Consider the following 115343-nt stretch of genomic DNA (forward strand, 5'->3'; position numbering starts at 1 on the left):
CTGGATCTGCTAGTGTAGCCGTTTCAGGAGGAACTAGTGCTTATACTTATTCTTGGTCACCTTCTGGAGGAACTGCTGCAACTGCAACTGGACTAACAGCTGGTACATATACGGTTACAGTTACTGATAGTAACTTATGTCAGAAAACTCAAAGTTTTACACTTACTGAACCTGTAGCTGCACTTACAGCTACTGCTGTTGGACAAACAGATGTTTCATGTAATGGAGGTGCAAATGGAACTGCTACAGTTTCTGTAAGCGGAGGAACTCCTGGTTATACATATTCTTGGGCTCCATACGGAGGAAATACTGCTAGTGCAAATGGACTATCAGCAGGAACATTTACTGTTACAGTTACTGATGCAAATGGATGTCAAACTACTCAAAGCTTTACGATTACTGAACCTGCTGCTCTTGTAGCAAGTTTTGGTTCTCAAACTAATGTTTCTTGTAACGGTGGTACAAATGGTACTGCAACTGTAAATGTAACTGGTGGAACCGGAGCTTACACTTACTCATGGTCACCAACCGGAGGAAATGCTGCTACTGCGTCTGGTTTAACACAAGGAACTTATACAGTAACTGTTACAGATGCTAATGTATGTCAAAGTACACAAAGTTTTACTATTACTGAACCTGCAATTTTATCGTTAACATCATCACAAACCGATGTTCTTTGCAATGGCGGTGCAACGGGAACGGCTTCAGTAGTTGTATCTGGAGGTACATCTCCATATACTTATTTATGGTCACCTTCTGGAGGAACTGCTGCAACTGCTACAGGATTAGCAATAGGGAACTATAGTGTTTTAGTAACAGACTCTAATGGCTGTTCAATAACACAAAGTTTTACAATCACGCAGCCAAGCGCCTTATTTGCTACACAAAGTCAAATAAATGCAACTTGTTCAACTGGTGGTCAGGCAGCCGTAAGTGTTAGCGGTGGTACAACTCCATATTCTTATTTATGGTCACCATCTGGTGATACAACTGCAATAGCAACCGGATTAACTGCCGGAGCTAATAGTGTTCTAATTACTGATGCTAATGGTTGTACAATAACAAAAAACTTTACAATTACTACAACAAATACTTTAGTTGCAACTACTTCACAAACTGATGTATTATGTTTTGGGACAAATACAGGATCTGCTGCTGTAGTTCCAAGCGGAGCACCTGGGCCTTTTACTTACGTATGGTCACCTTCTGGCGGCAATGCTGATACAGCAACTAATCTTACAGCGGGTAATTATTCTGTAACAATTACATCTGCTAACGGATGTTCTATTGTAAAAAACTTTACTATTACAGAACCAACTGAACTTATAGTAACACCAAATCCGCAAATAAATACTTCTTGTAATGGAGGAGCAAACGGATCTGCAAGTGTTACTGTTACAGGAGGAACTGGAGGTTATACCTATTCTTGGGCACCATCTGGAGGAACAGCTGCAACAGCAAATGGTCTTTCTGCAGGAACTTATACTGTAACTGTTACAGACGCTAACTTATGTAACAAAACACAAAGTTTTACTATTACAGAACCAACAATCCTTGCTGCTACTACATCACAAACAGATGTTTCCTGCAACGGAGGAACTAATGGAACTGCTACAGTAAATGTAACTGGAGGAACTGGTGCTTACACATACTCTTGGGCTCCAACTGGAGGAAATGCAGCTACTGCTTCTGGCCTTGCTGCAGGAACCTATACAGTAACTGTACAAGATGCAAACTTCTGTCAGATATCTGCATCTGTTACTATTACAGAACCAGCTAGTCTTGCTGCAACAGCATCTCAAACTGATGTTACTTGTAATGGATTAAACAACGGAAATGCCACAGTAATTCCAACTGGAGGTACTTTACCATATACTTATTCTTGGTCTCCTTCTGGAGGAACAGCAGCTACTGCTTCTGGATTAAGTCCTGGAACTTATACTGCAACAATTACAGATGCTAATGGTTGTTTTACAACTCAATCTGTTACAATTACAGAACCTACTCTACTTACTTTAACTCCATCTCATACAGATGTTTCTTGTAATGGAGGGGCAAACGGAACTGCAACTATAACTCCTGTTGGAGGAACCGCTCCTTACACTTATTCTTGGAGTCCTTCTGGAGAAACTACTGCATTGATAAACAATCTTATTCCAGGAACTTACACTGTAACCGTTACAGACGCTAATGGTTGCACCGCAACTGAATCTATTGTTATAACAGAACCAACTGCTATGACAACATCTGCATCACAAACAGATATTTCTTGTAATGGTGCAGCAAACGGAACTGCAACTGTAACTGTGTCTGGAGGAACTGGAGCATATACTTACTCTTGGTCTCCTTATGGAGGAACTGCTGCGACTGCAACAGGTCTTGCCGCTGGACTTTTTACAGCAACCATTACTGATGCTAATGGATGTCAAACAATACAAACAGTAACAATCATTGAACCAGCTGTTCTTTCTGCAACAATATCTCAAACAGATGTTTCTTGCAACGGAGGGACTAACGGAACTGCAACTGTAACTGCAACTGGAGGAACTGCACCATATACTTATTCTTGGTCTCCTTCTGGAGGAACTGCTCCAACTGCAACAGGTCTTGCTGCTGGAACTTATACAGTAACTGTAACTGATGCCAACGGATGTACTACAACACAATCTGTTACAATTACTGAACCTACAATCCTTAATGCAAGTACATCTCAAACAGATGTTTCTTGTAATACAGGAACTAACGGAACTGCCACTGTAACTGCAGCCGGAGGAACAGCACCATATACTTATTCTTGGTCACCATCAGGTGGAACAGCTGCAACAGCTTCTGGATTAAGTGCTGGAACTTATACTGCTACAATTACAGATGCTAACGGATGTTTTACAACACAAACAGTAACAATCACTGAACCTTCTGCCCTTTCTGTAACATCATCTAAAACAGATGTTTCTTGTAACGGAGGAGCTAACGGATCTGCAACTGTAAATGTAACCGGAGGAACTCCTGGTTATACATACTCTTGGGCTCCATCTGGAGGAACAAATGCAACAGCAAATGGATTAAGCGCAGGAACATATACTGCAACAATTACAGATGCTAACGGATGTACTACAACTCAATCTGTTACTATTGCTGAACCAACAATCCTTGCTGCAACAATATCTAAAACAGATGTTTCTTGCAACGCAGGAACTAACGGAACTGCGACTGTAACTGTAACTGGAGGAACTGGAGCTTATACTTATTCTTGGGCACCTTTTGGAGGAACAGCTGCAACAGCAACTGGATTAAACGCAGGAACTTATACAGTAACTGTAACAGATGCAAACGCGTGTCAAACAACACAAAGTATTACTATTACTGAACCAGCAATTCTTTCTGCAACAGCATCACAAACAGATGTTTCTTGTAATGCAGGAACTAACGGAACTGCAACAGTAACTGCAACTGGAGGAACAGCACCGTATGCTTATTCTTGGTCACCAGCTGGTGGAACAGCTGCAACAGCTTCTGGTCTTGCTGCGGGAACTTATACTGCAACAATTACAGATGCTAATGGTTGTACTACAACTCAATCTGTTACAATTACTGAACCAACGATTCTTGCTGCAACATCATCTAAAACAGATGTTTCTTGTAACGCAGGAACTAACGGAACTGCAACGGTAACAGCAACTGGAGGTACAGCACCATATACTTATTCTTGGTCACCATTAGGTGGAACAGCTGAAACAGCTTCTGGATTAAGCGCAGGTACTTATACAGCAACTATTACAGATGCAAACGGATGTTTTACAACACAAACAATAACAATTACTGAACCTTCTGCCCTTTCTGTAACATCATCTAAAACAGATGTTTCTTGTAACGGAGGATCTAACGGATCTGCAACTGTAAATGTAACCGGAGGAACTGGTGCTTATACTTATTCTTGGGCACCATCAGGTGGAACAGCTGCAACAGCAACTGGATTAAGCGCAGGAACTTATACTGCAACTATTACAGATGCTAACGGTTGTACAACAACACAATCTATTATTATTGCTCAACCAACAATTCTTGCTGCAACAACATCTAAAACAGATATTTCTTGCAACGGAGGAAATAATGGATCTGCAACGGTAACTGCAACTGGAGGAACTGGAGCTTATACTTATTCTTGGTCACCATCAGGTGGAACAGCTGCAACAGCAACTGGATTAAGTGCAGGAACTTACACTGCAACTATTACAGACGCTAACGGTTGTACTACAACACAATCTGTTACTATTGCTCAACCAACAATTCTTGCTGCAACAATATCTAAAACTGATGTTTCTTGCAACGGAGGAACTAACGGAACTGCAACAGTAACTGCAACTGGAGGAACAGCACCATATACTTATGCTTGGTCACCAGTCGGTGGAACATCTGCAACAGCAACTGGATTAAGCGCAGGAACTTATTCTGTAACAATTACAGATGCTAATGGATGTTTATTAACTCAAACAATAACTATTATTACAACTCCAGATGTAACAGCGCCAGTACCAACTGTAGCTAATCTTCCGGAAATAAGTAACTATTGTTCAGTTTCAGCATCAGATATTGCTATTCCAACTGCTACAGATAATTGTGCAGGAATTTTAAATGGAACAACAACAGATCCTTTAAGCTACAATGCAGTAGGAACTTATGTAATTACATGGAAATATGATGACGGAAATGGAAACATTACAACACAACCGCAAACAGTAAAAGTACTTGCTTCTCCATTGAATGCTGTAACTTTTACCGGCGCTCAGTTTACATACGATGGAAATGCTCATGCATTGCAAGTTGCAAATCTGCCAACTGGAGCAACTGTTACCTATTCTGCAAACAATACGTCAACAAATGCTGGTACTTATGTAGTTACTGCGACAGTAACACCATCAGCCAGCGCGTCAAATTGTGCAGTAGTAACCCTAACAGCTAATCTTGTTATTAATAAAGCAGCACAGCAAATTACATTTAATGCAATTCCGGTTAAAACACTTGGAGCAAATAATACCTTTAATTTAACAGCGACTTCAAATTCAAATTTAGCTGTTACTTACACATCAACATATACTGCACCATTAGCTCCTGCAACAGTTTCTGCTACAGGCGTGGTAAATATGTTAAGATCTGGTGATGTATTAATTACGGCTCATCAGCCTGGAGATAATAATTATCTTCCTGCTGCCGATGTTTCACAGTTGTTAGTGATCTTAAACAACAATATCGATGTTAAGAAAATCACTATTGGAACGAAAGTTTTTGATAACCCTGGAAAAACAATTTTTTATGTACTTCCATGTGGGGAAACAAATCCAAATGTATCTATCTTAAATGAATCAGGTGCAATAATAACTCCTTCTTCTAATTTTACAATTCAAACTCCTAAACCAGGAATTTACAGTCAGAATGTAACAATTACATCACAAGATGGAAGTTTATCTGCAACTTACTCTTTAGTAGTTGTGAAACCATTTAATTTCTTTGACATTGTTAAACAGAAATTTAATAACGTACTTCTTGTAAATAACAATCCACAGACAAATGGCGGTTATGAGTTTGCTTCTTACGAATGGTTCAAAAACGATGAGCCAATAGGAACTGGTCAGTATTATTCTGCAGGAAACAGCATTACTTCATTATTAGATCCAACGGCAGATTATAGTGTAAAAATGACAACTAAAGATGGAAAAGTACTATATGTATGTGCTTCTAAAGTTACGTTGACAAATACGCTGCTGGCTAAAGTTTATCCTAACCCAATTGAAATTGGAAAAGTAGTTACTGTTGAAGCAGATTTCCCTGAAGAAGAATTAGCGAAAATGCAAATTAGCCTTTACACTGTTACAGGTCAATTGGTAAAAACTGTACAATCATCTACAGCTAAAACTGAAATACAATTACCTCAAACAACTGAGAGCAATATGTACATGGTAGTTCTTGAAACGCCTAACATCAAAAAAACTTTCAAAGTAATTGTAAAATAAATAAACCCTGCCAGTACTAGATAAAAATAGTACTGGCATAATATAACTTAAGATGAAAAAAAATATTTACAGCTATATCACATCCATTGCCATTTTCACGGCATTTTTAGCAGCGTCTTTAAATAGTTATGGCCAGGATAAAAAACAAGAATTTTCGATTTCTTTGGGAGGGCCATTTTCTTATATCGATGCTAATTCTTCCGGAAAAACAGTACCGGGAATTGGCGTTAATGCAGGTCTTCGTTATTCTTATTATTTAAGCGAAAGTTTAAGCTTAGGAATTGGAGTTGAATATCAAACCTACAATTCAGATTTAAAATATAATTTCTTTGCAGGAGCATACGCTGCTACTGACGCTGAAAATGAGAATTTTCAATTTAGATACAAAGGTACGAATGTGAGAGAAGAACAAAAACTGGCTTATATCAATGTGCCAATTAATGTTCAATTTGAAACTCCGGGAACATCTAAATTATATGTCGCTGCGGGGGCTAAAATTGGTTTCGCGTCAAGCGGAAGTTACCAAACAACTTTTCAAAATCTAACTACAAGCGGTTACTATCCACAATACAATGTAGAATTGTTTAGTCCGGCTTTTGCAGGTTTTGCAAGTACAAATGATTTAGTAACCGATAAACAAGATCTTAATACAGAAGTTTCTTATTCAGCCACTTTTGAAACTGGTTTAAAACAAGAATTAGGAACTAGAAATTCTTTTTATATTGGTGCCTATTTTGAGTATGGTCTAAATAATATCTATGAGAAAACCGGAAACGGGCAAATTGTTATATACAATGCTCAACAACCCGTACAATTAGGATATGATACCTTACTTAATTCTCCTTTAAGCAGCAGTGCCAGACTTGTTTCATACGGTCTTAAATTAAGATTTGCATTGCGATAATAATTTTTGACCAATTAAAAAAAGCTATTCAGTATTGAATAGCTTTTTTGTTTTATAAATAAATCCAGAGCAATTATCTTCTCTTCTTTTGCTGACCCGGAGCATAAGCTTTTGCACTTTTACTTCCAGACGCTTTTTTAGCCTGTCCAGGAGGAATTTTTCCTGATGATGAAGAAGAGTTATGAACACTGCAGCTCACAATACTTACTATCAATAAAGTAAAAGATAAAATTTTAATAAAGTTTGTCATTTTCATAAATTTGTTTTTTATAACCAAAAATACTGTTTTGACTATTAAAAAAACTTATAATCATTATAAATAACAAAAACCTGTAACGGACTAATCCATTACAGGTTTTTCTAATTTCGATTGCTATTTATATTCTATTTCTTAACAGAATCTGTAGTAATAGTTCTAACCGTATCATTTGTAACTGTATCAACATCTGGTCCTACAGTATCAATAATAGCTTCAGTCGAATCTATACTGTTTTGAGACTCTATTGTTGGTTCATTCTTTTTACAAGAAAATGCTAATCCCGTTAACAGAACCAACATTGCAATTTTAATTTTTAATATCGTTTTCATAATTATATTTTTTTCTGTTTGCATTCATTTTAATATTTCAAATTTAACTTTCTGAATATCAAAACTATTACATAATTTCTGCAATCCTTTATATGAATCAAAGAAATGTGTTAAACTATTGTTATACAATGCAAAATGTATAAATTGAAAATTTAATTATATAACTGCATAAACGGTGATTTTGTGAAATTTGTAGAAACAATATTAAAATGAAAACTTATTTTCGCAATAATGGTTTAAGTATCTGCTTTTTGATACTATTTGGAGGAACTTTAATTGGTCAGATTTTATTTGGTTTTGAAGAACACAATAAAGAACTTATTAGCGAAGGAGGAAAAATAATAAGTCTGGGCTCGTATCTTTTATCAGGACATTTCATTGAATCTACTTTTGAAAACTGGGAAAGTGAATTTCTTCAAATGGGCCTTTTTGTTGTATTTACTATTTTCTTAAAACAAAAAGGGTCATCAGAATCAAAAAAAATTAATCAAAAAGAAGAAGTAGACCGGGAACCAGATCCTAACCGAAAAAATGCTCCGTGGCCCGTTAAAAAAGGAGGCTTTATTTTGACACTATACAAACATTCCCTATCAGCTTCACTATTGTTACTATTTCTTATTTCATTAATACTTCATTTTTATGGAAGTCTTAAAGACGAAAATGAAAAATTACTTTTGGAAGGAAAACAATTAGAAACGATTTCCTCCTTTATAAAAAATTCAAGATTTTGGTTTGAATCTTTTCAAAATTGGCAGAGCGAATTTCTATCAGTATTTGCTATCGTAATATTATCTATATACCTACGCCAAATTGGCTCTTCTCAATCAAAACCCGTAGATGCTCCCAACATGGAAACCGGAGTTTAATTTAAAAATATAAATTTTTTAATACTGAATTTTGACTTATTCCTATTCTGACTGGAAATACTATAAAATATTGACAATAAAAATGTAAGCCTCTTTTTTATTCTAGGTTGTAGCTTTGAGTGCACTTATATGATTTTCATTTATTTAAAACTACAATATGAATAATTCAGATAACTTAAATGAAGGAAGTATAACTTCTGGCGATAATGTTTCCTTTTGGATTGATACAACTCCAATTTTGTCTTTTGATAAACCAAGTCAGGATATTTCAACTGAAGTACTTATCATTGGCGGCGGAATTGCCGGCTTAACAACTGCATATAAACTTTTAAAAGCAGGAAAAAAAGTAGTTTTAGTCGAAGATGGATTTATAGGAAGCGGCGAAACCGGAAGAACTACAGCACATTTAACCTGTGCACTTGATGACAGATATTACTATCTTGAAAATACATTTGGCAAAGAAAGTGCTCACCTTGCAGCTGAAAGCCATACCGCAGCAATTGATGAAATTGAAAAAATAGTTACTAGATTAAATATAGACTGTGATTTTAAAAGAGTAAAGGGTTATTTATTTCTTCATCCAAGCGATAAAGAAGAAAATCTCGACAAAGAATTTCAGGCATCAAAGGATGCCGGACTCCAAACCTCACTATTAAACAATACACCATATTTAGACGGAACTCAAAACCAAAGATCTATTGAATTTAGAAATCAGGGACAGTTTCATGTTTTACATTATTTAAAAGGACTTGCCGAGGCTGTTACAGCTCTCGGTGGAACCATTTTCACTGAAGCACATGCAGACAGTATTACCAAAGAAGGAGCTTCAGTAAATGGTTTCAATTTTATTGCAAAACACATAGTTGTGGCAACTAACACGCCAGTAAATGATGTTTTAACCATGCATACCAAACAGCACGCTTACAGAACTTATGTTATTGCCGGAAAAATTCCAAAAGGAGTCATTCCCTATTCCTTATGGTGGGACACGGGCGATATGGAATCAAAATGGGTTTCGCAGCCCTATCATTATGTTCGTTTAGAAAAATTTGATGACAAATACGACTTGTTGATTTCAGGCGGAGAAGATCATAAAACCGGGCAAGAAGATGAAGAAGGAATATCTGCATTATCAAGATATGAAAAGCTGGAAATCTGGACCAGAAAATATTTTCCAATGCTGGACGAAATTAACTATAAATGGTCTGGGCAGGTTATGGAACCTTTCGATTCTTTAGGGTTTATGGGTAAAAATCCCGGCGATGAAAACATCTATATTATCACTGGGGATTCTGGAAATGGTATGACACACGCCACAATTGGCGCCATGATTATTACAGATCAAATTTTGGGAATTAAAAACAAATGGGAAGATTTATATAATCCATCACGAATCACTTTTAAAGCCTTAGGAGATTTTATGAAAGAAGCCGGAAATATGGCAGCACAATATCTGGATTGGATTACCGCATCTGATATAAATAATCCGGCAGACTTAAAAGCCGGCGAAGGCGGGATTCTCTCTCTTGGATTAAAAAAAATTGCCGCCTATCGGGATTATGATAATATGCTCCAAGCTTTTTCTGCAGTCTGCCCACATTTAGGCTGTATTGTGCAGTGGAATCCCGATGAAAAATCATTTGACTGTCCTTGCCACGGTTCAAGATTTGCCGCCGACGGTACAGTTATAAATGGCCCTGCAAAAAACGATCTGAACAAAATTCAAGTCAAATAAAGATTTATAGCTTATTTAAAATCTATTCCTCATACATTTCCATCCAAAGACGCGTTTCTTCAAGATCAAGTTCTTTTTCTATTTTTCGAAAAATCTCTTCGTTTACAGAACCCGCTTTATGCATAACTTCGAGTTTACCGCGCTCTACATTCAAAAGATCAATTTGAATTTTGGTAAAATCATTAAAAATTTCGTTTCCAAATACTTTTCCGTTTCCAAAAAAGTTTGCAGGAAGTTCCGTTTTCTGCAAACGATTAAATTTTACTTCGTATTTACTTTTAATATTATGCAACAATTCATCATCTAACAATGAAAGATTATCTTCGATATGTGCAATAGTTTCAGAAACAATAATATTTCGAACATCATATTCTTCGGCTAAAATAGAATAACGTTCAATTTTAAGCTTTTTAATTAACCACGGAAGCGTAAGTCCCTGAATTACCAAAGTGGAAAGAATCACACAAAAAACCAAATAAATAATTAGGTTTCTAAGCGGAAACTCTTCGGTTTTATTCAGCATCAATGGCAGTGCCAAAGCCGCAGCCATCGAAACCACGCCGCGCATTCCCGACCATCCAAAGACAATCATATTGCGATAATCAAATTCTTCCTTCATTCGGATTTTTTTACTGAGCATCCTTGGAATTATCGTTGCCGGAACTACCCATAAAAAGCGAACAACAATTACAACAATACTAATTACAGCTCCCCAAATAAATAACGAATCTCCAGAATAATTACTTATTCCTTCAATAATCTGCCGTAGCTGCAATCCAATTAAAATGAAGATTAAACCGTTTAGAATATTACTTAAAACATCCCATATCGTATTGGTCATGATTCGGCTTTCATGCGAAAAAATAGCTCCGGATCTTGCAGCCAAAAAAAGTCCGGTTGATACTACTGCCAAAACTCCGGAACCATGAAAATGCTCTGCAATCAAATAAGATGAAAATGGTGTCAATAACGTAAGTGTTACCTCAATAATATCATCACAAACGAACCTTTTATGGATATAATACATTATAAAACCAACAGCCACTCCTATTGCAATTCCTAAAACCGACATCAAAACAAAGTTTAATCCTGCCTGCCACAAAACAAAATTTCCTGCTGTAATGGCTGTTAAAGCATATTTATAAGCCACAAGACCGCTGGCATCATTCACTAAACTCTCTCCTTCAAGAATGGCGATTAATCTTGGGTGCAGACCCAAACCTTTAGTAATAGACGTTGCAGAAACTGCATCTGGAGGCGAAACAATCGCTCCAAGTAAAAAAGCTAACGGCCAGGAAATATCATCTATAAGCCAGTGTGCAACAACAGCAACCAATCCTGTAGTAAAAAAAACCAAACCAACAGCCGCCAAAGTTATCGGGCGGATTGTTTGTTTAAAATCAGACCAGCTTGTATGCCATGCCGCATGATACAAAAGCGGGGGAAGGAAGATAATAAAAACAACCTCAGGACTCAGCGCAATAACCGGCAATCCCGGCACAACACTAATAATTACACCACAGAGTACAAGTACAATAGGAATTGGAAAATTATACCTTTTACTTACTAAACTAAGAAAAGCTACGCCAAAAAGTAACATTATAATTACTGTGATATTTTCCATTTACTGCGGGTATTTATTTGTTTTGGATGATAATTTCTAGTTGCTAAATTAATATTTTATGATAATTAAATTAGAATATCATTCAAAATTAAAACTGGGAACGTATATGCCACAAATTTCTCTTACCGGTTATGAAACCCCTCGTAGAACAAGTTACCGTTACACAAAGCACTACTACTCCACTCAACTTACAAATAAAAAAACAAAACAGAATGCAAACAAAACCTGCGATAAATCCTAGTAATAATTCTGTTCGAAAATCTACACCATAGAATTTATATATTTTACTCTTTTTCTTTATTTGTAATTTTTAAGACTTATTTTTATCAAACCTTTCCTTAAACATTTTTGCTGTCATTACATAAGTTAAATATTGAGTTACATTGTATTCGTATTCTTTTTGTGTAGGTTCGATACTTTCATAAACAATTTTGTTTTCTTCTCTTGAAAACCAATATTTTTGAATTGGCTTTTCGACTCCTTTATAATAAAAAACATGTATTGGGTTGGAAAATGTACCGTAAGACTTATCATTTATTTCTTCATTATTTACCATTATATATAATTCTTTGCCATCAATTTGTGAAATTTGACCAGATGTAATAGACAAATCATGTATATCAAAACGCATGATTTTAAAATATTTATGGGTGTAATTGTCTAAAAACATATAATCTTTGCTTCCCCCTGTTATTCCTTTATAAAAAATGGTGTATTTAAGATAATTAGTATAACCAAACTTTTCATCGAAATTCTTTTCATCAACTCTAACCTTAATTTTTTTTGAATTCTCAATATATTGTTTACAATATTTTTTCCCATTATTTTCCCATAGGAAAAAATAATTAATGATGCCATTCAAACATCCTATAATGGATAGCATTGCTAATGCACTTATAAAAAAGTTCTTCATTTTTACCATTCTTATTTTGTTAAAGCAATTACACTTATTCCATTTGATTTATCATCTGTATTGAATTTATCACTTGCTTTCTCTGTAGCATCCTTTAACCCATTCTCATAGTTATCAGATGCAGTTCCAATAATAATATTGCATAACATACCGCCTAAACTTGGCGTATCTATAGAAAAGTTAAATTTAGTTTTCCCAACAGCATAGCGTATAGCACCTTCAAGGCTTTTTCCTATATCATCCATTACAGATCCAGCCCCATATTGAGCTAAACCTCTTACCATACTTGGTAAACTTTTGTTAGCTGTATTTTCGGCAACGCCTATTGCTACTTCTTTTAACACTCCAGATTCACCTGCAGTTACGGCTGTACCAACAAGATCACCAGTCACATTTGATGCAACATTTGCACCTGCTTCATTCGAAATATTATCTCCCATCCATTCACCGGGAGCATACATCGCTAGAGAAACGACAGCAGAAACAGATACTGCTGATAATGCTAGTGCGGCTGTTGGTGCCAACACTGCTGCTGAGTAAACACCAATAAATCCCATAGCGAGCATAGATCCCTCTTGAGCTAAAATTTCTTTGTTATTATTATTACTTATATATTCTGCCGCATCTCGAGCTATAACAGGATCCATAATAATATTTATTAAGCCTTTTCCTTCTATGCAGGTCATTTGAGAACTGTTTAATAAAGCACTAGCTCCTTCTATATAAACTGTTTGATGAAAAAATACCCATTCATAAGAAGAAATTACATCGCAGGCATGTGCTGTTTTGTATATAGATGTTACACCAGCAGCCACTGCTACTGTTAAAGCCACTGCTACTATAGCTATTGCAGCTCCACCAGTTAAAACGACTGCAGCGGCAATGGCAATCCCAATACATAATGCTTTTAGTCCTCCCCAAAATTTTGCAGGTTTTTTACATCCAAATTCTGCAGATAACTTTTTGTCATTAATATTAAGAAGTGGCTGTCCTTTTTCAGTATGAATATTATATGCCGTTCTTGTAATTCCTATTTCTTGTGGAGAGCCACAAGTCATCATAGTGCAAATTACTGATGTCCCTTGAGGTACAAATGATTGTGACATTATAGTTCTATTTTTTTAAGTTTATAATCTATCAAGATCTGTATGTTGTTTTTTACTTGTTCAATCATAGTTACATCTGAACTTTCAATCCATTTTTCCGTGGTATTAATAGCATCCCGCTGTCTGTAACTAAAATTAAATTCTGAGAATTTGTATTTAATCAAAGGCAGAAACTTGTCATTATACATTTGCTCTAGCTTACTATGATCGTAAGTTTTGGGCATATCGCCTACTTTTCGTACCCCAATGGTGTGTTCTGTTTCTGAAAGCATATCTTGTCTAAACTCGAGATCTACAGAAAGTCCGGTAAATAATTGTGAGTAAAAAGTCTTTTTATAAGGCTCAAGCAAATCTTTATTTGTTACGAGATACTTATCAAAAAAAAGCTGGTGAAAGAGTTTACTCTCATAATCTATAATCAAATTAGCTTCAGATAAAATCTGATTTCCTGCCATTTCTATAAATTTTTCCAGATTCTCTTTGTTTTCTTTAGATCGTATAAAAGCATATTTGCTCTGGAGATGTTCACGGTGTTGTTTCCATTTAAAAACTATTTCATGATGGTTAATTACCTTCCTTATTTTTCCTGTATTTGGGTTTACAAGAAAAATGGCATCACTTTTTACATTTTCTATGTCATTAACAAGCGTAATAGTCTCTTCCATTTCGTCTGGATACATTTGCAGAATATTATCTGTCATTTGTACCTTTATAAAAAGACCGTCTTTTGTTTCTTGTTTTCCTACTATAAACTCCGTTTTAGTATCAGCATGATTTTGAACGACACCATTAATTTTAGTTACAACACTTTGCTCGCATCTGTATCTGGCTTGATTGGTAAACGATAAATTACCTACTCCCAGTTTTGCATCTTCTGTTAATTGTTTAAGAGGAATGTCTCTTGCAGGAACTTTTATATTCTGCAAGGCGCTAATATATTCAGGACCAAAAAATGCCGTAAAATACCTTACATCAGGATTCAACCTTTTTATTTCTGCAACTGTAGTTTTAAATTTAGCAGCTACTTCAGCTATTTTTTCCTCTGCAACTATTTTATAAATTTCGTATGCCATTCTTTTTATTTTTTTTATGATATATAACTAATCTTTATACATTTAAATAAAATTTTATTTTATAAACACTTGTGAACCATCAATTTGAGTGGTATCATTAAAAATAGCTCTCGCTGATCCTTTACCATAGATCGCAGTTTGTATACTTCTTAAAGCAATACTGTCACTTTTTAATTCTATTCCCCCCTTTGTAATAGTGATACTACTTTTACCTACTTGAAACGTTATATTTTCTTTAGCATAAATGGCAACATTCTTTTCAGTTGTCATAAGAAATCGCCCTTCATTATCCATTTCAACTATACATTGAGTTGGAGATTGTTCATTTCCTCCTACATTAATACTCATTTTTTCTCCAACATTATTGGTCATATTTACAACTGCATTATTTGTAATATTCCTACTTCCATCCAGTTCTATATAATTACCATCTGGTGTACTTTGTTTCCAGCTTCCTTTTGCATCATTACTTAAGGTTTCAATACCGCTTCGGGTTCTGATACCTTTAATGTCATTATTTGGTGAATGGTAAGTAGTTTTGGAATTTTTACTGGACAAGGTTCCTACTACAACGGGCATTTCGGCATTACCTGACTGAAAATCCAGGAAAACTCTTTCCCCTACTTCCGGAATAAAGTAAAATCCTTTACCTCCGCCTCCGTGGGGTTGTACCATTGGTATAAATGGTGTTGTTTCTCCTTTGGCTTCCTGCCACAGCATTTGTACTTTTAAACCACCTAGACCATCAGGATCATTATTGGAAATAATTACAGCCGACTGACTCTCACAACGCGGAATCAAATCTGGATTTGTTCTTGGTGAGAAAACCGCACCGCTAAAGTTTACTGCTGTAAAATAGTTTTCGTAACTGCCGCCATCATCGCAGGTATGTGTAATTTGGATTACTCTGTATGTACTCTCTAATTGTATGTCTACACCACTTATACGCACATTACTTCCTACGGTTATTCCGGGAACTTCACTCGAGGCTTCAACCTGCATCATGCTGCTCATTGCCGAACGCATTTTGTTTTTGGCATATTCTTTAGAAGCACTATCTCCATAACCGCCAACAGCATTCTGATTTAACTGTACAACCGTTTCTTTGCTAAAAACCAGATTAGATTTATTAATGAAATTTTGATGAAATCCATCGACTTCATTTCTATATTGCAAGGTTTGATCTACAGAATGCTGCCCTTTTCTGTTGTCATCTTCTATAACTTTAAATAAAGCAGGTGCCAACTTGATATCATAACTAAAATCATGCATATTGACTCCGTACATTAGTTTTGGAGGTATCCCACCTCTTGGACCTCCAAAAACCATCATACGACCGTTATAAAAAAACCATTGTCCATAGCGCATTGCTAAACGGTTTAAGAAATCAAAATCACTTTCGTTATACTGTACCGTGTAAGGAAGATTGTCACTGTGAAAAGGATTGACTTCCTTAGCAATATCATATTCTGCCATAACTTTATTGACAATTGCTTCCATCGACATACTCGTAAAGGAATGTGATTCTGGACCACTGTCTAAAATAATAGATTCACTATATCCTTCAATCAAAATTGTCTCTTCCATGCTCATCATACGTGATTTTCTCATGGTTACTTTTGTAACAATTCCATAAAACTGCATGATATAATCCTGCGGATTTGTAACTACCATAAGATCATCAAGATCTGGTACCGCTTTTATTTCTATGCTTATTTTTTCGCCGCTAAGCCGTTGCGAAACCGGCATAACGCTTTCAAATTCGCTTACCAATAAATCATGTCGCACTTCTATAGAAAAAGCATGATGATCGTGTATTTCCTGATTAATTTTTAAGTGGCTGAAATTTTTAATTATTGTTTCACCAATTTTTATTGTTGTGTTTGTTTGTAATGCCATTTTGTATTTTGTTTTAGTAAATCTTTATTGTCAACTTTTGTTTGGAATTGTACTCTAAATTTGTATTATGAATAAGTTGATCATTAAAAAAATCTAATTGTAATGAATGCTGTAAAAATTCCAATAACAATTAGAAAAAAAATATTCCTGCTCCACTTATCATCAGATTGTTCATTTTCAAGTTTTGTATTCCAAAACCTAATTAATATCCACCAAAGAAAACCTCCTAAATAATGAAATAATGGGTATCTCATATCATCTAAGAGTTAAAAACCGAATCTCTTCATTATCAATTTCCCTTTTATTCCCAAATATCCCTTCACATTTTTCTGTACCAAAATCAAATGGACCTCGACCGGCGCCTCTTGAACAAAAATCATCATCAAAGAGTTTTTGACCTCTATTAACTTTTGTAACTATCTCGACATGGCTGCCATTAAATGCTGCAATATGTCCTCTCTTAACATTTTTTTTATCGACGATTTTAAAAGGACCTTCAGCATTCCAGATTTGCTTTGCCGAGTAATATTTCTTATCTGCATTCAAAAATTTATATCCTGCATTAAATAAAGCCTCCCCAACAAATATGTTACAAGCCCATATTGCGTTTGTACCATAATTAACTACAAAGTATTTATTTGACCACTTCATATCGCTTGCATACTTTATTTTGTCATACGTTTTAAGATTTACATCTTTCTCATTTACACCTGATAAATCCAATAAATATACTCTCTGGGCATTTGTAAATAAATGTTTCCAATCATAGAGAAATTGTGCTTGATTTGGAAATTTTGATATTTTGGGGCTTGCATCTTTCAAGAATGAATTTTTCGTTAAAACATAACCCTTATTGTTATAGAAATCTCTATAACTATTCATCATAATAGGATCGTTGCCTAAGTTCTCCGCTTCTATTGCTATTTTTTCTATTCTCATTATTTATAATTTTCTTTGATTCACAGAAACTTTACCTGCCAATAATAAGTTATGGCCATATCGTATCTTTATATTGTTCCTTTTTAATTATTTTTCCTTTTAAAAAAGTTACCCTTTTAGTTTTATTCTTTGAATAATAGTAAACCATAGAGTCCCCTTTTGTCTTATAGATATATAGATTGCCAAATTTTTTAACCATATATAAATCCCCCTTTTGATTATTAAACGTCTGGATCGTCAACGGTAATCCTTCATAAAAACGAACATGCTCAGTATGCATACCCACATACCTGTCTTTAAGAATCGCACCTTCTCGATATAAAGAATCATTGCTAAACTCTTTATAATAACCAGTTCCGTCTTTACCAAAATTCTCCTGATAAATAATTTTTCCATTTAGATTATAGCAGATATATTCACCTCTGTAATAAGAACTTTTATATAAAGTATATACTCTGGCTAACGTGTTATTTTCGGGATGATATTCTTTCTGAATTCCTTCCTGTTCTCCATTTACAAAATGGTAGACCGAAATGAATTTACCTGTAATATGATCGTATACCATCTGGAATCCGTCTAATTCTCCCTTATCGTTATAGTTATCTTCACCTTCCAAAGCGTTACTATGATAATATTTCCATAAACCTACTTTTTTATGATATTTAATTCTACCTATAAAATAATCACTTGTATGGTATACATAAAAGATCTTGTAGTAACCATCCTTTTTTATGAAGTTGCTATCTTTTTCAAACACTAAAATGGTGTCTAAAGGAATTTTATATAAACTATCTTTATATATAATGTGTTTTTCTTTCCATCGCTCCGGCTCTTTTTTACAGCTTACTGACAATAGCAAAAACAATAAGGAAGCTTTTATAATATGAAACTGGTTATTTTTTATCATGGTTTAGTTATTGGTATTGAGTTTCGTTTTCTTTAAGAATTCTTCCAATTATTCTCAAATAAAGTATTCCCAATTTTTATTTCATTAGAGGTAATTGTTATCTCTGTTCTCATAGGAACTGTTCCTTCACTGCGAAAGCTTTTATGAAACGAAATACAATAGGCTTTTTTAAAAGTTATATTTTTCATTGTACTCATGGCATCTCTGCGATAAAAAATAACTTTTCCGTCTTTAGTGCTGGTATGTGAAACCATCCAGTCCGAAAATAAATCTGTACTTGTACTCTCTACAACTAGCCTAACCTGACCTCCTTTTGCTTTATTAGCAGGTTTTCCATTATTATCAATACTTTGATTAAAGCTGACGTCAAATTCTAAAACATTGAAAATTTCATTATCTAATTCTAATTTTGCTAAAAAACTCATTTTGTTTATTTATTTAATGGTTACTAAATTGATTTTGATCGGATGTTATAAGTATTTTACCGTTTATATATAGTAAATAAAATACTACATTTAAAATGTGAATATAACACTTTTTTCTAAATAATGTAAGAAAAAGAAAACAAAATAAACAATATACATAAAAAAATGCCTCAAGAGTTAATAAGCTCTTGAGGCATTTGCATCAATTTTTTGAAAAATTAGAAATTAAATTTCCACTATTTTATAAGTAAATTTATTTTTTACGATTCACAACTACTACAAGTGACCAAACTTGTTACCAATTCTTTAGAAACACTTTGGCTTCTTTGGTAATACAAACTTTTTACACCCAATTGCCATGCTTCGATCATTAAACGGTTTACTTCCTTAATTGGCAATTCTGCCGGAATATTAAGATTTAAACTCTGTCCCTGATCTACAAACTTCTGGCGAATTCCTGCCTGCTGTACAATTTCCAGCTGACTGATTTCTTTAAACGTTTTAAAAACATCTTTCTCTGTTTGAGAAAGCTGCGACATGTGCTGAACACTTCCGCCATTTAGCATAATTTCTCTCCAAACTTCTTCATTATCCAGACCTTTTTCTTCAAGCAGTTTTTTTAGGTATTTATTTTTACGCATAAAATTACCTTTACTCAAACCAGCTTTATAATAGTTACTGCTAAAAGGTTCAATTCCCGGAGAAGTCTGCCCTAAAATTGCCGAAGATGAAGTTGTTGGCGCAATTGCCATTGTTGTCGTATTACGTCTTCCGTAACCTTTCAACAATTCTGGTTCACCATAAATTCTCGCTAATTCCTGCGTTGCTTTATCAGCCTTATCGCTTATATGTTTAAAAATTTCTGTCGTTTTCAATTTAGCTTCCATTCCTTCAAACGGAATCATATTTTTCTGTAAATAAGAATGCCAGCCTAAAACACCTAAACCTAATGCACGGTGTCTTTTAGCAAATTTATTCGCTGCCGAAAGATAATAGTTACCTTCCGTTTTTTCGATGAATTCCTGCAATACCGCATCAAGGAAAAAGATAGCCAGTTTTACCGCTTCAGTATCTTTCCATTCTTCGTAAAGCTCCAAATTCATAGATGATAAACAGCAGATAAACGATTCGTCCTGAGTTGACGGCAGCATAATCTCACTGCATAAATTACTCGCGTTGATTCTCAGGTTTTGATCTTTATAAACCTGCGGTTTGCTTTTATTTACGTTATCACTGAAAAAGATATAAGGCAGTCCTTTTTGCTGACGGCTTTCTAAAACCTTTGCCCAAATTTGCCTTTTATCATTATCACCATCAATCATTTCCTGCATCCAGTAATCAGGAACACAAATTCCCGTAAACAAATTCTGGATTGGATTTCCAATACTTTTAATTTTCAAAAATTCTTCAATATCCGGATGATCAATATCTAAATACGCTGCAAAAGCTCCGCGACGTACTCCGCCTTGAGAAATCGTGTCCATAGCCGTATCAAAAAGTTTCATAAAACTTACCGCTCCACTACTCTTTCCGTTATCCGTTACCGCACTTCCGCGTTCACGCAATTCTCCAAAATAACCCGATGTTCCACCGCCTATTTTAGTCTGCATGATCACTTCGCCCAGTTTATGTGTAATTCCTTCGATTTTATCCGGAACGTGTACGTTAAAACAAGAAATAGGCAAACCTCTTTCGGTTCCCATATTCGCCCAAACCGGCGAGCTGATACTCATCCAGCCGCGTTCAATCATTTCTACAAAAGACTCTTTTAATTCCGGTTTATACAATCTTCTTGCGGCAGCGGTACAAATTCTGTCAATTGCACCTTCTACCGTTTCACCTTTTAAAAGATAACCACGATTTAAAATTTGTTCACTCTCAGAGTTCTTCCACCACATTTTGGTTCCTGCTTCATTTTGCGGAAGACTATTTACTTCATTTATATCTATTGTACTCATACTGTTTTGCTATTAGAAAAGATCGTTTGCCGTAATACTTTTATCGTGTTTGGTATATTCTACAGGACGTTTTGCAAAAAAATCATCCAGACTGTTTGCAAAAACTTCTTCTTCAAACCAGGCCAAAGCTTTGTAATCTTCCATATTAACATTGAATATGGTTGGGATTCCAATTTGTTTTAAACTTTCGTCAAGTCTAAATTTCATAAAATTCACTAAATCACCTTTTTTAATACTTTCAATTTCACCTTCTTCAAATATCCAGTCTAATATGTCTGATTCGACTGCAATAGAATCCTTAACCGTTTCTCTAATTAATTCTAAAGTATCAGCATCAAAATAATCCGGAAATTCTTCTCTGATTTTATTGATAATGAAAATTCCGCCATTAGCATGAATCTGTTCATCGATAGAAGTCCAAGCAATAATATTGCTTACATTTTTCATGTAACCTTTAAATCTTGTAAAAGAAAGCAGAATAGCAAACTGGCTGAAAAGCGAAACGTTTTCAATTAAAATACTGAATAAAATCAGCGAAACCATATATTTACGGTTGTCCTGAGAACGTGTATCTTTTAAAACATTCGAAAGATAATCGACACGTCTGCGGATAACCGGAACGTCCAAAAGTTTTTCAAATTCATCGTTATAACCTAATACTTCAAGAAGGCGGGAATAGGATTCAGAATGTCTGAATTCACACTCTGCAAAAGTGGTTCCTAAACCATTAAATTCAGGTTTTGGAAAGTGCTCGTAAATGTTTCCCCAAAAACTTTTTACAGCTACCTCAATCTGTGCAATTGCCAGTAAACTATTCTTCACAGCCGTTTTTTCTGCTGTTGTTAAATGAGCATGAAAATCCTGAGTATCAGCAGTAAAATCAACTTCTGTGTGAACCCAATACGCTTTATTTATCGCTTCTGTAAATTGCAAAACCTCCGGGTATTCAAAAGGTTTATAATTGACTCTTTTATCAAATATAGACATATATATAGTATTTAACGGTGACTAAGTAAGAATAGAAAATTACAGGATTTGAGGTAGGGAACTGCGTTTTCTATACCTACAAAATTAACCCACGATTCTCCTTTAGACTAGGTTTTGATGTTAAAAATCCGAACAATTATCAACAGGAAAAAATGAGATGGAAAACCATTAAAAAAACAATTTATTAACAAGCACATAATTTTTCGTAGTTGCCCAAATACCAGTTATTTATACTAAATCTAAATAGAGTTGTCAACATAAAAATTGAAAAAAAACCGTAGAATGGAAAAACACTTATTAACATCCAAAATTCAAATTTGGACTTTTTTGATCTAATTTTGAGTAAAAGTAAACGTCAAATTTCCTCTTAAAAGAGTTTCATCTAATAGAAAATAAAATCTGAAATTTAGAAAATGTTCTACTTTTAAAAATATTAATAAACTAATATTCAACTATTTAAAATTTAAAATAATAAAAAACATTAAACACTTATTAAACCAAAATATAAAACCGTTGTCATAAAATTTTAAAAAATAGTTGTTGCAGAGAAAAGACAATCGAAAACTTAGGATTAGATTAAAATTCATTAGAATTAAACTTTTAAAAGCAATAAAACTTGCTATAAAAATATTAATCTTTACATTTGTCATTATTTTGATTTATTCTAAATAGACTTTAATCTCATCTATAATTTTTGGAACAAGAACTCCAATAAACAACATAACAAAATATGAAAAAGAATCTTTTTATTTCTTTAGCATTTGCAGCTGTTTCATTAGTTAATGCACAGCAAAAAAATACGCTTTTAGAAGCATCATTCTGGAAAACATCTCCAAATGTTGAAACAGTAAAAGCAGAAATAGCAAAAGGGAACAATCCGGCAGAAGCTAACATTAATGCTTTTGACGTTACGACACTGGCAATCAACAATGATGCTCCAAATGAAACGATCAAATTCTTAATCGATCAGCCTGGAAACTCTATAACAAAATTAACGCATGATAATCGTATATATTTACACTGGGCAGCTTACAGAGGAAATACAGAATTAGTTGAATATTTAATTAAAAAAGGTTCTGACGTTAATTTTGAGGACAGCCACGGAACTGCTCCGGCAGATTTTGCAGCTTCAAACGGGCAGGCAAATCCTGCTTTATATGAAGCTTTCTTCAAAGCCGGAATCGATCCGAAGAAAAAATATGCAAACGGAGCTAACTTATTGCTTTTGGCCATTTCTTCTGATAAAGACTTAAAAGCGGCTGAATATTTTTCTACAAAAGGATTATCGCTTAAAGATGTAGATGATGAAGGAAATACTGCTTTTACTTATGCTGCAAGATCTGGAAACATTCCTTTCCTGAAAAAACTTATTGAAAAGGGAATAAAACCAAATGATAATGCACTTTTTACTGCAGCACAAGGAAGCCGTAGAGAAACGAATACAATTGAAACCTATAAATATTTAGTTGAAGAAGTAAAACTAAAAGCAAATGCACAAAATAAAGCAGGACAAAATGTATTGCACATTTTAGCAGGAAAACCAAATCAGACTGAAATTGTTAAATACTTTTTAAGCAAAGGTGCTGATGCCAATAAAGCTGATAAAGAAGGAAATACACCTTTAATGGCTGCGGCTTCGGCTAAAGAAACTGCGGTTTTAGAAATTTTACTTCCAACAACAAAAAATATTAATGTACAAAACTTAAAGGGAGAATCGGCTTTAACAAACGCAGTACGAACTGGAACGCCAGAAGCTGTAGCTTTACTTTTAAACAAAGGTGCCGATGTAAATGTAAAAGACAAAGACGGAAACAATTTAGGTGTTTATTTGGTTCAATCATACAAACCTGCCGGAAAAGAAACGACTGCTGATCCTTTTGATGCAAAAGCTAAATTACTTCAGGACAAAGGATTAAACTTAGCAGCTACTCAAAAAGACGGAAATACTTTATACCATTTCGCAATTACAAAAAATAACATTACACTTCTTAAAAAAATAACAGATTTAAAAGTAGACATTAATGCTAAAAACAAAGATGGTTTAACCGCTTTGCACAGAGCGGCAATGACATCTAAAGATGATGCAGTTTTAAAATATCTTATTTCTGCCGGAGCAAAGAAAGACATTAATACAGAATTTGATGAAACGGCTTATGCTTTGGCAAAAGAAAATGAACTACTTACAAAAAACAACGTATCAATTGACTTTTTAAAATAAGTCTTAAAATTCAAAAAATAAAATTCAAAATTCCAATTAAAAAATGAAATCAATATTCAAAATTGTACTTACAAGCGCTCTTATCTTTCTTGTTGCTTTACAAGCAAATGCACAATCAAGTAAATACAAATGCATGCTTCAAATGACAAATTATATGGGAGAAGGTGCCTATATCGTAGTTTCGCTTATTAACCCAACAGGCGGATATGAAAAAACGCTTTATGTAATGGGCGACGATAAAAAATGGTACAAATCTTTAAAAGAATGGAATAAATTTCACGCTCAAAAAGGAGAAGATATCAGTGCAAAAACAGGCGCATCTGTAACTGGCGGTGATCGCAGCGTGACAACAATAGAAATTGAAGATTCAAAAATCAATAAAGGTTACAAATTACGTTTTGAAACTGCCGTTGAAGACCAGAAATATTACGTAAGTGATCTTGAAATTCCGCTTTCAACAGAAGGTTTAGCTGATAAAACAGACGGAAAAGGTTACATCAAATATGTACTACTAAACAAAATATAATTTTTAGTAATTATTTCTTAACCTCATAATAAGCATGAATTTTATTTTTTCTGCTTAAACTTGAATTCAGGCTTTGTCAAAGTTTTTAATTTTGGCAAAGCTTTAAATATTTTATTACATATCTAGAATACACTAAATGACTCTTTCTTTCTGGCGTTACGCACATTTGGCTTTAGCCTTATTTTCTTCGATATTTCTGCTTTTAGCATCTGTTACCGGAATTATTCTGGCTGTCGATGCCGTACAGGAAAAAACACTTCCGTATAAAGCTGCCAATTTTGATAAAATAACGTTGGGAGAAACATTGCCAATATTGAAAAAAGAGTATTCAGAAATTACAGAATTGAGTGTCGATCATAATCAGTTTGTAACGCTGCACGCAATTGATGCAGACGGAAATGACATTAATGCTTACATCGATCCCAAAACTGGAAAAACATTAGGAAAGCCTGAAAAAAAGAGCGAATTTATTCAATGGGTTACCGGTTTTCACCGTTCGCTGTTTCTTCATGAAACCGGACGTTTTTTTGTGGGCGTAATCTCTTTTTGTTTGTTATTGATTTCGATTTCAGGTTTTGTATTGGTTTTAAAAAGACAAAGAGGAATCCGCAATTTCTTTTCGAAAATCATAAAAGAATATTTTGCGCAATATTATCACGTTCTTTTTGGACGTCTGGCTTTAATTCCGATTTTTATTATTGCACTTACCGGAACGTATTTATCGCTCGAAAGATTCAACTTTTTTATGGGCGAAGAAAAACCGAAACCAGTAAAAACAGAGCTTTCGGCGGAAGCCAAAAAAACTTCAGTATTTAAAACTATATTGCTGTCTGACGTAAAAAAAATCGAATTTCCTTTTACCGATGATCCTGAAGAATATTATATTATTGAACTTAAACATCGTGAAATTGAAGTCAATCAGGTTGATGGAACTTTGATTTCTGAAAAGCTTTCACCAAAGACAATTCAGTTTGCCGCTTTAAGCCTTGACCTTCATACGGGAAGAATTAACGGAATCTGGGCGGTTATTTTAGCAATTGCCTGTATTAATATCCTTTTCTTTATTTATTCTGGTTTTGCCATTACTTTAAAAAGAAGATCAAGCCGAATTAAAAATAAATTCAAGGCCAATGAAAGTAAATACATTCTTTTGGTTGGTTCTGAAAACGGAAGTTCTTTTCGATTTGCCAATGCCATTTTGAAACAATTAATCGGGCACGGAAAAAAAGCTTTTATTGCGGAATTAAATAGTTTTTCGGTTTACCCGAAAGCAGAACATATTATTGTTTTTTCATCAACACACGGTTTGGGAGATGCGCCTTCGAACGGAACAAAATTTAAAGCGCTTTTACAGAAACAAAATCAGGAACAGAAAATTAAATTCTCTGTCGTTGGTTTCGGTTCCAAATCATATCCGGATTTCTGCCAATTTGCAATTGAAATTGATCAGTTTTTGGAAACTCAAAGCTGGGCAGAACGCTTATTAGATTTACAGACTGTTAACGATAAATCGGCAATAGAATTTGTAGAATGGATAAAATTATGGAGTTCCAAAGCCGAAATTCCGCTTGCCACTACTCCATCTTTATACAATCATGTTCCTAAAGGTTTGCAGAAATTAATGGTTTTAGATAAAACACCAATTTCTGATACCGAACATACTTTTATATTGACTTTACGCGCCAATAGCCGAACTAAATTTACTTCGGGTGATTTACTGGCTATTTACCCTGCAAATGATTCAAGAGAACGTCTTTATTCTATCGGAAATCATTCCGGAAACGTACAATTGGTCGTAAAACTGCATCCAAACGGATTAGGTTCTGGATTTTTAAATAATTTAGAAATTGGAGATACAATCAAAGCCCGAATTATCAATAATAAAGCTTTTCATTTTCCTAATAAAGCTCCAAAAGTGGCTTTTATTTCTAACGGAACCGGCATCGCTCCTTTCTTAGGAATGATCGAACAAAATAGTGCTAAGAAAGAAATACACTTGTACAGCGGATTTAGAATGGAAACGCCAACGCTTCAGGCTTATAAAAAGTTTGCCGGAATAATGATTCAAAAAGAGCATTTGGAAAATTTCCACGTTGCTTTATCACGCGAAGCAGAACATATTTATGTAATGGATTTGATAAAAAGAGATACTGCTTTTTTTATTGATTTATTGAAACAAGGCGGCGTTATTATGATTTGCGGATCTCTTGCGATGCAAAAAGATGTTGAAACAATTCTGGATGAATTGTGCCTTGCAAACGGAACTAAAAGTCTAATAGAATATAAAGAAAATGGGCAATTATTAACCGATTGCTATTAATAAAATGATGACAAAGATATCTTTCCTAAATAAAGTTTTATGTGTTTTTGCAATTAGCTGTTGTTTATCAGCGCATTCGCAAATATTACAAAAAAGAACGCCTTTACTTATGGGTGGACGTTTTGATATTAGTATTGTTGCCAAAGATTCTTTAACTGCCGAACAAAACATCAACGAAGTAATTGCCGAAATTACCCGAATTGAAAATTTAATCTCCGATTGGAAACCAGATTCACAAGTTTCTCAAGTCAATCAAAATGCCGGAATAAAACCCATAAAAGTAGATCGTGAAGTTTTTGAACTCACACAAAGAGCCATAAAATTATCTCAAATAACAAATGGCGGTTTCGACGTTAGTTTTGCCGCCATGGACAGAATCTGGAAATTTGACGGATCAATGACCGAAATGCCTTCGGCGGAAGCCATAAAAAAGTCGGTGGAAAAAGTGGGCTATAAAAATATTATTCTCGACAGCGTTGAATCGACAATATTCTTAAAGTTAAAAGGAATGAAAATTGGTTTTGGCGCTCTTGGCGAAGGCTACGCAACTGATAAATGCCGCGCCATGATGATTGCAAAAGGTATTCAAGCCGGAATCATAAACGGTTCTGGAGATATGAGTACTTGGGGAAAACAACCTAACGGACAGCCTTGGAAAATAGGAATTACAAATCCGTTTAAACCTGAAAAAGTTTTGGCCGTTGTTCCACTAAATCAAGGTGCTGTAACAACATCCGGCAGTTATGAAAAATTCGTTGTTTTTAACGGAAAACGATATTCACATATTATAAATCCCGCAACAGGATATCCTGCAACTGGTTTATGCAGTGTGACAGTCTTTGGTCCCAATGCCGAAACCGCAAACGGATTAAGCACTTCTTTAATGGTTTTAGGCCAAAAGGAAGGTTTGCTCCTACTTCAAAAATTCCCTGAATACAGCTGCGTGATGATTGCTGATAATGGGAAAGTGATCAAGTCAAAGAATTTTGTGTATAAGCTGTAAATGTTTTAATCTCGCAAAGACGCGAAGCCGCAAAGTTTTAATCTAAAAAAATAAGCCATATAGTTATATAAATCCAATTAAGAAAAAACTTAAATTAACTTATGTAACTTATATGGTTCAAAAAAACTTTGCGGCTCTGCTACTTTGCGAGAGATGAATTTACTTTACTTTAACTTCAATTATTGTTGCTTGTAAATTTCCTGTTGAAGCCTTCAACTGAATATTTTCTTTCTTTCCATTCGACTGAATAATCGCAATACATTTTCCACTGAATAACTTACAAGAATTCGCTTTAAAAGAATCCAAATTAGCCTGATAACCATTATCAACTCCAACTAATTTTCCTCCGCCGGTAACTTCAAAATTAATTAAATCTGTTGCATTTGGTAATAAGTTTCCATCTATATCAACTGTAGAAACGGTTACATAAACCAAATCATAAGTGTCATTTTTGATAATAGTTTTATCTGCTTTTAAATCTATTTTTGAAGCTTCTCCGGCTGTGTGGATTTCCTTTTCTAAAACAACTTTTCCGTTCTTTCTTGAAATTGCTTTTAACATTCCCGGTTCAAATTTTACTTTCCAAGAAATATGGAGATCATCATTTTGTTTTGATTTTATGCCGAGAGATTTTCCGTTTAAGAATAATTCCACTTCATCTGCATTATTGTAATACGCCCAAACGTCCACTTCCTGATCTTTTTTCCAGTTCCAATGCGGGAAAATATGCAGGACAGTTTTGTTAGACCATTCACTTTGGTACATATAATACACATCTTTAGGAAGTCCGGCTAAATCAACAATTCCGAAATAAGAACTTCTAGCCGGATACGGATATGGATCAGGTTCTCCGATATAATCAAATCCCGTCCAGATAAAAGTTCCCGCCATGAAATCCTGTTTTTTAATCGTTTTCCAGTTTTCTTCATGCGTTGCTCCCCAATACGATTTCACCTGATCGTAAGCCGAAACCGTCCAGTCTGCATTTCCGTCAAACGCAGCACCGTGTTTTGTTGGCCAGGCTTTAATTCCGTCTGGGAAATCATAATGTCCACGGGTTTCTAAAGCCGAAACACTTTCAGAAGCTAATATTTTCTGTCCTTTAAAACGTTCCGGAAAATCTTTATAATCTTCGTGTTTGTAATTAAATCCTAAAAGATCTAAAGCTCCGGATTGATAAATAAAATTCTTCTCAATTATATTTTCGGTCAAAGCCGAAGTTACAGGACGTGTTGCATCTAAAGATTTCACGATTTTCGCTAATTCTCTGGTAATTGCAATTCCTGTTGAGTCAAACTGCTCTCTAATTTCATTACCAATACTCCACATCATAACCGATGGATGATTGCGGTCTCTTTTAATAAAATCTACTAAATCTTGTTTGTGCCAGGCATCCCAATCTTTATGATAATCGTTAGTCACTTTTTTCTTTTTCCAAACATCAAAAGCTTCGTCCTGAACAATAAAACCCATTTCATCGCACAATTGCATCATTTCCAACGAATGCGGATTATGTGACATTCTGATTGCGTTTGCTCCCATTTCTTTCATCAAAGTCAGTTTTCTTCTAACCGCATGAATATTTTCTACCGAACCCAAAGCACCATTATCATGATGCAGGCAAACTCCCAATATTTTTGTTGGTTTTCCATTTAAAGAAAATCCTTTCTCTGAATCGAAATTAAAAAATCTAAATCCGAGCGCCGTTTCATAATTATCGACTAGTACAGATTTCTCGTAGATTTTTGTAATTACTTTATACAAATATGGATTTTCAGTATTCCATAATTGTGTCTCTAGAACATCTAGATTATGTACCTTCGTTTCAAATGTTTTAGCTTCAATTTTCTCTGTAGAAATCTTATTAGCTACTTCTTTATTCTTTGCATCTAAAATAGAAGTGACCAATGTAAATTCTCTGGCAGTATCATTATCATTATCAATTGTAACTTCTAAATGCACTTTTGATTGCTTTGTTGAAACTTCAGGCGTAGTCACAAAAGTCCCCCACTTTCCGACATGCAATTTTTCACTTGTCACCAATCTCACATTTCTGTAAATTCCAGAACCTGTATACCATCTTGAGTTTGGCTGAGCATCGTTATCAACTTTGACAGCAATAGTATTGGCTTGTCCATAATTTAAATACGGAGACAAATCATAACTAAAAGAGATATAACCATTCGGACGAATTCCTAATGATTTTCCATTAATGAAAACTTCGCTATTCTTAAAAACACCGTCAAATTCAATCGAAATCGTTTTGCTTTTCCAACTCGCTGGAATAGTAAAAACTTTACGATACCATCCTTTTCCCGCAGGTAAAAAGCCTTGCGCTTGTTTGGTTTTGCTGTCTTTGTCAAAAGTACCTTCAATGCTCCAATCGTGCGGCAGTTGAAGTATTCTCCAATCTGACACATTATAATTAGCATTGACTGCTTCAGGATAATCTCCTAATTTGAAGTTCCAGTTTTTATTGAAGTCTTCTACAATTCTTGCTTGTTTTTGTGCAAAAATTGATATTGAAAACAACAACGCAATTGTAACTTTTTGAAATATGTTTTTATGTTTAATCATAAATATGTTTTTTATTCTAATCTTATTTTTGATACCGTTTTGTCAGGCTGAGCGAAGTCGAAGCCCACGCTCGAAACTCCGCAACGTTTATCTGTAGAGACGCACAGCAGTGCGTCTAACACACAGTAGGACAATTGGAGCGTAGACGCACATTATGGACATTTGGAACGTAGACGCACTGCTGTGCGTCTCTACAATCAAAATTCGTTAAAAAAACCTTTGCGCCTTTGTGCCTTTGTGGCAAACCGCCATTTATTGAAACTCAAAATTATCCAACATTAATCCCTTCAAATCATCACCTTCCAAGGTTATTTTATACCTACCGGCATTAATATAACCACCAGAAGTCGTATTTAAAACCTTCCATTTTTCAGACGAAGGAAAGAACTCAATTGTATCATTTCGCATTAAAATCCCGTACGCATCTTCCATTTTGAATTTGACTTTTAACGGTGCTTCATTTCTGTTCATAAAACGGAAACGCATTAAATAAATTCCAGCAACTCCAGGTTTCACTTCAAACTCGATGCTGTTGCTTGTCTTTTTTGTAAACTCAATATAATCAGCTTTTTTGAAATTTGCTTTTTCGATTCCCGTTCCTGTTGTTTTTGTCTTTTCTGCTTCGATAATTACAACTGGTCTTGAATCGTCTTTTTCGCCCATATCATACGTTGGAACAATGGCAATCGAAGATATTATTTCAGAATTATCAAAAAGAACTTTCTCGCCTTTCTTTACTTTTTTAGTAAAAACTACAAATTCATTTTGACTACTATTTCTAGCTTTTTCTTCTAATTTTTTATAATCTGAAAATCGCTCTAAATTCAATTTTTTATTATCTATAAAAAGATATAATTCTGAATCTTCTTTAGCAGTAAACGAACCTTTATTTTTAGAATGTGATGAAAACTGCAAATAATCTGCTCCAAAAACTTCCGAAGGCAATTCAGTAAAAACAACATCAGAATCTGAGTATTGTTTTGAATTAATATCCAGCCATGAAGCTACTCTGTTCGTTTTATCATAAGAATCTAAAACCAGATTCTGAATGTTTTTTGAAGATTCCTCACTTGGCCGTGCATGAATATCTTTTGTCGCAATGGCGATTGCCGAAATAATCGCCTGCGAGGCTTTTACATTTGGAAACGAAATCACAATTTTTCCGTTTGTACTTTTTACTTTGAATGTTTTCTTCAAAGCATTATCATGTCCGGCTTCTGCCCAAATATCAAAATCCTTTAAAACAACATTTTCGTTAATGGCAACATCAAACAAACGCCAGCCTTTGCAGTCTAAACCTCCGCCAGTTCCGTACCACGGTTCTGTGAAATATAATTCGATTAAATATTCTCCATCTGATGCAGGAAATTCATAACGCAATTTATCAACACCGTATCTAAAACTTTGAAATAATTCCGAATCTTTTGTTCCGTTTATTGGATCGAAAGTTTTTCTTTGACTGGCAAAAAAGTCTGGAAGTTTTCCAAAACTATCGGTCCATGATAAAGAACCCCAAGTATTTTGACCGTTTTTATGTGTATCGGTAAACCATGTATTTCCAGCAGAATCCGTTAATTCTGAACCTCCGCAATTTACTCTGTAAATATAATTGTAACCGCTTTTTGCTTTTGTAATATCTGATTTATCCGTTGTTAAAGCATCAAAATTTGGTGCTTTTGATAGATTATTTAAAACAATATAATCTTTTGAAACTGCTTTTCCGTTTACATATCCAACGGCATACAAAACATTGTATTGAATATTGACATTATTGAATTGAAAATGTTGTCCGATTCCTGGATTTTTTAGTTTTCCTAAAGAAGATTTATTGACATCATTGAACAATTCTACTTCGTCGCAATTGGAATAAATATCGATTCCGTTTTTGATTCCCGCTGTTTCCCAACGGCTTGGCCAAGTGTGCGAAACGATATAAACCATCGGATTGGTTTTGTTCGAAACATAATTCGCACGGTACATATAAAACGCATCCAAAGGTTCTCCCCAGATCGTAAAAAGTCCTTTGTAATTTACTGGACCGACTTTATCGATATCTCTAAATCCCTCTCCATTCTGCACTCTTCCCGGATTTTCATGTGAAGCAAAAAGCCAGTTGAATTGTCCCGCAATTTTATCTTTTACTGATTCTGCTTCACGGACTTTAATTTCCATTAATTGAGAAAAACGGTTTTCGCTTAAAGTTCCTTTTTGGTCAAACTCACCTTCGGTATGTAAATCGGCTGAACGCCATGCGCCGTATTCTCCGTTTAAAAGCTGAGTGGTCATTTCCAAATGGTATTTTAACGGATCTCCGCCATATGTTCCAGACCAGTTTTGAACAACATTCCAATCTGTTCCTTCTCCTCCATTACAAGTCGTTACAATACGTTGTGAAGCTGATAACGGATCCATTTCGCGGATAATCTTCGTGCATTCTTCTGCAAATTCTTTTGGAATTGTACTTTCATTCTGCAATCCCCACATGACAACTGATGGGCTGTTTCTGCGTTCTTTAATCCATTCGCGTAAAAGGGTTTTAAAGTTTTCTTTAAACTCAGGCGTATCGTACCAAATATGTGCCGAAAACTGACTCCAAAACAAGATTCCGTTTTCGTCTAATTCTTTTTGGTACAATAAATTATGAGGTTGATGTGCTTCTCTAAAAGCATTGAATCCGCCTGCTTTGATCTGCTCAATTCTGGAATGAATCATTTCGTCTGAAAACGAATGACTTTTTCCAATTAAATGTTCGTACTCGCAGACGCCATTTATAAAAACAGGTTCGTCATTAATAAAAAAACGATTGTCTTTTCCATCACGACTAACAGGCCAGCTCACCCAGCGAATTCCGTAAGGAGTTGTTAACTGATCGATTATTTTTCCGTTTTCATAAACAGAAGTCACCAGTTTATACAAATACGGATTTGACGGCGACCATAATTTTGGATTTTGAATCTCAGGAAGTGTCTGTGCTATTTCTTTGGTTTCTCCCGAATTGATTTTGTTGTCGATTTTTGTAATAGCAACTTTCTTTCCTGATGCATCAAAAAGAATATTTTCAATCGTTACATTTCTGTTTGAAGTACCGTAATTCTTGATTTCTGTTGTTGCATGAAGAATGGCTTTTTGTTTTGAAACTGATTTATCGTTCCAAATATGAACACCAAAAGGTTCAATTCGAATATCATTTGTGATAACCAAAGATACTGGTCTGAAAATCCCCATTGGCTGAGAACCTTCTGAAAATCCCCATTCTCCGGAACAGCCACCGCAAACCCAAGGCAAATCTGCAATAAAAGAGGGATGCGCTGCTTTTACTAAAATGATATTTTCTTTATTGAAAGAAACAGATTTTGTAATGTTTAATGTAAAAGTCGTTCGTCCGCCTTTGTGTTCGCCTGCTTTTTTGCCATTTACCCAAACAGTTGCATACGAACTTACACCTTCGAAATAGAGAAAAAGTTGTTTTGAAACGTCTTTTTTATCAAGTATTAAAGTCTTTTTATACCAGGCTGTTCCGTGTAAATTTCCGTGTTTTGTTCTCCTGTAACCATAATACTGATCCCAGTTGTGAGGAACGTTTACATTTAACCATTTATCTGACTTTGGATTCTCCACAAAAGATTTCTCGTCTTGCGGATTATCCAAAAGAATGGTTTCCCAAGAGGAGTTCAGCGAAACTTCCTTTCGGACTTTCGCTGAACTTTTTGTGCTTTGACTCCAAACAAAGCATGTACTTGAAAAAAAACAAAAAAATAAAAAAACTATTCTGTTCATATATTTTTATTAAACCATATAAGTGATATAAGGTAATTTAAGTTTTAATCGTTTGTATCCTGCAAGGTTTTAAAAACCTTGTAGGTTTAACTTTTATATTTAATTCACAAAGTTTGTCATTTCGACGGAGGAGAAATCTTCGCAAGTAGCTCCGCATAGAAATGTCGCCAATCTTTGTAGAGTTTCTTGTGGAGATCCCTCGTCCCTCGGGATGACAAGATTGTGTTTATACTTTGAGCAAACCTGACGGGTTTTAAAAACTCGTCAGGTTTAACTTTACGTTTAGTCGCGTGAGGGATTGAGGCGATATCTCCCGATTTAGAAAAACAAGGCTTTTTAGCCGTAGTTTTTGTTAATCGGGAATATAGCCGAAAGCCCGACCCGGAGGGGCACGCCCACACGAGCGATAGCAAACTGACGCAGTAAATTATTTTAATAAAACAACCAGTCAATCGCTGCTTTTTCTCCTGCATCGATATATCCAACATCGCGTGGCGTTATGGTTTGATCTGCGTCGATAAAACCTAAAATCAATACTTTTCCTTTTCCTAAATCTAATTTATTCTCGCCCGGCTGGAAAGTGTATGTATGAATGTTTACACGTGGTAAATCTTTCAAATTCATCGCACTTGCCAGAATCACTTCGGCCTGACCGTGCGCATTTCCTGCTGCATCGGTTTCTAAACTTGGCGGTAATAAAAATCTCTTTTGATCTGAATTGAAATAACCAACCACTAATTTAACCGCTTTTGTGTTTCTAAACTTCAAATGTGTTCCTTTTTCGTTTTGATCGTTTTCTACGAAAGTAAAACCTTTTAAATTTTGAAGCTCAGGAGCAATTTTAGTTAACTCAGAAATATCAGTTCCGTAAACCTTTGTTCCTTTTTTAACTAAGTAAGTTCCCAGTTTTTCGTCGATGAAAGTTACTTCGGCTGGTTTCCAAGGTTTTCCTTCTTTGGTTTCAATTTTACCGTCTTTTGAGGCTTTTAACTTCTCTAGATTTCTTTTGAAATTAGCCAACTCGCGCTCATAATGTGGCAATAATTCAGCCCAAGTTTTGTTGTTTCCGTCGTCTCCTCCAATTGGAATTCGGCGTTGAGCGGTCTGCATGCTGTTGGCATAATAGTATGTATCTTTTGTCAAGTTTACCAATAATTCGTAATGCTCGATGCTTTTCTCTAAATGAGGCATCGCTTTGTCTAAATCGGTAATATCGTTGGAATAACTGTATCTTAAAACCAATAAAGCTGCTTTTACTTTTTCTGAGAAGAAATCGGCGAAAGCCTTATACGCATGCATATCATTTTTAAGACGTGCAAATTCTTCTTTGTCTTTGGTTACGCTGGCTTCGGCTTTATCAATGGCTTCAACAGCCAATCTTCCGTGTTCTGTTATTTCAGCAATTATCTGTGTTGGAAGTTCGCCAGAATGCGGTTCTTTGTTCCATTCTTTTTTAGCATATTCTAAAAGCAATTCGCCCGCTGGCCCACAAGATTCGTGGAATCCTGGATACACTCTCCACTTTGACGGATTTACCAACTGACTTTCAAACATTCCCAACAATAAAGTCTGACGGTTTCCTTCCGTAATTCCGAAACGTCTTAATGTTTTTGGAGCAATTTCTCCTGTTTCTTCGTAAGCTTTTAAAATATTATTTGCTGCTTCTTGAGAAGTTCCAAATTTCGCTGCTAAATCTTTATCCCAATATTTAACCTCCTCATTACGATCTCTTTTACTGTCCCAAGCATATCTTGCCCAAGCTTTGTACCAAATCCAATCACGATCCATTTCTAATAAACGTTCTCCTGTTTTGGTTTTATCTGCCGAATACGGCCAATCCCAATACGATGCCTGCGGATATAAATGCAGTGCATTTGCTCCGTGAACGCTGTGCATCGCTTTTACAGTTTTCTGAATAAAATCTGGTGAACCGTATCTAAAAGGTTCTAAGTTTGCTAGAATATGTACGTTTTCAATATGAATTGATTTTAAAGCACTTAACTGCTTATGTGTTTCTCCCCAAGGTCCGCCCGGTGTATAAGTCGTTAAAGATTCTCCTGTGTATTTACTTTCTGTATAAAGGTTTTTATATAACGGAAGTGATTTTTCCATTACCAAAGGTCCGTCTGTATCGTGAGAACGCAAAATAATTGGTGGTTCTTCTGTTTTTCCTAATGCTTGTAAACCATCACGCACACCAGGAATAATAGTTTTGGTAAACCATTCTACGTCATCATCAACGGTATTGATGGCTTCTCCCAAGCACACCATTAAACCAACATTTGGATATTTTTCGATAAAAGCAGCAATTGATTTTCTTGTATAATCAGACAATAATGGTGTAATTGGACGAGAACGATCTTGTGTTTTAATGTTGTAATGCTCTGCAAAAGGCTTAGAAACAATAATATTATAAAACATCTGAATTACCCAGATTCCTCTTTTGTTGGCTTCAACGGTTAAGAATTTATAGATTTCTTCGTTCTTTTTGAAATCTTCGTCACTTACTTCAACCGCAAATGGATATTCTTTTAATTTCACTAAAGAAGCAAAAGGGTGTCCGTTCCATAAATACAGCGAGTTCATGCGGTTTTCTACCAGCATATCCAAATACTTAATCCATAAAGCTTTATCGTAAAACCACGGAAAAGTTTCTGGTGTATATGGATATTCGTAAACATCACGACCCGGAAGATAAACTGGTTTCTGCATTCCGATACAAGCGCCTCTTAAAACCATTTCCGGACTGTCTTCAACATTAATTTCTGAAGGAAGCTGACCTGAAGCTTTAATTTTATCTGCTAATTCTAATGCACCGTATAATGTTCCACTTGCGTCTGCTCCTTCAATGTAAATGATATTTTTTTGAGTGCGAATTTGAAAGCCTTCTTTTTTACCTAATTTACTGTCGTCAATTTTAGCGCTTTTAGCATTTTGTTTCCAGAAATCAGTTCCTTTTTCTCCAATTACAATTATTTTATCTTTTGATTTTTTGAATTTATCAGAAGAAGTTACACTGAATCCTTTTGCTGAAAGGGTTTCTGATAATTTGGCTGCTCCGAATTTTGCTCTCGGCGAAGTTGCATCACTAACAATAGTGACATTTTGTGCTGTCGCAAAAGAGACGCAAAAACATAAAAAAAGTAATTGTAAATATTTCATGGTAATATGATTTATTCTGCAAAATGAATTAATCTGCTTGATCTGCTAAATCTGCAAGAGTATTTTTTTCCCGCAGATTTAGCAGATATTTTTTGATTTTAGTTTTGGAAAATCTTCTTTAAATAGGCCACATTTGCACCGTAATTCGCTTTTACATTATTCACTTGTGTTACGTCTCGAGAACGCTCTACAATCAACCATCCACTCCATTTCATTTCGTCCAAAGTTTGTTTGATTTTTGGCATATCGATTGCTTTGTCATTTTCTAACCAAAATTGATCCGTATTTGAAGCGTGAATCTGCGCCAAATGTTTCTTTCCTAAGATTTTCAATTCTGATGAAATATCTCTTTTATTATCTAAAGCATTCGCAAAATTGAAAGAGCTTTTAATGTATTTTGAACCCACTTCGTCTAAAAGTTTTTTCTCTTCTGTAGCACTCAAAGAAGTTTCAATTGCGATAACGCCGCCAATTTTACCTACTTCTTTTCCTGCCCATTGCAGTCTTTTAATTACTTCTGGACGTAATTCTGGATTTTTAACCAAATCGGTTTGTGTTCCTAATGGAAGATAGGCAACTTTTACATTCATATCTTTCATGGCTTTGATACAATCAGCGATCATAGGTGTGATTTCTCTTGTGGCAAAAGACTGCGCGTAAAAACCCGACATCGCAATAGAACTGATTCCAACTCCAGTTTCTTTTGATTTATCTAAAAACTTTTGTCTTTCAATTGGATCGCCTAATTTACTGTCAAAAGTTGGTCGGTTTCCTAAACCTCCCATATCCAGTTCGATTCCGTCCGCTTTTATTTCTGCAGCCAAACCAAAAGCACCTAATTTTTGTCTTTTTAAGATCATCCAGTCGCAAACTGCAACTTTGTATTTTTGCTTTTTGTTCGAAGACTGAGCCGTTGCACAACTGTTGAATGTTGTCGACATAACAACAAGCATTGCAATAAATAAATGTTTTTTAGATTTCATGCTTTATATTTTTTTGCCACAGATTATAAAGATTAAATGGATTAAAAAAAATCTGCTCGATCTGCTATCCCGATAGCTATCGGGAGCGTGAAAAAAATTTAACTCTCGCAGATTGAGCAGATTTTGGAGATTAAATTGAAAAAATCATTTTTAATCCTTTTAATCTGTGGCTTTATATCTTTTGCCACGAATTGCACGAATTTTCACGAATTAGTATTTAAAAAAAATTGTGGAAATTAGTGAAATTCGTGGCGAACTTTTCTTTATTCTTCTTCAGCTTTTACTGCTGTTACCACTTTTCCTTCATCGCCCGGCCAGATTCCGTTTTTGATTGGAAGTGCAACCAGTTTACTTGGATCCACTTTTACGTATTTCAGTTTTTCTCTTCTCCAAGTGTACACGATATGCACCATTCCATCTGAACTTTGAATCATTGAAGGATAAGAATATTGGCTGATTTTTGAATCTTCTAAAACCAAAGCCGCATTCCAGTGAATTCCGTCTTTAGAAACCGAAACATTCAAAGGTGTTCTTGGTCCTTTTGCTTCTTTTCCTGGAGGAAGAACGTGATTGTAAACTAACAAATGTCTTCCATCTTTTAAAGTTACAGCATCGGTTCCTGAGTTGTTATTCGGAAGTCCGATTAACTCTACATCTGACCAAGTTTTTCCGTTGTCTTTCGAAAATGTGCTGAAAATAGCTCTATTTCTAGTTCTTCCAATGGCTTGAATACTTCCATCTTTATGAAATAAAATACTTGGCTGAATCGCATTGATTTTTTGTTTTCCTCTAGCAAGTGTATCACCCATGATCCAGGTTTTTCCGAAATCCGGAGTAGATTCCATACGAAGTCTCCATCCGTCGCCTTCGATACTTGACGGACATAATAAAGTTCCGTTGCTTAATAAAACCGGTTTATTTTTGATTGGCCCTAAGAAACCGTCTGGCATTTTTTGCGCCTCTGACCAAGTTTTTCCGCCATCAGATGAAGTTCTGATTACGCCCCACCATTCAGATGGTTTTGGCCCTATTTTGTAGAATAATATTAAATCACCACCCGGAATTTGATATAAAACCGGATTCCATGTTGGTAATCTCGGTCCTTCTTTCATCACGCCATCGGCTACTTTTACGCCTTCGCCCCATTTATCGCTTCCTTTAGGTTTGATTGCTACATAAATGCAGACATCAGGATTTCTTTCTGCAGTTCCTCCAAACCAGGATGAAACTAAATCGCCATTTGTTGCTTCGACAATTGTAACGGCGTGGCAAGACGGATAAGGCGCTTTATCGTAAACAAATTGATCTACTAAAATTCCTTCTTTCCAAGTCTTTTTCTCTAAAGCCGATTTACAACTTCCTAAAAGGAAAAGTCCAAACAATACAAATGCTAATTTTGTTATCTTCATTCTTAATTAAATTATGAATTATTTTTTCTGACTATAAATACATACCTAACATTTTTTTAGGTAAAAATATTTAATAAGTGTAAAAATAACACGAAAAAATTAACAATGTATCCTGTACTGTCCCGAATTAGCAAAAATGCAGATTATTTAACGTTTATCGCAAAATTTCCTGACGAAAGTGTCACAACTATTTGATTTTTCTCTATTGAATGAGCATAGAGGTCTTATCCAGCTTTTGTTGTTGATTGAATAACCAAAATACATAATCAAGGTAATTTCTTACAATAAGTTATAGGTTTTGAATAGATTATTTTAAATTTGCATTAAAAACGAACATTATACATTTTATAATTAGCCAAATAATAAATGGAAAAATTTGAGTTAGAAAAAAATATCTGGACAGAGAGTGATTTTGAGCAAATGGGATGGCATGATTGCTACATACATGCATTTGCCATTGATTCTGATGCTTATGATGACTTCATAAAAAGCGATTTACTATTAGATATAGACTATATTTTTAAATGGGTTCTAACGGAAGACAAGTCTCATTATTGCTTTTGGGTCGCACCATGCACCCTGATTTTTACAGAGGTCACCGATTTAAAAATTCAGTATGCCTCTGGAACTAGCTTTTTACCCGAACTTGAAATAAGTCATATCTCGCGCGAAGAAAAAATCTATGAAAATGGGTATAAAAGCTGGCACTGGCAAATAGAACTTGTTGGAGATAATTTTATAAGCTTTGACAGCACTGGATATAAACAAATTATAAAACGTACACCTTCTTATATGAATAGACAAGTATTAACCCGAACAGAAAGAGGAGGAATAAATTTTGACTGTACACCTGTAACGAATTGATTTTAACATCAATTCGTTACATTATCTTCATTTCATATTCAAAACGTAAGTACCAGAAGGTAAAGTTAGAACTGTACTATTATCTTCTATTTTATAAGTTCCTGAAAATTGAGCTAACTTTTGTTTGTTTACAGTAACTGATGAAGCATTATGAGTTGGTAAATAAACAACCGCAGAAGTATTTGCAGGAATAGTAATATTCCAAACCAAAGCCTTTTTATCTTTTTTCCAATCGCTTTTAATTGTTCCGTAAATCGATTCGTATGATGCATTTACATAAGTCAATCCGGCATTAAAATCTGGTTTCATGATAATTTGTTTGAAACCTGGAGTTTCAGGATTGCTTTTGATTCCTGCCATATTTTCGTAATACCAAATCAGTAAATCGCCTAAAAGCATGACATGGTTTTGCGAATTCATTGCAGGATCAGCAGTATTTCCGTTCCAAAGTTCCCAAATGGTTGTGGCACCGTTTTCAACCATATAACCCCAACTTGGGTATGTTTTATTCGATGCTAATTTGAAAGCCAAATCGCCACGACCAAAATTGGTTAATGTTCTCATCAAAAACTGAGTTCCAATAACTCCTGTGCTGACATGACCGTTTTTAGTCACTTCAACTTCATGAACTAAATTCTCAAAAACTTTTTGCTGTAATTCTTCTGGAACCATTCCGAATGTCAAAGGCAGTAAATTAGCTGTTACGGTATTATTGGCGTAATTGTTTTTTGCTGTATTAAAATATTTGGCATTGAATGCTTTTTTGATTCGCAAAGCCAATTCATCATAATGTTTAATATCATTTTGAGCATTGGCGATTACAGCAAACTTTTTCATAATATTTAGAAGCTGATAATAAAAAGCACTCGAAATCAATTCGCCGTATGTTAAACGAGAAGGATCTTTTGAACGAATTAATTCCAACGATTCTGGCGGAACGCACCAATCGCCATATTTATCTTTGGTCATGATATCATCAACCAGATAGTTTTCTTCCATATAATCCATCCATTTTTTCATAGACGGATATTGTTTTTCTACCACTTTTTTGTCTCCAAATTGCTGATACAGCATATCTGCAACTGTAATATACGTTCCCGGCCAAGTTACATTGTCACCGTAATAACGCCAGAATGCAGGCGCAACATCCGGAAGTCCGCCGTCAATCGTTTGTGAATTTTTAATATCATCTAACCATTTTGCATACAAAGTCTGATTATCAAATAAAAAACTTTCTCCGTAAGCTCCCGTAGTTCTGTCTCCCAGCCACGGCTGACGTTCGTTTCGCTGCGGACAATCGATTGGCATTCCTTTATAATTCCCGCTGATTCCCCACCAGGCATTCTTAAAAATCTGATTCATTATTGGATTAGAAGAATCGAAAGTTCCTGTTGTCGCAATGTCATCGTAAATGACTTTTCCAACGAAATTTTCTAAAGTCGGTTTGGTTTTGAAACCCGAAATTTCAACAAATCGGAATCCATGAAAAATAAAACGTGGTTCCCAAATTTCTTCGCCTTCGCCTTTTAAAGTATAAATATCAGTTGTTTTTGCATCACGCAAATTGGCAATATACAACGAACCATCTGGTTGCAAAGATTCGGCAAATTTCATGGTGATTTTGTCGCCCGCATTTCCTTTCACTTTCAATTGCAGCCAGCCCACCATATTTTGTCCCATATCTAAGATATAAGTTCCTTTTGGTATCTGTTTGATCGAAATAGGTTTTACTTCGCGTTTAATTTTCATATTCGCCGACATCTGTCCTTCGTAGAACCCGCCCGGTTCCTGAACATATTCTGCCGAAAGCCATTTTTTATCATCAAAATTAATGGCGTTCCAGCCTTTCATTTCTTTACGGGCATCGTACTCTTCTCCATCATATTCATTGTTTGATAAAATTGGTCCGTCGGTCGTGATTTTCCAAGTATCATCGGTTCTAATCACATCTTTGCTTCCATCAGTATATTCTACAAACAACTGTAAAGCCATTTTCGGATACCCAAAAGTTTTGATTTTATAGGGTTTATAATCCTGACGCATCGTAAAAAAACGTCCGTTTCCTAAAATCGTTCCTAATGCATTTTTTCCTTCTTGCAACTGCGAAGTCACATCAAAAACATTGTATTTTACATTCTTCGTATAATCCGTAGGAACGGGAGCTAAAACCTGATCTCCAATTTTATTTCCGTTGATATATAACTCATATAAGCCCATTCCCATGATATAGACTTTGGCGCTTTTTACTTTCTTTTTTAAGTCAATTTCTTTTCTTAAATATCTGGCAGACAATCTTGAATACTGCGAAATACTATCTCCAGGAGAAGCTTTTTCATATCCAATCCAGCGTGTTGATTTCCATTCAGAATAAGTTAAAATTCCAATGCTAAAATGCGACAATTCTGTTGATTTTACTTCACCTTTATTCGTAAAAACATTTACTTTCCAATAAACGTCTTGTCTATCATTTAGCTTTTTTCCGTTATAAATCACATTTATAGATGCATCGTTTTGCACTTTCCCGCTGTCCCATAAATCTGCATTTCCAGCATTTAGTTTTTCTAAAGAGGAAGATGCTAAAATTTGATAATGAGTTTGTTTTACATCATTTACGTTCGCTTTTATTTTCCAGCTCAATCTTGGCTGTAAAATATCAATTCCTTCTGGATTTGCCAGCATTTCGCATTTTAAATCACTCACAATGATTTTGTTTTGGGCTTTCGCCGAAAATGTGCAAAGTGAAATGATTAAGGTAAGATGTAAAAAAAACTTTTTCATGATATTATTTTAAGCGTAATGTAATATGCTGGTGATTTTTGGCCACTGATTTTACTGATTTAAACTAGTGCACATAGATTTTTTTTGTCTCAACTAGATTAAAACATTAGCGCAAACCTGTTTAATCCGTCAAACCCGTGGGCTAAAAATTTTACTCAGAAATCACACGCTCCAATTTCTCAGAAGTCGCAATTTCCTTCCCGTTTTTAAAGATCCTGAAACCTTTTCCTTTTTTATATTTTTCTCCTGTTTTATCCCAAAGAATCGTGATAATATTGCCATGATACAAAACATTATCCAAACAAAACCAATCCCATTTTTCTTGAGGAATCAACGGATTTACTTCTATTTTTTCATCAACTCTCGGACGTAAACCAACCAAACCGGTAATTACCAAATCGTTGAAAGTCGAATGATTATAATAACGGCTGCGTTCTCTGTCGCCCATTAACCAATAACCCGTTGTTTCGTCTAAATATTCTCCTAAATAGGGTTTTCCGCGGTAATATTGCGATTGCACATACAAATCCATTTGCTTGAAATAATCTGTTTTCGCAACAAAATTCTGGTTGTAATTATTTAAAACATTGGCTAAAGCTGTTAACGTCTGCGAACTTGCAAATGGCCAAATCGCACCGTCCCACTCGCAGGTTCCGGTTCCGTGTGTTCTAAAACGCGGACTTCTTCTTTCTGCCGTTGTTAAACCAAACGGAGCCGAAAATCCTTTTTCGTCCTTAATTTGCTCCCAGGCTTTCTCAAAACCTTTTCCCTTTTCAGGAAGATTAAAATACCACGGAATAAATCCGATGGCTTCTCGAACCTGAGCCAATGTATCTTTTTCCGTTAGAGTTTCAAAAAACTCGCTTTTCTGATTCCATAATTTGGTTTCCACTAATTGCTGTAAAACAGCAGCTCTAGCTTTGAACACTATTTCTCCTGCTTTATCGCCTTTCATAGCCGCTATTTTAGACAACGCTACTGCATTTCCAAACATATAACTGTTAATTGTTGGGCGGGCATTTCTAAGTTTTCTAGCTCCGCTAAGCGATTCTTCCATTCCGTCTTTTACATCAAATTGCCAAAACAAACCATCTTTTCGTTGTCTGTCTTCTTCCCAAGCTATATATTCTGCAAATAAATCAGGATACATATCCAATAAAAACTTTTCGTCTTTATTTACTAAATATCTATTATACAAAGCATCTGCAGTCCAACTGCTAAAAGTTCGCAATTTTTTCATTGGTTTACCATCATTCCCTCTATACCACAAATGAACGTCCTGCTCAATATATTTAGGATCATGAACCCATCTAAATTCGTTAATATGATGTCCCAAAGCACAACTGATCATATTGTATTTATCGGCATACGAACGATCAACCAAAAACTCTGTAATTGCAAATCCCTGTGGTGTTTTTTTAATGTGTTTTCTCGCACTCCACCAGCGGAAATAATAGATTTCCTCAAAATTCTGCTGCGGACATTCAAACAACGGAATATTCTTTTCCATCCAAGCCCAAGCACTATCATTCGGAATCGCAAACTTCAAGTTTTCATCTTCCATCGTGTTGAAATAATCCACATAATGTTTGAAGTTTTTTTCTTTTAAAATAACCGACTTTCCTTTTTGAGAATGTTCCGCAGTCGATTTGCAACTGCTGTTTATACAAGCGATTACTATTGAAAGTGCTATTATTTTATGTTTGAAATTTGTCAACATTAGTTTTGTTTTTTATTCAATCTTGTCATTTCGACGAAGGAGAAATCTTCGTTAGAAATTCGACAAAGATTGGCAACTCACTTTGCGGAGTTACTTGCGGAGATTTCTCCTTCGTCGAAATGACAAATATTGCGTAGTATTATATTTTCTTATATTACTTATATGGTTTTAAATTATTTATTGCTTCCAGTAAAAGTATACATCTGCCCTGCTTTCATATTCACATCGTAAATATTGTACGTTGGCAATTGTACTTTAGGCAATTTTGCTTCATTAGAAATAATCGGTTTCTTCACTTCCACATCATAAAACAGCGGATTTGAATTTTTCCCTTTTGCTTTTTTGATTGAAGAACCTTTTAAAGTATTCTCTACTTTCAATCGGCAGTTTCCTCCTATTTTCGAATAGATTTTCAACTCCAAAATTTTATTGTTTTTCCAGGTCATATCAATTACAAATCCACCTCTTGCAACCAATCCTTTAATGCTTCCATCTTTCCAAACGGTTGGCAAAGCAGGCAATAAATGAATGGCATCTTCCTGACTCTGCATTAACATTTCGGCAAAACCGGCTGTGCATCCAAAATTTCCATCAATTTGAAATGGCTGATGCGCATCTAACATATTCGGATACGTTCCGCCACCTTTTCTTTGGTCTGCTGTTACCAAATGCAATTGATCCTGAATCAATTTATAAGCGTGATTTCCGTCTAATAATCTCGCCCACAAATTCACTTTCCACCCCATTGACCAGCCTGTAGATTCATCTGTTCTGTAAATCAAAGATTGTTTGGCGGCTTCAAACAATTCGGGCGTTTTAATTGCCGAAATTTGATTACTCGGATACAATCCATACAAATGCGAAACGTGTCTGTGATTGTCTTTCGGGTTATCCCAATCGTCTTGCCATTCCTGCAACTGATTGTATTTACCCACTTTCATCGGAGGCATTTTTGCCAAAGCATCACTCACTTTTTTCTCATATGCAGCATCTGGAGCAGCCAAAGCTGAAGCTTCCATAACATGCGTAAACAAATCAAAAACCAGCTGATTGTCCATTGTTGTTCCTGATGCAATTGTTGCTTTTCCAGTTCCGCCTGCGTGTGTATTTTCAGGTGAACTTGAAGGAACAACGACTAAATATTTTGTGTTGGGGTCAATAACCATGAAATCCAAAAAGAAATCGGCCGCACCTTTCATAATGGGATAAATTTCTGCTAGGTATTTTTTATCTCCCGTGTATAAATATCTTTCCCATAAATCCTGACAAACCCAGGCACCACCCGTCGGCCACATTCCTGAAGCAGCAGCATCTACCGGAGCAGTTACACGCCAGATATCCGTATTATGATGTAAAACCCAGCCATTTGCATTGTACATTGTTTTTGCCGTTTCTGCGCCTGTTACTGCTAACTCTTTTGCCATTTGTACAAAAGGTTCGTGCATTTCCTGCAGATTGGTTACTTGTGCAGGCCAATAATTCATTTCGGCATTGATGTTTGTGGTGTATTTACTGTCCCAAGGCGGAGTCACCATATCATTCCAGATTCCCTGTAAATTGGCTGGTTGTCCGCCTGGCTGTGAACTTGAAATTAAAAGATAACGTCCAAACTGGAAATACAAACTCGCCAATTGAGGGTCAAACTGTTTAGAGAAATCTCGGATTCTTTCGTTTGTTGGCTTCTTCACCAAATCATTTGAACCTAAATTTAAAGAAACTCTGTTGAAGAATTTTTGGTAATAATCAACATGTGCTTTTTTTATTGTTTCAAAATCTTTTGTTTCCGCTTTCGCTAGATAGTCTTTGCTTTTCGCAATTTCATCTCCCGAAATATCCTTATAATCTTTAAAATTGGTTGCAATCGAAATATACAAAGTCACTTCATCAGCTTTGTTAATGCTTAAAACTCCGTTGCTGGCATCAATTTCTCCGCCTTTATTTTTAGCCGATAATCTTCCCTGAAACTTTACTTTTCCTTTTACACCTTCAAAATTACTTCCTAAACCCGAAAGTATAATTTGGTTACCTTCTGTGGAAGCGATTGTTTTATCAATCGGACTGTTCATGAAAACGTTACACGTAATCTGTCCGGGCTGACTTGCAGAAAGTTTCACCACAATAACCTGATCTGAAAATGCGGTTAGAATTTCTCTCGTAAATTCAACACCATTTACTTTGTATTTTACTTTCGCCGTCGCATTGCTGATATCTAAATCACGGTAATAATCGGTATATTTTTGATGTCCTACGAATGAAATATAAACGCTTCCGAAAGTCTGATACGGCATTCCGTCATTCGTTTGCGACATGATATCTTGTGTCGCTAAATCCTGCGCTTCATCAAATTTTCCATCAAAAATCAACTGCCGAACAATCGGAAGTGCTTTTATCGATTTGGAATGTGAATTGCTGTTTGGAGAACCCGCCCAAATCGTTTCTTCATTCAACTGTAAACGTTCTACTGCCGGATCGCCAAAAACCATTGCGCCCAAACGTCCGTTACCTAAAGGCAGAGCTTCGTTCCAGATTGCAGCTGGTTTATCGTACCAAAGTTTTAGGTCATTTTGAGCTGTTGCTGTAAAGGAAAAAATCCCAAAACAGATTGCCGTTATTTTAATTTTTAACTTCATAGTATATTTTTTTCTTGCAACGAATTACACTAATTTGCACTAATTTCTTTTTAATTTTTATTCAATTTCTCTAATTTATTTTGCCACAGATTACACAGATTGAAAGGATTTTTTATCTCCTTAATCTGCAAAATCTGCGAGAGTAAATTTTTTCCCGCAGATTTTGCAGATCTAACAGATTTTGAATCAGTGAAAATCCTTTTAATCTGTGGCAAAAAATAATTCGTGCAAATTCGTGTAATTAATGGCAACCTCTATTACTTCTTAACCTCGTAAACTTTCAGATTTTTTTCTCCGAACATTTCATATAATTTGTTGATATCTTTTAGAGCATTGGCAGGCAATTTTTCTCCTTTATCTCCAAAGACAAGTAATTTTTCTTTTGGTTCAATTACACAAGTCGATTCGTCGATTTCTCCTTTATCGTTCTTCACTTTATTCAAATCTAAACCTAAATATTTCGCCATAAACGGATATAAAGCCATACGTTTCGAGATTCCGAAATCATGACCTTCTTTTGCAAAATGCGCATTTTCGACTAAATCTTTCTTCCCGTACAATTCATAAGTTCTCTGAATAAAAGGAAATTCCAATTCCGGAACTGCTAAAGTCCAGTCTTTTCCATCTGAAACAATCAATTGTGGTTTTGGCGCCATCATTGCTGAAATTTCCGCGTTGTTTGTTCCGTTTCCGCAAAGGTGAATGCCGCGTCCGCTTTCACATGGACAACCTCCTGAAAAATGAGAAGAAACCATTACAACTGGAGCTGAAACTTTTACACGATCATCAATCGCTGCTAAAAACATCGTATGCGAACCTCCGCCAGAACCTCCAGTAACACCCACTCTCGACATATCAGCATTTTTTACGGTTGCTAAATAATCCAATAAACGAATTCCCGTTAAAACCTGAACTGTCGATGCAATGCTGTTTCTATGCGTTTCTTCCGGAAATTGCAATAACGATTCTCCCCAGGCAAATAGATCATAAGATACAACAATTGCGCCCATTTTAGCCATGATTGCACATCTGTACTGTTCGTCTTTTCTGTATCTTCCATCCCCAAAATGTCCGTCAGGAGTTAAAATAACCGCTGCTTTTTTGTTTAACGGATACGGTTTGTAAATCGAGCCTGTTGCATAAACGCCCGGCAGTATTTCCAAAGCGATATTTTCAACACTGTAATCTTTATAAATTCTCTTTGGAGTTAAAAGTGGTTTAGACTTTGGTGTTGGGGGCGCCTTATCTAAACCAAATGAGGTTATCATACAAGCTTTTAACTCCGTTTTACGTTTTTCCCATTCTTCTTTAGTCGAATAAAGGCTTTCTAAATAAAACAAACGTTCTTTTCCTTTATCTACTGAAACTTTATGGTTTTCATATTTACGAATAATGTAGGTTCCATCCGGCTGTTTGAAATACATCAATTCAAACGGAGCCAAAATATTGGTCAGCGAAATTGCCAGATTTCCGGGTTCAATTCTCCAATCGGCATAATCGAGTTCTTTTCCTTTTAGCAAACCTCTGTCGTCGTTGATCGTTACGTTAAAAACAGTTTCTATTTTTTTCAGAGTTTCTGATACTGGTTTTCTAAAATTAGTATCAGAAGTACTTTGCGCATTGGCAAATGTCAAAGCAAAAAATAAAATTGTTATATATATGTTTTTAATTTTCATTGTTTCGTTGTGTTAAACTAACTTAAAATTGAACGCTGATGACACGGATTTACTTGGTAAAGACGCGGATTAAAGCGGATTTTTTTATTTCTTCTTGAATTGCCTCCTGCTTTAGCTGGAGGAAAATATTTTTGATTTCTACATTGGCTTTAGCCTAACTTATTCATTTGGCTAAAGCCCTATGGCTTGACTTCTTTTATACCTCCAGTTAAAACTGGAGGCAATTCATTTTTTTCTTTTTAAAATAGAACAAAAAAATCCGTATAAATCCGCGTCTTTACCAAGTAAATCCGCATTATCCGCGTTCTATAATTTGCATTCTATTGTATAAATACCAGATCCAAATTCCAAAACTGGCTTTTGAGCTTTTTCATCAAAACCCGTTCTTACTTTTTTATTATCAATTTTTATTTCTGAATTTTTAGCAACAGGCAGTTTTATTGTCGCTGTTGTATTCACTGGAATCTGAACTGTCAGAATAAATTTGCCTTCTTTTTTCTCCCAAAAAGAAGCGATTTTTCCATAAACCGATTGATAATCCGCTTTCGCGAAAGTCATATCTCCTACTACTTCTGGCTGAATGAAAAAATGTTTAAATCCAGGTTTTTCAGGATCGGACATAATTCCGGCTAAACTTTGGTAAAACCATTCTTCAATTTGCCCTAACATAAAGTGATTCCATGAATTTCCTTTTCTCGGATCCCATTGTTCGGTTAAAGTCGTTAAGCCAAATTTAATCTGAAAACCATAACCCGGCGCATCGTAATGATTGTGCATTTTATACATCGTTTCGTTTTCGCCATTTCTTGCCAAAGCCTGAAATAAATATCGATTTCCAACATCACCCGTTGTCAAACGATCTCCTTTTTCTTTAATATCGGCTAGTAAATTCTGCATTACAGCATCTTTATATTGCGGTTCAACAATATTCATAAAAATCGGAACGGCATTACTAAACTGACTGTTTGTTCCGTATTGTTTGGTTTCAGCATTAAAAAACTTCGCATTAAAAGCTATTTTAATATCAGAAGCCAATGTTTCATACTTTTCAATATCTTCAGTTTTACCTAATAATTTAGCTGCTTTTGCTACTAAATAAGCTCCGTAATAATAATGTGAAGTCGCAGAAAGCGCAATTGGACTGTTTTTAGAATATCCTGCGGCATGTGTTCCGTAATCGTACCAATCGCCTAATCCGTGCGACACAATATGATCGGTTGCTTTTGTTCCTAAATAATCCACGTAATTTTTCATTACAGGAAAATATTTTTCTAATAAAGAAGCGTCTCCGTAATATTCATAATACATCCAAGGCAGAATTACGCCTGTTACGCCCCATTCTGGAGAATCGGTAAAGTCACCTCCAAAAATTACATATTCAGGAACTATTGTTGGAATCAAACCGTTATCACGCTGTGAATCAGAAATATTCTGCATTGTTGCCGGAAGGAAAGTCTGCAAGTTATAATTGAACATTAAACCTGGACCATTCAACTGAATCTCTTCCAGCCAACCTAATTTTTCACGTTGCGGACAATCGGTAAAAACACTTTGGAAATTGCTTTTTATGGAGTTGTTTATCAGCTCGTGTGTTTTATTGAAAATTTCATTAGAACATGCAAAACTTCCTGCTTCTCCAGCCGAATTATAAATAAAATTCGATTTCAACTCTACCAAAGTTGGAAGCGCTGCATTTTTATCTTCTTTATAATTAATGTTTTCTATCTGAACATATTGATAACCATAGAAACTGAATTTTGGTGTCCATTCTTCTACATCTTTTCCCTTTAATGTATAATCGTAATAGTATGGTTTTCCAGATCTTCCCTGAGCAATTGTGCCTTCTTCATTTAATCCTTCAGCAACCCAAACACGAATGGTTTGCCCTTTTTTGCCTTTTACTTTGATCGTTGGAAATCCCGAAAGATTCTGCGCCATATCAAAAACATAGAAATTTGGTTTCAGCTCTTTTACGATTTTAACTTCATATTGTTTCTGAATCGTAACCGGCGGTGCAATTTGCGGTCTTAAAATTCCTTTTGGCGCTTCCTGAACGACAACTTTTTTCCAATTCGAATCTTTAAAACCTTTACTGTTCCATCCTTTTTGTTCTAAATTAGCATTGTAATCTTCTCCTCCAAAAATACTGTTGTAGGTAATCGGACTTTTGCTGTATTTCCAAGTTTCATCTGACTTTATAATTTCTTCTGAACCATCTTTGTACTTAATTTTCATTTTGAAGAATAAAGTCGGCGGACCAAAACTCACGAAGAATTTGGTATATCTTTCGGCAAGTGTATTGTACATTCCGTTTCCTAATAGAACACCAATTACGTTATCGCCTTTTTGAAATTCTTTGGCGCTTAATTCGTAAACATTATAATTAACTGTTTTATCGTAATCCGTCCATAAAGGTGCAAATTGGCTGTTTCCAACTTTTTTCCCGTTGATAGTCAATTCGTAATGCCCTAAACCTGAAATATAAACAACGGCTTCTTTGATTTCTTTTTTTACTTCGAAAGGTTTACGAAGCATAATACTTCTGTGTGATAATGAATCTGAAGCATTAATAAACGAGTTCTTTTTTTCTCTATTGAAAGTCGCTGAATGGTAATTTCGGCCTTCCGGCAGATGACTGTCAGACTTTGTAATCGCCCCAATCCAAACCGGATTTAAATCTGATTCTAACGATGCAGTTCTGAAAGAAGCGGTTTTACTCCATTTAGAAACTTTTCCCTTTTGATTCCAAACTTTAACTTTCCAGAAATATTTGGTTTCACTTTTTAATGGTTTTCCATTATAAAAAATATGCAGGTTTTTATTAGAATCTACTCTTCCAGAATTCCAGATATCACCTTCGTCATTTTGCAATTTTTCTTCAGAAGAAGCAACCAAAATAATATAGGCAATTTGTGATGCATTAGATTCTTTTGAAACCAATTGCCAGCTAAATCTCGGCTGATTCTGAACTACTGCTAATGGATTTTCAGCCATTTCTGTGGTTAAGCGTACAGGCAGAATTTGTCCATTCGAGATGAAAGTGACTAAAAGGAATACTATAATTTTAAAATGCTTCATTTCTTATTGTTGAGATTAGTACGCAGATGACGCGGATTTACTTCGTAAAGACGCGGATAAAAACTGATTTTTTACTTCTTCAAAAATAAAATCCGTGCAAATCTGCGTCTTCGCGATAGCGAATCTGCGTCATCCGCGTTCTATTTTTTTTCGCCACGAATTACACAAATTTCACTAATTTTTAAATCAATAATTATCAAAAATAATTCGTGACAATTCGTGACAATTCGTGCAATTCGTGGCAATATATTTTACAATTTCTTTGTAATCAACGATTGAATATTAAATACAGCTTCAGGGATTAATTTTCCGGTTTGTGGCAAGTCATCATAATCGTCTGTGTCTGGTTCTGTATCTGCATTTGGAGAATATCTTTGATCGCCTGTACGAAACATAATTCGCTCAAAACCATCGATCGGAGCGTAAAAAATTCTCGTTGATTCTTTTTCGTCGTTTACCTTTATCGTATACGAACGAGTTTTAACGTTCAGTTTCACATTTACTTTATATTCTTTTCCGGCTTCATACTTTGTAACTCCGCCAAAACGAGCACCATTTTTTGCTTTTAATTGTCCATCCGAATCAAAAACCAATCTTACCGCTGGTAATCCTTGTTTGTTTTGAAATTCAACCTGCAATAAACCATGATTATTTTGCTCTGGCTTAACGGTAAAAGTCACTTCCATTTTCTCTGCAAACGGAATAACACGTTCAGCACGCGCATAATCAAAATTATCCTGATCTCTTAATGTCAGCCATTTTTTGCCATCGGCTTTCTTTTCGATTTTAGTCGAAGCCCAAGCCAAATCGTAGGTATTCCATAATTTTAATTCTTGTCCGTCAGGAAGTTCATTAAAAATGTCATTTGCATTTTCTGTAACAACCGAAGTAACGGGAACCGGAATCGACGCTACCCAAATATCTTCTTTGTTCATACTGTAACTTATCCAAAGTTTTCCATCAGGCGGAGTTCCGTCGCCTTCTGAGATACCGCGTACATATTGAGGGCCTGCTGATTTGTAGTTTCCGCCATAACGCATCGGACTAATTTCACCATGAACCAATAATAAATCTTTATAAGTCAACCCGTCATCACTTGTTGAAATTGCCAAAGGCCAGCGATATTCTGACGGATTATAAACGGTTGCATAACGATTATCAGATGTTTTTTGTCCCCAGATTTTAGCGTTGCTGTTTACAAAACCAGGTGCGCGAAGCGGATTATATTCCCATGTTTTTCCGCCGTCTTTACTAATCGAAGTTAAAGCGTGTTTCCATAAGCCAACCACATTTCCGTTTGGCAAATGATACGAACTTAAAGCTTTATAAGGTTTTTTCAACGGAATCAATTCGTCATCACGATCGGCTTCTTCAACCCATTGCTGTAAAACCAAAGGATCTGATAGAATCTCTTCACAGGCTTTTTTCAAACCTTTGTCTTTTGCCTGTGTGTAAAAAGGAAATGCCGATTTCGATTTATCCCAAGATTTATTGTATCTGATGAAATAAATTTCGCCAAAACTTCCGTCTTTTTTGATTTCACGAATCACACGTCCAATTCCTTTTCCGTCATTTGGATCGTCTTTTTCATCCATTGCGATTCCGTAATAGGCCAAGGCAAAAAGTCGTTTGTCTTTTGAGGTATAAAAACCCATTCTCTGGTGCATAATCGCATCAAGATTTTTGGCAACACCCTCTACGCCTTCTTTTTTCCATCCGTCAGGAATATGATAAATTGGAAAAATTACTTTTGGCATTTTCCAGCTTACGCCGTCTTTTGAAGTCATAATTAAAGTCTGGCTCGGCGGAATATGTTCTCCCGCAGGATCACTCAAATATTGCAGATAAAAAGTATCGTTCCAATACGCCATTGTAGGCTGGTGATTGTATGTCCATCCAAAACCATCTGCTTTTTCGGGATGTTCGCGGCTTGCACGCATAATTTGTGTTGTGTGAACTCCAACCGCCGGACTTAATTGTCCGTGATGATAATCGATGTTTGAGAGTGTTTTACCAACATAACGTACGGTGTCGTTTTGTGCATTTACAGCCGTACAAGTCAAAAGAATTGTGGCTGTAATAATGTTGGTTTTTATGTTTTGAAAAGTAATCATTCGTATTTTTTTTTTGCCACAGATTGCACAGATTAAAAAGATTTTTTTCTGCTTGATCTGCAAAATCTGCGGGAGAAAAATTTAGTCTCGCAGATTTGGCAGATTACGCAGATTTATTTTTTTGATTATTAAATACTATAAAAATTATTTAAATCTTTGAAATCTGTGGCCTTATCTTTTATTTTTTATCAATTAATCCTTTTAAAACTTCTTCAGAGATTGTTGTGATCGTTCCGTGTTTGTGTCCTTCGGGAAGGCTTATTTTTGATGTAACGTCTTCAAAATGAACAAAATCTGAAGTACTTAAAGCTTTATAATTTTTTGAACCGTAATTATCATAATACAACAGCCAGTTTTTACCGACTTTCACTACCGTTGGACCTTCAGATAAATATTCGGTTAAAGGTTTAGAACTTTTTTGAAACGGACCTAAAGGCGATTTTCCGAAAGCTACTTTTATGTTTCGCATGGGTCTCGTATTGTCTTTCAAAACCAAGACATAATCTTTCTTGCTTTTCTTTACAATCACACAGTCAATGACGCTGAAACCTGGATCGTAATATAATTTTATATCTGAAAAAGTTTTAAAATCTTTTGTCGTTACATAATACATTCTGTGATTATTTTTCTCTTCTTCAACTCCTTTTTCAAATCTAAACGGAATTGTCGATGCCCAAATAATAATGTATTCTTTTTTGACATCATCATAAAAAATCTCAGGTGCCCAAACGTTTACGACTTCCGGTTCGTTTTTCATTACCGGAATATATTCTTGTTTTGACCAATGAATTAAATCTTTTGAACTTGCATATCCAAAACCGTTTCCGCCTTTCCAGTCGGTTGTCCAAACCATGTGATACGTTCCGTCTCCTCCTTTTGTGATTGATGGATCTCGCATGATTTTGCTTGCTCCAATTTCTGGTTTTAAAAATGATCCTTCTAAACCTTTCCAGTTATAACCGTCTTCGCTGTACGCCAGATATAAACCTTCTGTCGCTGGTTCTCTAAACGAGGTAAAAAGATATAATTCTTTCTTTTTCTGCGAATAACTGATCGCAAAAAAGGAAAGGGTTATGATGATGAATATTTTTTTCATGTTGTCAAATTAAACACAGATTTCACTAATTAGCACGAATTAAATTGGTGTAAATCCGTGAAATCTGTGTTATATTATTCTTTTGTGTAATCTATTCTGAAATTGCTTTTTTATCTAAAGCTGCCCCTTTTTTAACTGCCGTTGTTACATTGCTAAAAACATTGTTTTTCAGGAAAATATTCTTTGTTTCTTTTCCATTTGCTTCAATAAAAATATCGGTTGCATTAAATGGAAAATTATTATTAATCATTGTGTTTGAAACATTATCTAATTTAATAACCGGAACGCCTTTTATTGGTGTTGAAGATCCAACGTTATCTAAAATGATATTTTTTGAATCTGATATTTTGAAAGAAGAACCAATTGTTGCATTTACTTTTACATCATGAAATTCTACATCTGTCGCTGTGTTTACCGTAAAACCTTCTTTTCCGTCCATATTGATATTCGAGAACGTAATGTTTTGAATTGGCATTTCGGTAATTCCTAAAATCTGACCTGCTTTGTTTACATTTGAAGCTGTAATATTGCTCATGTGAATGTTTCTGAAAATCGGAGTCTTTTCGGTTACAGGTTCTACTTTGGTATCTTTATCATAAAAAAGACTCAATACGATTGCTTCTTCTTTGATGTTTTTCATTACGATATTATCTACGCGAATATCTTCTACAACACCGCCTCTTCCTCGTGCTGCTTTAATACGGATTCCGCGGTCTGTTCCGTCAAAAACACAATTTGAAATCGTGATTTTCTTGATTCCGCCCGACATTTCGCTTCCAATAACAACGCCGCCGTGACCGCTTAACATGGTACAATTTGTAATCGTTACATTTTCTGTCGGCACTCCATATTTACGTCCGTCTTCGTCTCTTCCTGATTTGATGGTGATGCAGTCGTCTCCAACGCTGATATGACAATTTGAAATATGAACATTTTTGCAAGATGATGGATTTATTCCGTCTGTATTTGGTGAATGCGGGTTAAAAATTGTGATTCCGGTTACGGTTACATTATCGCAGAATTCAGGATTAATGGTCCAGAAAGGCGAGTTTTGAAACGTTACGCCTTCGATTAAAATGTTTTTACAGCCATAAGCCTGAAAGAAAGAAGGTCTGAAAAACTTTTTATCTATTGTTCTTTTGTAATAATCAGAATAAACGATTCCTTGATTTTGTTCGTCCCACATTTTTTGGTATTTCGTTAACGGAATCGGGCCTTTTGCGGTTTCGATTCTGTAGACTTCATTCCACCAAGCTTTTCCTTGTCCGTCAATTACTCCTCTTCCTTTTATGGTGATATTTTCAGCATCTTTAGCATAGAATAATGGAGAGAATGATTTCATTACTAATCCTTCATAACGCATTTCTACATATGGCAGATAATCATCAAAATTGTCTGAAAATTTTAATAAAGCACCAGAATCCAAATGGATTGTAATGTTGCTTTTCAATTTTAAAGCTCCTGTTAAATATTCTCCAGATGGAAAAAAGATGGTTCCGCCGCCGTTTTTAGATGCTTTTTCTATGGCGTTTTGAATGGCTTCGGTACATTTTATTCCTTTGTTATTTCCGCCTTCGTTTAGGATGTTTAACCAGCCGTCGTTTGCGAAAGCGGTGTTTAGTCCTGTTATGAAGCAGAGAATTATTAGTATGTTTTTCATAGTTTATCTTTTTATTTTGCCACAGATTAAAATGATTAGCTCAGATTTTTCAGTCTCATTTTTGTCATTTCGACGAAGGAGAAATCTTCGTTAGTAGCTCCGCATGGTTGAGCAACTTTGTAGAGTTTCTTGCGAAGATTTCTCCTTCGTCGAAATGACAAGATTGTGGGGAAGTGTCACGAATTCACGAATTGTTTTCACTAGTTCGAACGTAAAATCAAAACCCAGTCATTACCGTCTTCTTTTTTTCCTTCTGGTTGAAAATTTTGAGTTCCTTTATTATCAAATGTTCCTATTTTAGTTTTCTTGCCATTTCTTGTATTGTACCAAGTTGCTTCGAATTTATCACCAGCAATTTCCCCTAGTTTTACTTCTATAATTCTTCCATTGTAGGTGTATAGTAAAGCGTATTTTTTTCCTCTTATGGCTGGAATATAATCGTATTTTTCTCCTTGATTCACCACTAACGAAACATCTGGAACTCCTTCTAAAAATGGCACTTCTTCCATTAATTTCTTAATGTAAATCATTTGTTTTGCTCCGGGCGCATCAATTGCCGATGTCCATAATTCTTTGTTTCCGTAGGCTGGTTTATCGCCTTTTCTGAACATTTGCATTACAGCGTTGTGTCCGTAAGTGTAACCTGCCGCGCCTGACAAAACCGACCAATATCCGTAACGACGAACATCATTTGCTGTCCATTTTGGTTGTAAAGTGTCGTGTAAGCCGTGTGGAATTCCTTCGTAAGATGGTTCTCCGTCAAGTGTTGGTTTTGTTGGTTTTAATTCGAAATCTCTTAGCACAAATTTGTAATTGTCTTCTTTGAAATTCGTTTTTGATGAATCCTGATCGTATCTTCTGTGTCCTGATTGGAACATGTTAAAATCCAGCCATTTTTCGTTATGAAAGTTTTCTGAAGAATCGGTTCTTCCGAAAGGGTGAAAAGTAACTAATTGATTCGGATTGTTGCTTTTTAAAGTATTTCCGATAGCGTTCCAGATATCCTGAAATTCATTTCCGTGAGTATCTCCTCCGTTTAACCAAATTACGTTGGTTCTGCTTTTATATCTGTCAGCTAAGAATTTAGCGTAAATTATTGCTTGTTCTTTGCTTACTTTATTTCCTTTTGAAACGTTTGTTCCCCAAACCGGAACCATTGCAACATAAATTCCGTTTTTTTGAGCCACGTCTAAAGTGTAATCTACGTGGTCCCAGTAATCATATTCTTCCTTGTTGTTGAAGTTGTTTCCAGCTGTTGTTAATGGTTTTGAAACGTCTTCATTTATTAAAGCTGCATCGCCATAAACGTTTACAGCATTTATGTTATGCAGAACCATTACCTGAACAACGTTGAATCCTTTTTCTTTTCTGTCTTTAAAATATTTATCAACGCCTGCTCTATCCAATTTTCCGAATGCCAGCCAGCCTGTATCACCAAGCCAGAAAAATGGTTTTTCATTTTCGGTAATAAAATAATGCTGATTTTTAGATACTTCTATTTGAGGCAGAGCGCCTTTTGCTGATTGCGAAAACCCGCTTTGTGCTGTCAACAAAAAGCTTATACTTAAGGCATATAAATATTTAATTTTCAGATTCATTTTGGTTTGTTTTGAATTTATGTTTTTTAGGTTGGGCCACGGGTTTAACTGATTGAACGGGTTTTCGCTGGTTTATTTTTTTTTCATGCAGATCTGGCAGATTCTTAATTCTTAATCTTTAATTTTTAATAATTATCTGTGTCAATCCGTTTTATCAGTCCCATCCGTGGGAAATTATTTTTTCACTACAAAAAGCACCTTTTCTTTTATTTCAGCTTGTGGAATGGTTACTTGTTTTCCTCCGTTTATGTTTGCTTTTTTGGTGATGGTTCCTGTTGCTACGTTTATTGTGTACACTTCAAAAGTTCCTTTTATATCAGTTAAATCAATTGTGATATCTTGATTGTTTTTTAAATAGAAAAGGTAACTTTTTCCTTTGTTTTCCAGTTTCCAAAGATTATCTGAAAATGTGTTTCCTTCAACTAATTTCATTTCGCTTAAAACGGAATAAAATTCAGGAAGTGCAATTTTTGGAATGTTTGGCATTGACGCTCCCGCCATTAAAGCTGGCCATCCAAATCTTGGAGATGCATCTGTAGAATACAAAACAACTTTTTCAGGATATTTTTCTCTGTATTCACGAACGGCACGATAAACCTGATCGTCTGTTTCTTTTCCGGTTTTTAGCTTTCTGGCGTGTTGTCTTGGTGCTAAATTTAATCCGCCTTGTGGTGCGTATGCCGATCCGTCTTCTTTATAATACCAATAATGGATATCAATTAAATCTACTGTTTTAGCTCTTTGAGCATCATTTAAAATAGCATCCTGAACATCTTTTGTCGCGCTTAAACCAATAATTCCTTTTTTACCCGTTTCGTCTTTCCATTTTTGAACTTCATCAATCCAAAATTGCATGAAATGAAGCGGACCCGTATATTCGGCACTTGTTAATTGAATTACATTGCTGTTTTCCTGAAAATTTTCTAATGATTTTCGAATAAATCCTTGGTGCAATTTTCTTCTTGCAGGATTGGTTACATCATAAAATTGTTCTGCCATGAAAATGCGTTTGTCTCCTGCATATGGCGGCGGTTCCGGAAAACCTGTACTGTTTATATTGTTTGCTGAACGCCAAGGTGAACTTGCCCAATGCGCTCCGGCTTCTATAATGTTATGTTGAAAATATTGTTGATTGACTAATAATTGTCCTTTGGTTTCTGCCAAATCAGCAAAAAGTGATAAACGATCCCAATACCAATCATTGAATTTTGTCAAGTCATATTTGCTTAATTGATCCCAGGCTAAATCTTGTCCGCTTCTTGCAAATGGCTGTTCGTAGAATGGCGGCCAGACATCGGCATCAAAACGGCGAACGCGTTCGTGATCGTCCATTCTTCTTTCGTACCATAAACCATAATTATGTTCTAAAGCAACCATATTATTAGTAGTCAAATAATCTGTTACTTCATTTATGTTATCGGTAAATCCTGTACCGGTTCTGCCGGGAACAAATCTGGTAATATCTGGCAATGACTTAGAAATATCACTGTCTCTAAGGCTTCCTCTCCACCAAGGCACACTTAATCGGTTTCCTGCTATTACTTTATTATCATAAATAAGCCAGCCGTTTTTTGTTATTACTTTGTTGTTGGAATTTATATTTTGTGCCGGGTTTATTTTTAAATCATTGGCATTTTTAAGACCTGAATTATTTGTGTCAATTGGATTTAATTTTGAAACTTCTGCAATCCATTCCAGTAAACTTTCTTTTGGAGCAACTGAATTTTTAGTTAATTCTTGTGCCACTTCAACAGCAGGACTTGATGAAGGTTCTGAACCTAAATCGTAAATAAAAGGTTTAACGGGAAGCTGTCCTAAACGACTTTCTAATTGTGCGTAAAACAAACTTCTCGGATTGATATGACCGTTTACATCTTTCCAATGACCATCTCCACCCATTATTCCGCCCCAAGTTCCAAAAGCCCAGTTTTGCGCTGTTGGCGGGCTGTAACATTCTATTTTAGATGCTGATGTTTCCCAGATTACGCTATTTGCAGCGGTCCATCCTGCGCCTCTGCCATTTTGTTCTCTATTGTTATAACTTAAAGCATGTCCGTCTATATACGAAACTTCAAATAATACTCCTGTTGCCCAACTTCCTATTGCGCCGCTATTATTGAAAGGCAAAAACGACTCGCATTGGATAAACGCATTCGGACCTGTTGTTCCAAATCCGCCTACTGCAAAATCGTGGTATCCATATTCTGAATAACAACGTTGAAATAGTGTTTGTTGTCCTTCGGTATAAAAAGTATGACGTCTGAAGCCTGCAATTTCAGAAACAGGTTCGGTTGCGATACAGTCTTCAACTGTAATTTGCTGTGCTGATTTTAATAACGCAACTGCTCCTCCAGAAAAATGCTTGAAATTTACTTGTTTTACCCAGGCATTTTTTGTGTTTTCGATGCTAATTCCTAACCATCTGTGTTCTTCGTCTTTTGGTTTTGACTGATCGTAAGTTGATTTCATCAGAATATTTTCTATTCCGATTTGCTCAATTCTTCCTGACCAAGTGTATAAAGTTACTTTTGCAGTTCCGTAAACATCATCCAAAGTCATGGTTAACGGTGCATTTAGTGTTACTTCATTACCGCTGATATTGGTTACGACTCTATTCCAAGTGATATCCCAATCATTTTTTTTCCAGCCAACCCAACCGGTTTCTGCTCCAAAATCATCCATTTTTAACTCTTTAATCCAATTATCGTTTAAAGGTTTGCTGATGATAATTTCGTCAGATGGTTTTAATTTAGAGGTGTTTTTTAATTGGATTATTTTCGCTCCAAGCGGTGTATAAGTCGTATTGAATTCAAAAGTTTCTCCTATTTTTTTATCATCAGTTCCTAAAATTCTAATTACTGCTTCTCTTTTTAATCCTGTTCCTAAAAGAATCGTTCCGTTTTCTGAGTTTCCACTTCCTCTTAAAACCACTCCCGATTTTTTAATGAATAAAGTTCCGTTTATTTTAAAAATCCCTTTATCTAAAAGTACAACGCCTCGGAAACCTGATTTATTTGGTTTCAAATTACTCACATAATCAATTGCTGCCTGAATTCTTTCGGTAGCGTCTTCTTCTTGTTTCGGAACAAAGATTTTATTCTCCACATTTGGAATTGCTTTTTCGGAAGCCATGTATCCTGCATATGAAAAATCAGGTATTTGATTCCCTTTGCTGTCTGCTGTAAAAGAAAGTTTTCCTTCTTTGGCTTTAACAATATCTGGAAAATTGTTTTGTGCTGTGATGTTGATGCTGAAAAACAACGCCAAACCAGACAAAACTATTTTATCTTTTTGAAGGAAGATTATATTTTTTAGTTGATTGAAATTCACTTTTTCTTATTTTAAATTTCAGAGTTTAGATTTTAGATTCTTAAAATTAATCTTTTAAAAAACAATAAATCTATAAAATCCTGCTTTCTCCAATCTTGTCATTTCGACGAAGGAGAAATCTTAGTTGCTGAATCTACTTTGTGGAGTTTCTTGCGAAGATTTCTCCTTCGTCGAAATGACAAACTTTGAACTTATTTAGTTAAAACATTACTGCAATAATCCTTTTGATTTTGCTAATGTATCTGTATTGTTTTCGGTTTTTGTCCAGTCTATTTTACTGTTTGGATCAATTCCGTTAAAATATTTCTCGATGTTTGTGTATCCGTCGCCGTTTGCATCTTTGTTGGCGTCTGAAGGATCATTCGGGTTTAAACCGTTTTTCTTTTCCCAAGCATCTGGAATTCCGTCATTATCAGAATCTTTATAGGCTTTTCCTTTGTAAACCGGATAACCGCCTACTTGATCAGGATGTGTAATTATTCCTTTTTTATAAGAGTCTGCAGGTAATCTTCTTTTAATAAAATCTTTTCCAATTGCGTTTTCTAAACCGTCTTTCACTTCAATTTTTCCTGTACGAACTTGTTTGATAATTCTCTCGTCAACCATGTCTCTTTTTGGAATTGTTGCTCCAACATTATTTAAAACAAATTCATAGGCTTCTTCTGCTTTCATGATAGTGATATGAGGCATTGTAAAAGCTTTTGGCTGTTTGATATATTCTAAATATGATTTTACTTCTGCTTCGGGAAGATCTTCTAATTGTACACCGCCATTCCAGTTATCGGCTGTAACTTCTGGAGAACCAACAATAAAGTTACCAGAAACATAGGCTCTTCCGTATGTTTTTGGTTTCATATATCCTGATTCCGGTTTTAGAATTCTGTAACGAATTGGCTGATCTGTTGGCGTTATTGGTCCCGGTTTAAAATAATTATTGATGATGTTAAACATCGAACGATAATCTCCTCCGTCAAGAGAACGATTCCACCAATTAAAAATCACATTGTTTACGAAATTAAAATCACCGTACATTCCGATTGAGGCATTTCTTGAAATATTATCGGCCCATAAATTACGCATAAACGTGCTGTTTAGTCCGCCAATTGTACTTCCGAAGGCATGATTGTAAGTATCTAAACCTTCTGAAGAAATGGTATTTTGAATGGTAATATTACAGGCTGGAAGTTTTTCTAATTTTGATTTCTCATTTGCCGCAAACTGATGTCTGTATAATGAAATATTTTCGTCTAATCCCCAGCTTACAGAGCAATGGTCTACGATTATATTTCCTATTGGATTTCCGCCAAGTGCGTCATCTCTTCTGGTTACTTCTGTTGCTCCACGACGGAAACGCATATGTCTGATAATTACGTCGTGTGTATCAATTTCCAAAGTTTCTCCTGCAATGCAAATTCCGTCGCCCGGAGCCGTTTGTCCTGCAATTGTAACATAAGGCGCACGCATGCTGATTCTTTTTTTCAATTGAATTATTCCAGAAACATTAAATACGATTGTTCTGGCTCCAACAGCTTCGCATGCTTCACGAAAAGTTCCTTTTCCGCTGTCTTCCAAGCTGGTCACTACAAATATTTTTCCGCCGCGGCCGCCTTGTGTAAATGCGCCGCCGCCTTCAGCTCCCGGAAAAGCAGGAATATCTGCCTGAACGAAATCTTTAGGATAAGATGCCCAAGGTAAATAAGGTTTTCCTTGTTTTGCTTCTGACTGAATAGTACTGTAATTATTGGTCCATATTTCGGCTAACCTTTTTTCTTCATCTGCCAATATTGCATCGGCTTTGTCTTGAAGCGGTTTCGGAATTTCTGGATATTGTGCATATGCTGAAGTAAAGAAAGAACAGAATGATAAAATCATCATGGTTCTTTTTAATGTGGTTATTGGGAAGATAGTCTGCATGAAAAGATAATCTAAGGTTTATAGTTTTTTGGTGAAAAGTTTATAATGGATTATTCTTTTGAAGTAGAATCTTTCACTTTACTTTTCTCTCTTTCTTCAATACGTTTGTGCCAATCAGCACTTTCCTTGTTTAGATCGTAACCTTGTTTTGATAAATAGTTGTTGATTCTTCCTTTGTATTTACCAAACCATCCGTGTTTTTCTTTAGATGAGCCGCCGTCCATTGCATGTTCTCTGGCTTCTACTAAAGCTTTGTAGATATAATCTTTTTGCTCTGCATTTAAATTTGGAAGCATATCGTTATAACCTGCAACTGTAATTGGAAGCACACCATAAGTCATTCCGTCTTTAACTTCAGTAATTTTGTCTTCTGATAATTCTTTACCTAATTTTTTAAGATAAGATTTATGCAGTTTTTCAATTGATTCGTCTGCTTTTGATTTCAGTTTATCAATTTTCTCGTTTTGTTTTTCTTTTGCTAAACTGCTATCGTCTTTTATTTTTTTGATTTCAGCGTCTCTTCCATCCTGAATTTCGCTTAAATCTCTAAATTGCTGTGCTATAATATTTGAAACTGATGTTTCTTTTTTAGCATCTTTTAAGTCTAATTTGGCAACGATTTTTGCTGCTCTTTCATTGGTTACTTTAATATATTCAGGATCTAAATGCTGCTGCGCATTTAAAGCTGAAAATGCAAAAACCAACGCTAAAAAACTGATATTAAATTTTCTTAATGCCATCTTTTCGTGATATTTTAATATTTAAAAACATTCTCATTTCATTGCGAAACAAGAATGTTTTCAAAATGTTTCTTATTTTAAATCTAATATTGGTCTAACTAATGTTTCTTTATTATTAGCAAGATCTTTCCAGTTTACTTTTATTGCAGGGTTTACACCGTTGATGTAATCTTCAATATTTGTATATCCGTCTTCGTTTAAATCTCCTTGTGCATCAGATGGATCGTTTGGATTTAATCCGTATTTTTTCTCCCATGCATCCGGCATTCCGTCTTTGTCTGTATCTACATAAGGTTTTCCTTTGTATTCCGGATATCCTCCAACCTGAGAAATATCTGTAATGATTCCTTTTTTATAAGAATCCATCGGTAAACGTCTGTGTTCAAATTGATAGAATTCTTTTTTCTCTAATCCTTTTGCATATTCAGGAACTCCTGTTTTTACTGTTCTTACGATTCTTTCGTCAACTTTATCTCTAATTGGCAAAGTTGCTCCAACATTTTTAAGTACGAATTCATACGATTCTTCTGCTGTCATGAATTTGTTGAACCAAGGCATTGGGAAAGGTTTGTCTGCTTTCATTTTATCGAAATAAACTTTTGCTTCATCATAAGACATTAATTCTCCTTTTTTATTTTCAAGTTGAATTCCGCCGTCCCAGTTGTCTTTTGTTACTTTTTCGTTATTGTTTATGACGTTTCCGTTTGCGTAAACTCTACCAAAAACCATATAAGGTAATTTACTTCTTCCTGATTCTGGTTTTAAGATTCTATAGCTGATTGGCTGAGATAAATCGGTTACTGGACCTGGTTTGTAAAAGTTGTTGATGATGTTGTAATTTGCTGTGTAATCACCTCCGTCTGTAGATCTGTTGTACCAGTTGAAAACCACATTGTTCACAAAATTGAAAATTCCGTTCCAACCAATAGAAGGGTTTCTTCCTGCGTTATTAGCCCACATATTTCTCATAAAGGAACAGTTTTCACCACCTAAAGTACTTCCGAAAGCGTGATTGTAAGTATCTAATGCTTCTCCAAATAAACTGTTTTGGATTGTAATATTTACGGTTCCTACTTTTATATCCGGATAACCTGGGCCCGGGCTGTAAATGTGTCTGTAAATTGACATATTTTCGTCTAATCCCCAAGTTGCTGATACGTGGTCGATCATAATGTTTCCAACAGGATTTCCTCCAATTGCATCATCACGACGTCCAACGAAAGTTTCTCCTCTGCGGAAGCGCATGTGTCTGATAATTACATCGTGTGTATCGATCCAAACTGATTCTCCGGCAACACAAATTCCGTCTCCGGGAGCTGTTTGTCCTGCAATTGTAATATATGGTGCACGAATAATTAACGGGCTTTTGATTCTGATAATTCCTGAAACATTAAATACTATTATTCTTGCTCCTCCTTGTTCACATGCATCACGAAGCGTTCCTGGCCCGCGGTCTTCTAAGCTTGTTACCGTGTACACTTTTCCGCCGCGACCTCCAAAAGTGAACATTCCGCCTCCTTCTGCACCCGGGAAAGCAGGGATTTCTGCCTGAGGTAAATCATTTGGACGAGATGCCCATGGAATGTATGGTTTACCGTGTTTTGCTTCTTCTTCAATAACTACTAAAGCTTTCGCCCAAGCTTCATCAGAAAGTCTGTTTGCTTCGTCTTTAATAGCTTTTTCCTGCGCTTGAACTTCTGCACTTAATTTTGGGTATTGGGCGAAACATTTTGCATTTCCCAAAAACAGCAGGGTCAAGATAAATAATGCGGAATTTTTCATGTTAATTTTGATTTTGGTAATTCTGTTTAAACAAATCACCTGCATCTAAGTAGAATACAGGTGAAGGTTTGTCATGTTTAATTTTGTTTTTTATTATTAGATATGCTTAATGATTTAGGGCAATTCATCGTGCTTATCTTATTCTTGATAATTATAATCTCCATCACCACCAGAAGCATCTTTCCAACCGATTGTTTGTTTCAACCAAGGGTTTTGTGATAAAACTGTATTTTGTAATCCCATAATGTAATAGTTCGGATTAAATTTAATTTTAACCGCTGCATTATTAACATTATCCATAGGAGTTGGCGGCGCTACAAATACGAAGTTATCTGTATAGAATGTTGCTAAAGCTGTTAACTGTGTTTGGAAATTAGCTGAATCCGGATCTGCAGAAATACTTGCACGAGCTGCTGCTAAAGGATCTGCGTTTGTTGCTGTATTTTTATATTGCAAATAGTTTCCTGTTCTTTGTGTACCATTTATTGGCTGTAACCCTAATTTAGTAATAGTACTTCCGCTAGTCGTTCCCGAAACTGTAGCGTTATCATAAAGCATCCAGCGTTGAATATCCCAAAAACGTTTTCCTTCGTAAGCTAACTCAACTCTTCTTTCGTATAATACGGCTTCTATTGCTGCATATTTATCTGATAGTGTTCCTATTCCGTAATTATTTGTAGCACTGATACCTACTCTTTTTCTAATTCTTCCTAAATAAGCTGTAGCATTACCTGTTTGTCCTAATGCAGCATAACATTCAGCAATATTCAATAATAATTCTGCATAACGATATTCTAAAATATCATTTCCAGAATATTGAAAACTACTTGCATTAGTAGCCGTTACATCTGTCATTTTTCTAACTAAAGCTGGACTTGTCTCATTGTTTGAATCGCTATAGTAAGATTTATTTGAACCGTCTAACCAACGATAAGCCCAAACAACTGGTTTTGCACTTTCTTTATAATCCCATTTAACTCCAGAAAAAGCAAATGTTCTGTAAAATCTTGGGTCACGTTTCATGAAGAAAAGAAATGAATTATAACCATTTGCAGTTGTTGGTCTTGCACCATTATCCATAGGAAATAAATCAATCATTTCTTTAGGGGCTTCAAGAGAACCTGTTCCACCCTGGCTTATTGGGCGAATAGCCTTTTCCCAAGAGTTATTCATTGCTACATTACTATTAGTAACTGTTAAAAGCTGTGTTGTAATCGCTTCAGAACAGAAAGCATTACCGCCAAGGGCAAACATATTCTGCCAGTCTTTGGCTGAGTTTCCATAAAGTCCATAGCCTGCTGCTGTTAATGCCGTTTCAGCTTCTAAACCAGCTTTTAATGCTGCTTCCCAACGTTCGTTAGAATTATCCCAGTTTTTATTAAATAATGGACTTGCATATGTTAACAATACTCTAGATTTTACTGCTAAAGCTGCACCTTTTGTAACACGTCCATATTCGCCTGTCCAATTTGGAGGCAATAAACTTGCCGCCATATCTAAATCTTTTACGATTTGCTCTACAACTTGAGTTACTGTAGCTCTAGGTACTTTAATTTCTTCGTTTTCTGAATTTGGAGTCTGAACTTCTGTAACAATTGGAACACCTCCATATACTTTCATCAAATCAAAGTACTGAACAGCGCGTAAATAATATAACTGCCCTTTTGCCTGATCGCGAAATGTTTTGTCTAAATTAGCTCCTTTTACATCTATATCTCTAATAAAAGAGTTACAGTCTCTAATTCTGTTATAAGGAACATTATTAATTTTGTCTTCCAATTTTCCTCCGTAATAACCAGATCCATCAGCTGCATTTACATACGTAATTGTTGGATTAATAAGGGGCTGTATTCCTCCTATTTCTTCGGTCATTTTAGAATATACATCTGTAAAAGACCCAACTAAACTTTGGTTAGGAGACTTAAAAGCAGAATAATAATCAAAGTAAACATTATTAACATACCAGTTAGCTTTTTCCTGGCTTTCATAAAATGAATCATCTACACTTCCGTAATTTTTCTTTTCTTCCAAAAAACTATCACTACAAGAAGCACTTAACACTGCAACAAGTGCTAAAGTTATATATTTATTAATTTTTAGTTTCATCTTTAGTATTAATTAAATTAGAATGTAATATTAAATGTAACGGCCCATGTTCTTAATGTTGGATAATTCTCAGAAGAACTATCGTACATATTACGGTAGTGATCTGGATAAGGGTTATATAAATCCCAAAGATTATTACCCGTTACACCAATTGACCATTTTGCAATTTTAACTTTATCTAAAATCTCTTTTGGCATGTCAAATCCTAATGTTAAGTTTCTTACTGTACAACGGAATGTATCTAACTGCCAGAAATCAGATGGAACAGCAATATAATCCTGATTAGCTAAGTTTGGATATTTTCCATTTGGATTGTCATCTGCATACATATCATTCCAAAAAGTTTCACGTGCCCACATATTATGAGTAGATCCTGTTCCTTGTTTTACAACATCTATAGCGCGATAACCTCCCCAAGATGTAGCAATTTGTGCTTTGAAGAAAAACGATTTATATCTTCCTCCAAAATTTGTAGTAAATCCGTAAGTTCTGTTTTTGTTAACCAATTTTACATAGTCTTCATTTTTTTGAATTTGCCCGTTAGGTCCTGCCTGAGTACCATCTTTATCATTAAACTGTCCTCCGGCATCTTCATAAGCAAGCATTCCTCGTCTCATATTTGATACAGAAGAAATTCCCATGTAATTTGGTGCCCCACCAACTGCTGCTGCATTTGCTGTTAAATAATTCCAGTAGTTAGTAACATCTTCATCTGTACGTAAGATACCATCTCCTGTTGAAGTTCCTTTCCATGTTCTGAATCCCCATTGTGGGAAAAATGTAGACTGACCGGCTTGTGTCAGGTTATTAGATGGATGCATTAAAGCTGGTTCAGGATATTTCTTAATTTCATTATCAGATAAACCAAAGTTTACGCCAACATTATAATTAAAGTCTTTATTAATCTTATCTTTCCATGCCAAGCTAAACTCTGCTCCCCAAGAATCAACCGCTGCGTAATTTTCTTCAGCGAATCCTCCACCTACAGAAATTGGTACACCAACTACACCAGCCATCCCTGTTAACATGTTTTTAGACTTATCATAGTAAAAATCAGCTGTTAAAGACAATCTGTTTTTTAATACCGCTAAATCAATACCCAAGTTATTTTTTACAGTCGCATCCCATCCTACATTTCTGTTTGGTTCTACTCTAGGTGTTACAGATCCTCCTAACATTCCTCCGTTTGATCCAAACTGAAATCCTTTGTCTGCATTTACATCATACAATTTCATCCATCTCCACGGATTAATGTTATCATTTCCTGTTTTTCCAATTGAATAACGCACCTTAAGAAAATCTATCCATGATACGTTATTAGTAAACCAGTCTTCTTTTGAAACAATCCATCCTGCTTGCAGTGAAGGGAAGAATCCCCAATAGTTTTCTGGTGCAAATTTTGTAGATGCATCACTTCTAAAAAGGAACTGAAGCATATATCGTGATTTATAGCTATAATTAACACGTCCTAAATAAGACAAAGTTCCTTGCTCTCCTTTTAATGCTGTTGAATTTGTAGTTAAGGTACCTGCAGTTTGGTAAGAACCTGCATAATCTTTACCTGTATTTTCAAATGCTAAACGCGTGCTGTTGAATTCTGTTTCTGATCGTTCTACAGAGAACATAGCACCTATTTCATGGTTATCAAATGTTCTATTGTAATCTATAAAAAAGTTGGCTTGCATAGCTTTAGAATTAAAACTATCATAGTATACTCTTGAACTACGAGTATTAGTTTCAATTACATAATAATTATCAACTCCATTATTTGTAGTTGTTGGCAATGCTGCACTAGCTAAATGGCTGTCTAATTTTTCATACCCCATTATTCTTGCCAAATCGTATGGTAATTGTACTTGCTCTGTACTTTCTGAATTTTGTGTTCTTGAGTAAGTTCCTTTAATAGACAATCCTTTAATAAATGGAACTTTCCAGTTAAGTGACATATTTACATTATAAGAAAAATCACTTGAAATTTGTTTAGAACCATTATTTAGAGAAGCAAAATAATTATATCCTGCAATTGTATTATTTGCATTTGCACTACCTAATGTACGATCTGTACGAGCAAATGGTGACATATAATACTCCTTGCCATCTACAACAGTTTCCCACGGAATATATTTTGGCATATGAAGTAAAAATCCATAATCAGCTTGTTCTCCACCTGATGCAGAAGCATAACTACTATCATTAATACCAGATGAAGCTTTAGTAAATGATTTTTCAATATCTCCTGAATTTCCGGAAACTGCTGCAGAAAAATCTAAAGAGCTTGAGATTTTTGCTGTCATACCCGTACGGAAATTCCATTTATTATAATCTTGCTTTCCTAAATTTGCTCCTTGCGTAAAGTAATTGATCCCAGCAAAATAAGTTGCTTTTTCTGTACCGCCATTTACACTTAAAGTATGTTTTTGCTGTATTGCAGGCTTCCATGCTTCTTCTAACCAGTCATAATTCAATCCTTTCATTTCTTCTAATTCTGCTGGAGTAAAAAGGTATGATCCATTAGTACCAATATTATTTCCTCCAGTAAAAAATCTATTAGAAAAAACACCATAGTCATATGCACTCATCGTTTTACTGTGACTAACAGCATCGTTTACAGCAAACTGACTAAAATATGAAAATGAAGGCACACCGCTTTTTCCTCTTTTAGTTTTAATAACAATTGCTCCTTGAGATGCACGAGATCCATAAATTGCAGCTGAAGCATCTTTCAAAACAGTCATGCTTTCTATCTCTGAAGGATCTAATCTATTAAATGCTTCCAAAGAAGCTCTACCTGTAACAGGATCTACCTGAATCATATCATCAATTACAATTAATGGTGTTTTTGAACTACCATCTTTTGAGAAACCATAAGTTTGACGAATTTCGATTGACCCTGCATCACCTGGACGCCCGCCTCCATCTATAACGCTCAAACCAGGCACTAAACCTCTTAAGGCATCTGATAAATTTGACACCGGAAGCTCCTGAATATCTGTTGCATTAATTGTAGCAATAGCTCCTGTAAGTTTCTCTTTTTTCTGAGAACCATATCCAACTACAACAATATTCTGTAATTCGTTTGAATCTTCTGTTAATTTAACATTTACAGTTGTACGTGTTCCAATTGCTACTTCTTGTTTTCTCATTCCGATAAAAGAAAAAACTAAAGTTGCATTTGGCTTAACTTTAATTTGAAATTGACCATTAAAATCTGTCGTAACATTATTCTTTGTAGATTTCTCTGTTACGTTTACTCCTGGAAGTAAACCAGACACATGATCAGTCACAGTTCCTGTTACTGTAACTAGATTTGAGTTTTGAGCATAACTCATCACACTCATCAGTGTAAACAAAAGAAAGCTACATCTCTTTAAAAGTGCTTGTTTCATAAATGTTTTTGTTTTGGTTAGGTTTTATTTTAGTGTTAGTTAGTCATGTTAAATGTGTTTCACTTAAAGATATCAAAAATTAAAAAAAGTTTAATAGGCTTTAAATTAAATGTTAAAAACACATTTATTTTGTATACCAAAAATATAACGATGACGAATTAGAACCGTCCTGTTCTATCCTGCTTTACTGGCATTATCTAAAAAAAACTAACTCAAAAAAACAATATTAATAAAAAAAAGAAGGAAAAAATAGACAAAATAGAAAAAACGAGTAATAAGTTTGAGTATAATTAAATAGAAGAACTGCTTTTAAAACAAATACAGAAGAATTAGCATTAAAAACAAAAAATAGCTGTTTTTTCTGCAAAATCAGGCACTCAAACACTGTATTTTAATGGGTTAAGTTTAGCAATATTAAACGAAAAAATGGCTTCTCTTTTTAAAGAAAAGTCATTTTTTAAAGTAGAAATCTTACAACCTGAAAACGTTTTCGCTTTACAAAACATTCCTTAAAATTTTACTAAAAAAATATTTTTTTTAAACGTAAAATCTGACCAATAAAAAAATTAGAAATGTTTTTTGGACACAAAATCCAGAAAAAAAACCTATAGTTATCAACGTGATAGCAATTGAATATTAAATAGTTTAAATCTTCATCATTATTTATCCGGATTCCATCCATTTAAAACCAAATCGCGATTGTATTTTTTAATATCCCCTTTTTTCAACTGATGCGACCAGGATACTCTTTGTGACAAATCTTTTGCGCTTGAACCTTTACTGCCGTATTCTGCATAATAAGCTGTTTTATCTTTATCAGGAAATCTGGTATCAATCCATGCGTTCCAGCCTTCTGGTATGATATGCGAACCAATATCTGTGTTCATAAAAACCGTTTGTGCATAAGGTCTCCACGGTCTTCCTAAAAAAACTTTATCTACCGATTTGTCCTTTGCAGTAAGTTTACAATCTGTAAAAACAAATCCATATGCCTGACCTTGCGGAGTTGAAGCGGCTGTAATATAGGAATTAGTTAAACTTTCAATTGTACATTTATAAAAATAAGCTGTTGCCGCTCCGAAGATAAAATCGGTTGTTCCGTTTATGAAACAGTTTTCAAAGTAAGCGCGGGTATTTTCTTGTGATAAAAATAGCGTATCCTGATTTCCTAAAATATTACAGTTCTTTACAATAACCCGATCACTTTTTATATGCAGTGCCACTGCCTGTCCAACTCTTCCTGCCGTATTTTCAATGGTAAGATTTTCCAGCGTGCAATCGTTTCCTTTAATTAAAAAAGAATACGAAGTTGAAGTTCCAAAAGTCTTTTTTCCAGATGGATCATTTTCACGAAGCGGTTTCCCCGAATAATCATCAAATGAAATAATGGTTTTCTCTCTGTCCGTTCCTTTTAAAGTAATGAATGTTTTAGCAGTCGGAATCTCTAATTTTTCTATGTACTTTCCTGGCTTTATTGTTATTACAACTCTTTTTTCTGAATTGTCCTTGACATTATTTATCGCTTCCTGAATGGTTTTAAAATCTCCAGAACCGTCTTGGGCAACGGTTAATACCAATTTATTATCTAGTGTTTGGGCTGATATTGAAAGTGTTATTAGAAATAAAAACAGAATATGTTTCATAGTATTTAATGTTAGGATTTTTAGACAAAGTTTATCTGTAGAGACGCACCGCAGTGCGTCTACGCCATGTATATCAAACATTGTGGCTACGTTACGTTAGACGCACTGCGGTGCGTCTCTACGAAAAAACAGGAATCTATATATAATTTTAATGCGACATCCAAACCGTCATTTCTCCTTTTCCTTTATTTCCCCATGCAAAATACGGAATCAATTTAACTTGTACAGCCGTTGCATCTTTAGAAGAAAGTGGTTTGTACAAAGATTTATTCCATGAATTATTCGAATTTATAACGGCTTCCGCATCAATGCTTACTAAGTTTCTATTGTTCAATGTGAAATTGTTGGTCGCAAAATTTGATTTCAAATTCAAAGCCACATCATTTACGCTTATTTTCGCAGGAAGTTGGTCTGATTCTAAGCAATATACCAAAGGTCCTCTTTTTACAGCAACCTGATTTTTAACTTCTTCCACCAACGGATTAGCTTCCATTAATTCAACTGGCATCGGGAGATTCAATTCAATTACATCTCCTTTTTTCCATTTTTGGTTTAATTTCAGATAAGTTCCAGAAACGATCTTATCAGTAATTTTTGAATTATTAATGGAAACCGAAGCGTTCTGACTCCAACCCGGAATTCTTAAAAAGAAGTTCTGCAAATCTTTTGACGTTTTTACAATTTTCAGCGTTATTTTTCCGTCCCAAGGATAATTCGTTTGCTGTTCAATTTCGATTTCTTCTCCGTTTAAAAATTTTGTTTTCAATTGATTACTTCCGTATAAATTTACATACAAACCTTCCTTTGAAATATTATATGCATAATTTCCAATTTCGGCAACCGTTCTGGTTACATTTGGTGCACAACAATTTGATAAAGCAATATATCCTTCACGCTCATTTCCCCAACGCTGATGAAATGGTAAATCGTTAGAAACATTCAGCGGATTGTTATACAGGAATTTTTCTCCCTCTAAATCCATTCCAGAAAGTACGCTATTATACAAAGCCAATTCTACAATATCAGCATATTTGGCATCGCCCGTAATTTGAAGCATTCTCCAGTTCCATAAAACGTTTCCAATATTAGCGCAGGTTTCAGTATGTGCCGTTGCATTTGGTAATTGAAAAGGTCTTCCGTAAGCCTGATGAATTTTTTGTACATCGGCAGGATTATAAGACGTTCCGTCTGGTGAAACTCCGTCGTACAATGATCCGCAGCCTCCAGTAATATACATTTTACGATAGGTTACATCATCCCAAATCGATTCTAAATTATCTAATAATTTCTTTTCTCCTGTTTCTGCATATAAATCGGCAACTCCAGCGTATAGATAATTTGCTCTTACAGCATGCCCCATTGCGGTTGTCTGCTGTCTAAACGGAATTCGATCCTGATTATCATCGGTTCCGTCATTTGTTGTTCCGCGAATATCTATTAGATTATTTGCTAATTCTAAGTATTTCGGGTTTTTAGTTGTTCGGTACATTTCAACAATTCCCATATAATGTGACGGACAAATCGCATTTCGAGCCAATTCTGGCGAAGCTTTTTTGTAGAAATCATACAAGAAATCAGCAACGCCTTTTGCGATATTGAGAAAATTAGTTTTTCCTGTGGCACGATAATGAATACAAGCCGCAGTCATTAAATGTCCCATATTGTATTTCTCAAAACCCAATTGTTTTTTCACTTCTTCCGGGCCTAAAGTTCCCCAGCGTTCATCGATTAAAACCGGGGTATGAATATAACCGTCTTTGCGCTGTACTTTCGCGAAAAGCGCAATGGCTTTATCCATTTCGGCATCCAGTTTTTTATCTTTTGTAACGGCATAAGTGGCTGCCATTCCTTCAAAAATCTTATAGAAATCACCATCATGAAACGAAGGTCCTTTAAAAGCGCCTTTGCTTAAACCTGCTGCAATTTCAAAGTTTTTATAAGCATGCGAAATCGAATCGTTATGATACAAATCCCACATATAGGGCAACGTGTTTTTGGTTTCAACATCAAATTGTTCTTTCCAGAAACCGTTTGTCCATTTTACATCTTGTAAACCTACACTTTGCAGTTTTGAATACGGACTTTCTGAATTCGCAACCAAACCTTTATTCTGTGCTGAAATAATACTTGAAATAAGTAAAGTCGATATGATGATTTTCTTTTTCATTTTTTCTTATTGTGATGAATTTGTAACGCTGATGATACGGATTGCCTTTGGCAAAACGCGGATTTATACGGATTTTTATTTTGCCACGAATTACACAAATTTCCACGAATTATTTTTTTACTATACTGCGTAAAAAATTAGTGGAAATTCGTGTAATTCGTGGCAAACTCTTTTTCTATTTTACAAAGAAATTAATCGTTCTGCTCATTGAATCTCCGTCTGTATCTTTTACGGTTAGGACGAAAGAAACGAATCCTTTTTCAACTGCTGTAAACTCAATTTCTTTTCCTTTTAAAACCACTTTTCCATTTTTAAGATCTGAGAACGTATAAACTGGTTTATTTTCATAACCTTTGAAATAATCTGTTGCAATTAAAACCTTTTTCTCTCCCGAATTTACAAAATAATGAGGCTGAGCCAGCCAGTCTAAATAATTATCCAACTGCGTAAATCCGTCTTTATCTGTATCTTGGTTCGCATCTGAAAAATCTCCGGCTTTTGAATTTTCGTTTAAACCAAAAGCTTTTTCCCACCAGTTTGGCAAACCGTCATGATCTGTATCCCAATCTGTCGGACGAGTTTCTGAGGCAAAATTTGGCCATCCGCCTGCATCTTGTTCATTATCTATCATTCCACCTAAACCATTTTTGCTTCCTTTAAAAGTAAACGTTCCTTTTAAAGTTTCATCTATAATTCGGTTATCATGTTTATCAAAAAAAGGCTGATTTACACCAACATCTGAAAGTACATTTTTATAAGCCGCTTTCGCCGATTGTGTTTCTACATAAGAAGGAAAAAATGGCTTGTCGACAAATGTTTCATACTCTACTTTCTCATTATGACTTATAGTTGATTTTCTTCCTTTATCCTGAGATTTCTCATCAAAATAACCCGGCATAATATTTCCGTTAAAATAATAACGCTGCATTCCTTTTCCAACTCCTTCGTGCTGTGCATTTAACGCTACAAATATTTTAGTTGAAGCTCCCGGTTTGTAATAATTATTTACAAAATTTACCTCGTTTGCACCACCGTCTGTAGTTCTCTGTCCCCAGTTGTAAACCACGTTATTTGTGATATCCAATCTTCCTGTATAATAACCATCTCCGTTTAAACCACCGCCAATACTCCAGTTTCTTCCGTAATTATGAGCCAGTAAATTGTGATGAAAACTTCCAATATCACCGCCAATTGTGGCCGCAAATCCGTGCATTTTTCCAACTTCATATTTATCATGTCCCGCCACATTCAAAGCTTCAGAAATTAAAGTTCTTTGCAGCGAAATATGATGCGCACCACGAGAACTAAATGATTCATCAATAGTCCAGCTGATAGAACAATGATCAATAATACTATAATCTGCGCCCGTTAATCCCATTCCGTCATAAGTAGTTCCGCCGCCAATTCTCACTTTTAAAAATCGAACCACACCATCATTTCCTGTCAATCCAATTGGTGCTCTGCTGATCGTAATTCCTTCTCCCGGAGCAGTTTGTCCTGCAATAGTGATATAAGGCTGATTTGCCACTAATCTGGAAGCCAGTTTTATATTTCCCGAAACATTAAAAACAATCGTTCTTGGTCCAATTTCCTGATTTACAGCATCACGTAAACTTCCCGGTCCGTCATCATTTAAATTGGTAACTTCAATCACTTTTCCGCCGCGTCCGCCAACAGCATAACGACCGTAACCTTCTGCTCCCGGAAAAGCTAATTGTGCAGGTTTAAATGACCAGACATTTCCTAAAGTTACCTGACCATTATTATCTACTTCATCCACTCTCCAGTAATAAGTTGTTCCTGAATATAAATCAGAAACTGAATACGATTTATCAGTCAGTTTTCCTTTAAATTCTTTTGAAGATTCTGTTGCATTTTCTACAGCATTTTTGTCTTCACCAAAATACAACTTATGAAATGCCACATTTTTTACAGCATCCCATTTTAAAATCAAATTTTTACTTACTTCCACATGTTCGTCCCTGTTTTTTGGTTCCGGAGTACGTGCCTGATTCATTAAGTTTGGCGTATCAATTTCAAAACCATTAATTACAATCTGTTTTATAACATCTGGATTTGAAGTCGGATCAATCTCAAAACGAACAATTACATCTTTGCCTGCTTCTGCATTAAAAGTGATATAAGCCATCGCTGCATCAATTTTAGCATTGGCTCTTTGGCTTGAATTTACAGTCTGCTCAAGCTTTCCGTTTACATATATTTTTATAGGAGAAAAAGTTTTTCCGGTAATTACATCAAAAGCATTATGAAAAGTCAAAAGCGTATGTTTTCCCGTTTTCAATCCGCTGATTTTCATTTCTAAATTTTCAGCTGTAACTAAACCGTCACTTCCTAATTTATTATAAAACGGAGCGTTCATCCCCACTTTATACCATTTTGAAGTAAAGTTTCCTTTTAGTTTAAATGCTATATTATTAAACGTTTTTTCGGCTTCTTTTTGATCGCTGACAACCCAGGAATCATAACTTACATCATGAACTTCTTCCAATTTTCTTTGAAAAAAATCGAAGTCTACTTTTACAATTTGTTTATCAGTATTTTGAACTGATTGTGCTTGTCCGTTTGCTGTCAAAAGCATAGACAAAACTGCAGCACTTAGTAATTTCTTAATCATTTTATTTGGTAATAGTTAGTTAGTTTAATTTTTTCTTTTTTTCTATTGAAATTCCTAACAGATTTATAATGTCTTTTTTCCTTTGTTCCGGAATTACTTTTAAAAACTTCAATTCTCCATTTAGAAGTTCGGCTTCAATTGTAGTATTTTGTTTTGCATGTAATTTGAAATGAACATTCCAATCTTTTGGCCATGCAGGAAAAAGATAAATTTTCCCATCCGTTTCCTGTAAAAGCATTTCCTGCATGCCAATCATTCCCGATCCGCCCCAATTATGATCTGGAACCCAGTCAAATCCCGGACCCCAAAATGCAGGGAAACGTCGGTCAGAATTTGCCATTTTTAAGGTGTTATACTTTGCTGCTTGTTCGGTTAAACCCAAACGAGCCGAAAAAATATTATCTTGTTTCCATCCAATATGACTTCTGAATTTTAAAGCATCGGGATCGTATTTCCATGTATTTAAAGCCGTTTCTAAATCTGGCTTTCCAATGCCGTAAATTCCCCACGGATAAACAGAATACAATTGCGGAACCTCAGAATTATTAACTCGTTCCCAAGATTTTGCCGGAACTAATACTTTATTATTATCGATTTCTCCGAAGTTTAAAGGCGGAATTCTCGTTTGAAATCCTTTTACATATTCTAATTCTTCTTTTGATAATTGTTCCGAAGAAAGTTCTAAAAGATTATCTGTAATAACTTGTAAAGCCGAAATTGTACTATTAGAATTATACGCCATTTTATAAGTTTCAGCGCCCGAACCCGGATATAAAATTAATTTTCCATTTCCGTCCAAAGCTTTTCTTCCTCGCTGTTTCGCCAGATATTGATAATGCTCATCAAAAAATCGAAGACAGCTTATAATAAACGAATTGTATTTTTGAATGTCTTCTCCTGCATATTCTTTCTGTTGTAACATCATTTGACAGAATTCAAATACCGTATCCCACTCGTATTCCAACCACGCATTATATTCCATTCCAGGATCGTAATCTGCAGGACGTTTCCATTCGTATTCGACAGGATTTGGTAAGCCGAAATTTTCTAATTGTTCTGTAAATGAGGCTCCGTTATGGTTCCAATACACTTTGCTTCTTAATTCGGCATTTTTCTGTAAAGTCAAATAATAATCTAACTGAGATTTCATCATATCAAAATCACCGCTTTTTACCATCGGGAAATAAACCAAACGCTGGTTTTGAGCCGTCATCGTTCCTCCGCCCCAATTCCTGAAATCAGGTGTGAAATTTAAATCAGGATTATTAAAAACAGGATCAACTGTAAATAATCCGCCATTGAATTTTGTTGGATATTTTCCATACGTATTACATCCTAACATGTATCGAAACAACTGATAATTCTGCCCAATTTGGTAAACCGAATCTTTCTCAATCGATTGATTTTTTTGAGTAAAAATAAAACTGCGATTCCAGAAATTATTCCACCATTTTTGAGTGTTTTTTTCTGCTTGTTTTGAAGTGTTTTTATTGGAAGAAATCTGATGCTGCAGTCCAGTATTCCAAGTATTTAAATCAGATTGACTGGTATTTAAATAAATTTCTACTGAATGTTTTTTGGATGGTTTTATGCTCGTTAAATTAAAACCTTTAAAATCTGTCGATTGGTATTTTCCTAAATATGTTCCATCGGGTTTTAGGTTATCGCCCGTCATAAATCCGCCGAAAGTCAAATTCGCAATCGGGTTCAGCATTTGTTCTTTAACCGATTCCATTTTCTGTTGTTTAACTGCGACATCAAAAACAGTATTTTCTCTATTTCTGTGGTAGAATTTAATACCGTTATTTTCAAACGAAACAGAATCTTTATAGGTAATAAGTTCTCCCTGAGGTGCCCATTTATAAGAATTAGCATTGTTTTCTTTTCCTTTAGGATAACGATTCTGAAAACGCCAGCTTTCATAAGAAGCCGTCATTTTAAGCGAAGTTTTACTTTCTAAATCTAAATGGATTATCGGTTTAAAAACGTCAACCCAAAGTTTGATTTTAGTATCATTCTGCCCAACTAAAATATAACCATCTTTTAATTTTAATTCCTGATAAAAACCTTCTTTTTCACTAAACGGATTCGGACTTAAAGTTACTTTTACCCGACCTAATTTTAATAGAGTATTATGTTCATCAAAAGTTCCGCTTCGTGAAAAATAAAAATACAAATCTCCTTTTTCAACCCAGACATTCATACCAATATCACCGCCTCCCAATGGCATCGATTCTGATGAATTGTTGCTTTGCGTGATCCAATTTTGATTATAATTATCGAGCGTAGGAATTTGCGCTTTGAGACAAAGCGTTGTGAAGAGAACTATGTATTTTATGTATTTCAATTTTTACTCTTTTTTAAGTTTTTTTGTCATTTCGACGAAGGAGAAATCTTCGTTGCATGATCGACAAAGATTGTGGAGCTACTTGCGAAGATTTCTCCTTCGTCGAAATGACAAACTAGTCGTTAAACTCGTCATTAATCATTTACAATTCACAATTCATAATTACCATTCGTCTGTTCTAAATGACGAAACTGGCAAACCGCCTGCACTAAACAATTCCGCTTTGGCGAAATCTTTCCATAAATAGCGAACTGCAACTGGATTCTTTACTTTATCTGAAGTTAAAACCACTGATTTTCTTCTCACAACCGTTTTTGCTGGATAGAAAACTTTATCTGCTCCTGCTATTTCAAAACCTAAAACCTCTTTGTCATAAGACGTAATTCCGTTTGCAACATCATCAAAAGAAACCGTTACGGCACCATCTTTTATTTCCATTGATTTGTATTTCGGACTTTCGAATTCGAAACCTTCAATTCCGTACGTTCTTGCCAAAGCCTGAAAAGCCAGTCTATTTCCGCCTTTTTCTTTATCCATAGGATGAATATTATTTTCTTCTCCAATGTCCATTAAAACAGCCATTCCTGAATTTGGAATTTCCTTTGAAGCCTTAAACTGTGCTTCTCTCAAATAAGCCGAATTGTATTTTTCTAAATAATCTTTTGGATGAAATGAAGCATAATTAAATGGTGCAATCTGGGCGAAATAGAAAGGAAAATCTTCCTGGTTCCACAATGTTCTCCAACTACTAACCATTTTCTTCATTAAAGCAGTATATTCTGAAGCTCTTTCGTAATTCGATTCTCCTTGATACCAAATGCAACCTTTGATTCCGTAACCAATTACAGGCGAAAGCATTCCGTTAAACAAAGTCGTCGGAACACGGTTTGGGTCTTTTGCTAATTCTTCTTTTGTGGTTGGAATTTTAGCGCTTGCAAAATCTTTCAGCATTTCCTGATTCATCCACGCTTCCATACTTGAACCGCCGTAAGAAACATGAATCAACCCAACAGGAACATTTAAAACTTCCTGTAAAAGCGATCCAAAATACCAAGCCGTTGCACTAAAATTTGAAGTCGATTTTGGAGAAGCTTCTTCCCATTTTCCTTCAAAATCTTGCAATGGTTCTAAAACTGTCGCTCTTGGAATCGTAATTAAACGAATATTTTTATTGGTTGATCTTACGATGATTTCGTTTCCGTTTTTAACAGGCTGACCTTGGAATCCTTTCAACGGCATTTCCATATTGGATTGTCCAGAGCAAAGCCAAACTTCACCCAATAAAACATTTTTGATGGTAACTTTTTCAGTTCCTTCTGAAACTTCAATCGTATATGGGCCTCCAAAAGAAGAAGTCTGTAATTCTGATTTCCATTTTCCTGAAGCGTCTGCTTTTACTTTGTAAATTTTAGAATCCCAAGAAGTTTTGATTACAATGTTGGCGTTCTTTTCCGCCCAGCCCCAAATTGGTGCGTTTGATTTTTGCTGTAACATCATGTTATCAGTAAACAAAGCTGGCAATTTGATTTTGGCATTGATTTGAAAACTGGCTAAAATCGCTACTAATACAATAATTGATCTTTTCATTTTTTATTTATTTTTTGCCACAGATTAAAAGGATTAGAAGGATTTTTTTCGCCACGAATTCACGAATTTTTCTTACTTCTGCACCCTTTAATATATGGTTATTTTTTTTTCAATTGCCTCCAGCTTTAGCTGGAGGTTAAAAATATTCGAACTTGTCGGGCTTTAGCCAAACTAATTATTTGGCTAAACCCCTTATCTATTTATCTTATGAAACCTCCAGCTAAAGCTGGAGACAATTGATTTCTTTTTATTTTTCCAAAAGAAATCTTTTTAATCCTTTTAACCTGTGGCTAACATCTATTTCTCCTGTAAGATTATAACCGGCCCCAATAACCCCGCTTTTAACAACGGTTCTCCTTCTAATCTAAATGGCGCTGTTGTCCAAGTCAATCTTTCTTCTTTTGGCAATTTTTGATCGCCAATTAATCTATTTGCCCAAGTATTTGTCACTCTAATTTCTATTGAATTTTTTCCTTTTTGCAAAGCTTTTGAAATATCAGTTTTAAAAGGGAAAGTCCAAAGCGTTCCACAATCTTTTCCGTTGATTTTGATTTCAGCGATATTTGCAATTTCACCTAAATCCAACCAAGTTTTATTGGTATCTTTTCCTTTCCAAATAAACTCTTTTTTGTAAACTACTGTTCCTGAATAATACTTAATCTGATCATTATCTGAAGTGCTCCAATCAAAAAGTTTGTTAGTTTTCACCACTTCTTTCGGACCTTTAAATTCTGGATCAAATTGTAATTCCCAGTTTTCATCTAAAGTCTGAACTTTTTCAAATTCAGAAGATTTTCCTTGAGCCAAAATCTCTTTTGTTTCTCCTTTAAAAATCACAAAACCAGATTCGTTGGCATCTAAAGCTATCGAAACAATTGTTCTTCCGTTTTCTAGTTTCCAATTAGCTAAAGCCAAAGTTTGATCAGTTACGGGATTGTACCATTGCGGTACTTTCCCAGCTATTCTAAAAGAAGCATCAAATACTCTTTTTTCATTCTTTTGATTCGAAAGGAAATATAAATCTTCACTTTCTGATTTACGATGCGCCCAAGCCAATGTTTCAGAATCAGCTCTATTTAAATTTGGAAAATAAACATCTTGAGCAATTCCGATAGAAGTAAAATCATTTCCTAAATATGGCAGTTTTACAACAGTACCTTTTCCGATTTTCCATGAAGACGAGTTGGCGTTATTCCAGATTTCATCAATTATAATCTGCCATTTCTTTTGATCGGCTTCTGATTGAATTCCTGGCTGAATATTTGTTTTTTCATCCACAAAAATCGTTGCTCCATCTTGTAGCAATTGCAGGATTTTTTCGGCAGAAGCCAAAGACAAAATCTTATTCGGTGCCATTTTATGACTTCCTGGAAAGAATAAAGCACTGTATTCAATTCCACCTTCAAAAGTTACTTTTCCATTTACCACTTTCGCTCTGTTGATTAAAACATCAGCATTGAAAGAATCATATTGATAACCATTTAACGGATTAATCCACTGTGATAAATCGGTGATATTTTTAGAATAAGTAACTTCTTTTGGCATTTTAGCCGTTGGCTGACCTTCATTTTCTAAACGGATTTTCTCTTTTTCCAATCTTTCATTTCCAAACACATTCGGAATAAATGGCACCAAACGATCCGGCGCAAAAGAACGGGAAGGAAAATCTTCGCCAATAAAAGCTGCTAAGTCAATTACAGGTTTCCCTTTTTGCAATTGAAACTGTACTCTTTGACAATAATCAAACCAAGCTTTTCCGGGTTTCCACCAAGTTTGGTCTCGTTGGAAAAAAGTTCCGATATCGTCTAAAGTCATTCCCGGTTTTCTATCTGTCCAAGGATTATGGACAAAAACGTGATAGAATAAACGGTTAATTCCTAAAGCGTAATTGCGGTCTGCCGTCGTTTTTAAGTTTCCTGGATGTTCGTCCCAATCCATTCTCAGCGCTGTAAAAGATTCTGCCTGAATAATATCTTTTGCATAAATATGTCCGCCCGAAATAGCATCGACCATATCAAAAGGTTTGTCGTGGGTTGGGCTTTTCAGCCAAAATTCTCCACCTGGATAATCGACATATTTATAATGCAGCAAAGCATCACTCATCATTGTTGGCGCGACGTTTTCTGAACTTAACTTAAGGTTATATTCTTTTGCAATTTGAGCGACAGTTCCGTAGAAATTATCAGCTACTAAATCAGCAATTGTTTTTCGAACATCGTATAAAACTTTCTCTGAAAAATCGGCATTTTCTACGGGAATTCCAGCCATAACAGGAAGATAATCTACAAGATCGTAGCCACGCCTCTTTTTAAATTCAGCCTGAAAAACCGAAGACCAGTTTTGGCTTCCGCATTCCCAGCTGTCAAAATGCAGAATTTCCAGAACTTTTGAAGCCAATTCTGGACCAGCTGAACGAACTGCTTCTCCAAACCAATGATCTAATTGAAAACGAATTAATTCTGGATTAAATTTGTCAACTTCCAATCCTTTTCCTGCTCCGCCCGTTGCATTCTCATGCCCTGTAGAAGTATGTCCCATTCGGATGATTTTCCATTTTCCTTTTGGCGCTTTCCACTTTAAGTTTCCATCGGCATCAACAAAATTGGAGATATTGATAATTTCTGATTTTTTGAATGCATCAGAATTTGGAATTTCTTTGTCGGTAGTCTGCGGAGTCAAACGCCAAATTGCGCCTGATTTTCCTTCGTAATTATTAATCAACGACTGATTCGAAAGTGTTATTTTACTCACTTTCAGATTCTGTTTCCACTTCGCAAAATCCAAATCTTCTGCACCTGGTTCTGTTCCTTTTGGATCATAAACGAATCTGAAATATTTTGCTGTTACTGGCGTAATAGTATGTGTATTCGGGAAATCCATATCCTGCCAACCGTGACGTGGTGCAATCATTCTTTCGTGGAATCTAAAATGAATTCCGTCGTCACTCACTTCTACAATCAGACGCTGTGCCTGAAAATCTCTTCCTTTGGTTTCTATTACAATAGATTTGCAGGTAAAAGGCTGTGCAAATTCGTACTGAATCCAACCTGCATCGGCAAATTTGAAGTTTTCATCTTTTTTAGGATCAGCCAAAAACGATCCATCTGTGTTGTTGGATGTCGTTACTTTTGGCAGTTGTATCTGCGAAGTAATTTGGTACTCTTTTATCGGAATCGCAAAAGTGGCAATGTCTTTATAATAGTCTTTGTAATGCGCGGGAACTGGCAATTTCGAAGTAACTTTTTTTCCTCCTAAAATTTCATTCGTCGACCAAACTACTTTCTGCATTGACATTTCTGGTGTAATCCAAGGCCCGCCAGCAACGGCAAATCCGTCAGCTCCATGAAAAGCTAGTTTCAATCCTAAACGATCGGCTTCTTTGAAAGCCCAATGAATCATGTCCCAAAATTCAGGTGTCAACTGTAAAACTGGCGGATCTAGCAACGGCGGATTTGCTGGGCCTTTAATGGTCATTAAATAAGCGCCCGCAATTCCAGCTTGTTTCATAGCTCCTAAATCGGCTGTGATTCCAGGTTTAGAATACGCCGATTTCATCCAATACCAATACACCCAAGGCCTTGAGGATTCTAATGTCGGCTGAAAAGATTCTTTTTTATGGATTTCCTGTGCCGAGACGAAGCTCGCCAAAAGGAGAATAAAAAAGAGGTGTTTTTTTTGAAACATTATTCTTTGTTTTATTTCGTTTGTAAACCCGACAGGTTTCAAAAACCTGTCGGGTTTGATATATTATTTGTTATTATAACATAGCCAATAGTTTCAACCATTGGGACGTAACGGGATTTCACCATACGTTTCCCGAGGTTGAAACCTCGGGCTATGTTTCATAATCTTTGTCGAATTTCTTGTGTGATTTCTCGTTCCTCGAAATGACAAACTGTACCTTAAACTTTTAGTTCTTAATTTTAAAATTATCAATTATCAATTATCAATTATCAATTATCAATTATCAATTATCTAATATTTAAATTTCTTCAAACTATTTTCTAATTCAGTTTTTGAACCGTCAAAAGGCTTTAAATAAAAACTATATTGATAATCTCCGGATTTAATTTGATATTGTTCTAATGGCTGTGCAACAGTCGTCCAACTATCATTTCCCCCTACTCCCATTTGGATTAAATCGATGTTCACTGTCAAAAATCCAGGATCTTTCAAATCGTAAGTATGTCCTGATGCGCTTAGATTTTCCTGTGTGTACGGCCATGCGCTCATGCTTAAAACTTTTGAATCGTTTACTACTAAAAATCCTTTGTTTTTCTGCGGAGTGCTCAGTGCCATCCATCTTACATCACATCTGTTTCCGTTTTCCTGCGGTTTTGGGTAATGTTCGATAAAGTCATTAATTGGAAGCGAATATTTCCCAACAAACGAACCAAAATTTCTGTCGCTGTAATTTTCTAATTCTCCCTTTCCGTACCATGAAATCTGATCGAATTTTCTTTGAACTCCCATCTGCATTCCGATTTTTGGAATGTTTGGTAATTTGTTTGATGCTTTTAAGCTGTAATCTACTTTTATTAATCCGTTTGGAAAAATATTATAGATCACTTTTACGCTCGCACTATCTTTTATAACTTCGTAATCGCTTGTTATTTTAATTTCAGAAACTGATTTATCAATTGAAATGTTGACCAATTTTGGTTTTGCTTTGTACCATTGTTTCAGCAACTTTTGCGATTTCCAACCACGTTTATCATTGTCTGTAAGTGGTCTTACGAAGTTTGGCAATAGCGGTGCAAAAACTTGTTCTTCTCCGTTAAAAATATAAGAACTCAAAGCTCCGTTTGTTTTTCCAATCGTAATATCAAAAGTTTTTCCTTTGATTTTAAAATCTGAATCGGATTCAGAAACGTTTAAAATTTCTTTTTTAGATTCTGGAGAAACGGCTTCTTTCTTTTTTAATATAAACTGATCTTCCGCGACAGCATAACCTTTTGAAGCCCACAATTCCTCTTTTGAAAGCTGGAATTCTATATTTAAAATATATTCCGCATCAGCTTTCATTTTTGGAAGATAAGAACTGATATCTAATGTTGTTGATTGTCCTGCTTCTACTTTAAATGGTTTTAAAATCTGAGTTTTGATTACGTTTCCGTTTTCCAACACTTTTAAAACGGGAATGTAACCCTCTAATGATTTAACCGATTGACGATTTTTGATTTCTAACTGATTTCCGTTTAAAGTCGAAACCGCTGGCTGATACACCCATTTATTCTCAAAAATAGAACCTTTTGGTTTTCCGTAAGAATCCACAATTCCTTTTGTATTGAAGTTTCCGTCGTGGTATTTTTCTCCAAAATCTCCTCCGTGAGCAAAATAATTCTGACCTGATCTGGAATCAAATTTCACGATTCCCTGATCTTTAAATTCCCAAATACAACCTCCAATAACTCTTGGAAGCGAACGGAATTCATCCCATAATTCTTTTAAATTTCCAACTGAATTTCCCATTGCATGAGAATATTCAACAAAGATAATCGGTCTTGTATCTTTCTTTTGATCTACTAAAAATTTCGGAGTGAAAACGCCAGGATAAAAGCGGCTGACCATATCGACATACGAATCATCCTGCGGATTTTCGAATCGATATGCGTGATCGATTGTTTTGGGATATCTTGAATCAAGCGGATCGATATAACCGTCTAATTTTGCATTTCCTTGTGCTGGTTCATAATGTACAGGACGCGTAATATCGAAATCGTGAACCCATCCCGACATTGCAGCATGATTTGGTCCTTTTCCGCCTTCGTTTCCTAAACTCCACATGACAACCGATGGATGGTTTTTGTCTCTTTCAACCATTCGGATCATTCGTTCTATATAAGCATTTGTCCAAAGCGGATCGTTGCTTAATTTTCCGCCAATTCCGTGTGTTTCCTGATTTGCTTCATCCATAACCATGATTCCGTATTGATCGCATAATTCGTAGAAATAGGGATCGTTTGGATAATGACTTGTACGTATAAAGTTGAAATTAAACTTTTTAATCGTAGTTATATCTTGTTTGATGTCTTCTCTCGTAACCGCTTTTCCTCTTGTCGGATGATGATCGTGACGGTTTACGCCATACACATAGGTTTCTTTTCCGTTAATGAGCATTTTTCCGTTTTCTTTTGAGAATTCAATTGAACGGAAACCAACTTTACAGCTTTTGGCTTCTGTAACATTGCCGTTTTTATCTTTGATAGAAATGACCATCGTATATAAATTCGGCTCCTCTGAACTCCATTTTTTTGGATTTTTGATAGTTTCTTGGAAGAATCCGAAACGAACATTATCCAAACGGGGATAACTTTCGTTGATTAAATCAATCACAGGTCTTTGAAGCGGTTCTTTGAACATTGCCGTATTATTGGCATCGAACAATTGAACATTCATCATATAATCTTTGATTTTTTCTCCTGTTAGGTTTTCAACTCTGGGACGCAGTTTAAAAATTGCATCTGTATATTGTTTGTCTAATTTGGTTTGAACAAAGAAATCCTGAATACGCAGCTTCGGCTCGGCCATAATGAAAACTTCGCGCTGAATGCCGCTCATACGCCAGTGATCCTGATCTTCTAAATAAGAACCATCTGTCCAACGAATTACACGAACAGAAACTACATTTTCTCCTGCTTTTAAATAAGGCGTAATATCAAATTCTGATGGCAGAAAACTGTCTTCGCCATAACCTAAAAATTCTCCGTTAAGCCAAACTTCAAAACCTGAACTTACGGCTCCAAAATGTAAAGTCACAGTCATATCTTTCCAATTTTCAGGAACGGTAAAACTGCGTTGGTACGAACCGACTCCATTATAATCTTTAGGAATATAAGGCGGATTTATAGGTCTAAACGGATAAACGGCACTTTTGTAAATTGGATTATCGTATCCTTTCATTTCCCAGTTTGAAGGTACTTCTATTTTATCCCAGCCTGAAACCGTATTTTTATAGAAATCTTTTGAGGCTTCTTTAAGATTCACGGCATATTTAAAGTTCCAATCGCCGTTTAGCATCTGGATTCGGCTTTTGGTTCTGTCGCCTTTTAAAGCGTCTTCAATACTTGCGTATGAATAAGCTGTCGCTCTAGAAGGCTGTCTGTTAATGCTTGTAACCGTTGGATCTTCCCAAGGCGCAAATTCGTATTTTTTATGCAATTCAGGGATTCCTGCTGGTTCTCCTGTTACGGATTGGGCTTGCGTGTAAGTTGTGAATAGTAAAATTACAGTCAAAAAGTCGAAAGTCCTAAGTCGAAAGTTGAAAAATTGCTGAATATGATTTGGCTTAAACATTATTTTATTTTTAGTTTTTTTGTCATTCCGACGAAGGAGGAATCTCCGTAAGAAGCTCTACAAAGTATTTTCTCTCTTTGTAGAATATTGACGCGAAGATTTCTCCTTCGTCGAAATGACAAAACTGTGTCTTTATTATCTTTTGGTTATTAGACCTGACAGGTTTTAAAAACCTGTCAGGTCTAGAAATCGTTATATCTTAATACTTAATTCTGTACACTTAATTCTTCTTTTTCTCCGGCGGTGCTACAAAATTCAATTTGCTTTTCCCTAAATCTTTAGACGTTGCAATTGCAATTCCTCTTTGTTCTGCTTTGTTAACGGCACAATAAAAATGATAGACAATACCGTTGTGTTTTACAACGAATGATTTGTGTGCAAACATATCATCGTAAGGTTCAGAAGATTTAACTAAATCATCTCCTTTCCAGTCGGTCCAGTTTACTAAATCATTTGAAACGGCAAAACGGTTAAATGCGCCTTGATTCCAACCCGTCCAGAAAGCTCCAAAATAGAACATTACCCAAGTATCATTAATACGCTGAATATAAGCATCTCCCGAAATTCCTTTATGATGGTTGATTAATGGTTTATTGCCGTAACGTTTCCATTCTTTCATGTCGTTTGATACAGCCATAGCAATACGTTCAGCGCCTTTAGCGGGATTTATACTGTCGCCACGGGCATTGTAATACATGATAAAATTGTGTCCTGTCAATTTATCCTTATCGCGAATCACGCTGTTTTTGTACATCGTACTATTATCCCACCATCTTGCATCTTTGTCTTTTGGAGTCAAAACCGGATTTTCTAATCTCTGAAATTCGTGTGGTTTTGTCGGAGCTTCTTTGGTATACGCCATTCCTATTGACAAAACGCCTGCTTCATAACCTTTGCTGTCTCCGCCAAAATAACTCATCCAGTATTTGTCATCGTATTTTTCCCATTCGTAGCTTCCGCCCCAAGTTGGATCTTGCAACGAAATATATCCTGCTTTTTGGTTGACGTCCCAGTGTTTTTCATTTTCTGAAAATGACATTACTTTTCCCAGATATTTCCAATCTAAAAGGTTGTCACTTTCTGCAAGCCAGGTTTCATAACCTCTTCCATCGTAAATTAAATAGGTCATATACCATTTGCCGTCTTTTCTAAATACACTCGGACAATCCATTTTGTATGAGTTGTCAGTTGGAACCATTACCAAACCGTATTTATAAGGTGTTTTAATTTCCTCGTAAATCTCCTGCATTACGCTGTCGGTAATTTCTCTTTTCTTGTATTTGGTCGCACAGCTGGTTATAGCAAGTGCTGAAATGGTTAGAATTAGGTATTTAATTTTCATTTTTATGTTTTTTTGCCACGAAGGCGCTAAGGCTCTAAGTTTTTGTTTTGGAAAGATTTAATCTCGCAAAGTCGCAGAGTCGCAAAGTTTTTACTTTCTATTCTCTATTCTCTATTTTCTATATTCTAAAATCTTGCTTCTTGCATCTTTCTTCTTCCCACTCTCTTTTATTTCTTCAACTCTTTTAATTTAGAATCCATCACATCTCTATTCAATTTTACTTTTACCATTCCTGTTGGATGAAATCTTCTTTTTAAGTCGATTGCATTATAAACTATTGTGTAAACGTCATTTCCTTCTGGGATTAAGCACAAAGGCGTTCTCATAATATCCCACCATTTATCAACTTTGGTTTCTATTGGTAAATAATGTGCTTCTGCCCAATTCACTCCGTCAGCCGATAACGAATACGCAATCATGTTAGGTAAATGGTGTCCCCAGCCGTCTGGGCCACCGTCGAAAATAGCGATGTACAGACCGTTTGGTAATTGACTTACAATTGGATTTTCTACAAACTGCGGATGCATGGTTTTAATGGGTTCCAGACCTTTGTTCATTCTCAACCAAGGACCTTCTAAACTTTTGGATTCGGCTAAAGCCACAAACCAGCCTTTTCCCGATTTCTTTGGATAATCTGCCCAAGAATTAAACGGATAAGCGCCGCTGTAAAAGCCGAAATATTTATCGCCCACTTGGTATGGAAAAAATGACGCAACACCCTGACGTCCTTCCCAAGGCTGAGAATCTAATCCGGGTTCCATAATGATTCCCATATCTTTATAAGGGCCGCCAATTCCATTGATTCCGTCTACAGTTGATTCACAACGCCAAATTCTTCCGAATGAATGATTTGGTTCTATTGTTTTACTTACGGTATAAGCCAAATAATAGCCGTACCATTTGTTTGCTTTTTCATTAAAAACCGGCATATACGACCAGATGGCTGCACGACGATCGTTCATTGGATTATCATCTTCTGTAACGGCGTAAGTTCCGCTTGCTTGATAAATGGTTGATTCTCTTTTCCAATGAATGGCATCTTTACTTGTCCAATGTCCAATTTTGGTTTTTACACGATCGTAATAGTAATCAACACCTTTTTCTCCTGCTCTTTCAGTTGGAAACATATGATACGTATCTCCGACTTTTACCACACGTCCTCCTTCAAAACCTCCTTGAATTCCTTCTGTTCCAGACATTCCTTCATCAATAACGGGTTTATTTTCTCCGCCGATAATTTCGAAAAGTGGTTTTTCATCTGAAAATCCTTCAACGATAAAAGTTGGATTCCAAAGTTTTCCGTCTGGAAAATTGGCATTTCTTGGTTCTAGCTTTTCAGAAGCTTTTACAACTCCTAAAACACCAAATAATCCTTTTCCAAGATTTAAAGTTTGTGTTCCTTTTGGAAATGAAATCGCATAAACATTTACTGGAGGTAAACCTGTAATCGTCAATCCGTTTTCTAAAATTAATTTAGACTTTTGAAGTTTATCAGCTTGAAGATATTCTGAATTATTTTCTTGAAAAACACCAATTAAAACCTGAACAGGCTCTTTAAACTTTAATTGTAATGGAGAATTAGTTCCGTTTTTATATTTATCTAAAGGAAGTTCAATTCCTGTTAAACCTTGTAATTCTGGGGCTAAACGAACAATATTGTGTTTGCTTCCTGAAAATACATGAGAGTATTGTGTGGTTTTGAACGTTTTGTAGTTGGATTTTACAATTTCAAATGATGCTGGTTTCGATGTCGTTTGTGCTGTGCCTTGAATGCAGACAGTTAACAGCATTAGGAATGTGGTTTTTAATTTGAAGTTGTATTTTGTGTTTTTTGGAAACATTGGTTTTTTATTTTTTATTGACTTCTAAATTTCCCCAATCTTGTCATTTCGACGGAGGAGAAATCTTCGTTTGCTGAGCACGCTTTGCAGATCAAACTTTGCGGAGCAACTTGCGAAGATTTCTCCTCCGTCGAAATGACAAACTAAACGTAACAAACTAAACTAATTACTAATTACTAGGTACTAAGGACTAAGAACTAAATCGCTTTATAACTCACTTTATACTCCATATTAGGTTTTACAATCAACTGATATTTATTTTTTGCTAATTCTATAATTGTTCCAGAGTTTGTTTTGGGTTTGCTGGCACTTTCAAAAATCAATTTTCCTTCTCCTTCGCCTGCTTTTATTTTGATTTCTTTGGTACTGCAATACACGGTAACTTCTCCGTTTGGTGTTGGCACTTTTCCTTCCATCCATTTTAAACCGCCAAGATTTGGTTTTATCTCATATTCCGAATATCCCGGCGCGGTTGGTTTTACACCCAAATAATATTTTCCTAATAAATAAATCGGACTTGCACCCCAAGCGTGGCAAAGGCTTTTCCCGTAAGGACGTCCGTACATCGTTAAATGCTCAGTTCCTTTTTTGTTCGGATTGTATTCTTCCCAGAAAGAGGTTGCACCTTCATTCAGCATTCCACCCCAATAATCTTTCATTTCTTTTAAAACATAATTCTGTTCGCCCATCGCACACAACGCTTCCAGCTCATAAAAACGCATGTAAGGAGTTGTAATTTGAAGAACATCTTTATTAAGCAACACCTTATTTTTTACGCTTTGTTTTTGTTCTTTATTAAAATAATTGAAGAAAATACCGAACATATTAGCATATCTGGTTACAATATTTTGGATTTTACCGTCGATACGCTGATGCTTCATGACGTTTTCTTTTTTATCCCAAAACACATCAAATAATTTCGTTTTTAAATCATTCCCTAATTTTTGATATTGTTTTTGATCTTCATTTTTACCAGCAATTTCAGCACTTACAGCCATCGCTTCTAAACTTCTGGCTAAAAGCATTTGCTCAAAACTAACTTCGCCCGTTTTTGGAAGTCCGTCTGCCCAATCAATAAAAACCCAGTCTCCTTCTAAAGGTTCCAAGAATCCGTTTTTGTTTCTTCTTTCTAAACAGAAATCCATAAGTGATTTCATTCTTGGATAAAAAGTTTTGATGAATTTTGTATCGCCTGTGTGCAAGTAATAATCGTAAACACCTACAAACCAATACAGCGAATAATCCATTATGATATTTACGTGAGCCGTTACAGGATCTTTTCCTCGAAGGGCTAACAGCGTTCGTTCTACCGAAGCCGAATCAAAGAATAAATAATAATTCATTAAATAACTTTGATACGCATCGCCAGACCAAACCCAGCGGTCACGCTTAATTCCGTCTATAAAAAATTCACGAGACGTTAAATGCATCGTGTAAGCCGACACATCCCAAATTTTATTCAATTGTTCATCTGAAGATTTGAATGCGCCACGATAATCTAATGGCAGATATTCATAAAGCATCGAAATTGAATCGTATTTTACACCTGCATCTGCTTGAACTTGAACATAACGAAATGCTTTCGATCCTTCGTGTGTGTAGGTTTCAGGCTGTTTTCCATCAAAAGATAAATGATCTAAGGTTTCGCATTTAGCAGAATCCAGCGCTTCTTCACGAGATTCTCCGTAATAAAGCGCTACTTTGCCTTTTCCTTTTAAACCGTGAATTTTAATGTAACCAAAAGTTTCTTTGCCAAAATCTACCAATTCACCAGCTCCTATTTTCTCTGTTTTCTTTGCACTTAAAGGTTTGGTTGTTAGTTTGAATCCTGAAGGTTTATTTTCTGAAGAATTAAAATTCCAAGAACCAACAGGAACCCACGGTGTACCAGATTGTTGTGCTTTTCCAGTTTCATCAATCCAGAGTTTATCTTCGTTGGTTACTTTCCAAGAAGCATCAGATTTAATATAATTACCAGAAATATAAATAGCCGGCAATACTTCCTGATTATAAACTTTAAAAGAAATTTTGTGTTTTCCGGCAGGGACTGCAATTGATTTTGGCTGTCCGTAAATTTGAACGCCATCTAAAAGTAATTGAAAAGGTCCTTCTGAAAAGATTTTCACTTCGTCTGGCTTTGGAATATCTACTTCTGTCTGAAAAGTGACCAAAGCATAAGGACTGTAATATTGCCAAAGCGGTGGAAATACTGCTTCGCGTTCTGTACGTCTTACTTGCATTTTATTACTTAACCAAACTTCAAAATCTCCTGGATACCATATCCATGTCGCTTCTTTTGGTTTTTCCTGTGCTGATGAAAGTGAGCAAGAAAAAAGAGCAACAAAAAGAAGTAAAATTTTAAAAATGGAAAAGCGGTTTAGCATAGTAAGTTTATTTTGGGACTAAAGTTAAGTGTTCTCATCACATTTGACACCCTGTACTATCCTGCTATTTCATAAAAAACAGTACTTTTTGATAATTTTTTAAGGGAAAAATTATGAGTTATCACTTTTTTAGTATTAAAAAAAATGATGTTACAATTTTATGGGACGCGGATGAAAGCGGATTTAATTATTTGCTCTTTTTTGTCATTTCGACGAAGGAGAAATCTCCACGAGAAGCTCTACAAAGATTGGACTTTCGCTGCGGAGTTACTTGCGAAGATTTCTCCTTCGTCGAAATGACAAAGTCTGTGTTATTTTGGATAACTAAAAGAAAAAATCCGTGTTAATCCGCGTCTTTACGAAGTAAATCCGTTTTATCCGCGTTCTAATTTAGGCTTACAATCTAAGCAATCATCCTCTCAGATTCATTTTCATCTTCTAAAATATAATTAGAAGGCGTTTTACCTAAATGTTTTTTAAACATATAAATAAAGGCACTTGTAGTTTCGTAACCTAAATTGAAGGCAATTTCTTTAATGGATTGTTTTTCCCCCAAACGTTTTATGGCTTCTAATAATTTTAAGCGTGTACGCCAGTCGCTGAAGTTCATTCCCAATTCTTTAATAAATAAACGAGATAAAGTTCTGGTGCTCATAAAAGAAAGTTCGGCGTAATATTCTATTGTATTTTTGCTTGAGACATCATTCATTAAAAGTTCAACAACTTTTTGAAGTCTTTCGTGATTGGTTGTTGGCAGGAAGGTTGCACTTGGTTCGATTAAAGCCAATTCGTCCAAGAAAACAGAAATGATTCTTTTTTGTGGTGGAGTCAGATTTCCTTCAACTCCAAAAGAAATGATTTTGAAAACCAGCTGCTTTAAAAACATCGGAATATCAAATGAAAAACTATTTGTTGGCAATCCTTCCATTGCAGACGGATCAATAAAAACGCTGTAGTAATTAACATCTTTTTGAAAAGTAACCTGATGTTCCACTCCGCCTGGAAGCCACAAACCCTGTAACGGATTCACAACCCAAATATGATTGCCCACTACAACGTTCATTACGCCACGTGTTGCATAGATCAACTGACCTCTTGGATGTGAATGCGAAATACACATTTCATTGTTTACCATTTCGGTATAGCCAATAACTGGGATTGAGGAATCTACTTGGTATCCAAAATCCGTGGCCATTCTATATGTCCGATATTGACTATTCATTGTCCAAATATAGCAATTCTGACATTAGTATTCTTTTAATCTTTGCAAAAAATAATACAGCTGTTGTTTTTTAACCTAATTTAAAAATCAAAAAATATCTCATGGACACTATTAAAGCAAATCCTGACATAGTTAAAAAAACCACTTATTCGATCTTATTCATCATCAGTTTTTCTCATTTAATTAATGATCTTTTACAGGCTGTTATCCCTTCTGTTTATCCATTAATTAAAGAAAATTTTAATCTTAGTTTTACCCAAATTGGTATTATTACTTTAACCTATCAAATGGTGGCTTCGATTTTACAGCCGTTTGTGGGAATGTATACCGATAAAAATTCAAAACCGTATTCGCTGATTGTTGGAATGTGTTTTACAATGGTTGGACTTTTTCTGGTTTCGATATCTTCTAGTTTTGTTTACTTATTATTATCAGTGAGTTTAATCGGAATTGGGTCTTCGATTTTTCATCCTGAATCTTCGCGTGTGGCGCATTTGGCTTCGGGCGGAAAAAGAGGTTTGGCACAATCTATTTTTCAATTGGGAGGAAATGCCGGAAGTGCAATCGGACCTTTATTAGCCGCTTTTATCGTTATTCCGCACGGACAATCTTATATCGCTTGGTTTTGTATTATCGCATTAGTTGGTGTTTTTGCTTTGTATAAAATTGCGATTTGGTATACTGCACATTTATCTGAAAGAAATGCGAATAAAGCTTCTCACCAAATAGAGATGCATCATTTGTCAAAAAATCGAGTAATTGCTTCGTTGATTATCTTATTGGTTTTGATTTTCTCTAAGTATTTCTATATGAGCAGTATCACAAGTTATTATACTTTCTTCCTTATAGATAAATTCCACATCACGATTCAGCAGTCACAAGTGTATTTATTCTTGTTTTCGGGCGCTGTTGCTGCAGGAACTTTGATTGGAGGACCAATTGGAGATCGATACGGCAGAAAATATGTAATCTGGGTTTCTATTTTAGGAGTCGCTCCGTTTACTTTAATGTTGCCTTACGTTTCTTTATTCTGGGTTGGAACTTTATCTGTAATCATCGGATTGATTCTTTCTTCTGCATTCTCTGCGATTCTGGTTTATGCAACTGAATTAATGCCCGGAAAAGTCGGACTTGTAGCGGGGCTTTTTTTCGGATTTGCTTTCGGAATGGGAGGTTTAGGTTCTGCTATTTTAGGAAAAATTGCCGATGCTACAAGTATTGAATATGTATTTAAGATTTGTGCGTTTCTGCCTTTGATTGGGGTTATTACTGGATTCTTGCCAAATTTAGAGAAGAAAAAGAAGGTTGAGTAATTTTTTTTATGCCACGAAGTCGCTAAGACGCGAAGTTTTTATAAAAAAATAAGATTTAATTGCGTCCCGATAAATCGGGATGAGAAAAAAAATAAAGCTCAAAAGGCTTTAGCCAAAATATCTACAGTTTGGCTAAAGCCTTTTTCTATTCTTTTTACATAGACCTCCAGTTAAAACTGGAGGCAACTCATAAAATAGCCTTGCTTTATTTGCAATCTTTTTAAAAACATAGCCCGTGGTTTCAACCACGGGAAACGTATTTTGATAAATGTAATGTTATGTATAGCGTCCCCGTGGTTAAAACCACGGGTTATGTTTAAATTGATGATTTTTATTTCGTTTCAATTTCACTATTGGTTGTAATAATGATTTTATTTTGCTGATGTTCAATCGTTACGAAATTCCCGTAATTAAAACCGATTTTCTGAAGCCATTTTCCGCAAAGACGTATTTCTGGAAATATAACGTATCGATGATATGATCTTGCAATATGTTTTGGCTGGATTTTTAGTCGTCTTTTCGCTGATTGTTTCATTATATTTCTGTTTTTACGAAACAAAAATAGTAAAATTAATACTACAAATTATAATTATATATTTTTAAATTATAATTTCATGATGCTTTTGAGTAACATTATTATATTTTTTATTATATTTAAAATGCATCATATTTGCATAATATAGCAATAAATCATCATTGTGTCGAAACTTAAGCTAAATAGAATAAAAGTTGTTTTAGTTGAAAACAACAGAAGTAGTAAGGAATTAGCCAATCATTTAGGCAAAACAGTAGCAACTGTTTCGCGTTGGTGTACAAATGAATATCAGCCTTCTATTGAAACGCTTTATGAGGTTGCTCAATATTTGAAGGTTGATATTCGGGAGTTGTTGGTTTCGACTGGGAAATATTGATAGATTTTAAAACACATTAAGTTTTAAAAAAATTACTTAGATTTAAAATATCTCTTATATACTTTTAACAATCTCATCAGCAAAGAATTTTTACTAGGTAATTTTACATTTGTAATTTTCTTTTTTATTTCTTCATTATTATAATACAATTGTATCCATCCATTTATTCTAACAAGTTTTATCTCGCCAACATCAGATAACCAATGTCTACCAACCCATATTTCATTCTGCATTTCAGAAATTTCAAATAATTCTAATCCATTTTTATCGGGACCAAAGGCTTCGAAAAACATTTTGACTAATGATTCAATCTCTTTAAATGCAGTATATATTTTATTTGGATTGGGAGGAAGCGTACTTAATGTAAAATAAAAATAATCTTCTCCCTTACTAACTGGAACCCAAATTTTGTTGAAAAAATTGAAAAAATATTCATTTGGATAGGCCACTTTTCCAAAATATTGTCCTTCATCATTATTTGTATCATAGAAAATTGGTTTAGTAAAAATTTCAAATAGCAATTTGAAATGATCTAAGATTGAATGATACTTTACATACTCGTTGTAGTATTCTATAAATTCTGCAGGTTTTAAAACTTTTGTTTCTATTGAGAGTTTTTTATATACAGCTTTTGTTTTATGATAATTTTTATCGTCATTAGTTAGATAAAAACTACAAATAGAAGCAAAAGCGGAATGAGATGCGTCATCAGTTGTATTTGTAAATGTATTTTTTTCTTTTTCGGATACTTTAACTTTATCTGATTTGTAACCATGCATATCCAGATAAAGGTATTCATTCATAATATTATCAAACCATTCTGGTGCATTCTTACCTTTTGGCAAATATTCATTAGATTTAAAATTTTCAATTCCTTTCTTTTTATATGAATTGTCAATTAACTCGAATGGGTCTTTATTTTCATTAAAATGCCCACTATTTACACCTATTTTTTGAACTATTTGTCTTAAATCCTTATAACCTTCTGTCTCATTTAAATTATAGTTCATTTTACTAAAGCTATTGAAAAAGCCATTCATTGTAAGATCATCTTTCAATCCTGGAAATATATCATTTAGAATTTTTGCAGATTCTGGATTTTCAAATGCTTCTTTAAAAATAGAGTCTAATTCTAAAGATTTTAGAGTTGTTTTAAAATATTCTAATAATGAATTTAAAGCAGGATCATCGGAATCACTTTTGAATAAATTATCGATCGATAAATCTGAAAAAATATCCGACTCTTCAATTCTACTATCAAGTAATTCTTGTGGATCATATTGGTCCAGAATTATATTTTTACCATCATTAAAGAGACAAAAATCATTCGTTATTTTTGTTATGAATTCTAAATCATCTTGAATTCTTGCTTTCTGTTCTTCATCATCCGAATAACTCCGAAAAATATCACTAATATGTGATGTTGAATATAAACACAAGAATTTATCATTGTTTAAAAGTATAGATAATAATTCTGGAAAGTGGTTACTTCTCATTCCTGACATTATATTCCAATCAACATATATTTTAATCATATTTAATTTTTATTTCTTTGAAATTCATATAAATATACGAACAATTTTAAAAAATATATTTTAAACATAAACACAAAAAACGCTTCCTATTATTAGGAAGCGTATTTCTATAATATAAGTTTGATAACTATTCTAATTCCCATTAAAAACCAAATACAAAACCAAAATCACCAACCCCAACAACCCAAACAAAAGTTTCACCTTTTTACTAGTTTTAGGAATATCCCTTTCATCAGAAAAATTAACTTCAGGATTTTTATCAGTTAAAGAAATAATAACTGCTGTAATTAAAAGCACAGCAAAAATGTAAAACGAAATCAATAAAAAGTGAGGCCAAACTGGATATTTATCGGCAGGGAAAATCCATAGATACAAAACCCCAACAAACAAACTAAAAGCAGAACCCCAAGAAAGTGTTGCATTTACCGCTTTTTTTGTAGTGCGTTTCCAGAAAACACTCAAAAGGAAAACAACAGATAACGAAGGCGCCAAGAAACCTAAAACCGCCTGAAAAATGTTGAATAAATTCTGTCCCTTAATATTATCAATCGCAACAGCAATCAGAATCGCAAAAACACATCCAGCAGCAATTGTTAATCGGCCAATTTTAATTTGATCTTGAATCGTCGCCGTTGGATTTATTTTCTTTACATAAATATCATTCGTAAAAACGGTGCTCAAAGCGTTTAAAGAAGAACCAATTGTTCCCACCAAAACCGCAATCATCACACAGATTACCAAACCGTTCATTCCGCTTGGGAAAAGATTCGTAACCATTGTCATATAAGCTAAATCAGAATTGCTTCCTAATTCGGGATATAACGCATAACACAAAATTCCGGAAAGAATAAACAACGGCAAAGCCATAACTTTTAACCATCCAATAAAGTTCACACCCAATTGTCCCTGTTCCAGATTTTTAGCCCCCAAAACACTCTGCACCATCGATTGATCGGTACAGAAAAAAGCAACTGCAGCTACAGGATAACCTAATAAAATTGCAGGCCACGGATAATGCGCATCGTTTGCAGGTTGTATTAAATTCCAAAAATTAGAAGGTGTTTTGGCAATTAAAACATCGATTCCGCCTAGCTTTTGTAAACCTAAAAAAGAAAGCGTCAATGAAACCACAATCAGCAAAATCATCTGAAAAACATTCACTTTTGCAATCGCTTTTAATCCTCCGGCAAACGTAAATATTCCTGAGAAAATCACTAAAACGGTAACACTCTGCCACATCGGGATTCCTAAAATCTGACGCACTAAAACACCTCCGCTGAATAATCCTAAAGACAGCCAGCTTACTAATATTTTTACCAAAGCATACCAAGCCAAAATATTCTGCGTACTGTCGCCGTAGCGTTTTCCCATATATTCGGGCATAGTGCTTACTTTACTCGCAATATATCTCGGTGCAAAAACCATCGCCAAAAGCAGTAAAAAAACAAAAGCGTACCATTCGAAATTTCCCGCTACAATTCCCGTAGCGTAACCAATACTCGCAAAAGCCAATAATGACGAAGGACCAACGTTGGTTCCCCACATATTAAATCCGATGCTGTACCAGTTTAATGAATTTCCGGCCAGAAAAAGCGTTTCGTTTTTCTTTCTCTGTTTCATACTTACCACATATCCAATGACCAATAAAGCCACTAAATAACCCGCAACAATTAAAAAATCGAGCGTGGTTAATTTATCGTAAATACTGTTCATAGTCCGTATTCGTTAAGAATATCGGCAATTTTAACCGGCATTCCAGTTTGCAAAGATTTATCCATTGCTTGCAATAAAGCGACTGTTCCAATTCCTTCTTCCATGTTTGGATATGCTTCAAAACCTTGCTCGATACTGTCTGCAAAATATTCTAAATAATTCTGATATTCCCCGCCATGATGACTTTGTCCTTCAAAACGGAAATAATATTTTATCGTGCTATCGCCCCAAGTAATTACTTTTTCTTCGCCCGTTTTATCTGTAACGGCATAACGCAATTCGTGATAATCGGCCTGACTTGCTCCCTCTGTAGCACGCAGAATCGTACTCATTCCGCTGTCACGTTGTGCTGGCTGAGTTGGCGAAGTATAAACACCGCTTACTCGTGCAATTCTTCCATCGGTTGCTTTAAAGATAAAATGCATTGTATCTTCATTCTTCAATCCTGCATTTTGTCCGTTACTGCTGATCATTCCGTAACCCATTACTTCCTGAATATTTGGCAAATACCATCTGATGAAATCTACAGGATGACTCAAACCTCCATACAGCCATTTAAACGATTGCAAAAGCGACCATTCTTTCTTTAAAAACCATCTGTGATCGGCATGATATTGGGCTTCAATCGTAATCAAATCTCCAATTAAACCTGCTTCAAAATCAGCTCTTTGTCTTTTTGCTGGTTCGAAGAAACGGGAACTTTGCCCAATAAAAACTTTCTTTCCAGTTGATTTACTTAATTCTAAAAGCTCTTTTGCATCCGAAAGATCATCAATAAACGGTTTTGTACAAACAACATGTTTTCCACTTAACAAAGCTTGTTTTACATGTTGTGCATGAAGATGATCGGGTGTATAAATTGCGATAATATCAATTGACGCATCGTTTAATAAATCGTCGTAATTGGTTGTGTACGAATGAAAATCGAATTCTTTTGCTCGTTGTTTACACAATTCTTCGTTTCGGTCGCATATTTTAACAAGTTTTAGTTTTGAACTTTCGATTGCAGCCGACATTGTGCTTCGTCCTTCTCCAAGTCCTAGAATGGCTATTTTTAACATGAGGTGTGGTTATTTTAGATTGTTGATTTTAGGTTTTAGATTTTTTTTCTTGCCACAGATTAAAAGGATTTTCACAGATTAGAAAAAATCTTTTTAATCCTTTTAATCTGTGGCAAAATATTTCTCAACGTAAACCCGACAGGTTTTAAAAACCTGTCGGGTTTATTGCAACGTATTATTTTTTTGCTTCTATTTCTACTTTGTTTAAGAAAATCCAAGTCTCGTCTGGTTTTGCGCCTTCAATTCCCGATTGGTATTTTTTCATTAAGGCGTTCCAATCGTCTACACGAGGATTATTTTCAGTTGTTTTTGGATTTAGTTTATCCAGATTTTCTCCTTTCGGAATACTGATTACCAAAATTAATTGCCTGTCTTTTTTGAAAACCTGCAATTGCTGAAAATCGGCATTACAGAAACCCTTGGCTACTTCTGGCCATTTTTCAAATTGTGTTTTATGATACTCCACATATTCTTTTTGCCCTTTTTCATCAGCAGGAAGATTCGCTGTCAACACAATATTTTCCCAATCTGATGCTGGTTTTGAATCTTTACATCTTTCGAAGTTTTGGAAATCGTAAACCAAATCTTCATAGATTTTAATTTCTAAAGAAGGAAAAGCGCCTGCCAGTTTTCGTTTCGTTCTTTCCGGCTGATTCATTTTTCCGTAAATCACCAAATGATTTTTCCATTGGTACAATTCCTGACCTACAATTCTAAAACCTGTTAAAGTCGATTTGATTTTTTCGATATCAAAATCAGAACCTATCAATTCGATCGCATATGGTTTTGGCATTTCCTGCAATCCCCATTTTTCATCGATTACAACTTCTTTTTCTAAATCTTTATAAGGCGCTCTAATTCCCGCAGCATCTTTAATTTTATCACTTACATACGGATCATTGTGTTCCCAGATATTTCCTTTTGGACCGTTATGGTTTTTAAGGATTTTCTTTTCGGCAATCCAATTGTTTTTAATCGTAAAACCTTCGCTTCCTTCATCGGTATACAAATACATCCATAAAAACGGATCGTGTGCATACGGACTATTGTAAACTTTGTCTATATAATTTTCTTCTATTCGGCTGTTTGGCTGAGCCGAAAGCGTATAAATTCCAGCCACATCATGTAAATGTTTGGCATAATGATGGATTTTATTACCCAGAATTTTATTGTTCTGCATCACGTTTGGCGTATGTGTCCAACCCCAGCCCATCGCCATTCCAGAATACGATACATCCGAAATTTCGTTGTGTTCAATGGTTATATTTCGAACAAAACCTGCACTAATTCCTAAAGTTCCCCAATCTTCATTGGTTACATTGGTGATTAAATTATCCGAAATCACTTCATCAGAACACATTTCTCTTTCATCCTTTATGATTAAGGGCAAATGCGCTTCAAAAGCTTCTTCAGAAAAAATTCCAACGTTGATGGCACTTCCGCCGATATCTTTAAACAAATTTCCTTTTACAGTATTGTGATTTGTTCCTTTATTTAAATCTAAACCAGTCGAAGCCAAGTGCTCAAAACGACAGGATTCAAACTGAATATTATTGGCATAATTTACTTCAACGGCAGAGCGTGGTCTTCCCACCCAAGCCTGATTTTCTAAATTTGCCTGATTTGGCGTTCCCGGCTGTTTCAATTTATAAGCATCTAACAAATACAAACCTGACTGCAACGGCACATGACCTTGCTGTGAAGGACGAAGCCAGTTGCTGTACTGAAATGAAATTCCTTTAAATCTAAAATGACTCACAGGAGAATCAATTGTTCCTTTTACTTCAACTAGATTTTCTAAAACTGGAGCCGTAACGGTAACCGAATTAATATCTTCTCCAGCTCTTGGAATATAATAGATTTTAGCATTTTTCTTGTCCAAATACCATTCTCCCGGTTCATTTAAAAGCGAAAAAGCATTGTTTAAGAAATAAGCTGAGTTTCCGTTGTTTTTAGAAATCCACGGCGCTGGCCACGGATGTTCACTTTGAATACGGCTTTCTGGTTCTTCAAACGAAAGTCTGGCACTGTCTTTTTGTACTTCAATATTTTTAATTCGAAGATTCGCAATCGACCACCATTGTACGATAAACATTTCCATTCCCGGTTCGAACTTAACCGACTTGTCTTTAAACGGAATCCAGCAGGTTTGCGATTCATGATCCCAAGACAAAATTCTGTCCATTGCATTTCCTGCGGTATTTTTGGCTCTAACGGCTTTTTTTCCGTTTACCCATAATTGTCTGTAATTGATTAAACTTCCTGCTTTTTTAGGAGCATTTGCCACCCAAACTGATCCTTTTTTCAAGCCGTTGATAACCGTTGTCGATTTTGTCCAATTTTTGATTTCGATTCCACCGCTTATGATGGGTCTTGCATTAACATCTGCTTCAATTGTTGTAGGGCTTTCTGCTGTTCCAGAATCTTCTGGGCGAACAAATAATGGTTCGTCTAAATAATACGTTCCGTTCATTACTATGATTCGAATTCCGTCTTTTATAGATGGATCTTTTAAACGACGAAGTTCTCTCGCTTTTCGCATTGCCATGTGAACTGTTGCCAGCGGATTTGATTTTGTTCCGAGGTTCGAATCTTTTCCTGATGGTGAAACCCAAATTTCAGCTCCATTTGCCGAAAACAGAGTGAATACCATTAAAAAAACGACTAGTAATTTGTTGAAAGGAATTAAACGCATTATTTTCTTTTTTTCATCATTAAACTTATCAAGAACTAAATTTAAAATACTAAATATTTTATATTCCGATTATTTTTAACAATTAAATTAAATATACGGCACAATTTAATCGAACATAAACAACTATGCATCCTGTACCCTCCTGTAATCTTGACGAACATTCAGTTTTATAGATTAAATATGGAAAATTGACTTTTAAATATTCTTTCGTTTCGCATTCGAAAAAAGTTAAATTCTCAAAAAATCTGTGATAAACTTATCAAAATTGTCGTTTCATAATATTTTTTTAATAGATTTGTGTAATCGATTACATTTTTGAATTAAAATTTATAAAACAGTATTTTTATTCATTAAATAAAAAATTAACACATAAAAAACTGACTTAGCATTCCAACAAATAATAACCACAATAAAAAATTAGAATGAAAACTAGCCGAATTAACCTTGTTTGCACCGTTATAACCATTTTAATAACGAGTATATCTACTACAGGTTTTGCTCAAAAATTAAATGTTTACAAAAACATTGAATTTAAAATGGTAAAAATTAATGAGCCTAAAATCCCTAAAAGAAGCGTAAACATAAAAGATTTTGGCGCAGTAAATGGTGGTTATGTTTTAAATACTAAGGCTTTCGCCGATGCTATTGAAGCTGTTTCAAAAAAAGGCGGAGGAAAGGTTATTATTCCGCCTGGAATCTGGCTTACAGGGCCAATTATCCTAAAAAGCAATATTGAATTACATGCTCAAAAAGGGGCTTTAATCAAATTTTCTACAGATAAAAGTTTATATCCCATTATTGAAACCAGTTTTGAAGGTTTGAATACTTGGCGTTGTATCTCACCTATTTATGGCAAAAACTTAGAGAATGTTGCCTTTACAGGAAATGGGGTTTGGGACGGTTCTGGTGAAGCTTGGCGACAAGTTAAAAAAAGTAAATTGACCGATGAACAATGGAAGAAATTTGTAGCTTCGGGTGGAGTTTTAAATGAAAAGAAAGACAGCTGGTATCCTTCTGAACAATATTTAAAAGGCGCTAAAGGTGCAGATCAAAATGTTCGCCCTGATTTAAAAACTAAAGAAGATTTTGAAGCTATTCACGATTTTCTTCGTCCGGTTTTAGTAAGTATTCAAAATAGTAAAAGAGTTTTGTTTGACGGACCTGTTTTTCAAAATTCTCCAGCGTGGAATATCCATCCATTAATGGTTGATGAATTAGTTGTGCGCAATGTAACGGTTCGTAATCCTTGGTATTCTCAAAATGGCGACGGACTTGATGTGGAATCCTGCAAAAATGTTTTGATCGAAAATTCAAGTTTTGATGTTGGTGATGATGCTATCTGTATTAAATCTGGCAAAGATAAAGATGGACGCGAAAGAGGTATTCCGTGCGAAAATATTATCGTAAGAAACAACATTGTATATCACGGACACGGCGGTGTAACAGTTGGGAGTGAAATGTCTGGCGGTGTAAAAAATCTCCATGTTTCAAACTGTACTTTTATGGGAACTGACGTTGGTTTGCGTTTTAAAAGTACTCGCGGACGCGGCGGAATTGTGGAGAACATTTATATCTCGGATATTTTTATGACTGATATTCCGTCTCAGGCAATTTCCTTTGATTTATATTATGGAGGAAAATCGATCGCCGAAACTTTGGCCGAAGGCGGAAATACTGTGAGTACAAAAGCGATTCCGGTAAACGAAGAAACGCCTCAGTTTAAAAATATTTCCATCAAAAATATTACAATTAAAGGCGCACAGCAAGCGGTATTTTTACAAGGTCTTCCCGAAATGAATTTAGAAAATATCGAAATCTCAAACTTAACCGTTACAGCAGAAAAAGGATTTTCAATTATTGATGCAAATGGAATCAAAATCAACAATGCGAAACTAGATATTAAAGAGAGTACTATATTCGAAATTTACAATGCAAAAAATATGTCTTTAAAAGATGTTGAGTTCAATTCTACATCTGCCAAAGCTGTAAATATCAATGGTGAAGGAAACGCTAATATCGAATTGGTTTCTTCTAGAAATCTAGATTTTTCTAAAACAACGACGCTTGGAAATGATGTTCCAAAAGGAGCTGTAAAATTTTAATCCCAATTTCAAAAATGAATTTTATCAATAGTTCAAAAGCAGTTGTTTTAAGTCTGTGTGCTTTTTCGTTTCTACATTCGAATGCACAAAATAACAAAGAGGAAAAATCAGAAATCAGTACAAAACCTTTTACAGATGGAACCAATCATTGGTATCACATTAAAGATGCCTTCAATATTGTAAATCCGGTTCCGAATCAGCCTCAATATGCTGAAACGGATTATGCGAAAATTGCTGATAATATTTTGCTTTTTCAGCGTAATAATGGCGGATGGCCAAAGAATTACGATATGAAAGCAATTCTAACTCCAAAGCAAATCGATACGGTTATTAAAACAAAACCAATTCTGCATACAACTTTTGACAATGAAACAACTTACACACATGTCAATTATCTGGCTCAGGTTTATACTTTGACCAAAGACGCTAAATATAAAGACGGTGCGTTAAAAGGAATTGATTTTATTTTGGAAGCACAATATGGTAACGGTGGCTGGCCTCAATATTTTCCTTTAGAAAAAGGTTACAGCCGACATATTACGTTTAATGACGGCGCTTATATGGGCATTATGAATCTTTTAAAAAAGATTGTAAACAATGATCCTGATTTTGCTTTTATCGACCCTAAAATCAGAAAAAAAGTAACAGCATCGTACGAAAAAGGCATTACCTGTATTTTAAAAATGCAGATTAAAGACGATGGAAAACTAACGGCCTGGTGTCAGCAGCATGATGAAATTACACTTTTACCTGCGTGGGCACGAAAGTTTGAACCGCCAAGTATCTGCAATGCCGAAAGTGTTGATGTTGTGCTATTTTTAATGGCATTCGACAATCCGAATGAGAAGATAATTAACTCGGTGCAAAGTGCTGTAAAATGGTTTCAGGATTCTAAAATATACAATACCAGAGTTGAAAGTTTTAAAGCTCCGGAAATGGAATCTAAATATAAAAAAATCACCAACGATGTACGCATCGTAACCGATTCAACAGCTCCGCCAATCTGGACGAGATATTATGAATTAGGAACTCATAAACCTTTATTCTGCGATAGAGACAGTCAGTTTTTGTATTCTTTGGCAGAAGTAAGCCGAGAGCGCAGAAGCGGTTATGCGTGGTATACTGATAAACCTGAAAAGGTTTTGAAGAAATATGCGGCCTGGCAGAAGAAATGGGATTCTGGGAATGATGTTTTGAAGAATTAGGGATGTCATTGCGAGGAACGAAGCAATCTCATTAGAATAATCTACAACGAGAATCGCCAATCTTTGCAGAAGTTCTAGTGCGATTTCTCCTTTCGGTCGAAATGACAAACCAGCACCCTATCTTCAACATAGCCCGTGGTTTCAAACACGGGAACACAATACGAAGCGTGATAATATTACGTCCCCGTGGTTGAAACCACGGGCTATATTCGACAAGTTTATGAGTGAAAATCTTTGTCAAAGTTTTGAACTTTGACAAAGAAAAAAAATCTGTGAAAATCATTTTAATCTGTGGCAAAAAATCTCTTAGAGATTATAAAAAGCAAACGCATTTTCAAACCAAATCTTATTTTGATCTTCGATAGAAAACTTCAAAATATAATCTTCTAAAGTTTTTACAACCTCTTTATAATCAGAAGCTACGTTTAGAACCGGCCAATCTGAACCGTATAGTATTTTATCTGTTGAGAAATTCTCAAAAATCACATCTAAATATGGTTTTAAATCTTCTGGTTTCCAGTTTTTCCAATCGGCTTCTGTGACCATCCCGGAGACTTTACACCATACATTGTCGTATTTTGCGATTTCTTCGATTCCCTTTTTCCAGGAATCAATATTGCCTGATTTAATATCAGGTTTCGCAATATGATCAATCACAAACTTTTGGTCTGGAAAATCTCTTACCAAACTTATCGCAGCCGGTAACTGACGATGAAAAATCAGAATATCGTACCTAAAATTAAACTCTTTTAAAGCAGAAATTCCGTTTCGAAAATCTTCTCTAAACATAAAATCATCGGCTTCACCTTGTACAACGTGTCGGAATCCTTTAATTGTTTTATTCGAAGAAAAATGAAGTAAACGTTCTGATATATTATCTGCACGAAGATCAACCCAGCCTACAATTCCTTTTATAAAATCATTTTTTGAAGCCAAATCTGCAAGGAAATTGGTTTCGTCCTCAGACTGACTTGACTGAACCGCTACACAACCCGAAAATTTGTTTTCTTTAAGCAAAGGCAGTAAATCTTCCGGCAGGAAATCACTTTGAATTTTCGACATACTTTCATCAATCCAGCTGTCTCTAACAGGATCAAATATCCAAAAATGCTGATGAGAATCAATTCGGTTATTCATCCTGAATTAGTTAATATCGTTGATTAAAGCACGATCTAAATGCACGTAACCGCCATCAACAAAAACAAATTGTCCTGTAGTATGCGAAGAACGATCAGAAATAATGAAAAGCGCCGTATCTGCAATTTCTTCTGTTTTGGTCATTCTGCCTTCAAACGGAATACTTTTATTGATTTTCTTTAAAACGGTTTCTCCATCTGCCAATGTTTTAATCCAGTCTTCGTACGCCGGAGTATAACTTTCTGCAATAATAATCGCATTCGAACGGATTCCAAATTGAATTAAATCTACTGCCCATTCTCTTGTGAGTCCTAAAACTCCGCCTTTTGCAGCAGCGTAACCAGAAGTTCCTCCTTGCCCTGTTAAAGCTACTTTTGAACCAATATTTAAGATATTTCCTTTTGATTCTTTTAAGTACGGAAGCGCGTATTTAACCAGCAAAAAGTAACTCACGACATTTAATTTCAAAGAATCCATAAATTCCTCATAAGAAGCATCTAATCCTGCACCGTCATTTACACCAACATTGTTGATAACAGCGTCGATTTTTCCGTATTTTGCTACGATTGTTTTAACCGCATTTTCGATTTCTACAGGATCAGTAACGTCGGTCTGCACAAATAAAGAATCTATTCCTCTTTTTTGGAAAGCTTCCGCGTAAGCGAAACCCCTTGCATTTCTGTCTACCAAAACCGGAATCGCACCTTCATCTGCAATTCGATTAATAATTGTTTCTCCAATACTGCCTTCCTTTCCAGCCGAACCGGAAACGACAACAATCTTATTTTTTAAATTTAAATCCATTTTTGTGGTTATTAAAGTTTAATAGTAGTTAGGTTTTTTAAACACATAGAAACATAGATTTTGATACTTAATAAAAGGCGTTTCACTTGCATCAACACACATAGCTATGTGTTAAGAAACTAGTTTCTTTTTTACTCTCTTTTACGAACAAAAAAATCTATGTTTCTATGTGTTTATTTTTTCTCATTTTTGTCATCCTGACGAAGGAAGGATCTTCGCAAGAAACTCCTTCTAGAAATTCGCCAATCTTTGTAGAGTTTCTCGTGGAGATTCCTCGTTCCTCGGAATGACAAACTGTGGCGTAAAATTTTTAACTATAATCTTATTCTATCTCAATTAACGCTTTGATTACATTATTTTTAGGATCAATTAATTGTCCGAAATCAGTAATCATTTCTGAGAAACTAGTTCTGTGCGTAATGTATTTTTTAGGATCTATTTTGCCTTCTTTCAAACATTTCATTACATATTCGAAGTCTTCAATAGTCGCATTTCTGCTGCTCATTAAAGTAGATTCTCTTTTATGGAAATCAGGATGACTGAAACTCAATTCACCTTTTTGAAGCCCAACTAAAACAAATCTTCCGCCATGCGAAATATAATTGAAAGCGCTGTTCATTACTTTTTGATTTCCAGTCGCATCGATCACTACATTCGCCATATCACCGTTTGTTAATTCAGCTAATTTAGCCGCTACATCATCATTTAGCGGATTGATGGTTTCATCAGCATTTAATTCTGTTTTACAGAAATTTAATCGGTAATCGTTGATATCCATTACGATAACTTTTGCACCCGCAATTTTAGCAAATTGAATCAATCCAATTCCAATTGGTCCTGCTCCCATTACCAAAACCGTATCAGTTGACTTAACAGCCGCTCTTCGTACTCCGTGCGCTGCAATTGCCAATGGTTCAACCAAAGCCAGTTCATCATAATCTAATCCCTGACCGTGAAGTAAATACTGCTCTGGAATCGTTACATATTCAGCCATTCCGCCGTCAATGTGTACTCCAAAAACTTTGATATTTACACAGCAGTTTGTTAATCCGTTTCGGCAGGCAACGCAAGTTCCGCAGTTGAAATACGGAATAAAAGTTACTTTATCGCCCGGTTTAAAACCTGCTGCATTTCCTTTTACATATTCTGCAGCCAGTTCGTGGCCTAAAATTCTGGGATATTCAAAATACGGCTGCGTTCCGCCAAAAGCGTGGATATCAGTGCCGCAGATTCCAATTCTTTTTATTTTTAAGAGAACTTCACCGTCTTTTGGTTCGGGAATTTCTTTTTCTTTTAATTTAAATTCCTGCGGCTTTTCGCATACAATAAATTTCATCTTTGATTTTTTTAAAATACTCGTAGAACACAATTCGTGAAATTTTATTTAACACATAGAAACATAGATTTTTTCTTTTTAAACAAGAAGACAAAATAAATGATACATCATTTACACATAGTCCCGAAGCTTCGGGATTTGTTATTGAAAGTGAAACGCCTTTTTTTGAGTATCGAATATCTATGTCTCTATGTGTTAAAAAAATTATACTCAACGAGTTAATAATTACTTTTTATATGCAACTGCAGTCTGCTTACTTGTACCCAAACCTTCAATTCCAAGTTCTACAACATCGCCTGCTTTTAAGTAAATTGGATCTGGTTTAATACCCAAACCAACTCCCGGAGGCGTTCCTGTACTAATAATATCGCCCGGAAGCAAAGTCATAAACTGACTTAAATAATGTACTAAATACGGAATTTTGAAAACCAAATTCAACGTGTTGCTGTCTTGGTATTTTTTACCGTTTACACTCAGCCACATCGATAAATTATCAACATCTTTTACTTCATCTTTCGTAGCCAAAAATGGTCCAAGAGGCGCAAATGTATCGCATCCTTTTCCTTTTGCCCATTGTCCGCCGCGCTCAATTTGAAATTCTCTTTCGCTGTAATCATTCAATAATGCATAACCAGCAACGTAGTCTAAAGCTTCTGCTTCTTCAACATAACTTGCTTTTTTGCCTACAACAAATGCTAACTCCACTTCCCAGTCGGTTTTTACGCTGTTTTTCGGAATAATTACATCATCATCCGGACCGCATAAAGAAGTCGTTGATTTAAAAAAGATGATTGGCTCTGTTGGAATTGGAGCACCAGTTTCTTTACAGTGATCCACATAATTTAATCCAATACAGATTATTTTTGAAGGTCTTGCAACCGGAGATCCCAAACGTACACTGGCATCAACTTCTGGTAAAGAAGGATTGCTTTCTAATGCTTTTTGTAATATTTCTAAACCATTATCTTCAAAAAAGCTTTCGTTAAAGTCTGAAACGATAGAAGAAACATCATATCTTTTTTCATTAATTAAAACTCCTGGTTTTTCTTTTCCGATTTCTCCAAAACGTATTAATTTCATTGTATTCTTATTTTTAGGTTATTTTTTAAAAGTTGCTAAGATGCTGAGATTCTAAGATACTGAGCTTTTTCTTAGAGTTTTAACATCTTAGAATCTCAGTATCTAATTGTTTAATTTAATAAATCCTCCGTCGATTGGGTAATCGCATCCGGTGATGAATCCGGCTTCTTCGCTGCATAAGTATAAAGCCAAAGCAGCAATTTCGTCTGGTTTTCCCATACGGCCTATTGGCTGTGATTTAGACAATTTTTCGAACATTTCTTCTTCTTTTCCTGCGTAATTTTTAGAGATGAATCCATCAACAAAAGGCGTGTGAACCCTTGCCGGAGAAATAGAATTACATCTGATATTTTCATTTAAATAATCTCTTGCTACAGATAAAGTCATTGCCATTACAGCTCCTTTTGCAGTTGAATAAGCAAATCGGTCAGAGATTCCAACCCACGCCGCAATTGACGCCATGTTTAAAATCACACCACCACCTGAAAGCCTAAATTGTGGAATCGCGGCAAACAAACAGTTGTAAACTCCTTTTACATTTACGTCCATTACACGGTCAAAATCCGCTTCAGAAGTTGTGTCAACTTTACCAACATTAGCGATTCCGGCATTGTTGATTAAGATATTAATGTTTCCTATTTTTTCAAAAGTCGCTTTAACATCAGCTTGACTGGAAACATTACACGAATACGAAAACACATTTCCTCCTGCATTTTTAATTTCGTCAACAGCATACTGCGCACTTTCAATAGATAAATCAATAATATGAACTTCTGCTCCCTGTTTGGCAAACAAGACTGCAATTGCTCTTCCAATCCCGCTTCCGCCTCCTGTTATGACTGCTTTTTTACTTTGTAATGAAAACATTTTAATATAATTTAATATTTAAGAATCTCAATTAATGGAACCAATAATGTGGTTAATTTAATAAATGTAAAAAACACAATTACAAATGTAATCGATTAAATATAATTTTGCATTTTATTTTTCTACTAATATAATAAAATGATCATTCTTTAATAAATTATAACATTTTTTATTTGCTTTGTAAAAAAATATGCCTTGTTCAAAACTTTTGATAAAAAAATCAATGTAAAAAGTTACATTTTCTTGCTCAATTCAATCTAATTCCTAATTTTGTAATTGTGTTTTTTACATTTATTATTTTCCAAATACATAATTCAAGAAAAATGGCAGTATTAAAAGGCATAACGTGGAACCATACAAGAGGTTTATTACCAATGGTTGCAACGGCACAACGCTTTACCGAGTTAAATCCTGATATCGAAATTACCTGGGAGAAGAGAAGTTTACAAGAATTTGCAGATGCTTCGATCGAAGATTTAGCAAAACGATTTGATTTGTTGGTTATCGATCATCCATGGACTGGTTTTGGAGCACATACAAATGCTATCCTCCCACTCTCAGATTATCTGCCTGCCAATTATATTAAAGATCAGGAAATAAATACCGTAGGTAAATCATACGGAAGTTATGTTTTCAGTAATAAATTATGGGCTTTGCCAATTGATGCCGCGACTCCGGTTGCTGCTGCACGTTTGGATATTTTAGAAAAAAAGGGACTTGAAGTGCCTCAGACATACAATG

Annotated in this window: 67 protein-coding genes (1 of these 67 only partly in view); 14 read left to right on the top strand and 53 right to left on the bottom strand. The window is 35.2% G+C overall.

Annotation, left to right across the window (positions count from 1 at the left end; translation table 11 throughout):
* Both FLAPXU55_RS03365 and FLAPXU55_RS03370 read left to right on the top strand, forming a co-directional pair.
* Window positions 1-6008, top strand: a 6008-nt coding sequence (locus FLAPXU55_RS03365; RefSeq protein WP_180856568.1) for a T9SS type A sorting domain-containing protein, incomplete at its 5' end; no start/stop codon positions are given.
* A 52-nt stretch (window positions 6009-6060) separates the two neighbouring features.
* Window positions 6061-6912 (top strand): outer membrane beta-barrel protein, encoded by an 852-nt coding sequence (locus FLAPXU55_RS03370; RefSeq protein ID WP_180856569.1) that lies wholly within the window; start codon window positions 6061-6063, stop codon window positions 6910-6912.
* A gap of 73 nt (window positions 6913-6985) precedes the next feature.
* Here the strand turns inward: FLAPXU55_RS03370 and FLAPXU55_RS03375 are convergent, their stop codons facing one another.
* Window positions 6986-7168 (bottom strand): hypothetical protein, encoded by a 183-nt coding sequence (locus FLAPXU55_RS03375; protein ID WP_180856570.1) that lies wholly within the window; start codon window positions 7166-7168, stop codon window positions 6986-6988.
* Window positions 7169-7296: 128 nt separating this feature from the next.
* Entirely contained in the window at window positions 7297-7500 is a 204-nt protein-coding gene (locus FLAPXU55_RS03380; RefSeq protein WP_180856571.1) for a hypothetical protein, read from the bottom strand.
* Window positions 7501-7709: 209 nt separating this feature from the next.
* Between FLAPXU55_RS03380 and FLAPXU55_RS03385 the strand changes: the two genes are divergently transcribed.
* Window positions 7710-8366 (top strand): DUF6766 family protein, encoded by a 657-nt coding sequence (locus tag FLAPXU55_RS03385; RefSeq protein WP_180856572.1) that lies wholly within the window; start codon window positions 7710-7712, stop codon window positions 8364-8366.
* Between the two features lie 157 nt (window positions 8367-8523).
* Window positions 8524-10101, top strand: coding sequence for an FAD-dependent oxidoreductase (locus FLAPXU55_RS03390; RefSeq protein ID WP_180856573.1), 1578 nt, complete (start codon window positions 8524-8526; stop codon window positions 10099-10101).
* Window positions 10102-10123: 22 nt separating this feature from the next.
* On the opposite strand, the gene FLAPXU55_RS03395 is transcribed toward FLAPXU55_RS03390, so the two are convergent.
* The 10 genes from FLAPXU55_RS03395 to FLAPXU55_RS03440 all read right to left on the bottom strand — a co-directional run bounded on the left by FLAPXU55_RS03395 (window position 10124) and on the right by FLAPXU55_RS03440 (window position 21932).
* Window positions 10124-11725, bottom strand: coding sequence for a Na+/H+ antiporter (locus tag FLAPXU55_RS03395; RefSeq protein WP_180856574.1), 1602 nt, complete (start codon window positions 11723-11725; stop codon window positions 10124-10126).
* Window positions 11726-12035: 310 nt separating this feature from the next.
* Window positions 12036-12638: a hypothetical protein gene (locus FLAPXU55_RS03400; RefSeq protein ID WP_219637239.1), complete on the bottom strand. Its 603-nt coding sequence runs from the start codon at window positions 12636-12638 to the stop codon at window positions 12036-12038.
* 11 nt (window positions 12639-12649) lie between these two features.
* Window positions 12650-13744, bottom strand: a complete 1095-nt coding sequence (locus FLAPXU55_RS03405; protein WP_180856576.1) for a PAAR-like protein — start codon at window positions 13742-13744, stop codon at window positions 12650-12652.
* On the bottom strand, window positions 13744-14817 hold the full coding sequence (locus FLAPXU55_RS03410; RefSeq protein WP_180856577.1) for a hypothetical protein: 1074 nt from the start codon (window positions 14815-14817) through the stop codon (window positions 13744-13746). Before FLAPXU55_RS03410 ends, FLAPXU55_RS03405 begins: the two co-directional genes overlap by 1 nt.
* 54 nt (window positions 14818-14871) lie before the next feature.
* Complete coding sequence (locus FLAPXU55_RS03415; protein ID WP_180856578.1) at window positions 14872-16716, bottom strand: contractile injection system protein, VgrG/Pvc8 family; 1845 nt, start codon at window positions 16714-16716, stop codon at window positions 14872-14874.
* Between the two features lie 255 nt (window positions 16717-16971).
* Window positions 16972-17655: a hypothetical protein gene (locus FLAPXU55_RS03420; protein ID WP_180856579.1), complete on the bottom strand. Its 684-nt coding sequence runs from the start codon at window positions 17653-17655 to the stop codon at window positions 16972-16974.
* A gap of 49 nt (window positions 17656-17704) precedes the next feature.
* The gene (locus FLAPXU55_RS03425; protein WP_180856580.1) at window positions 17705-18520 is read right to left on the bottom strand and encodes a hypothetical protein; all 816 of its coding nucleotides are present in this window, start codon (window positions 18518-18520) and stop codon (window positions 17705-17707) included.
* Between the two features lie 74 nt (window positions 18521-18594).
* A complete protein-coding gene (gene tssD / locus FLAPXU55_RS03430) occupies window positions 18595-18987 on the bottom strand; it encodes a type VI secretion system tube protein TssD (protein WP_180856581.1) in 393 nt (130 codons plus the stop codon).
* A 260-nt stretch (window positions 18988-19247) separates the two neighbouring features.
* On the bottom strand, window positions 19248-20945 hold the full coding sequence (locus FLAPXU55_RS03435) for a ribonucleoside-diphosphate reductase subunit alpha (protein WP_180856582.1): 1698 nt from the start codon (window positions 20943-20945) through the stop codon (window positions 19248-19250).
* Window positions 20946-20957: 12 nt separating this feature from the next.
* Entirely contained in the window at window positions 20958-21932 is a 975-nt protein-coding gene (locus FLAPXU55_RS03440; RefSeq protein WP_180856583.1) for a ribonucleotide-diphosphate reductase subunit beta, read from the bottom strand.
* Window positions 21933-22662: 730 nt separating this feature from the next.
* Between FLAPXU55_RS03440 and FLAPXU55_RS03445 the strand changes: the two genes are divergently transcribed.
* From FLAPXU55_RS03445 to FLAPXU55_RS03460, 4 genes are all read left to right on the top strand, one after another.
* On the top strand, window positions 22663-24150 hold the full coding sequence (locus FLAPXU55_RS03445) for an ankyrin repeat domain-containing protein (RefSeq protein WP_180856584.1): 1488 nt from the start codon (window positions 22663-22665) through the stop codon (window positions 24148-24150).
* 43 nt (window positions 24151-24193) lie between these two features.
* Window positions 24194-24676 (top strand): DUF2271 domain-containing protein, encoded by a 483-nt coding sequence (locus tag FLAPXU55_RS03450; RefSeq protein WP_180856585.1) that lies wholly within the window; start codon window positions 24194-24196, stop codon window positions 24674-24676.
* Between the two features lie 136 nt (window positions 24677-24812).
* Window positions 24813-26996, top strand: coding sequence for a PepSY domain-containing protein (locus tag FLAPXU55_RS03455; protein WP_180856586.1), 2184 nt, complete (start codon window positions 24813-24815; stop codon window positions 26994-26996).
* A 4-nt stretch (window positions 26997-27000) separates the two neighbouring features.
* Window positions 27001-27999, top strand: a complete 999-nt coding sequence (locus FLAPXU55_RS03460; RefSeq protein WP_379703593.1) for an FAD:protein FMN transferase — start codon at window positions 27001-27003, stop codon at window positions 27997-27999.
* A 159-nt stretch (window positions 28000-28158) separates the two neighbouring features.
* Here FLAPXU55_RS03460 and FLAPXU55_RS03465 read toward each other — a convergent pair whose 3' ends face one another.
* The 5 genes from FLAPXU55_RS03465 to FLAPXU55_RS03485 form a co-directional block, all read right to left on the bottom strand.
* Window positions 28159-30576: a sugar-binding domain-containing protein gene (locus tag FLAPXU55_RS03465; protein WP_180856587.1), complete on the bottom strand. Its 2418-nt coding sequence runs from the start codon at window positions 30574-30576 to the stop codon at window positions 28159-28161.
* A 252-nt stretch (window positions 30577-30828) separates the two neighbouring features.
* Window positions 30829-34353: a malectin domain-containing carbohydrate-binding protein gene (locus FLAPXU55_RS03470; protein ID WP_180856588.1), complete on the bottom strand. Its 3525-nt coding sequence runs from the start codon at window positions 34351-34353 to the stop codon at window positions 30829-30831.
* A gap of 432 nt (window positions 34354-34785) precedes the next feature.
* Entirely contained in the window at window positions 34786-37515 is a 2730-nt protein-coding gene (locus FLAPXU55_RS03475) for an alpha-d-galacturonidase (protein WP_180856589.1), read from the bottom strand.
* Between the two features lie 98 nt (window positions 37516-37613).
* Window positions 37614-38498, bottom strand: a complete 885-nt coding sequence (locus FLAPXU55_RS03480; protein WP_180856590.1) for a sugar phosphate isomerase/epimerase family protein — start codon at window positions 38496-38498, stop codon at window positions 37614-37616.
* A 263-nt stretch (window positions 38499-38761) separates the two neighbouring features.
* The gene (locus tag FLAPXU55_RS03485) at window positions 38762-39907 is read right to left on the bottom strand and encodes a sialidase family protein (RefSeq protein ID WP_180856591.1); all 1146 of its coding nucleotides are present in this window, start codon (window positions 39905-39907) and stop codon (window positions 38762-38764) included.
* A gap of 366 nt (window positions 39908-40273) precedes the next feature.
* On the opposite strand from FLAPXU55_RS03485, the gene FLAPXU55_RS03490 reads away from it, so the two are divergent.
* Window positions 40274-40771, top strand: a complete 498-nt coding sequence (locus tag FLAPXU55_RS03490; RefSeq protein WP_180856592.1) for a hypothetical protein — start codon at window positions 40274-40276, stop codon at window positions 40769-40771.
* A 27-nt stretch (window positions 40772-40798) separates the two neighbouring features.
* On the opposite strand, the gene FLAPXU55_RS03495 is transcribed toward FLAPXU55_RS03490, so the two are convergent.
* The 26 genes from FLAPXU55_RS03495 to FLAPXU55_RS03620 all read right to left on the bottom strand — a co-directional run bounded on the left by FLAPXU55_RS03495 (window position 40799) and on the right by FLAPXU55_RS03620 (window position 96816).
* Window positions 40799-43549 carry a glycoside hydrolase family 78 protein gene (locus FLAPXU55_RS03495; protein WP_180856593.1) on the bottom strand — a complete coding sequence of 917 codons (2751 nt, stop codon included), beginning with the start codon at window positions 43547-43549 and terminating at the stop codon, window positions 40799-40801.
* Between the two features lie 151 nt (window positions 43550-43700).
* Window positions 43701-45269 (bottom strand): MGH1-like glycoside hydrolase domain-containing protein, encoded by a 1569-nt coding sequence (locus FLAPXU55_RS03500; protein ID WP_180856594.1) that lies wholly within the window; start codon window positions 45267-45269, stop codon window positions 43701-43703.
* 173 nt (window positions 45270-45442) lie between these two features.
* The gene (locus tag FLAPXU55_RS03505) at window positions 45443-47899 is read right to left on the bottom strand and encodes a glycoside hydrolase family 95 protein (protein WP_180856595.1); all 2457 of its coding nucleotides are present in this window, start codon (window positions 47897-47899) and stop codon (window positions 45443-45445) included.
* 257 nt (window positions 47900-48156) lie between these two features.
* Window positions 48157-49575, bottom strand: a complete 1419-nt coding sequence (locus tag FLAPXU55_RS03510) for an acetylxylan esterase (RefSeq protein ID WP_180856596.1) — start codon at window positions 49573-49575, stop codon at window positions 48157-48159.
* Window positions 49576-49881: 306 nt separating this feature from the next.
* Window positions 49882-52653 carry a glycoside hydrolase family 78 protein gene (locus FLAPXU55_RS03515; RefSeq protein ID WP_180856597.1) on the bottom strand — a complete coding sequence of 924 codons (2772 nt, stop codon included), beginning with the start codon at window positions 52651-52653 and terminating at the stop codon, window positions 49882-49884.
* Window positions 52654-52904: 251 nt separating this feature from the next.
* Window positions 52905-54767, bottom strand: coding sequence for an exo-alpha-sialidase (locus FLAPXU55_RS03520; protein WP_180856598.1), 1863 nt, complete (start codon window positions 54765-54767; stop codon window positions 52905-52907).
* 178 nt (window positions 54768-54945) lie between these two features.
* On the bottom strand, window positions 54946-55863 hold the full coding sequence (locus FLAPXU55_RS03525; RefSeq protein WP_180856599.1) for a glycoside hydrolase family 43 protein: 918 nt from the start codon (window positions 55861-55863) through the stop codon (window positions 54946-54948).
* A 91-nt stretch (window positions 55864-55954) separates the two neighbouring features.
* On the bottom strand, window positions 55955-57523 hold the full coding sequence (locus FLAPXU55_RS03530; RefSeq protein ID WP_180856600.1) for a glycoside hydrolase family 28 protein: 1569 nt from the start codon (window positions 57521-57523) through the stop codon (window positions 55955-55957).
* 200 nt (window positions 57524-57723) lie between these two features.
* On the bottom strand, window positions 57724-59121 hold the full coding sequence (locus tag FLAPXU55_RS03535; protein ID WP_180856601.1) for a glycoside hydrolase family 140 protein: 1398 nt from the start codon (window positions 59119-59121) through the stop codon (window positions 57724-57726).
* A gap of 174 nt (window positions 59122-59295) precedes the next feature.
* Window positions 59296-62451: a DUF6298 domain-containing protein gene (locus FLAPXU55_RS03540; protein ID WP_219637240.1), complete on the bottom strand. Its 3156-nt coding sequence runs from the start codon at window positions 62449-62451 to the stop codon at window positions 59296-59298.
* Between the two features lie 207 nt (window positions 62452-62658).
* Window positions 62659-64365 (bottom strand): polysaccharide lyase, encoded by a 1707-nt coding sequence (locus FLAPXU55_RS03545; RefSeq protein ID WP_180856602.1) that lies wholly within the window; start codon window positions 64363-64365, stop codon window positions 62659-62661.
* A 50-nt stretch (window positions 64366-64415) separates the two neighbouring features.
* Window positions 64416-65105 carry a DUF3826 domain-containing protein gene (locus FLAPXU55_RS03550; RefSeq protein ID WP_180856603.1) on the bottom strand — a complete coding sequence of 230 codons (690 nt, stop codon included), beginning with the start codon at window positions 65103-65105 and terminating at the stop codon, window positions 64416-64418.
* A 72-nt stretch (window positions 65106-65177) separates the two neighbouring features.
* Entirely contained in the window at window positions 65178-66887 is a 1710-nt protein-coding gene (locus FLAPXU55_RS03555) for a polysaccharide lyase (protein ID WP_180856604.1), read from the bottom strand.
* A 138-nt stretch (window positions 66888-67025) separates the two neighbouring features.
* Window positions 67026-68993 carry a RagB/SusD family nutrient uptake outer membrane protein gene (locus FLAPXU55_RS03560; RefSeq protein ID WP_180856605.1) on the bottom strand — a complete coding sequence of 656 codons (1968 nt, stop codon included), beginning with the start codon at window positions 68991-68993 and terminating at the stop codon, window positions 67026-67028.
* Window positions 68994-69010: 17 nt separating this feature from the next.
* On the bottom strand, window positions 69011-72379 hold the full coding sequence (locus FLAPXU55_RS03565; RefSeq protein WP_180856606.1) for a SusC/RagA family TonB-linked outer membrane protein: 3369 nt from the start codon (window positions 72377-72379) through the stop codon (window positions 69011-69013).
* Between the two features lie 659 nt (window positions 72380-73038).
* Window positions 73039-74022, bottom strand: a complete 984-nt coding sequence (locus FLAPXU55_RS03570) for a pectinesterase family protein (protein WP_180856607.1) — start codon at window positions 74020-74022, stop codon at window positions 73039-73041.
* 148 nt (window positions 74023-74170) lie between these two features.
* On the bottom strand, window positions 74171-76189 hold the full coding sequence (locus tag FLAPXU55_RS03575; protein WP_180856608.1) for an aceric acid hydrolase: 2019 nt from the start codon (window positions 76187-76189) through the stop codon (window positions 74171-74173).
* A gap of 175 nt (window positions 76190-76364) precedes the next feature.
* Window positions 76365-78824, bottom strand: coding sequence for a pectate lyase family protein (locus FLAPXU55_RS03580; RefSeq protein WP_180856609.1), 2460 nt, complete (start codon window positions 78822-78824; stop codon window positions 76365-76367).
* A gap of 19 nt (window positions 78825-78843) precedes the next feature.
* Window positions 78844-81171, bottom strand: coding sequence for a DUF5703 domain-containing protein (locus FLAPXU55_RS03585; RefSeq protein ID WP_180856610.1), 2328 nt, complete (start codon window positions 81169-81171; stop codon window positions 78844-78846).
* A gap of 162 nt (window positions 81172-81333) precedes the next feature.
* Window positions 81334-82758, bottom strand: a complete 1425-nt coding sequence (locus tag FLAPXU55_RS03590) for a sialate O-acetylesterase (protein WP_180856611.1) — start codon at window positions 82756-82758, stop codon at window positions 81334-81336.
* A gap of 297 nt (window positions 82759-83055) precedes the next feature.
* Window positions 83056-86442 (bottom strand): glycosyl hydrolase, encoded by a 3387-nt coding sequence (locus FLAPXU55_RS03595; RefSeq protein ID WP_180856612.1) that lies wholly within the window; start codon window positions 86440-86442, stop codon window positions 83056-83058.
* A gap of 291 nt (window positions 86443-86733) precedes the next feature.
* Complete coding sequence (locus FLAPXU55_RS03600; RefSeq protein WP_235991984.1) at window positions 86734-90054, bottom strand: glycoside hydrolase family 2 TIM barrel-domain containing protein; 3321 nt, start codon at window positions 90052-90054, stop codon at window positions 86734-86736.
* Window positions 90055-90274: 220 nt separating this feature from the next.
* Window positions 90275-91396 carry a glycoside hydrolase family protein gene (locus FLAPXU55_RS03605; RefSeq protein ID WP_180856613.1) on the bottom strand — a complete coding sequence of 374 codons (1122 nt, stop codon included), beginning with the start codon at window positions 91394-91396 and terminating at the stop codon, window positions 90275-90277.
* 167 nt (window positions 91397-91563) lie between these two features.
* Complete coding sequence (locus FLAPXU55_RS03610; protein WP_180856614.1) at window positions 91564-93237, bottom strand: glycoside hydrolase family protein; 1674 nt, start codon at window positions 93235-93237, stop codon at window positions 91564-91566.
* A gap of 197 nt (window positions 93238-93434) precedes the next feature.
* Complete coding sequence (locus FLAPXU55_RS03615; RefSeq protein ID WP_180856615.1) at window positions 93435-95621, bottom strand: alpha-L-rhamnosidase-related protein; 2187 nt, start codon at window positions 95619-95621, stop codon at window positions 93435-93437.
* A gap of 403 nt (window positions 95622-96024) precedes the next feature.
* Window positions 96025-96816 (bottom strand): AraC family transcriptional regulator, encoded by a 792-nt coding sequence (locus tag FLAPXU55_RS03620; protein ID WP_235991985.1) that lies wholly within the window; start codon window positions 96814-96816, stop codon window positions 96025-96027.
* 128 nt (window positions 96817-96944) lie between these two features.
* Here FLAPXU55_RS03620 and FLAPXU55_RS03625 point away from each other — a divergent pair, with 128 nt between their 5' ends.
* Window positions 96945-98156, top strand: coding sequence for an MFS transporter (locus FLAPXU55_RS03625; protein ID WP_180856617.1), 1212 nt, complete (start codon window positions 96945-96947; stop codon window positions 98154-98156).
* Window positions 98157-98487: 331 nt separating this feature from the next.
* On the opposite strand, the gene FLAPXU55_RS03630 is transcribed toward FLAPXU55_RS03625, so the two are convergent.
* Window positions 98488-98691, bottom strand: a complete 204-nt coding sequence (locus FLAPXU55_RS03630) for a SymE family type I addiction module toxin (protein ID WP_180856618.1) — start codon at window positions 98689-98691, stop codon at window positions 98488-98490.
* Between the two features lie 163 nt (window positions 98692-98854).
* Between FLAPXU55_RS03630 and FLAPXU55_RS03635 the strand changes: the two genes are divergently transcribed.
* Window positions 98855-99067, top strand: a complete 213-nt coding sequence (locus tag FLAPXU55_RS03635; RefSeq protein ID WP_180856619.1) for a helix-turn-helix transcriptional regulator — start codon at window positions 98855-98857, stop codon at window positions 99065-99067.
* Between the two features lie 32 nt (window positions 99068-99099).
* Here FLAPXU55_RS03635 and FLAPXU55_RS03640 read toward each other — a convergent pair whose 3' ends face one another.
* From FLAPXU55_RS03640 to FLAPXU55_RS03655, 4 genes are all read right to left on the bottom strand, one after another.
* Window positions 99100-100602, bottom strand: coding sequence for a hypothetical protein (locus FLAPXU55_RS03640; protein WP_180856620.1), 1503 nt, complete (start codon window positions 100600-100602; stop codon window positions 99100-99102).
* Between the two features lie 132 nt (window positions 100603-100734).
* A complete protein-coding gene (locus FLAPXU55_RS03645) occupies window positions 100735-102315 on the bottom strand; it encodes a sodium:solute symporter (protein ID WP_180856621.1) in 1581 nt (526 codons plus the stop codon).
* Complete coding sequence (locus FLAPXU55_RS03650; protein WP_180856622.1) at window positions 102312-103376, bottom strand: Gfo/Idh/MocA family protein; 1065 nt, start codon at window positions 103374-103376, stop codon at window positions 102312-102314. The genes FLAPXU55_RS03645 and FLAPXU55_RS03650 overlap by 4 nt, the downstream gene beginning before the upstream one ends.
* A 175-nt stretch (window positions 103377-103551) precedes the next feature.
* Window positions 103552-106071 carry a right-handed parallel beta-helix repeat-containing protein gene (locus FLAPXU55_RS03655; protein WP_180856623.1) on the bottom strand — a complete coding sequence of 840 codons (2520 nt, stop codon included), beginning with the start codon at window positions 106069-106071 and terminating at the stop codon, window positions 103552-103554.
* A gap of 422 nt (window positions 106072-106493) precedes the next feature.
* Here FLAPXU55_RS03655 and FLAPXU55_RS03660 point away from each other — a divergent pair, with 422 nt between their 5' ends.
* Complete coding sequence (locus FLAPXU55_RS03660; protein WP_180856624.1) at window positions 106494-108173, top strand: glycoside hydrolase family 28 protein; 1680 nt, start codon at window positions 106494-106496, stop codon at window positions 108171-108173.
* Between the two features lie 14 nt (window positions 108174-108187).
* Window positions 108188-109378 (top strand): pectate lyase, encoded by a 1191-nt coding sequence (gene pelA / locus FLAPXU55_RS03665; protein WP_180856625.1) that lies wholly within the window; start codon window positions 108188-108190, stop codon window positions 109376-109378.
* A 306-nt stretch (window positions 109379-109684) separates the two neighbouring features.
* Here pelA and FLAPXU55_RS03670 read toward each other — a convergent pair whose 3' ends face one another.
* From FLAPXU55_RS03670 to FLAPXU55_RS03690, 5 genes are all read right to left on the bottom strand, one after another.
* Window positions 109685-110515 carry an amidohydrolase family protein gene (locus FLAPXU55_RS03670; protein WP_180856626.1) on the bottom strand — a complete coding sequence of 277 codons (831 nt, stop codon included), beginning with the start codon at window positions 110513-110515 and terminating at the stop codon, window positions 109685-109687.
* A 6-nt stretch (window positions 110516-110521) separates the two neighbouring features.
* Window positions 110522-111319, bottom strand: a complete 798-nt coding sequence (locus FLAPXU55_RS03675; protein WP_180856627.1) for an SDR family oxidoreductase — start codon at window positions 111317-111319, stop codon at window positions 110522-110524.
* A 322-nt stretch (window positions 111320-111641) separates the two neighbouring features.
* Complete coding sequence (locus FLAPXU55_RS03680) at window positions 111642-112655, bottom strand: zinc-binding alcohol dehydrogenase family protein (protein WP_180856628.1); 1014 nt, start codon at window positions 112653-112655, stop codon at window positions 111642-111644.
* A gap of 225 nt (window positions 112656-112880) precedes the next feature.
* Window positions 112881-113735, bottom strand: coding sequence for a fumarylacetoacetate hydrolase family protein (locus tag FLAPXU55_RS03685; protein WP_180856629.1), 855 nt, complete (start codon window positions 113733-113735; stop codon window positions 112881-112883).
* Window positions 113736-113837: 102 nt separating this feature from the next.
* The gene (locus FLAPXU55_RS03690; protein ID WP_180856630.1) at window positions 113838-114602 is read right to left on the bottom strand and encodes an SDR family NAD(P)-dependent oxidoreductase; all 765 of its coding nucleotides are present in this window, start codon (window positions 114600-114602) and stop codon (window positions 113838-113840) included.
* 323 nt (window positions 114603-114925) lie between these two features.
* On the opposite strand from FLAPXU55_RS03690, the gene FLAPXU55_RS03695 reads away from it, so the two are divergent.
* Window positions 114926-115343 carry the start of an ABC transporter substrate-binding protein gene (locus FLAPXU55_RS03695; RefSeq protein ID WP_180856631.1) on the top strand. It continues 731 nt past the right edge of the window, so the window shows 418 of its 1149 coding nt (coding positions 1-418); the start codon lies at window positions 114926-114928; the stop codon falls past the right edge of the window.

It is taken from the genome of Flavobacterium panici (assembly GCF_903819335.1).
In the GTDB taxonomy this organism is placed as follows: domain Bacteria; phylum Bacteroidota; class Bacteroidia; order Flavobacteriales; family Flavobacteriaceae; genus Flavobacterium; species Flavobacterium panici.

Excerpts from the sequence above, each read along its gene's own strand:
- FLAPXU55_RS03370 (WP_180856569.1), top strand. The coding sequence starts at position 6,061 with ATGAAAAAAAATATTTACAGCTATATCACATCCATTGCCATTTTCACG.
- FLAPXU55_RS03375 (WP_180856570.1), bottom strand. The coding sequence starts at position 7,168 with ATGAAAATGACAAACTTTATTAAAATTTTATCTTTTACTTTATTGATA.
- FLAPXU55_RS03380 (WP_180856571.1), bottom strand. The coding sequence starts at position 7,500 with ATGAAAACGATATTAAAAATTAAAATTGCAATGTTGGTTCTGTTAACG.
- FLAPXU55_RS03385 (WP_180856572.1), top strand. The coding sequence starts at position 7,710 with ATGAAAACTTATTTTCGCAATAATGGTTTAAGTATCTGCTTTTTGATA.
- FLAPXU55_RS03390 (WP_180856573.1), top strand. The coding sequence starts at position 8,524 with ATGAATAATTCAGATAACTTAAATGAAGGAAGTATAACTTCTGGCGAT.
- FLAPXU55_RS03395 (WP_180856574.1), bottom strand. The coding sequence starts at position 11,725 with ATGGAAAATATCACAGTAATTATAATGTTACTTTTTGGCGTAGCTTTT.
- FLAPXU55_RS03400 (WP_219637239.1), bottom strand. The coding sequence starts at position 12,638 with ATGAAGAACTTTTTTATAAGTGCATTAGCAATGCTATCCATTATAGGA.
- FLAPXU55_RS03405 (WP_180856576.1), bottom strand. The coding sequence starts at position 13,744 with ATGTCACAATCATTTGTACCTCAAGGGACATCAGTAATTTGCACTATG.
- FLAPXU55_RS03410 (WP_180856577.1), bottom strand. The coding sequence starts at position 14,817 with ATGGCATACGAAATTTATAAAATAGTTGCAGAGGAAAAAATAGCTGAA.
- FLAPXU55_RS03415 (WP_180856578.1), bottom strand. The coding sequence starts at position 16,716 with ATGGCATTACAAACAAACACAACAATAAAAATTGGTGAAACAATAATT.
- FLAPXU55_RS03420 (WP_180856579.1), bottom strand. The coding sequence starts at position 17,655 with ATGAGAATAGAAAAAATAGCAATAGAAGCGGAGAACTTAGGCAACGAT.
- tssD (WP_180856581.1), bottom strand. The coding sequence starts at position 18,987 with ATGAGTTTTTTAGCAAAATTAGAATTAGATAATGAAATTTTCAATGTT.
- FLAPXU55_RS03435 (WP_180856582.1), bottom strand. The coding sequence starts at position 20,945 with ATGAGTACAATAGATATAAATGAAGTAAATAGTCTTCCGCAAAATGAA.
- FLAPXU55_RS03440 (WP_180856583.1), bottom strand. The coding sequence starts at position 21,932 with ATGTCTATATTTGATAAAAGAGTCAATTATAAACCTTTTGAATACCCG.
- FLAPXU55_RS03445 (WP_180856584.1), top strand. The coding sequence starts at position 22,663 with ATGAAAAAGAATCTTTTTATTTCTTTAGCATTTGCAGCTGTTTCATTA.
- FLAPXU55_RS03450 (WP_180856585.1), top strand. The coding sequence starts at position 24,194 with ATGAAATCAATATTCAAAATTGTACTTACAAGCGCTCTTATCTTTCTT.
- FLAPXU55_RS03455 (WP_180856586.1), top strand. The coding sequence starts at position 24,813 with ATGACTCTTTCTTTCTGGCGTTACGCACATTTGGCTTTAGCCTTATTT.
- FLAPXU55_RS03460 (WP_379703593.1), top strand. The coding sequence starts at position 27,001 with ATGATGACAAAGATATCTTTCCTAAATAAAGTTTTATGTGTTTTTGCA.
- FLAPXU55_RS03465 (WP_180856587.1), bottom strand. The coding sequence starts at position 30,576 with ATGATTAAACATAAAAACATATTTCAAAAAGTTACAATTGCGTTGTTG.
- FLAPXU55_RS03470 (WP_180856588.1), bottom strand. The coding sequence starts at position 34,353 with ATGAACAGAATAGTTTTTTTATTTTTTTGTTTTTTTTCAAGTACATGC.
- FLAPXU55_RS03475 (WP_180856589.1), bottom strand. The coding sequence starts at position 37,515 with ATGAAATATTTACAATTACTTTTTTTATGTTTTTGCGTCTCTTTTGCG.
- FLAPXU55_RS03480 (WP_180856590.1), bottom strand. The coding sequence starts at position 38,498 with ATGAAATCTAAAAAACATTTATTTATTGCAATGCTTGTTGTTATGTCG.
- FLAPXU55_RS03485 (WP_180856591.1), bottom strand. The coding sequence starts at position 39,907 with ATGAAGATAACAAAATTAGCATTTGTATTGTTTGGACTTTTCCTTTTA.
- FLAPXU55_RS03490 (WP_180856592.1), top strand. The coding sequence starts at position 40,274 with ATGGAAAAATTTGAGTTAGAAAAAAATATCTGGACAGAGAGTGATTTT.
- FLAPXU55_RS03495 (WP_180856593.1), bottom strand. The coding sequence starts at position 43,549 with ATGAAAAAGTTTTTTTTACATCTTACCTTAATCATTTCACTTTGCACA.
- FLAPXU55_RS03500 (WP_180856594.1), bottom strand. The coding sequence starts at position 45,269 with ATGTTGACAAATTTCAAACATAAAATAATAGCACTTTCAATAGTAATC.
- FLAPXU55_RS03505 (WP_180856595.1), bottom strand. The coding sequence starts at position 47,899 with ATGAAGTTAAAAATTAAAATAACGGCAATCTGTTTTGGGATTTTTTCC.
- FLAPXU55_RS03510 (WP_180856596.1), bottom strand. The coding sequence starts at position 49,575 with ATGAAAATTAAAAACATATATATAACAATTTTATTTTTTGCTTTGACA.
- FLAPXU55_RS03515 (WP_180856597.1), bottom strand. The coding sequence starts at position 52,653 with ATGAAGCATTTTAAAATTATAGTATTCCTTTTAGTCACTTTCATCTCG.
- FLAPXU55_RS03520 (WP_180856598.1), bottom strand. The coding sequence starts at position 54,767 with ATGATTACTTTTCAAAACATAAAAACCAACATTATTACAGCCACAATT.
- FLAPXU55_RS03525 (WP_180856599.1), bottom strand. The coding sequence starts at position 55,863 with ATGAAAAAAATATTCATCATCATAACCCTTTCCTTTTTTGCGATCAGT.
- FLAPXU55_RS03530 (WP_180856600.1), bottom strand. The coding sequence starts at position 57,523 with ATGAAAAACATACTAATAATTCTCTGCTTCATAACAGGACTAAACACC.
- FLAPXU55_RS03535 (WP_180856601.1), bottom strand. The coding sequence starts at position 59,121 with ATGAATCTGAAAATTAAATATTTATATGCCTTAAGTATAAGCTTTTTG.
- FLAPXU55_RS03545 (WP_180856602.1), bottom strand. The coding sequence starts at position 64,365 with ATGCAGACTATCTTCCCAATAACCACATTAAAAAGAACCATGATGATT.
- FLAPXU55_RS03550 (WP_180856603.1), bottom strand. The coding sequence starts at position 65,105 with ATGGCATTAAGAAAATTTAATATCAGTTTTTTAGCGTTGGTTTTTGCA.
- FLAPXU55_RS03555 (WP_180856604.1), bottom strand. The coding sequence starts at position 66,887 with ATGAAAAATTCCGCATTATTTATCTTGACCCTGCTGTTTTTGGGAAAT.
- FLAPXU55_RS03560 (WP_180856605.1), bottom strand. The coding sequence starts at position 68,993 with ATGAAACTAAAAATTAATAAATATATAACTTTAGCACTTGTTGCAGTG.
- FLAPXU55_RS03565 (WP_180856606.1), bottom strand. The coding sequence starts at position 72,379 with ATGAAACAAGCACTTTTAAAGAGATGTAGCTTTCTTTTGTTTACACTG.
- FLAPXU55_RS03570 (WP_180856607.1), bottom strand. The coding sequence starts at position 74,022 with ATGAAACATATTCTGTTTTTATTTCTAATAACACTTTCAATATCAGCC.
- FLAPXU55_RS03575 (WP_180856608.1), bottom strand. The coding sequence starts at position 76,189 with ATGAAAAAGAAAATCATCATATCGACTTTACTTATTTCAAGTATTATT.
- FLAPXU55_RS03580 (WP_180856609.1), bottom strand. The coding sequence starts at position 78,824 with ATGATTAAGAAATTACTAAGTGCTGCAGTTTTGTCTATGCTTTTGACA.
- FLAPXU55_RS03590 (WP_180856611.1), bottom strand. The coding sequence starts at position 82,758 with ATGAAAAGATCAATTATTGTATTAGTAGCGATTTTAGCCAGTTTTCAA.
- FLAPXU55_RS03595 (WP_180856612.1), bottom strand. The coding sequence starts at position 86,442 with ATGTTTCAAAAAAAACACCTCTTTTTTATTCTCCTTTTGGCGAGCTTC.
- FLAPXU55_RS03600 (WP_235991984.1), bottom strand. The coding sequence starts at position 90,054 with ATGTTTAAGCCAAATCATATTCAGCAATTTTTCAACTTTCGACTTAGG.
- FLAPXU55_RS03605 (WP_180856613.1), bottom strand. The coding sequence starts at position 91,396 with ATGAAAATTAAATACCTAATTCTAACCATTTCAGCACTTGCTATAACC.
- FLAPXU55_RS03610 (WP_180856614.1), bottom strand. The coding sequence starts at position 93,237 with ATGTTTCCAAAAAACACAAAATACAACTTCAAATTAAAAACCACATTC.
- FLAPXU55_RS03615 (WP_180856615.1), bottom strand. The coding sequence starts at position 95,621 with ATGCTAAACCGCTTTTCCATTTTTAAAATTTTACTTCTTTTTGTTGCT.
- FLAPXU55_RS03620 (WP_235991985.1), bottom strand. The coding sequence starts at position 96,816 with ATGGCCACGGATTTTGGATACCAAGTAGATTCCTCAATCCCAGTTATT.
- FLAPXU55_RS03625 (WP_180856617.1), top strand. The coding sequence starts at position 96,945 with ATGGACACTATTAAAGCAAATCCTGACATAGTTAAAAAAACCACTTAT.
- FLAPXU55_RS03630 (WP_180856618.1), bottom strand. The coding sequence starts at position 98,691 with ATGAAACAATCAGCGAAAAGACGACTAAAAATCCAGCCAAAACATATT.
- FLAPXU55_RS03640 (WP_180856620.1), bottom strand. The coding sequence starts at position 100,602 with ATGATTAAAATATATGTTGATTGGAATATAATGTCAGGAATGAGAAGT.
- FLAPXU55_RS03645 (WP_180856621.1), bottom strand. The coding sequence starts at position 102,315 with ATGAACAGTATTTACGATAAATTAACCACGCTCGATTTTTTAATTGTT.
- FLAPXU55_RS03650 (WP_180856622.1), bottom strand. The coding sequence starts at position 103,376 with ATGTTAAAAATAGCCATTCTAGGACTTGGAGAAGGACGAAGCACAATG.
- FLAPXU55_RS03655 (WP_180856623.1), bottom strand. The coding sequence starts at position 106,071 with ATGCGTTTAATTCCTTTCAACAAATTACTAGTCGTTTTTTTAATGGTA.
- FLAPXU55_RS03660 (WP_180856624.1), top strand. The coding sequence starts at position 106,494 with ATGAAAACTAGCCGAATTAACCTTGTTTGCACCGTTATAACCATTTTA.
- pelA (WP_180856625.1), top strand. The coding sequence starts at position 108,188 with ATGAATTTTATCAATAGTTCAAAAGCAGTTGTTTTAAGTCTGTGTGCT.
- FLAPXU55_RS03670 (WP_180856626.1), bottom strand. The coding sequence starts at position 110,515 with ATGAATAACCGAATTGATTCTCATCAGCATTTTTGGATATTTGATCCT.
- FLAPXU55_RS03675 (WP_180856627.1), bottom strand. The coding sequence starts at position 111,319 with ATGGATTTAAATTTAAAAAATAAGATTGTTGTCGTTTCCGGTTCGGCT.
- FLAPXU55_RS03680 (WP_180856628.1), bottom strand. The coding sequence starts at position 112,655 with ATGAAATTTATTGTATGCGAAAAGCCGCAGGAATTTAAATTAAAAGAA.
- FLAPXU55_RS03685 (WP_180856629.1), bottom strand. The coding sequence starts at position 113,735 with ATGAAATTAATACGTTTTGGAGAAATCGGAAAAGAAAAACCAGGAGTT.
- FLAPXU55_RS03690 (WP_180856630.1), bottom strand. The coding sequence starts at position 114,602 with ATGTTTTCATTACAAAGTAAAAAAGCAGTCATAACAGGAGGCGGAAGC.